The following is a 115343-nucleotide window of genomic DNA, read 5'->3' on the forward strand; positions in this document are numbered from 1 at the left end:
GTGGGGATGGCCCGGCTCGAGGCCTGGATCGACAGCATCGGCGGCGTCAACGAGTACATCAGGAAGGTGCAGTAGTCATGAGCAGGCAGCACGCCGCCGTGGGCGGCGGTGCCGGTACCGGGTCTCGCGGCCGGGCGGCCTTCCGCCGCCCCGTCTCCCCTACCGAGTGGTCCTATCTCGCCGCCGCCCGGCTGGGCGGCGAAGTGCTGGTGCTCCAGTTGGTGGTCGAGGGCACCGGGCCGATCGACGCCCTGGCCCTCGGCCGTGCCGTGGCCGAGGCCTCGGCGTCATGCCCCGGGGCGCGGTTGGTGCGCCGCGGCAGGATGTGGATCGACAGCGGACGTCCCCCACGGGTCGTGGTCGGCGACGGAGCGTCGTTCGACCGCACGGCGCTCACCGGACCGCCGGAGCTGACCACCCCGCTCGCCCGCGCGGAGGACCGCCCGGGCTGCGAAGTGCTGCTGCTCACCGGCGAACCCGGCACCGTGGTCTTCAGGGCGTCTCACGCCGTGATGGACCTCAAGGGCGTGTCGGTATGGGCCACGGAGGTGTTCCGGGCCCTGCGGGGTGAACCACCGCGGGGCACCGCGGACCCGCTGGCCGACTACACGCTTCTGGAGGCGGTGGGCAGGACCGGGCGGCGGCCCCGTCTCGGGCTCGACCAGCGTTCACCGCTCGGCGGCCCTCCCGGCAGCGGTTCGGTGTGGCGGCGGCGTACGGTGGCGGGCCGCCACCCGGCGCTGGCCGCCAAGGTGGCGGCCGCGGTCGCGGAGGGCGTACCCGGCCCGGCGGCCCGGATCATGCTGCCCGTGGACCTGCGACGTCACGACCCCGGTGTGTCGTCGACGGCCAATCTGGCCCTACCGGTGTTCCTCGACATCCCGTCCGGCCAGGGCGCGGACGCCGTCCACCGGCGGTTGCTGAGCGCGCTGGCCTCCCGGCGGGAACTGGCGGCCGGCGCGGAAGCGGCCCTGGCCCGCCTTCCGCTGCCGGCGGCAGCGGCCCTGGTGGGCGCGTCACGGGCAGCCGCCTCGGCACGGCACCGGTACCTGGCGTCGGCCGTCGTGTCGAATGCCGGCCGGCTGGCGCCGGCCGACTTCAGCGCCGGGGAGTTCACCGCTACGACCGTGTACGCCCTGCCGGTGCACGCTCCCCTGGTACCGCTCAGCGTCGCGCTGCTGGAACTGCCCGAGCACATCGAGCTCGTGGTCTCCGCCCGCGGGGCGGCGGACGTCGGCGAGCGCTGCGAGGCCCTGCTGGACCGCATCGGCTCCGCGCTGGGCGCGGGCGCGCCGGCCTCGTGCACGCCGCCCCCGGCGGCGCCGCGGGAGCCCGGCGCCGCCGAACTGCTGCTCGCGCCCGGGCCCGGCGGCCTTCCTTCCCTGGACGACTCCGTGGTGCAGCTGTTCCGGGCGCAGGTCGCCCGCCGGCCGCACGCACCGGCTGTACTCGGCGACGACCTGCGATGGTCGTACGCGGAACTGGACCGTCGCTCCGACGCCGTCGCGGTCGAACTGCTCGCCCGCGGTGTCCGGCGCGGTGAGGTCGTCGGAGTCCTGGCGGACCGTTCGGCAGCGGGCCTGGCCGGCGTCTGGGGCGTCCTGAAGGCGGGCGCGGCCTTCCTGCCCGTCGACGTGCGCAATCCGGCGCGGCGGGTCGAGGAACTGCTGCACGACGCGGGGGCTCGCATCTGCCTCGCGGAGACGGCCTCGTGCGACCTGGCTCAGGGCAGCGGTTGCACGACGGTCCTCCTCGAGCACGTCGCGGGCGACGGAGCGACCGTCGACGAGCCGGGCCGCGCGGCCCTCGCCGCCGCCGCTCCCGGCCCCGACGATCTGGCGTACGTCATCTACACCTCGGGCTCCACCGGCAGGCCCAAGGGCGTACAGGTCGAGCACCGCAGCCTGACCAATGTCGTCGGGTGGATCGCCCCCTTCATGCGTTGCGACGAGGAGACCCGGGCCGCGTACTCCTTCTCCCCCGGATTCGACCTCTCGGTCATGCAGATCTTCCCGCCCCTCGTGCACGGCGGTGCCGTCGTACCGGTGCCCGGTGAGCTCGACCACGTCAAGCTGCGCGAGATGTTCTCCGGACGCCTGGCCAACACCCTCGGGATGACGCCGACCCACCTCGATCTCGCCTGGCGCCTCGGCATCCGCGCCACCGGCATCCGCGCCCTCCAGTCCGGCGGCGAGAATCTCACCGTGTCCGGCAGCAGCCGGGCACGCGCGTCCTTCGGACCCGACTGTCTCTTCGTGAACGTCTACGGCCCCACCGAGGCCACGGTGGCCTGCACCGTCGCCGTCGTCGACGACGGCACCGGACGCCCGTCCGCACCGATCGGAGTGCCGGTGCACCGTACCTCCGTGGCGGTACTCGACGAGCGGGGGCGCGAAGTCCCGGACGGCGAGCTGGGCGAACTCCACGTTACCGGCGTCCAGTTGGCCCGCGGCTACCTCGGCCGCCCCGACCTGACGGCCGACCGATTCGTCTACCTCCCGGACGGCCGACGCGCCTACCGCACGGGAGATCTGGTACTCCGCCTACCCGACGGACAGCTGGAGTACGCCGGCCGGATCGACAGCCAGGTGAAGATCCGCGGTCACCGTGTCGAGCCGGGCGAGGTCGAGGCCGCGCTCGCCGCTCTGCCGGACATCGCGCAGGCCGCGGTGGTCGCCCGCCGCAGGAACGACACGGGCGCGCAGGCGCTGTGCGCTTTCGTGGTGCCGGTCCGGGGCGCTGCCGCCTTCGACGAGGCGGCGGTGCGCGCGGATCTCGAGCGCGCGCTGCCGTCCCACCTGGTGCCCACGGTGATGTGTACGGTCACCGGGCTGCCGGAGACGGCCAGCGGCAAGACCGACCGCGGTGCGCTGCCGAACCCCTTCGACGGGGCACCCGCTCCTACGCGGGCGACCGACGCCCCGGACCCCGCCACCGGAGCGCGTCCCGCAGGGGCGGCAGACGAGCCGGGACCCGGTGTGGCCTCGGTGACGGCCGGGATCTGGGCCCGTGTCCTGCGCTGCGAAGTCACGGACCTCGATGCCTCGTCCGACTTCCATGCCCTGGGCGGCGACTCGCTCGCCGTCCTGGAGATGCTGGCCGCGCTGGGCCGGAAGCTGCCGGGGAGGGACGCGGAGCAGCGGTTCCTGACCCAACTCGGCCCCCTGAGCGCCAATCTGACGCTCGGCCGGGTGGTCGAGGCCGTCGAGGCCCTGCGGAGCGGGTCGTGATCTTCGTCGGAGAGGGCGCTCTCCTGTGGCGCGCCGTTCAGCACACCCTCGACAGCGGCCTGCCTGTGGACCTGGTCTGCGGGCCTCCCCCTGGTGCGGTCACAGCCCGGCCCGATGTTCCCTTCCGGGCCGTCGCGGACGTCAACTCCGTGGCGGCGGAACTGGTCGCCGCCAGCACGGACGGTGTCGTCTGGTCGCTGAACAACCGGATGATCTTCCGTACGCCGGTGCTGTCCAGCGGGCTGCGCGTCCTGAACGTCCACCACGGTCCGCTGCCCGCCTACCGGGGGCTCCCGGAAGTTGCCCTGGTCTACGCGATGCTGCGTGGCGAGCGGGAGTTCGCCGCGACCCTCCACCAGGTGGACGAGGGAATCGACACCGGCCCCGTTCTGGCCGCCGACCCCTATCCGATCGGGCCGGACGAGCCGTTCCACGTGGTTCTGCGCCGCGGGCTGCAGATCTGCCACCGGCTCTTCGAGCGATGTCTGCCCCTGGTGGCAGCCGACCCTGCCTGGAACGGCGAACCGGCTCGCCGAAGCGGCGCCGGCCCCATCGGGTACTTCGGCCGCAGGGAACTGGCCCGTCTGCCCGATCACCGGCACCACCCGGAGTTCGGCCGGGCCACCAGCCTGGGCTTCCTGGCGAATTACCTCCCGGAGCTCGCCGCGGTCCTGGGATGAAGCGACCGCGAGTCCCGCGGGGTCACAAGCGGCACGGGCTGCCCGTCCTTCACCTCGCGGATGCACAGGGTGATCGTGAGGCGAATCGCGCAGGACCCCGAGGGGCGGCACCGCGGCGTTCCACGGCCGCGTGTGGCATCCCGGCGCCCTTGTCAACGGAACTGCCGTGGTCAACGGCACTGCGGGCTTCGTGTCCCGGGGAGGCGACCGGGGTGCCGGCCCTGGAGGCCGGCGGCCGATCGCCTTGCTCAGGACGGGTGCGCCGATACCGGCGGTCGTCGCTCCGGTGAGGACTGCTGTGGCGATGCCGCGGATGCCCACGGAGGTGAGGAATCCGGCGATCTCACCGATCAAGGCGGCCGTCAGGGAGAACGATCGCGGCACGGGCCGTCAACGGCGGCGGCCTCGGTTCGCGAGACGGCAGGGCGATGGAGGGAGGAACGCCGGCGGTCACACGGGCTCCTTGCTCGCTGCTCGCCGAGATCGCGACGCCCGTGCCCCCGGCCCGACGTCGCGCACGCCCACGCGTCCGTGGCGGGCCGGCGGCGCGCACCCGCTCTCCTCAACGGCCCTATCCGGCCAACCTCGCAGCGTCTTCGACCCCGCGGACAACCGAGCCTCCGGTCTCTTCCTCTCACCACGCGGGCAGGCGGCCGCGTATGGCGTCGAGCCGAGTCGCCCGCCGACTGCTTCCTTCCACACAGCATCCCGGAGGACGAGGGAACGATGACCACAACGCGTACCACCCGGCTGCGGCGTCCGCTGCTCGCGGGCACCACGGCCGTCGCCGTCATGGCCGTGACGGCCGGATTCGTGGCCACCACGTCGGATTCGACGAAGGCCGCGACGGGGCCCAACCTGAGCCTCATCGCGGCGAGCACCTCGGTCACGCTCATCTCCTGGGAGGAGGATCCGGGCGTCTACCTGGATCTCGGCACCTACCTCACCGCGGAGGGGGCGCCGCTGGAGCTGAAGGTGACCCGCAAGTCCTACAAGGACCCGGTGGCCATCACCCAGACCGTGTACGAGGGCGGCAAGGCGAAGGCCAAGACGCTGCCCAACGGCACCGTGAAGGACTTCTCCGGGCTGCCGGGCTTCGCGGAGATCACGGTCACCGACAAGGCGGGCAAACAGGTCCTCAACCGTGCCGAGAGCTTCTGCCCGAACAACGCCAGTGGCCGCGTTCGGCCCGACGCGCCCGCCACCTCGAAGTATCCGGAGAGCTGCCCCACCAACCCCTTCACCCTCGGTTCCGTGTGGGGCGTGGAGAAGGGCTGGGCCGCCAACACCTACGCGGGTTCCTACACCGAGCCCGTCAAGCTGGCCGCCGGCAGCTACACCGCCAAGGTCTCGGTCGCCAAGAAGTACCGTGACCTGTTCGGCATCGCGAACAAGCCCGCCACGGTGAAGGTGACCGTGCAGGAGCGCAGCTTCGAGGACGGTCGGGGCGCCGCGGCTCGGACAGCCCAGTCCGGTGAGCACTCCGGACACGGGGCAGCCCACCCGGCGCCGTCCGCAGCCGGCGCCGCGCACGCCGGCCACGGGCCGGGGCACGCCCCGACGCCCGCCCAGGCCGCCGCGGCGGTGACGAGCGGCGCGGGTCCTTCGTACAACGTCGGTCACGGGCCGCTGAAGGCCGCCCCTCCCGCTCTGCCGTGGGCGCTGAAGAAGAAGCAGCAGGCGGCACGTTCGACAGAGGTCGGCGACTCCGAGGGCCGGACCGACGGCTCGCGCCAGGCGCCCGCCCTGGGGCCGCTGTCCAAACGGCCTGCCGGCAAGCCCTCCGTCCCGAACGTCCCCAAGCCCGACCTGCGGTCGCTGCCTGCCTACGGCATCACCATCGGCGACGCCGGAGAGGACGTCCCCGGCAAGGACTACCTGGCCTTCAGCGCCAACGTCTGGAACGCCGGCCCGGCACAGCTCGTGGTGGACGGATTCCGCTCGCCCGGCAAGGCCAAGATGGACGCCTACCAGTACTTCTACGACGCCCGGGGCAAGCAGGTCGGCTACACCCCGACCGGCACGATGGAATGGGATCCGCGGCCGGGCCACATGCACTGGCACTTCACCGACTTCGCCAGCTACCGGCTGCTGAAGGCGGACAAGAGGGAGACCGTGCGCAGCGGCAAGGAGGCCTTCTGCCTGGCCAACACCGACGCGGTCGACTACACGGTGAAGAACGCCAACTGGCACCCGTACAACACCGATCTGGCCACGGCCTGCGGCCAGGAGAACTCGATCTCGGTCCGCGAGGTGCTGGACGTCGGCTCCGGTGACACCTACACCCAGGACCTGCCCGGCCAGTCCTTCGACATCACCAACCTGCCCAACGGCACGTACTACATCCAGGTGCTGGCGAACCCGGAGAACCGGCTGAAGGAGACCAGCACAGCCAACAACAGCGCTCTGCGGAAGGTCGTGCTCGGCGGCAAGCCGGGCAAGCGGACGGTGACGGTACCGGCGCACGACCTGGTGAACGCGAACTGACGCGTACTCCCGCACCATGACGGCCGCCCGTGGCGTCACCGGCAGGGATCTCACGGCGGCCGTGATCCACCGGGCGGCTTCCGCCGGCCCGCGTCCGCCGGGCACGCGCCGGGTTCAGCCGCCCGCCCGGACCACGGAAGTGGTCTGCCGGCACGGACGGATCGGACGGCACGCAACCCGACAGGTTCGCGCGGATGAAGCACCTCCGGATGATCGTGGACGCCTGGAGGCCGGGATCTTGAGGTTCCGGAGGAATGGCAGGTGAGGCGCCCGCTTTTGCCGACTCGGCAACTTCTCTGGCCGTGCCGGGCGGTTCCGGGCAGGGTTCCCGGTGCGGGGGCGCGGTCGGGGATCGGTCTTCGGGCGGGCTCCCGCGCCTGGACCGGCGTCGGGTGCGCCCGGGGGGACAGCGGTCGGGGATCGGTCTTCGGGCGGGCTCCCGCGCCTGGATCGGCGTCGGGTGCGCCCGGGGGGACACCCGGCGTACCGGCGCCCCTGCTCCGTACCGTGGAAGGACGACGCCTCATGGGCACAGAGAAGACCGCAGCGGCCGATCCGCAGGCCGCGATGTTCGAACCGGCGGGCTGGGACGAGCGGTACGCCGGGAAGGACGCCGCCTGGCGGGGGACACCCAACCCGCAGCTCGTCGCCGTGGCGGAGGGGCTTCGGGCCGGGCGCGCGCTCGATATCGGCTGCGGTGAGGGCGGTGACGTGATCTGGCTCGCTCGTCAGGGGTGGACGGTCACCGGCGCGGACTTCTCCGCCGAGGGCCTCGCACGGGCCGCCCGGCACGCCGAGGAGGCCGGCGTGGCCGAGCGGACCGACTGGTGGCGGACCGACGCGCGGGCCTTCACGGCGGGCGGGCGGACATACGACCTGGTGACGACGCACTACCTGCACCCGCCGAACGGCGCGATGGTGGACTTGGTGCGGCAGTTCGCCGGGGCCGTCGCTCCCGGCGGGCATCTCCTCGTGGTCGGGCACTCCCCCACCGCCCACTTCACAGAGCTCACGGAGGCGCACCGGCGGGCCATGTTCCTGGCCGAGGAGCTGGTGCCGGGGCTGCCCGACGGGTTCGAGGTGCTCGCGGCGCGGCAGCGGCCCCGGACGCTGGTCCGGGAGGGCCAGGAGGTCGAGGTCGAGGACTCGACGCTGCTCGCCCGCCGGCGCCCCGAGTAGCCAGGGCGAGGAGGTCGGGGCCGACCCGTCGCGTTCGAAAGCGCACAGGGCGCCGTACGGCACAGGCCGGTCCGCGCCTCGTCGAGGACCAGGAGCATCCCGCGCTCCCGGCACTTGCGGCGGAGGGCGCCGAGGTGGCCGGCCATGTCACTCGGATGCCGGGAGCCACCCGCTTGGGCATGATGGGAGCCGGAACGGCCGGTCAGGGGCGCCTCCGGCCGTCGCCTGCGGCGATGGCCCTCGGTCACCTCTGACCGGCCGTTCCGGCCCTTGGCCGGCCTGGTTGTCGGGCGGCCCCTCCTGTGTGGCGCCCGACCGGGAGCCGCACGTGACGAACTGGTTGGCGCCGAGGCGCAGGTCCTGGTGCCGCATCAGGCAACGCTCGCCCCGTCGCGGCGCCCGGCACGGCGACTCGCGGCGTTGCCGAATCAACCGAGTAGGCCCACCACGAGGTCGATCCGGGGCCTTGCGATCTTCCCCTCGGCCCGGAGGGCCTGGGGAGACCCCACCCCCTCGGCCGGAGGGCCCGGGGCAGACCCCACCCCCTCGGCCGGAGGGCCCGGGGGAGGCCCCACCCCCTCGGCCGGAGGGCCCGGGGGAGGCCCCGTGCACCGGACGCCGCTCCTTGACGGGCAAACCCCACCTGACGTGGCACTAGCTCAGCGTCTTCACCGCCGTCGCGTCGTACGGCTTCAGCTCCTCGAACCGGCCCTCCAGGACCTTCGCCGCCCACTCCGGGTCCTGGAGCAAGGCGCGACCGACGGCGACCAGGTCGAACTCGTCGCGCTCCATGCGGTCGAGCAGGTTGTCGATGCCCTGGACCGGAGCGCCCTCGCCCATGAAGGCGCCGATGAAGTCGCCGTCCAGGCCGACCGACCCGACGGTGATGGTGGGCCTGCCGGTGAGCTTCTTCGTCCAGCCCGCCAGGTTCAGGTCCGAGCCCTCGAACTCCGGGAGCCAGTACCGGCGGGTGGAAGCGTGGAAGGCGTCGACGCCGGCCGCTGCGAGCGGCGTCAGGATCGACTCCAGTTCCTCCGGGGTCTCAGCGAGCCTCGCGTCATACGCCTCCTGCTTCCACTGCGAGTAGCGGAAGATCACCGGGAAGTCGGGCGAGACGGCCGCGCGGACCGCGGCCACGATCTCGGCCGCGAACTTCGTACGGGCCACGGCGTCGCCGCCGTAGGCGTCGGTACGGCGGTTCGTCCTCTCCCACAGGAACTGGTCGAGGAGGTAGCCGTGGGCGCCGTGCAGTTCGACGCCGTCGAAGCCGATGCGCTCGGCGGCCTCGGCGGCCTCGGCGAACGCGCCGATGACGTCGTCCAGGTCGCTCCGGGTCATCGCCTTGCCGGTGCCTTCGGTGCCGTCGACGCGGATGCCGGAGGGGCCGACGGCGGGGGCGTCGGCGTAGGGCGGCTGACCCTGCTTGCGCACCATGCCGATGTGCCACAGCTGCGGCACGATCGTGCCACCCGCCGCGTGGACGGCGTCGGCGACCTTCGCCCACCCCGTCAGCTGCTCCTCACCGTGGAACCGGGGGACACGGTCGCTCTGCCCGACCGACTCGTGGCCGACGTAGGTCCCCTCGGTGACGATCAGCCCCACGCCCGCTGCGGCGCGACGGGCGTAGTAGGACAGCACGTCCTCACCGGGGACGCCGTCCGGGGAGAACATGCGTGTCATCGGCGCCATCGCGATGCGGTTCGGCACGGTCAGGCCGTTCAGCCTGACGGGCCGGGACAGGATCTCGGCTGCGCGGGAGGCGGGGGATGCAGTGACGGTCACGGGATACTCCTCGCAGGTACTTGATAACCTTGATGCTTGAGAACTTCAGGCAATGAGGAGACGGTAGAGGCAGATATTTGAGATCGTCAAGTTTCCTGGGTAGAGTGGCTCCCATGCCAGCACCTCCCCGCGTCGACACAGCCCAGCTCATGGAGCTGCTCTCGGTGTCGCTCGGCGCCTACTACGGCGACTTCACGGTCGCGGCGGCGAGCGAGAACCTCACAGCGAGCCAGGGCAAGGCGCTGACCGTGCTGCGCCGGGGACCCGCCGCGATGCGCGCCCTGGCCGACACCATGACCTGCGACGCCTCCAACATGACCGGGATCATCGACCGGCTGGAGAAGCGCGGCCTCGTACGCCGCGAGGCCAGCGCGTCCGACCGGCGCGTCAAGACCGTCGTCCTCACAGCCGAGGGCGAGCGTGTGACCGACGCGATCCGCTCGAGGATGCGCGCCACGCAGGATGGCCTGGACAGGCTCAGCGACCAGGACCGGGACCGCCTGTACACCCTGCTGGAACGAGTCTTCATCTCTCAGCCCGCCGCCTGACCAGGGGTGGCCTGCGGCCGACCGCGTTGACCAGCCGGCCTTGGGCCCAGGGTTCGTGCCCGCCCCGCAGGCCGGAACGCGCCGGCGGAAGCCCGTTGGGACGGGCACCGACCGGAAACGACTGATCCGGAACCCCGCTCGGAGGCGGTACCGCTGCCGGTCCCGAGGAACAGCGGCCACACCGCCACCGCACGTCCACGGGCCCCGCCGGGCGGCCGCACCGCCACCCCGCCCACCCTTCACTGACGCTTCGCGAGCTCCACCGGCACGGTAGGGGCGGAGGACAACCACCCCCATCCACTTCACCACCGGCCCTGCGGCGAATCCAGGCCCTGGCCCTCCTCACGAGTTCGGCAGCGGTTGTTCAGCGCTTCGGACAGCGCCCGTGGAGGCGGGGGAATCCAACGAGGACCCGGCGCCCATGCCGTCATGACCCGCTGAGGACGCGGCCGACAGCCAGGTGGATGGCCGATGTCAGGCGGTCTGCTTCTGCGGGTGCAGGTCGAGTGCGATGTGCGGGGCGAGCGCGCGAAGGAACTCCTGGGCGTCGAAGATCTCGCCGGCGGAGGCGACGCCGACGGCCTTGGTGCGGCCGGTCAGGACGCGCTCGAGGGCCTCGGCGACAAGCGGCGCGGTGACGGCGTAGATGTCCCGTCCGCCGGCCGTGACCCGGCGTTCGGCTCCGCCCGAGCGCACGACGACGTCGACGAGGAAGGTCTGGTCCGAGCGCCCGCTCGTGTCCGCGGCGGTCGGGGCCGGCGTGCGGGGGGCTGCGACGTCGCGGACCGCCTCGGCGGTCATGTAGGAGGTCACGTCGGGGATGGACAGGTGCTGGGAGACGGTGACGATGTCAGCCATCGTGAACTCCCCGATCACCGACCTGGGTCCCATCGGATCCGGGAAGCTCCACTCCAGGGTGGGCGCGCCGTCGGTGCGGTGCTCCCACTGTCCGCCGCTGTAGCGCAGGCGGTTGGCGCCGCGCCGCTCGCGGGAGACCGCGCCCGAGAGCCGGGTGCCGGCGGTGGGGTGCCAGCTGCTGAGCCCATAGGCGATGTGCGCCTCGTCGGCTTCGGTCCAGTCGCCCATCGCCGCCGTGGCCAGCAGGTCGCCGAGACCGCCGAAGAAGGCCATGGCCGGGACGATCACCGCTCCCGCGTCCCGGGCCCTCTCGCGGTAGTGGGCGAAGGTGTCGAGGTTGGCCTCGAGCTCGGCGGCCACGTCGAGGTACGGGATCCCCGCGCGCAGCGCGGCCTCGATCACGGGGCCGGTGGTCGAGGCAAAGGGGCCGGCGCAGTTGATGACCGCCGCCGTGCCCGCCAGGGCCCACTCCAGGGAGGCCGGGTCCTCGACCGACGCCACCCGTGCCTCCAGCCCGTGCGCGTCGGCCAGCTCCTCCAGAGCCTGCGCGTTGCGCCCGGACGGCACCGGGAGGAACCCGCGCGCGGCCAGCTCCGCCACCACGAAGCGCCCGGTGTGACCGTACGCGCCGAACACCGCCACCAGCTGACCTGACCCCATGAGACTGCTCCCGTGTACTCGAACGCCCGCGCTGCGCTGTCGATCCGCTGCGGCCTGACAGGCACATCCTGTCCTCGCGCCGGCACCCCGCACGAGCGTCGGAAACGACATGCCACGTACAGTTTCGGACATGCCCGCTGTCGCGCTGGCCGTCACCGACGGCATGCTCCACTACGAACTCTCCGTGGCCGTCGAGGTCTTCGGAGCCGACCTGAGCCACATCGTGGACCCCTGGTACGACTTCTCCCTCTGCGGGAGCGGTCCGGTACGTGTCGACCGCTTCCGCCTGGAACCCGATCACGGACTCGAACACCTCGCACACGCCGACACGGTGATCGTCCCCGGCTGGGCCGACGCGGATCGCGAACCGCCCACCGATCTGATCGAGGCGGTGCGCGCCGCTCACGCGGCCGGCGCCCGCGTGGCCTCACTGTGCACGGGTGCCTTCGTCCTGGGCGCGGCAGGACTGCTGGACGGCCGGCGCGCCACCACACACTGGGCCCACACTCGGGAACTGGCCCGGCGCCACCCAGCTGCCACCGTCGATCCAGACGTCCTCTACGTCGACAACGGCGACGTCCTCACCTCCGCGGGCAAGGCCGCCGCCATGGACCTGTGCCTGCACCTGGTCCGCCTCGACCACGGCTCGGCCATCGCCAACAAGATCGCCCGCCGTCTGGTCATCCCGCCACACCGCGACGGCGGCCAGGCCCAGTTCATCGCAACCCCCGTCCCCGCCCCGGGCAACCACCCCCTGGGCGAGCTCTTCCCCTGGGCGCTGGAGCGACTGGACCAACCGCTGACCGTAGAGGACCTGGCCCGCCAGGCCCGCATGAGCTCACGCCACCTCGGCCGCCACTTCAAGCACCTCACCGGCACCACACCACTGCGATGGCTCAACACCCAGCGCATCCGCCACGCCCAGGAACTGCTGGAGACCACCAACGCCACCGTGGACACCATCGCCGCGGCCACCGGCATGGGCACCGCCACCACCCTGCGCCGCCACTTCCACCGCAGCGTCGGCGTTCCACCCGACACCTACCGCAACACCTTCCGCCCCCTGTGAGGCGCGGGTGATCCCCACGGCCGGCCGCCATGGCGCCAGGTCCGGACGCTCCTTCAGCAGATCGCCGGTCGTCGCATAGAGCGCCGTCGCGAGGGTGTCCAGGTCCGTATGTCACCACACACGTCAAACCCGGCCAGGTCGTGCTGAACGTCTCGCTGCGGGACCTGGCCCCCGAAGTGGTGCCGGCAGCGCAGAACGTCCTCGACGACGTCGACCACTGCCTGAAGGCCGACACCTCCCCATACCCGGCCGAACAGCTCACCGGCTCACGGGGCTAGCCCTGACGCGGTGAGTGAGGCGTCGAGTCGCCGTCTCTGCTCACCGCTCAGGCAGGAGCGCGCGGCTTCAGCCCTGTGGCCGAACCTTCTGCAGGATCTCCTGGATCTTCGCCCGCCGCTCCGCGTCCCTGAGCGTGCCCGTGTCCACCGTCCGCTCCTGTGACCCGGCGTCGGATCCGGAGAACGCTCCCGGCCGGCCGGTGCCGATCAGGCCCAGGGCGTGATGCTCGCACTCCGCGCGTGCGGCGTCCAACTGCTCGCGCAGGGTGCGGCGCAGGCCGCCCGAGGAGGCGCGGATCTGCTCGCGCAGCTGCCAGGCCGCGCCGTACAGGGCGTGCACCAGGTGGTAGCGCGCCTCCACGTTGCCCTCGTCGGCCTCGTACACCGCGCGCAGGTCGTCCGCGAGCCGGGCGGCGCCCGTGCCGTCCGAACGGTCCCGGTGCCGGGCCATGGTCGAAGCGACGACCAGCACCCGGCGGCTGTGTACCGTCTCGTCGTCGCTCCAGCGGGCGAAGTCCTCGGCTATGCGTTGGGCGGAAGGGAGCAGCTTCCCCGAGCTGATCCAGTGGCTGTAGGCCTCGACGAGCAGATGGCGCAGCCGCTCATCGTCGGAGCCGCCGTCCAGTAGCGCCCGCACCTGCTCGACCGCCTCCGCGTACTCCTCGCGCGCGATCGAGTCACGGACGAACGAGACGGCGAGCTTCCGCCGCCCGTGCTCGCTGAACGCCTCGTCCCGGGCCCTGACCAGCACCTCCCGGGCCTCGTCGTGCCGGCCGAGGCAGCCTAGGAGCCGGGCCAGGGCGCGAGCCGGGCCGGTGGCGCCGGGCAGCCGTTCCACCCAGCGCTCCAGACCCGCCACCGCGGCCGTGACGATGCCGCGCTCCCGCTCGCCGGTGGGCACGGTGGACGTCTCCAGGATGCCGAACGCCGAGCGCGCGGACGGGTAGTAGAGGTCGATAGGGTCGTCGAGGCGGTCCGTGTACCGGTCGACGATGGAGTCCGCGTTACGGCCCCAGGAGCGGGCGGTACGGCGGAAGCGGTCCGGGAAATCCTTCGTGACCGGGCCTGACCTGGTCTCCTCGGCCGCGTCGAAGATCCGCCGCAGCGCGAACGCGCCCGCCAGCTCGGAGAGTTGGTTGTGCCGGGCCACAAACTCCGCGGGATCGCCCTGCACGCCCAGCAGTTGGACTGCGCGCAGCACGGTCTCGTCCGCCGGGTCCAGCGGCAGCGCGTCGATCAGGCCCAGGTTGCCGATGACGTCGCCCGAGTACTCGGTGAGCGGCCACTCGGCCTGCGTGCCGGTGATCGCGCTGGTGACTCGCAGCTTCCACAGGATCCGCCCGCGCACCCACTCCATGTGCGCCTGCTCCTCGGCCCCGTCACCCGGCCTGCGGGTGCGCCGGCCCGTCTCCGATGCCTCCTGGAATGCCTCGTCGACCAACTGACGGCACAGCTTCGCGTACGGCTCCCGGACCCTGGCCGGAAGCGCCTGTACGGCCGTGTCGACGACGGCCGTGCGGCGGTCCCGGGCGGCGGCCAGCTCCGTCTCGCCGACCGAGCGGCCGACACCGAGCAGCAGCGTGGGGCTGCGGTGGGCGAAGGTGTGGTTGAGCTCCTCCAGACGCAGGTGGGTGGTGGCGAGGGTGACCTTGCTGCGGCTGGCCAGCACCGGCGGCACCTGCCGCAGGTCGCCGTCGAGTTCGCGGTCCGCCGCCGACGCCGCGCACAGCGGGGCCGTACCGAAGGAACCGGCCAGCACGCGGTGCACCTCGGCGCGTTCGGCGGCGCCGCGGCGGATGTCGCCGTGCAGCAGGTCGCGCAGGTACAGGGCCTCCAGATAGCGGTGCCATGCCTGCGCGGCCGGGCCCAGGTCGCCCGAAGTGGTGTGTGCCACCGCGAGGTTGCGCAGCACGGCGGTGTCCAGCGGATCGTCGGCGAGCATGGCACTCCACCGGCGCCGGGCGGCCGTCGTGCGCCTCATTCGCTGGTCGGCCTCGGCCTGGCGCCCACCGACGTACGCCCGCAGCAGCGTGACCGCGTCCCGGTGCCGCAGCCCGGGCGGATAAGCGTCCAACGTCCGCCATGCCTCGGCGAAGTTGGCGTCCAGACGGTGCTCGGCGACGGCGAGGGCGTGAGCGACGCGCTCGCGGGGGGTGGCGTCGAGGGGCGGCTCGGGAGGGGCCGTCGAGGCGGCGGCCACAGGTGGATTGGGCCAGGTGGAGGCAGTGGGCTCGGGGGAGCGGGGCTCGTCGGCCGATCCCGTCCCCTTGGGCGTCGCCGTCCCGGCGAGTGCCGCCGCCTTCGCGGTCGGCTCCGCCCCCGCCGACGCCGTTGCCCCCGCGGCCCCTTGGCTCCGGAGTTCGGACACGCGCCCCTCAAGGGCCAGCGCCTGGTCGGACGGTTCGGGTGGGATGTGCCCGAACTCCCCTTTCCTCGCGTCGATCCTGCCGTTGGCCCGCTTCAGGACGTTCCGCAGTGTCGTCGCCGGCTTCTGCAGCTCGGCCTCGCAGGCCTCGGCCCGCTTCTGGAACTCCTCGAACGGCATGACCAGCCCGGCCGGATCGGCCGCCGTGAGTTGCTTCAACGTGGACAGCCAGGCCATCCGTACCTCTTCCAAGCCCTCCACCAGCCGCGCCAGAAGCTCCTTGACCCCCGACATCCGTCCGAAGTCGGCTGCGCTCGCCACCTTCCCTTTGGCCAGTGCCTGCGCCTGCGCCTTGGCCTCCTGGATCAGCTCCTGCAGCCGGCCCGCCGCCTGCTCGCACTCCGCGAGCCGCTCGTCGGGCGTCGCCGCCACCCCCTCCCCGTCCCCGGCCGACTGCGGTACGTCGGCCATCGCCTCCGGCGGCCCCGCGCCGAGTTCCTTCGCCGCCGCCTTCAGGGCCGTCACGTGCCGCGCGGGGTCGCCGTCCCGGAACTCCCGCGCCGCCGTGTGCGCGCCCAGGTCCGGGAAGCGCAGCGGGCGCCACAGCAGCCGCTGCCGGTGGATCTGCGCGGTGAGCAGTTCGGGCAGCAGGCCCTCGGCCAGACACGCGGCGAGCCGTGCGGGGAGTTCGGCGCGGTCGGTCTCGAACAGGTCGCAGACCAGGCCGAGCAGCCGGGCCGCGGGGCCGTCGTCCGGCGGCAGCCGCTTCGCCAGCCGGCGTACCGTCGCGGCCGGGTAGCCATACACCATCCACTGCACGGCGAGCACGGTGAACGCGGCCGTCCCGCCTCCGCGGTGCTCCGACAGCGCAGCGATGCTCTCCAGTTCCTCGGCGAGCGCGTTCCTGGTGCGGGTGGTGGTCCGGTCGCGCAGCCGGTTGTCGGCCTCCATGTCGAGGATGCCCGACCAGCGGCACTCGCCGGGCCGCAGCAGCGGCAGTACGGGTATTACGGACTCCTCGGGGTCGAAGTCGTCGCGGCCCTCGCGGATCGTGCTCGCGATCGACTCGGCCCGCGCGCGGTGGTCCCCGGAGCGACCCGCCGGATCCTCGTCCAACTGTCGGTGCGCAAGGCTCAGATGGGCCCAGATCCGGTGGTTGGCGGGGGCCAGCGCGGCCGCGGCCGTCAGCCAGCGGGCCGCCGCCTCGGGGCGCCCGTGACGGAGATACAACAGCCCCACGTGGTACGGGTGTTTCGGGTTGGCGCTGTCCAGGCGGTGGGCGCGGACCAGCAACACCAGCGCGGTCGCCGGCTCGGTGGCCGGGTGCACGCCGATCCGGAAGAAGCCCTCAGTGACCGCGTCCAACTGCCCCTGGGTGAGAGGCAGTCCGGCCTCCAGGTCGGACCACAGCCCGTCGACCATCCGCCACAGCACATTGGGCCGGTTCTCCAGCGCCCTGCCCGTCCTCATACCCCTCCGCCCTCCGCCGGCGCCGTCCCTCCGAGCTCCCCGGGCGGCAGGATCAGCAGCCGCTCCCCGTCCGACACCGCCACCCGGGCGCCGTCCGCGGAGACGGCCATCGGGTGCTCCGACACATAGGTGGTACGGCCGTCCCGCACGAGAGCGTGCGAGCCGTCCGGGTTCTCCAGCACCAGCAGCCGCCCGCCGAGCCCGGATGCCACCGGCCGCGCGCCCGGCACCCCGCGGAAGCCGGCCCGCACCGCCAACTCGGCGTCCAGGCACACGCCTTGGCCTTCGGCGTCGACGATCGCGGTGAGTCCGCCGCCGGGGAGCGTCCCGGTGACGGCGCCGACCGGCTGGTCGACCTGGAGGAGCTGGCCGCCGACGAGGTCCAGTCGGTGGATGCGCCGCTCGCCGACCACCAGGGCGAACTCCCGCACCCGCGCCATGGCGAGCAGCAGCGGCTCCAGGGGGTGCTCGGCGGCGACCCGGTCACCCCGGTACACGGTGAGCCCGCCGTCCAGGCCGCCCACCAGCAGCCCGTCGCCGCTGTCGGCCAACACCTGGACCCCGCCCCGGTGTTCGAGCACCCGCTCCGGCTCCTCGGCGTCGAGGGACAGCCGCCACACGCTGCCGCCCCAGGTGCCGGCGTACAGCACGTCGTCCGCGCCGAAGGCCAGCGCGCCCGGCACGTTGAAGCGGGCGCCCTGCCGGGCCAGGAGGTCCACCGCCCGGATCCGTCCGTCCGGGGCCGCGAGCACCACCCGCCCCGACCAGTCGGCGACGGCCACACAGCGCTCGCCGTATGCCCACAGCCGCGGACGCTCCCGCAACTCCGCGCCGCCGACGACCTCGTACGCCTCCGAACGGACCGACAGCGTTCGCCCGTCGCGCACGAGCAGCCCCAGGCCGTCGGGGAAGAACACCGGGTGTCCGCGCGCGGGCAGGGCGGGGCGGTCGTCGGTCTCCCGCAGCGACGGCTGCTCCTCGCGTGTCCGCACCTCGAAGGGCACGCTGGTGACCGGTTCGCAGCCGGGGGCGGTCGCGACGAGCCGTACCCCGCAGGCGGCGGACCGGAAGGCGAGGTCCGTGAAGACCGCCCGGTTCCGGGTGACCTGGGCGGTGAGCGTGCCGGTCAGACCAGCCTCCTCCGGCTCCGCCGAGACGGTGACCGTGCCGCCGGCCGGCCACGGGATCGCGCCGCCCGGCGCCGAGCCGGTGACCGTCACCGGCGGCAGCGTGTGGCCCGCGACCGCGTCGGTGAGGGGCGTGCCGAACCGCAGCTCGGTGCGCGACTCGGCGGCGCGCAAGCCCAGGGCCGAGGCGACCTCGTCGATCCAGCGCGGCCGTGTCGTCGAGATCCAGTTGATCCGGTGCACGATGTACGGCACCTTCGGGACGGCCGCGGGATCGATGAGCAGCGGGATGAGCCGCCCGCCCTCCTTGGGGTTGAGGTTGTACGCCTCGTGCAGCTCCCACTGACAGACGGACTTGTCGAAGTAGGTCTGCGAATAGAGCGCCACCACATGGCGGCTGCGCGGGAGCGCGTCCTCCAGGAAGCTCTGCCAGTCCGCGCCCGGGGGCGTGCCGTTCTTGCGGGACACGTCCAGGTAGATCCTCGGCGCCGCCCCGCAGGCCGTCACGTACTCGCCGAGCGCGTCCTGCAGGTCCTTGGCCTGGATGTAGTCCTCGCGGGCGTAACTGATGAACACGTCCCACTGCTCGGTGGGCGTCTGCGTCGTCATCGCAGAGTCCTGGAGATGGTGCCGATCAGCTGGTCGAGGAGCTCCCGGCTACGGGAGTCCAGTCGGCCCCTGGCGCGGCGGTTCAGCTGCTGCGCCTCCTGGAGGATCCGGCGCAGCTGTTCGCGCGTGGTGTACGGGTTGGCGTAACGTCCTTGCTGGGCGAGGTCGTTGAAGCGGCCCACGAGGTCGGAGACCTGGATGGCCGCCTTCACCCCGTCCAGCTCGCCGCGCCGCTGGGTCACCAGGGACGTCAGCTCGTCGAGCTGGCCGCGGGCGCCTTCCTTGGCATTCTTGCGGACCGTCTTGATCTCCGTCGCCAGGCCGGCGAGGGAACCGTCGAGGCGGTCCGCCTCCGCGGTGCCCTTGATCCCGCCCTGGACCGAGGACATGACACGGTCGTACTTCTCGTACAGGCCGCCCACCACCATGGCGTCGTCGATCTCCCACAGCCGGTCGACGATGGCCTGCGCGAACTCCCGTACGACCTGGGCGCCCTCCTCGGTGCGCGCCGCCCCCTTCAGGGCGGGAAGCCGTCGCTCCAGAGCGGTCAGGCGCTCCCGCAGCGCCGCGAGGCGGTCGACGGACCCACCGCCGCGGACCGACTCCATGGCGGCGAGGTACTCCTCCACCGCCGGGTTGATGACGGTGGCCTCCTGCCAGCTCCGGATCGCCTGGAGCAGCTCGCCGGCCTGGACGAGCGTCCGGTCCGTGTGGGCGATCTCGGCGCAGGCGGCCGCCCGGTCGGGGTCGCGGCGCAGCCGGTAGAGGCAGGCGGCGTAGAGGAAGTTGAGCCAGGCGAAGCGGGGGAGCAGGGTCAGCAGGTGGGCCAGCAGCCGCTCGGCCTGGTCGGCGCGGCCCGTCTGCATCAGTATCGAGGCGTGCCGGCCGTCGTCCTCGGCGATCAGCGAGTAGAGGTCCTCGGCCCGCTCGGCGGTCAGGCGCGGTGCCGGTGCCTGACCCGGCGGGCCGGGGAGGCTGATCAGCAGGGAGAGATACGCGTCGAAGTCGTCCAGCACCGTGCTGCGCCGCCAGTGCGGGTCCATGCGGGACAGCTCGCGCCTGGCCCGCTGGAAGTCGCCGGTCTTGAAGGCGGATACGGTCGGCGTGGCATGGGTGCCCAGCAGCGCGAGCCGCAGCCTGCGCGCCAGGGCGGCCACTTGGTCCCGGTCGACGTCCGCCTCGGCGGCGCCCCGCTCGGCGGTGTCGAGGGCGAGCTCCAGGCTGCCGGTCTGCGCCTGTGCGAGGGCGAGGAGGTAGGAGACCATGCCCTCCTCCGGGGCCAGCTTCAGGAAGGCCTGCAGCCGGGACTGCGCGCCCGGGGGGTCGGACCGCACCTTCTCGATGTACGCGGCGATCTCCGGCGCGGTGAGCTGGCGGCGCAGTTCGCGGCGCAGCTCGCCGATCCCCTCGCGCAAGTCGTCCGGCACGTCCTCGTCGCACAGCGGGCGCAGGATCCGCAGGGCCTCCCACTGCTCGCTCGACGCGTTCTTCCCGTCATGCCGGTAGAGGCAGTACGCGCGCAGGTACCGCCCCTCCTGGTGCTCGGGGTGCGCCTGGAGGTACTCGGCGAGGAGCTCCAGAGCGAGCTCGTAGGCGCCGTCGGCCGCGTTGGCGCGGGCGTCCTCCAGCAGGTCCTCATCGCCGTCGTCGAGGACCAGCGACATCTCGGTGAGCGAGGCGATGGGCGGTACGAAGACCAGTGCCGTCTCCGATGCCGCCCGGGCGGCCGCCTCACGGGCGATCTCCTCCAGGCGGCGGTCGTGTTCGGCGAAGTCCCCGTGCCCCCGGGTCTTCGTCAGCTCCTGGAACTCGAAGGCCGGGGCGTGCAGGGACTGCACGCGGATCTCCTGGAAGGTGTGGACATGGCCGGTGCCGCTCATGGGTGCCCTCTCATTCACTCCGGTGACTCGCCCGGTTCAGGCACCGCGCCGAGCGCGTGCTCGGCCAGCTCGCGGCAGAGCAAGTACTCGGACTCCTGGTCGACCTTCACCATCAGCAGCAACACCCGGGCCAGCGAGGCCTGTTCGAAGAGCTGGTCCTCGTCCGCCGCGGGCCGGTGCTCCACCGGTGGCAGCCGGTCCAGCAACCCCCCATGGTCGGCCGTACGGCGCCGTCCGGGGAGCAGCCCCGCAAGTGCCCCCAGCCGTCCGGGAGCCGACCCGGCCGGGGGTGCGGGCAGGTTCCTGGTCATTCGGTCTCCTCGGGCAGCAGGATCGCTCCGGTGCTGGTGATGAGCTTCTGTTCGGCGCCGTGCAGCACCTCGGCACCCTCTGCGTACACCTCGGAGGCGCGGTCGAGGTCGGCGAGTAGCCCGCGCAGGGCGACCTTGGCGGGGGCGTCGTCGGGCAGGTCGCGGACCCGTGGATAGACGATCAGCTCGATCCGGCGGCGCAGCGCCTGCGAGCGGCGCCTGTGGTCGTCCGGCGCGGACGGCTGCGTCGGCACGGCCCCGTCCTCGATGCCCTCGGCGTCCTGGAAGCGGGTGAACTTCGCTTTCAGCCTTCGGAACTGAGCCCGGTCCTCCAGGGAGCGGTCGGGGTCGTCCAGGAACTCCGTGACCAGGGCGAGGTAGCGGGAGATGGCGTCCCCCTCGCCGCCGAGGGCGCGCTCGCGCTCCATCAGGTCCAGCACCTCGGGCAGCATGACGCCCTTGGCCAGCTCGGTCCCGCCGTCCAGCTCGGCGAGGGCCCGTTCCCGCTCGGGCTGGCTCAGCGCGAAGTAGTAGCGCACCAAGCCGCCGACCAGCGCCGCGTCGCCCAGCTCGGGGTCGGCCGCCCGTAGGGCGTCCACCCGCCCGTCGAACTCCGCGAAGTCGGCCGCCGAAGGGGCCCCGCTCAGCGCGGGCCGCCGCAACCACTCCCGCACGAGGGCGATCAGCCGCAGCAGGGCGATACCGGAGCGGAGCAGCTCTGCGGTGCGCCGGCGTTCCCTGGCGTCCGCGCCGACGTCGGCGTCCGTGTCCTTGTCGGCGCCGCGCGTTGCGGAGTCCTCGTCGGATTCCATGGGCACTTCAGTCAGTTCGCGTTCGACGTCCTGCATGAGCCGCTCCAGCCACTCGCCCAGCTGCCGGGGGTCCGCCTCCGCCCAGTCGCAGACCAGCAGCCCCAACTCGGCCTGGACGGTGGGCTCGCCGCGCTCGGCGCTGCGCCTGCGCGCGTCGGCGAAGGCGTCCCGCGCCTCGTCGGTCCGCCCGTCGAACACCGCCTGGACGCCCTTGACCAGCTGCAGGTCGTTCACCTCGGGCGGGATGCGTTCGGTGAGCTCGCCCAGCCCCCGGACCCGGTCGAAGTGGTGCAGCGCCCCGTCGGTCTCCCGCCGCCGCCAGTGTCCGACGGCCAGCTGGAGATGCGACACGGCGGCGATACGGCGGCTGTCCGGGCGCGCGTCCAGCAGCTCCCGCCGCTTGGCGTACAGGTCGGTGACGCGGTCGTGGTTCTCCAGCCTCGACTGGACCCACAGCTCCAGGTACGCGGTGTGCGCCGAGTGCCCGTCGGCGGCGACCAGTTCGTCGAGGACGGTCGCGGCGGCGGCGTACCGGGCCGGCTCGTAGGTACCGAGCATCGCCCGCACATAGGCCTGCGCGAACCGGATCCGGGACAGCCCCTTGCCCCGTGGCCCCGCATTGACCGCCTGGCCGAGCAGCCGGTCGGCCCGCTCCAGCTCGTCGCGGTCGTCGCTGTCCAGGAGCGCGAGAGACTCCTCGTACGGCAGTCGCCAGCGGTTGGGCAGGACAACCAGGAAGTACAGCCCGCTGGCAACCGTCGACAGGAAGAACAGCGGCAGGAGCACCAGCAGCAGGATCGTGGTCATGAGCGCGTCTCCCCGTCCCTGGCTGCCAGCAGCGTGAGGTCGAAGTCCGCCAGCCGCACGCCGTGCCGGTGGATCTCGTCCCGGGCCATCTGCCCGTTCTCCCTGACCTTCTTCAGGCCCGCCCTGACCTGTTCCGAGATCTGGCCGGCTGCGTCGAGATGGCCGAGGCCCAGGAAGGTCTCGGCGTAGTCGATCATGAGGTCGAACCGCCACCACATCAGCGTCTGGCCGTCGTGAAGCCACTCGTGCACGAAGGCGTTGGCCGCGGTCAGCTCCCCCAGGCCGATGAGGCAGGACGCCATCTCGTGGGCGTGGTCCACGCGCCGGCCGGGCGGCAGCCGGTCGAAGGCCGCGGTGGCCGTCGCCCTGAGCCGCCCGGCGAAGGAGTGGATGGAGTCGTCGGCGGCTCCGGAAAGCCGGAGCCGGCCCGCCGAGGACAGCCCGCCGACGACCGACAGCTGCTTCTCGTACGCCTCCACGCGCTCCGGATCCGCGAGCGCCGCGCGCTCCAGCAGCGACAGCGCCTCCAGCGGTTCCCGCAGGTCCTGGCGGGCGATGTCGGCCGCGAGCAGCAGCAGGTCGTAGCCCGGCCGGTCGACCAGCGCCGCGTGCGCCAGCCCGAGCGCCCGGTGCGGCTCGCCCGCCTCCCGCAGCGCACGCACGGTCGTCACCGGGTCCATGGAGTGCCGAGCCGCGTCGAGCACGTCCGCCAGCCACCCCGGCTCCGCGTCGTCGGCCCCGGCACCGCGAGGCCTGGCGAGACCACCCGCCCCCTCCCGCGCCGTGCCGCGTACGTCGGCCGATCGCCCGGGTTCGGCCGCGCCCGTCCCGGCGGCGCGTAACCCGGTGAACCCGGCCAACTCGTCCCGGGCCGCGCGCACCTGCCGTACTCGGCGCATCCACACCGGCAGCCGGCCCTCGCCGCGCTGCCCGCCGAACACCCCGGAGCAGGCCGCCCGTTGCATGAGCCGCTCCGAATCGCCGTACGGCAGTGACTCGAAGCAGCGCAGGGCCGCGACGGCGAGCGCGTACACCCCGGGGTCCCGGCCGCCGGGCGGCAGGCCGCGGGCGGCCTCCGGCGTCAGATGCGCCAGCCGCTCCGGCGCGACGAACAGCTCGCCCAGCGATGGCGGGCCCCAGACAGGCAGCGGCAGCAGCAGCGGGCGGTGCCCGGCCAGGACGACGTCGGCGGGCAGCGCGACCAGGCCGGGGCCGATGCCGTCCCGCCAGCCCGGGAAAGCCCGCAGCGTGGCGGCCACGCAGGCCAGCCGGTAGGCCGGTTCCGGGTCGTCGAGGGCGTCGCCGAGGCTGCGGTCCGCGTCGGTCTCGTAACTGACGATCTGGAACCACCGGTCGCCGAACTGCCGCTGCTCACCGCGATCTTCGCGCAACACCGGCACCAGGTCGGGGCGGCGCGGGCGGGTCTGCCAGGCCAGCAGCTCGGCCCGCTGCTCGCCGCTGACCTCTTCGACCGGGATCAGCCGGTACCACCGGCGCCGGCCCGGGGCCCGGTAGAGCGACCCCCACCAGCCCGCGCCGGCGTACTCGGCGCCGAGCTCATTCTCGACGACCCGCCGCGGATCATCGACGGCTGTCGTCATACGCGTCCTCGAGCCGGTCGGCGAGATCGTCCAGGGCGTCCTCGTCGGCACCGCCGCGCACGCCGCCGAGGAAGGCCCCGAGGGCGGCGACGAGGGGCGCCGGAGCCGACCCCTCCTGCGCGGCGCGCAGGGCCTTCTTGACCACGCGGCGGTACTCGGCCGGTACGACGGAGGGGTCGACGTCCGTGAAGGAGGCGGTCGCCTCCGGCTCGGGAGCGGGATTCGGGACCGCGGCGGTCACGGGCGGCGGAACCGTCGCGGTCACCGGCGGCGGCACGGTGAAGTCCGGCGCGGCGGCGGGCGCCGGCGTCGGGACGCCCCCGGTCCCGGAGGTCGCCGCTCCCGCTGGCCGTACCGTCCCGTACAGCTTCACCAACGCCGCTCGCCGCTCGGCCAGTTCGTCGACCTTGCCGATCGTCGTGCTCTGGTCGAAGGTGGCCTGGTACTCGCGTCCGGTGTTGGTGTGGGTGACCTGCACGCCCAGCAGCCCGTTCACGTCGAGCGAGAACTCGACCTCGAACTGGTGGTAGCCCTCGGGCCGGGGCTCGATGTCGTCGAGGTGGATGGTGCCGATGAGGGTGTTGTCGTAGACGTACTCGCCCTCGCCCTGGTAGATCGGGGCCTCGATGCGGTGGGCCTGCTCAGGGTTGACGTAGGTCTTCGTCTGGCGGGCCGGGATCTTCGTCCCGCGCGTGATCAGCGGGCTGAACCGGGCCTGCTGGACGCCGACGCCGAGGGTGTGCTCGGTGATCAGGGTGACGGTGTAGTCCTGCTCGTCCACGGACCGCTCCGCGTTGGGCCGGCTGGCGAGGTCGAACGCGTCGGTCGGCTCGAACCGGTTGGCGACGATCGCCGCGCCTCGGGCGACCAGCGTGTCGGGGTTGGCGTCACCCCGTACGAAGCCCTCGTCCTGGTCAAAGTAGTCGAGCAGGATCTGCTTGACCCGCGGGATCCGGGTCGAACCGCCCACCAGCAGCACGGCGTTGACGTCCTCGCGCTGCACGCCCTTGGCGGTGCGGGCAAACTTCAGGGCCTCGTCGACCTGGTGCAGGGAGCGGTCGAGGATGGGCTGGATCAGCCGCTCGAAGCCAGCGCGGTCCAGCTCCAGCGGTGCCGTCGCGCCGCCGAGGTCGATGGTGGTGGTGGACCGCAGCGACAGCTGGCGCTTCGCGGCCTCCGCCGCCGCCTTGATCCGGAGCCGGTCGGTGTCCTTGGCGAGGGACTCGCCGAGCTGCTCCACGATCCACGCGGCGACCGCGTCGTCGAAGTCGCCGCCGCCCAGCCGCTGGTCGCCGGCGGTCGCGATGACCTCGATCTCGGTGTCCCGAGTCTCGATGATCGACACGTCGAAGGTGCCACCGCCGAGGTCGAAGACCAGATAGACCTGCTTCTCGGACTCGGCCCGGTCGACTCCGTAGGCGATGGCCGCGGCGGTCGGCTCGGGGATCAGCTGGCGCGGGTAGAGGCCGGCGAGCAGGGCGGCCTCCTCGGTGGCCTTCTTCTGCCGCTCCATGAAGTACGCGGGTACGGTGACTACCGCGTCATGGATGTCACCGCCGAGGGTCTGCTCGGCGATCCGCTTCATCCGCATCAGCACCAGCGCGCTGATCTCCTGCGGGCGCATCCACGCGTCGCCGAGCCGGGCCCGCACCGGGTCGTCCACCGCGTAGACACCGGCGGCGCCGAAGTGCTGGAGGAGCTCCGGCGTGAACACCGCGCCCATCTCGCGCTTGATCTCCACCAGCGCGTCACCCGCGCCGGCCGCCCCGCTGATCGCGTTCTTCGCCTCGTGCCCGACGACCAGGGCGCCGGTGGCCGGGTCGATGCGGACGACCGAGGGGGTGGCGACCGCGGCGGTGCCTTCCAGCTCCGGGTCGGCGAGGATCGTGGGCGCGAATTCGTCGGGGTCGTAGGCGGCGACGGCGGAGTACGTGGTGCCGAGGTCGATGCCGACGACCCGGTGCAGCTCAGCTTCCAAGGGGATCCTCCGGGGTCATTCGTCGGCGAAGCCGTCGAGCAGGTGAATGCGGGTGAAGTCGCCGGTGAAGTCGGTGCGCGTGGTGTCCATCGGGTAGTGCACAGTCTCGCCGACCGCGGTCAGGAAGTCCTCGATCTCCCGGCGTAGCACGGTCAGTCCTGCACCCCGCTCGTCGAGGACGGGCTTCCAAGTCGGCTCCAGGTGCAGCAGCGGCAGCGGCGGGAAGCGCGCGTCGTGCGCGGCGCGGGCCTCGGCGTTCTCCAGATTGACGGCGTGCGCGGCGACGATCTCGTCCTCGCTCGCGCCGCGCGCCTGCAACCGGGCGTCGTACCGGCCGGCCGCCGCGCGGATCTCTTGCGCGGTCGCCTCCGGGGGCACGCCGAGGCGGCTGTATTCGGTCGATCGCGGGACGACCATCGGCAACGTGAACAGTCCCTCGCCGGTCGTGTCGGAGCCCGGCATCACACCCCCCATCCAACGTTCACAAACGCTACGCGCCGGGGGTGACCTTGAAGCCTATGCGTCCCCGACGCGGCTTTCAATGACGCGTCACGGCCGCCCTGTACGGCCGTGACGTGGGATCAATTGTAGGGGCGCCTGATTCGGCTCGTCATGAACTCCGCCCACTTTCCAACCCAGTTGAGTAGACCGAATCGACATGACCGGAATCGATCGCGGGGTGCCGGCCTAGAAGATCACTGAAGATCCTGCTGTGGGGGCGGTCCGCCGGTGGCGGGGCCGCCCTCCGTGCTTCACGGTGCGGCCGGGGTCAGGGTCCAGATGCCGTCGGCGGCCACTTCGAGGCCGAGGTTGACGAGCTGTCGGAGGTTGAGGGCGGCGGCGCGGTTGCGGAGCCAGGTGCCGTTCTTCAGGGTGCCGAGGTAGCGAAGTCTGCGGTTGCCTTTGGCGGTCAGCCAGGCGATGCCGCGTTCGACGGGTGGCCGCCAGCGGCGGTAGGTGTCTGTCCAGGCGGGGTCGGTGGCCTGGGCGCGGGCGTCGGCCAGGCGCTGGTGTTGGGGGTGGACCTGCAGGACGCAGCGTTCGCGCAGCGGGCAGCCGGCGCACGGCTTCTTGAACTGAGCCTGCCGCAAGCCCGTCTACCGGGGCTTGCCGAGGGGGACCGTGTGCCCGGCAGGGCAGGTGACCTGGCCGTTCCCGGTGTCGATGTGGAAGTCGTCGCTGGTGAAGCCACCGGGTACGGCCGCGCGAAACGGGGGTGGTTTGAGGACGGCGTCGTGGCCCTGCTGTCCGAGGTGGTCGCACAGATCGGCGGTGCCGCAGGCGGAGTCGCCGAGCACCTCGCAAGGCTCGTCCTCGTCAGCGAGGAGGTCCTCGGCGATCTTCGCCCCGTGGTTCTCGGGACCGCAGCCCGCGGCGAGGGCAACTCGGTGAATAGGAGCTCGCGCGAATAGGCGGTCCGAGACGAGGGGGATGGGAGGCAGGCATGGGTCCTGGGGACGTGCCGTTGCGAACGCTGTGTAGCCGGTTGGGGCCGGTCTGTGTCTGTCTGTGTCTGCCTGTCATCGAGGCTGGTGGGCCGGATCTCGGCTCCGGTCGGTTACCTGCTCCGGGCGTTGCTGTTCCAGGTGCGGCGGGAGCGGAGCTGCTGGGATCATGGGCGGGACCCGTCGTAACCACGTCGAAGGGCCGCCAGCATGCAGGACGACCATGGCGCCGGATCGGTCGGCGACACAGTGCATCGGGAGGGCCCCACCGCTGCCGAGGGCGTTGAAGGGCGCGACATGTACGCTCTGCTGCGCTCCCTGCCGGTGTTCGCGGACCCGGTGCCGGTGTTCGATCCCGAGGATGTCCCCGCCGACCCGGTCACACTGTTCGTTCGCTGGTTGCTCGCCGCCATCGACGCCGGGGTCCCGTCCCCTCACGCCGCGGCACTGGCCACCGCCGACGTACGGGGGCGGCCCTCCGCCCGCATGCTGGTGTGCAAGGACGTGGACGCGGCCGGCCGCTGGTACTTCGCTTCCAGCGCGACCAGCCGCAAGGGCCTTGAGATCGCCGAGAATCCGCACGCGGCCATGGTGTTCTACTGGCCGATGCAGGCTCGTCAGATCCGGATCATCGGACCCGCCGCCTCGGCCGGGGCCCGGCGCTCCGCAGCGGACTTCCTGGCCCGGTCCCCGGTGGCGCGGGCCGAGGCACTGCTGGCCAGGCAGTCGCAGGTCCTGGACGACCCGGCCGGCGCCGCCACGCTCCTGCGCGCCTCACAGGAGCGGCTCGCCGCCCAGCCCGACCTGGTCGCATCGCACTGGACCCTGTACGCCCTGACCGCCCGGGAAGCCGAGTTCTGGCAGGCCGACGACCAGCACCGCCACATCCGGCTGCGTTACCAGCGCACCGACACCGCCTGGACTCGCCAGCGGCTCTGGGCGTAGACGAAAATGGCCTCTGCCCGTGCTCCAGCGGCCGACGGACTCGGCCTCCCGACCTCACGGGGCTGAGCGCGCTTGTCGTGCTCACGGGCTTGTGCTCACGGGCGTCGCCCCGGGCGGCCGTCCCAGCGGTGGGTTGTCCACCCGCGGCGGATCAGGCTGCGCACCGTGATGATCGTGTCCGCGAGGTCGAAGAAGGCGTCGATGACGGTGGCCCGGCGCTCGTAGCAACGGGCGAGGCGGTAGAAACACCTGCGGCGGCAGGCTCGGCCGCCCCTTGGCCGAGGGGTACATGTCCGTGAACATCTCCGGCGGCAGCAGCCGCTCGCGATGCTCGGCCAGGAACGCGAACACGCTGCCCTCCGGGATCAGCTCCCGGCAGGTCCCCCACACATCCGGCCCGACCGTCTCCCCGGCCCATTCCCCCTGCACACAAAGCAGTCTGGCCCCGCGGAGCCAGAACCCGAGATTTTTCAGTGATCTTCTACCGCCGCCCTTGCCGGTGGGCGCGCTGCCGTCCCAGACGGCCACCAGTCGCTGCGCGCCCTGCAGCAGCAGCCGGTTGGGCCTCGTACGCCTCGGTACCCGCGTGCTCGTACGGCAGAACCGTGACGTCGCCAGCCGCCGCGCGCAGGGCGTCGAACCGGGCGAGATCCTCCGGGCGCACCACCGCGGTGCGGTAGTCACGGGACGGGACGACCGCCGAAAGGCGGCCCCCACGGGCGAGGACCTCCTCGGCGAACAGACTGTCGGCGCCACGGGCCAGGCACGAGCGCCCCACCCGCCCGTCGCCGGCCAGGCCCGACAACAGGGCGCGCAGGGCCGCGCGCACGGGGCTGATGGCCTCCGGGGCCAGGTCCATGTGGCCGGTGACGGCGATCGTGATCACGGGGATGTCTCTCGTCACAGCGCGAGGGCGAGGAAGCCCAGCACGTACGTGGCCACGAAAATGACAGGGACCCAGCGTTCCACATGGGTCAACGGCAGGTACACGCGCCAGTCCCGGCCCTCGCTCAGTGCCCGCCACTCGGCGGCGGAGAAGGCGCGGGTCGGCAGCCGTTCCTCCAAGGCGCCGATCACCTGCCACTTCCCGTGGTTGAGCTGCTGGTAGGAGCGGACGGTGAACCACCAGGCCGCGCAGATGGCGAGCAGCACTGGCAGCCCCGCGAGCAGCAACAGCACGGGGGCGTCCCGCAGATGGGTCGGGGCCAGCCACGTGCCGAGGAAGGCGACCAGGCCGCTGTTGAGCGTCAGGAAGAAGGTGTTGGCCAGGTTGCGCCGGGCGCTGACCCGGTCCGCCATCTCCACGCACAGCTTGTACTGCTCGAACAGGGCGGCCCGGTAGGCCTCGGAGCTCTGGTCGTAGTCGGACGCGGAGACACCGTCGTTCCATAGCGAGTCGCTGATCTCGGCCATGGCGGCATCATGCCCCGGCCCTCACTCCGCCTACCACCGATCTCGATGGACACCTGATCGGCTCTAGATGAATGAGTCCAAGGGTCGTTACGGTCAGTGGTCGCAGGCGATCAGTGACCGCTTAATCGGCTGCCCGGTCTTGTCGTTGTGCCAGATCGCCGCGGTCAGCGCGAGGATGCGCGACAGGACTCGCACGATGACCCTGGCCGGACTCTTACCGCCGTGTCGTTCCAGGTCGAGCTGTCCCTTGAAGGTCTGGTTGATCGATTCGATGACCTGCCGTAGCGGCTTGAAAAGGTGCGCCCCGGCCCGCTCGGGCTCGCCCTTGCGGGCCGGCCGCAGGAGATCCAGCTCACGCTCAGTCAGGTCGTGCTCGAACTCGCGGCCGAAGTAGTTCTTGTCTCCGATGATCGTCTGGCCGGGGTGAGAGGCCAGGACGTCGGGTGCGACGTCGAGCATGTGGCGCAGGGTCTCACGCTCGTCGGCCTTCGCACCGGTCAGTGCGAACAGCACGGGCAGGCCGCCGAGCGTGCACACCAGGTGCAGGCGCAGGCCCCAGAAGTACCGGGAGTGCGACGCGCAGTAGCCGTGCTCGGCCCAGCCAGCCAGGTCCGAGCGCTTGGCCGTCTCGCGTGAGCAGCCGCAGCCGACCGGGGTGAAGTCGACCGCCCACACGTCGTCGCTCCACAGCGTGGTGTCCGTGGCCAGGGCCCGGATCATGTGTGTGAGTACTGCAACCGCATGTGGCGTGACGGTCGGCGCTGTTGCTCGTTGGTCCGACAGTGTGATCAGTTGCTGACGGTTGAGCAGGTCGAGTCGTGGTCCGATGGGATAGCGGGGTTGCATGCCCGGTTCGGGACCCACCGGGGCGGCGGCGATGGCCTCTGCGTCGGCCTTGGTCGCGCTGCAGACCACCGCAACGCCGATGTCGTGAGCGCCGCCGCGATGCCCCCGCACTGCTGCCGCGCACAGCGCGTAACGCCCCTCAGGCCCACGCTTCCCGGCGCGACGGACGGTGGCAGCACGCCGCGCTCACCGGCACGGGGGTGTCCGCCAAGCCGGCGCACGTCGTGGGCCTGCGCCGTATCGACTGCCGGTGAACGGTGCGGGTGCGCCTCCTGGCCCGCCCCGGCCGTCCGCCTCGTGGCGGGCCGGACGGCTGGGCCTGTTGCCAGGCGTCAGGTGGATCTCCGGCGGAAGCGGGGGAGTCCCGGCCGCACGGGAACGAGCCGGGACAGCGGCGGCACCTTGCGCATCAGGCGTTCCGTCCCCTTGGCATAGCCGATGCCGAAGAGGACGGCGGTGACGAGCGACAGCGGCTCGGAGACGTCGTCGAGGATCGGATAGATCTGCCAGTGCGTCAGATAGATGGAGAGCGAACTGGCGGCGAGGAGTCCCGCCACCTGGTTGACACGAGGGTTGCTCGGCAGAGTGGGGAACCACACCAGCAGGACGAAGCCGATGACGACGAACGCCTCGCGCCGGGGTTCGCCCGGGAAGAAGCCGGGGACCGTGGCGAGCGCGGCGAGGGTGACGAGCAGCCGATGGGGCGTCGTACGGGATTTCGCGGCCGCCCATCCGAGGGCGAACAACCAGAAGACGGTGACCGCGTCGGTGATCTGGGAACGATCGGGGAGACCGACCAGTTCGTAGCGGGTGAGCAGGCCGATCGCGACGAGGATGAGGGGCAGCCCGTACGGGAACCGTCGCTCCGCCCGGTCGACGGCGGGGAGGGCCAGCAGCGCGAGGGCCGCCAGCAGGATGTAGACGAGCGCCTCGACGAACCACAGGTGTATGCCCGGTCCCATGTCCTGCGGGAAGAGCGCGTTGTGCAGCAACAGGACGTTGCTCAGGTCGTAGTCGGCGCCGATCAGAAGCGCGAAGACGGTCCATGCCATGCACGGCAGCGCGATGCGCGCGATGCTCCGCCCCGTCCGGCGGACGCGTTCGCGACGCTCCGCCGAGGTGAGCAGGAAGCGGGCGAAGTTGAACCCGGCCACCGCGAGCAGCAGATGCGCGCCACCCCGGATCTCGAAGAGCCGGATGTGCGAGCCGACGATGCACACGATCGCCACCGCGCGCAGAGCGACGCTGGTCTCCAGGGCCCGGAATCGTGAGGGTGGCTTGGGTTCGGGTGAGCGGAGGGCTCGTATCGGTGTGGTGTGCCAGCTCGCGGGCAGACGGCCGAGGCGCTGCTCGAGGCGGAGCGACACTTCGACGTAGGAGAGGGAGTCGCCGCCGAGCCCGACGAAGGTACTGTCCGGCGTCACGTCCGGACGGTCCAGGACCCTTGCGTACAGGGCGCACAGGTCCTCGCCGTCCGCCCCGTCGGCCAGGGTCCGGTCGGCCGTCCGGTCGAGGGAACGGACGGCCTCGTAGTCGGGTTTCCCCGAGGGCAGCCGGGGGAGGTCCGGCAGCAGGTGGACACGGACCGAGCGGGCGGGGAGCCCGCATTCGTCCACCACACGTCTTCGGATCCGCCGCGCGTCTCCCCCGGGCTTGCCCACGACGGCGACCACGAGCCGCTCGTCGTCGCCCGCGCACAGCGTGCTCAGCCCGTGGCGTTCGAGCATCACCTCGACCTGCCGGGGGTCGATCCGCAGGCCGAGGATCTTCAGGAACCGACTTCGGCGGCCGACGATCTCGTACAGGCCCTCCGCGGTGCGCCGTGCCAGATCGCCGGTGCGCAGGGTGTCCACGGTGCGGCCGAGGGCGAGGTCGTCGGGGGTGGAGGCGTAGCCCAGCATGACGTTCGGCCCGTTGTAGACGAGTTCACCGACACCTTCCTCGGCTGCCTCCTCGACTGGTTCGAGGGAGAACGAGCCGCCGGGGACCGGCACGCCGATGGCTTCCGGGTGTGCGGCGGCGAGCTCCGGCGGCAGGTAGGCCATGCGGGCGGTCGCCTCGGTCTGGCCGTACATGACGACGAGGTCCCAGCCGCGCCGCTGCCCCAGCTCGGCGTAGTGGGCGACCCGTTCGGGGGCGAGACGGCCGCCGGCCTGGGTGACGTACCGCAGGTGCGGCAGGTCCATCCCGGCGAAGCCGACCCGGTCCAGCAGGTCGAAGGTGTACGGGACGCCCGCGAACGCCGTGCCGCGGGCGGCGCGGAACAGGTCCCAGAAGCAGGTGTCCGCCACCGAGAGCCCGGTGAGGACGAGTCCGGCGCCGCGCAGCAGGTGGCTGTGGACGACGGACAGGCCGTAGCAGTAGTGCATCGGCAGGGTCGTGGCGGCCCGGTCGGTGTCGCGGATCCCGAGGTATGTGGCGATCGACTCGGCGTTCGCCTGGAGGTTCTCGTACGAGAGCCGGACGAGTTTCGGCGATCCGGTCGAACCGGACGTACTGAGCAGCATGGCCAGGTCCGGGTGCAGCACATGGGCGGAGCCGGTCCGCCGCTCCTCGATCCGCCACCCGGCGGGTCCCGGATGGACCACGACGTCGGGGTCGTAGGCGACGGTCATCGCCTCCACGGCCTCCGGATGGTCCCCGGGCACGAGGAGCACGGGATGTCCCGCGGCCAGTGCGGCGAGAAGGACGACGAGCGCTTCGACCGTGTTGGCCCCGGGCAGCAGCACGAGGCGCCGCCCGGTTCCGAGGCGCGGCGCGGTGTCCGCCACTCGCTCGGCCAGCTGACCGTAGGAAATCTCACCGTCCGAGGTGATAAGGGCGGTTCTGTCGCCATGAACCGCGAGATCGCGGGCGAGGGGAAGCGTCTTGCCGCTGATGAGCGGTGCCGGGTGGAGCGTCACGGGCGCATCGTAGGTAAGGCTTCCCTTATCGAAAAGGGGGTCCACCGGTCGGCCGGGCAGCGAGAGCGGCGACGGCGCCCCGCCGTCGCGCGCCAACAGGCATGCAAGCCAAGGGAGTTGGGCGCGAGCAAGCACGGCGGGGAAATGGCGCACCCCGCTCGGCGGGCTCATCTGCGGCCAAGCCGTTATACAGCGCACTTGACCCTTAGGTAAGCTTTACCTTATTAATGCCTTGTTCCAGGTTCTCCCCTCGGCACCGTTTTCGCCGCTCGCGGTGGCACCCCTCCTGGCCCTGCGGGCGCGGGGCCGCCAGCGCGGTGACGGCGTTGAGCACGGCAGGAAGGCATTACCCGTCATGCGACGCCCCTTGGCCCGCAGTCTCACCGCGCTCGCCGCGGCAGCCCTGACCCTCCCCGCCCTCACGAGCTGCAGCGACGAGCCGGCCGGGCTCGTCATCTACTCCGGCCGCAACGAGAACCTCGTCGGGCCGCTCATCGAGAAGCTGGAGAAGCACCTCGGCACCAACGTCGACGTCCGCTACGGCGACAGCGCCGAACTCTCCGCCCAGCTCCTGGAGGAGGGCGACAGGACCGAGGCCGGGCTCTTCCTGTCGCAGGACGCCGGCGCGCTCGGCGCGCTCTCCAAGGAGGGCCGGCTCGCGCAGCTGCCCCCGAAGACGCTCGACCGGGTCGCACCGACCTACCGCAGCGCCGCAGGGGACTGGGTCGGCGTCAGCGGGCGCGTCCGGGTCGTCGCGTACAACCCGGACAAGGCACCCACACCCCCGGACAGCGTCCACGACCTGGTCAAGCCGGAATGGAAGGGCAAGATCGGCTTCGCCCCGACCAACGCCTCGTTCCAGGCGTTCGTCACCGGCATGCGCGTCCTCGAGGGCGACGAGGCCGCACGGGCCTGGCTCAAGGGCCTCAAGGCCAACAAGCCGAAGGCGTACGAGAACAACCTCAACGTCCTCGACGCCGTCGACTCCGGCGAGGTCTCCCTCGGCCTGCTCAACCACTACTACTGGTACGAGCAGGCGGCCGAGAAGGGCGCCGACAAGCTCAAGGCCAAGGTGCACTACCTGCCCAAGGGCGACCCGGGCGGCCTCGTCAACGTCGCCGGGGTGGGCCTGGTGAAGGGTGCCGACAAGCAGCAGAGCGCCTACGCGCAGAAGGCCGCCGACTTCCTGCTGTCGACCGAGTCGCAGCGCTACTTCGCCGCGGAGACCAAGGAGTACCCGCTGGCAGCGGGCGTCGAGCAGGCCGACGGCGTACCGCCGCTGGAGAGCCTCCAGCCGCCGAAGATCGACCTCGGCAGGCTCGACTCGCTGAAGGAGACGCTGGCCATGCTCCAGGAAGCCGGACTGGTCTGACGTGAGCTCGCCGGATTCCCCCGTCCGGACGCGTCACGACACCCGCCCGGCGAGCGCCCCCGCGCCCGCCGGGCGGAAGCGTGCCGTCGATCCGAAGCGTGCGGGCGGCCGCGTCGACCGCGCCGCCGGACCCTCGTGGCTCGTGGTCGTGCCCGCGTGCGTCGCGGCGGCCCTCGCCGTCCTGCCCCTCGGCTACCTCGCCGTACGCGCCCTCGAACGCGGCCCCGCCTTCGCCTGGAACGTCATCTCGGGCGACAGGAGCGTGCAGTTGCTGCTGCGCAGCCTCGGCCTGAGCGCCACCGTCGTCGCCGCCTGCCTGCTCCTGGGCATCTCGCTGGCCTGGCTGACCACGCGCACCGCCCTCCCCTGCGCCCGCGCCTGGTCGGTCCTGGTCACGCTGCCCCTGGCCGTGCCCAGCTACGTCACCGCCTTCGCATGGCTCTCCGCGGCTCCCTCGCTCGCCGGGTTCGCGGGATCCGCCCTCGCGCTGACCCTCGCCAGCTTCCCGTACGTGTACCTGCCGGTCGCCGCCGCCCTGCGCGGCACCGACCCCGGGCACGAGGAGGTTGCCCGCTCGCTCGGCCACGGCCCGCTGCGCACCTTCCTGCGCGTCACCCTGCCCCAGGTGCGGCCGGCCGCCGCGGGCGGCGGGCTGCTCGTCGCGCTCTACGTGCTCTCCGACTTCGGCGCGGTGTCGCTCATGCGGTACGACACCTTCACCCGGGGCATCTACACGTCCTACCGGGCCAGTTTCGACCGCACCCCGGCGGCCGCACTCAGCGCGGTGCTCGTCCTCATGACCGTTGCGCTCGTCACCGCGGAGACCCGCAGCCGCGGCCGGGCCGGGTACTCGCGCACCGGAGGCGGAACCGCCCGGCGGACCGCTCCCGCCGCGCTCGGCCGCCTGCGGCTGCCCGCCCTCGCCTGGTGCGGGACCGTTGTCGCGACCGCCGTCGGCTTCCCGCTCGCCACCCTCGGGTACTGGCTCGCCGTCGGCTCCTCCGCCACGTGGGAACCGGCAACCCTCGCCACCACCGCACTCACCACCCTCGCCGTCGCCGCCGCCGGCGCCGCCCTCACCACCGTCCTGGCCCTGCCCGTCGGTGTCATCGCGGCCCGCCACCGGGGCCGGCTCGCCCACCTCCTGGAGCAGGCCGCGTACGCGGGGCACGCCGTACCAGGCATCACCGTCGCACTCGCCCTGGTCTTCTTCGCGGTCCGCTACGTCCGACCGCTGTACCAGGAGACGCCGCTGCTGATCTGCGCCTACGCGGTGCTCTTCCTGCCCGTCGCGGTGGCGGCCACCCGCGCCGCCGTCATCCAGGCACCACCCGTGCTGGACGACGTCGCCCGCTCCCTCGGGCGCACGCCCTTCGGGGTACTGCGCGAGGTCACCGTGCCGCTCGCCGCACCGGGAGTCGCCGCCGGCGCGGCCCTCACCTTCGTCGTCTGCATGAAGGAACTCCCCGCCACTCTGCTGCTGCGGCCCACCGGCATGGACACGCTGGCCACACGGCTGTGGACCGAGACCGGCACCGGTTCCTTCGCAGCCGCGGCGCCGTACGCCGCCGGCCTCATCCTCCTGGCCGCCGTCCCCTCCTACGTCCTCGGAAGGCACCGCACATGAACGACCTCCAGATCAGTGGCGTGGTCAAGTCGTACGGTCCCGGCGCCACCGTCCTGGACGGCCTCGACCTCACCGTCCAGGGCGGGCACCTCGCTGCCGTCCTCGGCCCCTCCGGTTGCGGCAAGACCACCCTGCTGCGTGTGATCGCCGGCTTCCTGGGGGCCGACGCCGGCGCAGTCACCGTCGCCGGTCGCACCCTCACCGGCCCCGGCGTCCACCTTCCTCCCGAACGCCGACGTATCGGCATCGTCCCCCAGGAGGGCGCCCTCTTCCCGCACCTGAACGTGGCCCGCAACATCGCCTTCGGGCTGACGGGAACGGATCGCCGCGCCCGCGTACAGCGCGTCGACGAGATGCTGGAACTCGTGGGACTCGGCGGCTACGGCGACCGGATGCCGCACGAACTCTCCGGCGGACAGCAGCAACGCGTCGCCCTGGCCCGTGCCCTCGCACCCGAACCCCAGCTCGTTCTCCTCGACGAACCGTTCGCCGCCCTCGACAGCGGACTGCGCGGAGCCGTACGAGCGGATGTCCGCGCCGCACTCCGGTCCACCGGCGCCACGGCCGTCCTCGTCACCCACGATCAGCAGGAGGCCCTCTCAACGGCCGACGTCGTCGCTGTCGTCCGCCACGGCAGAGTGGCCCAATGCGCCGTTCCCGAAGTGCTCTACCAGCGCCCCGCCGACCCGTGGGTGGCCTCCTTCGTCGGCGACGCCGTCTTCATCACCGGTACGGCGGAGACGAACACCGCTGCCGCCACCGCGCTCGGCCGAATCCCCCTCGCCGCCCCGGCCGGTCTGCGCGAGGGCCTCGTCCTCCTCCGCCCCGAACAGCTCCACCTCACCGACCCGGACACGGCGACCGCCCGAGGCACCGTTACCGACGTCCGGTTCTTCGGCCACGACTCCATGGTCACCGTCTCCGTCGACGGTGTGAACCAGCCGATCGACATCCGCGCGCCCGGCCCGCTCCAGGTGCGCCGGGGCGGGATGGTCGGCATCCGCGTCACGGGCAAGGCCACCCTGCACGCGACCCCGTCCTGATCAAGCCACACGGCGTTCACCGTCCAGGACCCGCTCACCGCACCCACCAGCCAGCGAGTTCGGCAGCCGAGGGAGTCCTGGCGTTCCGCGAGCAGCGACCCCCAGCCCGGACACCTGACCATCCGACCGAGCCCGACTGCGTCGAGGCCCCTCCTCGCCACACGCACGGCCGGGTGGTCACCCGACCAGGAACCCTGTTCGATCATGCAGACCCCGACACCGGTTGGGATGCGTCTTCCGGCAAGCCCCGTCGCCTACGGCTTCAGGAGAGGCGGGCCGTGAGGGTGAGGCCCGGACGGAGTTGACCGCAGGGTTCGTTGGGGTTCGTCTTGTACCGGCTCAGCAACCTCGGCACCTCCCGGGCAGCCCATGACCTGGCGGCGGCAAGCCGCTGTGGGTCGGGAACAGCGTCTGCTCGCACCCAGTCGCCGCCGGCGCCCTCGGAGAAGAGGCGAACGTAGCCCGCGGCCGTCAGCCGGGGAACGGTCAGGCCAGGAGTGGTGACCCAGACTCCGTGGGTGTGGATGAAGGTGGGCCGGAGGGTTGAAAAGACATGGCGCCGCAGGGCGGTCATGTTCCGGCCGGCGTAGGCGTCCGCGATGGTGGGCTCGGTCAGGCCGGCGAGGTCTCTGACGGCGAGGTTGCTCGTGAGGAGAGTACCGCCGAGGTCTGGGGCGAGAAGTGTGCCGTTGGTGACGTTCAGGCGCTCGGCGTACTCGTTGAACACGGCGCCGTACCGGTGGGCGACATGGCACACGGGCAGAGTGGGATGGGCCTGGAAGGAGGCGGCACGCTCTCGCTGCCCGCTCCAGGACACGAGCAACGCCGTGCAGACGGTGACGCCGGCCACGACCCTGGCGCGTTGTGTTCCTCGTTCCACCTGGTCCGTCAGAGCGACGCCGACAGTGAGAGACGCCAGCACCCATACCGGCGTCGCGAAGCGGAACATGCGCATCCAGTCCGGATTGAGCACACCGAAGGCAGCGAGCGTGAGGGCAAGGGGTACGAGCACGCCCGGCAGTGCCGTCCGCACGGGTCCGGGGCGCCCCAGGGCCGCTCCCGTCACCAGAGCCCCGGCCAGCACGGCCGTCCACCCGGCGAACGACAGGAGAGACCCGGTCCCGGAGAACGACTCCCACGTTGGAGTGTCCTGTGCCTTCGCCAGTGCGGTGTTGGGCACGAGACGGGCGAAGACGGCGTAGCGCCATCCGAGGAAGGCGGCATACGGCACGGCGAAGGCGGCGACGCCACAAGCCGCCGCTCGTGCGGATGCGCCCAGCGTCGCACGATGTACCCGCAGCAGCAGCACCCCGGGATAGGCCGCTGCCAGGACTGCCCCGTCCGGGCGGGTCAGGGCCGCCATCAGTGCCAGAAGACCCGTCACCACAGCAGGACCCGCCGCCGTGAGCCGGTTCTCCAGCAGAGCACGGGCGAGCACGGCGGCCAGCAGGACGGCCAGCAGGGCGTAGAGCGGATTCTCCAGACCGGAGAACATCCAGGCCACAAACGACATGTTGCCGGCCAGAAGCACACCGCAGAACAGCACCACGACCCAGGAACTCGACACCAACCGCCGCGCGACGCGGGAAACGGCGATCAGGATCCCCAGCGTGCACAGGACGCCGAGGGCCTTCGGGTACAGGACCTGATCCGGCACACCGAAGTAGGTGCGGTGATCGAACAGGCCCAGACGCCTGCCCACGACCAGCAGAGCGAGCCAGGCCGGGTTGGAGTAGCCCTCGACCGGAGGCGAGCCGGGCTGTTGCACCGGCCCGAGACCCTCGTCGATGCTGCGGGCGTAGGCGAAGGTGATCGCGGCGTCGTCGACCACCCAGCCACCGAGACGCGAGCCCCGCAGGGTGATGAGGACCGTGCCCAGCAGGACGGCAGCCGTGTCGCGAAGCGAGCGACCCGTAAGGCCGGTGCTTCTCGCGGGCCAGGGCCCCGCGTCCTTCTGGGCGACGGGGTGGACTTCGCGGACGCTGGAAGGAGGCAAGGCGGACCCATCGCTCGACCGGACTGGGCATATGGGGAGAGCAACGGCCCACCATGCCCACCGGTTACGCCCGGCACCTCCAGTAGCGGGAGCGTGGCGCTCAGGCCGAGACGGATGCGTGATCGTCAGCCCTTCCGGCCTGGCCACGCGTCCACGGACGTACCGCCGTGCGGAACCGCCTTTACCGAACGGCCACGCGGAACGGCGTCACCCGTCCCGCATGCGCGGCCGCTTCGGCTTCTCCCACCGCCTTGAGCACTCCGTCGGCCATGTCCGAGCCGGTGGACGGCATCGCGTCGAGCAGCCCTGGAGGACCCGTACGACGTGCTGCACCACCCCACCGCGCCCTGGCCGACGTCGAGGGTGTTCCCCGCACTCGCCGCCCACCGGCGGGCCGCGACACGGCCGCACCCGAGGTGGAGGAGAGTTCGGCCGCCGGAGGACCGCTGCTGCGGCTGGCCGACGAACCGTGGCCGGTCTGCACGTTTTCCGCCCCGAGGGCAGGAGCCATCTCCTGTCCGACGTGCACCTGCGCCGACGTATCGAGGAAGAGGCACACGGCCCGGACCGCACCGTCGACGTCGCCCTCGTGCGGCGGCGTTGCGGCGCGGGTGTCGGCGCGGCGAGTGCGGCGTCGAGGGCATGAACTTCCTCGTCTGCCGCATCTGCCCCGGCACCACGCACACCCACCACCACCGCTGGTCCCCCGCCCGGGAACCGCCCTGCGGGTACAGCGGAGCGCAGCGCATCGGCCACCACGTCAGGCGCATGAGGCGCACGAACCAGGCCCCCGGAGCCTCGGGCGGGCTCGGGGGGCCTGGTCGCGGCCGGCGCCGATCAGGCGAGGGTGATGTTCTCCGCCTGGGGGCCCTTCTGCCCCTGGGTGATGTCGAAGGTGACGGCCTGGCCTTCCTGGAGCTCACGGAAGCCGGTGGCGTTGATGTTGGAGTAATGCGCAAAGACGTCGGGGCCGCCGCCGTCCTGTGCGATGAAGCCGAAGCCCTTTTCCGAGTTGAACCACTTGACGGTTCCGCTGGCCATGCCGGTGCCTCTCAGTCGATAGCGGATCCGCACCGCGCGGACCCGGAGGTGATCGCCCTGGTCCTCAGGCACTGCACAGCAAAACGCCCACGCCAGGGCGCGGGCAGGTACTGCGAACCACGACAGCTACGGGTGACGCTACACGGCGATACCGTCCATGACCAGAGAGCAACGACCGTCCGCTGATCTCACGGAGTACTGCCGCCCGCCGTCTCCCTCCTCGAGAGGCCGCCCAGCCCGTGGGGAGTCCGGCGGCCGGCGGTCGCCGCCCGGCAGCCGTCACTGCGGAGGTGGACGCGCGTCCTGGGCGTCTGTGAACGCCCCTGTGCCTTCGGAGCGACGCCGTCGCCTGCAGGCGAACCGTACTTCCGACCTCGCGCCAGCAACTGCGTCGGGCCGCGGATGACCGCACTGCACGGTACTCGTACGACATCAGCCTTTCGGCGGCGTCTCGTCGGCGATATCGGGGCCCCAGGCCGCAGAAGCACCGTCCACCAACAGGCGAACCGACCTCTGCCAGCGGCGATGGCCGCTGTGTCCTGCCCCGAGGCGGGCTCACCACTGCGCTCACCGGATCGGATGTTCCGGACGGGGCCGGTGTTGGGCTTCGAAGAACCGTCCGGGGGCGCCCATCCGGAGCGATCCGAGCCGTACGTCGATGAAGCCGCGTACCTTGTCGGCGACCTCGTGCCGCCGGCCGAGGTAAGGGCTGCCCCGCAACGGTTGGTTGTCACCGGGCGGCGGCGTGCAGGTCACGGATGTACCAGTCGAAGCGTGTGCCGTCCGTGCTGTGTGTCGGCTTGCCGGGGGTGAACCCTGCCCGCTGCGCGACTGCGGCAGATGCGGGATTCTCCGACTCCACCTGGATTACCGCCTCCGCCCCGCCCTCACTCGCCGCGTACTGGGACGCCAACAGGACCGCGCGGGTAGCCAGGCCACGCCCCCGCCAGGACGGATAGAGGCCGTAGGCGACATTCACCTGGCCGGGCGCCAGACCTTCTCCTGCGAACCGCAAGTCGATCGTGCCCGCGAGTACCTCGTCGGCACCCATCCGGATGCCGAACGCGCGGAGTGGCCCGGCGGTGTCCCACTGCTCCCGGCAGTGCCGGAAGTACGCTTCGATGCCCTCCCGCGTGCCGGGACCGCCGTTGAGCCAACGAACGAGTAGCTCGTCCTCCCCTGCGAGGTGCGCCTCCACATCGTCCAGGCGCAGGGGGGACAGAGTGACGATCCCGTCGGACAGCTTCACTTCATGCATCCGGTGATTCTTGACGCCAGAGCCGTGCCGCACCATCGGATTCTGCGCGACATCACGCGGAGTTCCCGGGCCGCAGGAGATGATCTCGTGTGGCTGGTGTGATCACGGCGTCGGAGCCGTCCTGGATAGCCCCGTTCACCGCGCTGAGCTCGCGTGCCTTCGCCAAGCTGGTGGCGGTTCTGCGTCGTGAGGGTGCGACGCGGTCCGCAAGGGCCGGCCATGGAGCCTTCCGCTGGAGGACCGGGCGCTGCCGGTCGCGGCATACTGGCGAACCAACTTGACGATGCGTCAGCCCCGACTCCGGCCGCAACCGAAGGAGCATCAGCGAGGGTTGGCGTGCCTGCCCGTTCAGCCGTGCCTCCGATTCGGGGTGCGGAGGCGGGCGGGTGCGGGCGACCGGCCGCACCCGCCCGAACGAGGGGCGGCGAGCTCACCAGGCGGCCGGACCACGACGGATCGTCCACCCCGCCCTCGTCGTCGTGGTACTGCCGCGGGGCGGAAACGACCGATCCGAGGGACGGTTCGGCGACGTCGAAGCCGTACTCACCTCTCCGGTTCGAGCCCGTCGTCGCGGAGCACCGTGCGACTCTCCTCGCCACGGCACGCCTCACGGCCCGACTACCCTGGTGGGCGGGGCGCAGCAGCATCAGCGCCGCCGGCGCTGCGGACCTCGATCCGGCTGATGGCCGGCGCCTTGCCCCGGGTGCTGCGCAGCAGAAGCGTGCGGTGGGCCCAAGCTGTGCCGTGTCGCCCGGTCACCACTTGTGGGCGACGTCCACGATCAGTTTCCCGTCGGACTGGAGCACCCGGAACGGCAGCCTGGCCCGGACACCGAGCCCGACCTGGGTCTGGCCTTCGAAGCTCGCCCCGAACTTCGTGTCCCTGAACGTCGCGAAGCCGGTGAGGTCCACACCGGGCAGTGGCTTCCCCGCCCGCCCCGGGTACACCTGGCGCATCGTCGCGGGGTCGTAGCTGGGCGCGGAGACGAAGATCTGGAGTACGGCGCCCCCGCTCACGGGTATCGGGTCACCGGATCCGTCCTGGTGGAACGCGTCCACGTAGCTGACGTGGTAGCCCACCGGGCCCGTCGCTCCGCCTACGTCGAAGACCATGCGGTCGAAACACGTGTGCCGTCCCACCCTGATGCCCGTCAGGGGTTCGACGTTCCCGCCCGCGACTGACTTGACACTGCTGCCCCAGGGGGTCGAGCAGGTGCCGGTGGGGGTCGCCGCGTCGGCGCGGTGCGGTTCCGCCGCCGCCTGTCCTGCCGACGCCGCCAGTCCTGCTCCCGCGAGCAGGAACGCCGCGCCGATGGCCAATGAACGTCGCATGTTCGCTCCTCAGATCGTTGATGACGTGCGTGTGCACGCGCAGTGAGACGGATGAGCAACCAACGGGTTGCTCCGCTCCCGGCTTTCAGCCACAAAACGGCCCGAAAATCCCCGAGGGCCCGGGACGGACGGGGGATCACGCGCCGCGTCAGGACGTTTCCCGTGCCGAAGGGCTTGCCTTGGCCGGGAGCCGCGGCGGGAGCGCCGGCCGACAGGCCGCGCGTCCGGGGGTACCCGGCCCGTCCCTGATCCATGTTCCGTCCGCGTTCTGCACGACGTGGAGATCGTCGTCGTCCACCCGGACGACGTGGCCGACGCGGCCTCCGGGCGCGTCGGCGGGCGGCCCACCGGCGCCGCGGCAGCGGAGTGACCCTCGTGCCGGCCGCCGGCCGGCCTGCCCTCTATGCGCCGGCCCAGGTGCATCTCGTCGAAGGCCTCCGGCTCGGGGGCGGCGGACGACTCCGCTGCGCGGCTTCCTCGAGCGGCGGCGTGACCGCCGGCGGGCGGTCCGGGCCTCAACGCGTTCGCTGCTGCCATGGTGACCGGTCCTGCGAGCGCGGCACCGGTCAACGCCAGTGTGGATGTGCGGACCACTGCGCGGCGGGTGGGACTCCGCACGATCTGCTCCTCTCGTCGGTCCTTCCGGCCGGGAGAGCCCGAGAGCGGGAGACGTTCCCCCCTTCCACGGGACGGGAATCTCCCGTGCCGCCACATGCTTGCAGCGAGGCGCGTGGCGCGAAGGAGGGCAGCAGGCGGATCGTCACGAACGAGACAACATTGAATGGAAGGTGCACCGTTCAACGGCGCAGATCTGCCCAGTGCGTCTCCGCAGCTCCGGGGAGGGACGGAGATCCGGCCCGACTCGACATCCGCTTCCGCAAACCCTGCGAGGGCTTCCGTCCGGCCGGGAGACGGCCGGACGGAAGCAGGCAACTCGGCGGAAATCCTCAGGCACTGGCCGCGTTCCTGGGTACACGATCCGGTTGCCGCGACTCCTCGGGGCTGCGACCGCTCGCGGACGGTCGGCCCCTCGGGCCAACTGCCGTGCATCGGATACGGGTTGACGGCGCCTCGACGTCACGCGGGGGAGCGCTGCCCCCGGCCGGCCGCGACGGAGGGCGGAAAGCGGTCACGCGGCACCTGGGGCGACCCCTGCCAGGATGTCGGCGGAGTCCTGCGCGCGGGCGCGGGCCTCGCGGCGGCCTTGGGCAAGTGCGCACGGACCGCGAGATGAACACCGGCACCCGAAGGCGCCGTGCCGCGTAGCACTACCGGCAACGCGCTGGAACTCGTCGCGGTGGTCGCCCCGTTCGGCGGGCGGAGGACGGCGACGGGCGCCGAGAGCGGCGTCGGCCGTCGCCCGTTCCGTGTCGCCGGCGGAGCACCCTCATGTCCCGGTCACAGCCGTGTTCAGGTCACAGCGTGGCTGTACACGGCGGCGAGTTCACCCAGGTCGGGTACACCGAACAGCCTACGCATCCCGTGGAAGGCGGCGCGCTTGTCCTGACCGAACCGCGCTACGTAGGCGGCGTAGGAATCCGCGGTGACGAACCTCGGCGGGGTGGTCTTGCTGTGGAACTTGTCCGCATACATCACCAGCCTCTCCTCGTTCGTCACCGCGACATAGTCGCCTGGCGGCAACGGCAGGCCCTGCCCGGCCACGTCGGACCTGGTCAGGCCCATCCCCGTATGGCAGGAGCAGAACCGGCACAGTTGTTCGGAGAACCCTTCCGCCTCCAGGATCTCGTGCCCGAGCACTCCGTGCCGCACGTAATGCGCCTGGTCCACTCGCCCGGTGTGGTCGTAGAGGCGATACACGCCGATGTCGTGCACCAGGCAACCCGCCCGGACGACATCCGCGTCAACATCCACTCCCGACACGGAAATGAGCTGCTCGGCGATGCTCCAAACAATCTCACAGTGCGTCAGCACGAGGTCCAGGGCTTCTTCGGACGGCGCATACTTCACATGAAGGTCGCGAATCTCGCCGACGCCGGGGATCTGCACTCGGCGACTCTAACAAGCGCGGGCACCTCGAAGGGGTGTACCGGACGTCGGGGTGTGGCGGACGTTCCGGAGAACAGTGCCGCCTCTGCGGGGGCCGAGCGGCTGCGGAGTGTCCCCGGGACCGGGAGCGTCCGCCTGGCGTCGCAGCAGAGCGGCGCCTGACGATTTCGGTTTCGTGCTGTGCGGACTGCGCCCTACTGTGGCGCGGTGACGACTCACATGATCATTCTCAACGGTGGCTCCAGCTCGGGTAAGTCCGGGATCGTCCGGTGCTTGCAGGCCGTCCTGCCGAGTCCGTGGCTGGCGTTCGGGTGCGACTCGTTCGTCGACGCCTTGCCCGCGAGGATGCGGGCGTCGGACGAGGGGATCATGTTCGCCGCAGACGGCACGGTGGGTGTAGGGGCCGAGTTCCGCGAGCTCGAAGCCGCCTGGACAGAGGGCGTCGTGGCGATGGCCCGTGCAGGTGCCAGGGTCGTGGTCGACGACGTCTTCCTCGGCGGCTCGGCGTCCCAGCGGCGGTGGCAGAAGGCCCTGGGCGGGCTGGAGGCGTTGTGGGTCGGCGTCAGGTGTGAGAGTGCGGTCGCCGCGGGCCGTGAGCTCGCCCGAGGCGATCGTGTCCAGGGCATGGCCGCGTTGCAGGCGGACGTGGTCCACAAGGGGGTGCGCTACGACCTGGAGGTGGACACGACACACACCGAGTCCCTGGTGTGCGCGCGAACGATCGCTGCCCGCGTCTGCTGACGGCGCCTGTCGGCGCCGGGCACGCCCCGAACCCGCACGAGAAACGCGGCGTGTCACGGCCGGTCGAGAGCGGGTGCCCCCTGCCCGTCCGCGACACGACTGAAGGGCGGCACAGGTGCCCGGCGCGAGGGCGAGCCCCGTTCGGCGGCGCGGCCGACGACGGCGGGGCCGGGTGACCGCGAGGGCCTCGAAGCTCGAGGTCAGGTCAGGTCAGGTCACCGACCAGTGGATGGTGGAAGCAGTCGCGTCCGGGCGGGATTCAGCGGCAGGACGGGCACAGCCCGCGGTAGGTGACCTCGGCTCCGGAGACCGTGAAGCCGAACCGCTCCGCGGCCGGAAGGGCCGCCAGCGGATCGCCGGCCGGGTGCACGTCGCGGATGGTGCCGCAGCCGGAGCACACCAGGTGCTGGTGCGGGTGGTGTGCGTTGGGGTCGTAGCGCTTGGCACGGCCGTCCGTAGAGACCTCCGCGACCTCGCCGAGGGCGACCAGTTCGCCGAGCGTGTTGTAGACGGTCGCCCGGGAGATCTCCGGCAGCCGCTCCACCGCGCGGGCGTGCACCTCGTCAGCCGTGAGATGTACGTGGTCGCCGTCGAGGACCTCCGCGACGACACGCCGCTGGGCGGTCACCCGCCAGCCACGCCCTCGCAGCCGTTCCAGCAGGTCACTCATGTCGGTTCACCTATTCGTACGTGATGGATGGCCGAAGTTTACCGGCGGATGTCCGAATCCTGACCAGATATGGACTAGGCGAGCTTCTTGACCTGGACTGAGTCCATCGTAGGATCGGTTCCGGCGACAGCCAAGGGTGCAGAGGACTCCAGCACGGCAGGAGACGAAGACATGACGGGACCACCGCCGACGAGCCGCGCCGGCCGGCGGCGTGGCGCCGCCCGGGACCGCAAGGGACGGTGACCGGCACCATGCCGGGACGGCGGCCTCCGGCAACGCCGGTCGTACGGGCGGCTGTTCGTCCCACCGGCCCGCGAGGCGCGCCTCACTTCACCCTGTCGGCCCGTCCCCCGCGGGACCGGCCGGCGCCCCGCGCGGTCGCCACGGCGGCCAGGCCGTCTCACGGGGCCCGCACCCCCACAGTTCGACAGCCCGCAGTTCCTGAGCACATGATCCGCCCAGCCCGGAAGGATTCCCATGTCCGAGAACCATGACGCAATCGTCGCCGACGCGAAGGCCGAGGGCGGGGGTGGCTGCCCCGTCGCGCACGGGCGCGCACCGCACCCGACGCAGGGCGGCGGCAACCGGCAGTGGTGGCCGGAGCGGCTCAATCTGAGGATCCTCGCCAAGAACCCCGCCGTGGCCAACCCGCTCGGCGAGGAGTTCGACTACGCCGCGGCGTTCGAGAGCCTCGACCTGCCCGCCGTGAAACGGGACATCGCCGAGGTGCTGACGACCTCCCAGGACTGGTGGCCGGCCGACTTCGGTCACTACGGTCCGTTCATGATCCGCATGGCGTGGCACAGCGCGGGCACGTACCGCATCAGTGACGGCCGCGGCGGCGCCGGGGCCGGCCAGCAGCGCTTTGCACCGCTCAACAGCTGGCCGGACAACGGCAACCTCGACAAGGCCCGCCGGCTGCTGTGGCCGGTCAAGAAGAAGTACGGCCAGAACCTCTCGTGGGCCGACCTGATGATCCTCGCCGGCAACGTCGCCCTGGAGTCGATGGGCTTCGAGACCTTCGGCTTCGCCGGCGGCCGTGAGGACGTCTGGGAGCCCGACGAGGACGTCTACTGGGGTCCGGAGACCACCTGGCTGGGTGACGAGCGCTACACCGGCGACCGGGAGCTCGAGAACCCGCTGGGTGCGGTCCAGATGGGCCTCATCTACGTCAACCCCGAGGGCCCCAACGGGAACCCGGACCCGCTGGCCGCCGCCCGCGACATCCGCGAGACGTTCCGGCGCATGGCGATGAACGACGAGGAGACGGTCGCCCTCATCGCCGGCGGCCACACCTTCGGCAAGACCCACGGCGCCGGCCCGGCGGACGCCGTGGGCCCGGACCCCGAGGCCGCCCCGATGGAGCAGCAGGGCTTCGGCTGGCGGAACAGCCACGGCACCGGCAAGGGCGCCGACGCGATCACCAGCGGTCTCGAGGGCATCTGGACGAACACCCCGATCACCTGGGACAACAGCTTCTTCGAGATCCTCTTCGGCTACGAGTGGGAGCTGTTCAAGAGCCCGGCCGGCGCGCACCAGTGGCGGCCGAAGGACGGTGCCGGCTCGGACACCGTCCCCGACGCCCACGACCCATCGAAGAGCCATGCCCCGACGATGCTCACGACCGACCTGTCGCTGCGCGTCGACCCGGTCTACGAGCAGATCTCACGGCGGTTCCTCGAGAACCCCGCCGCGTTCGCCGACGCCTTCGCCCGGGCCTGGTACAAGCTGACGCACCGGGACATGGGCCCGATCCAGCGGTACCTCGGTCCGGAGGTCCCGTCCGAGGTGCTGCTGTGGCAGGACCCGCTCCCCGAGGTGACGCACGAGTTGGTCGACGCCGGGGACGTCGCCGCCCTCAAGGCGCGGATCCTCGACTCGGGCCTTTCGGTGTCCGAGCTGGTGTCGACGGCGTGGGCGTCGGCCTCGTCGTTCCGCGGCAGCGACAAGCGCGGCGGCGCCAACGGTGCCCGCATCCGCCTGCAGCCGCAGAGCGGCTGGGAGGTCAACGACCCCGACCGGCTGGCGGGCGTGCTGCGGACCCTCGAGGAGATCCAGCAGTCCTTCAACTCCGCCCAGGACGGCGGCAAGCGGATCTCGCTCGCCGACCTGATCGTCCTCGCGGGCGGTGCGGCCGTGGAGAAGGCGGCCGCGGACGCCGGCGTCGCCGTCGCGGTCCCCTTCGTCCCGGGCCGCGCGGACGCGTCGCAGGAGCAGACCGACACCGAGTCGTTCGCCGCGCTCGAGCCGGCCGCCGACGGTTTCCGCAACTACCTCGGCAAGGGCAACCGGCTGCCGGCCGAGTACCTGCTGATCGACCGGGCGAACCTGCTGACCCTGAGCGCGCCCGAGCTGACGGTCCTCGTCGGCGGGCTGCGCGTCCTCGGCGCGAACCACCAGCAGTCGCAGCTGGGCGTTCTCACGGCTACTCCCGGGAGGCTGACGAACGACTTCTTCGTCAACCTGCTCGACCTGGGGACGACGTGGCAGGCGACGTCGGGTGACGCGAACACCTTCGAGGGCCGTGACGACGTCACGGGCGAGGTCAAGTGGACCGGCACCCGGGCCGACCTGGTCTTCGGATCGAACTCCGAGCTGCGTGCGCTCGCGGAGGTCTACGCGAGCGACGACGCGAAGGAGAAGTTCGTGAGGGACTTCGTCGCGGCGTGGGACAAGGTCATGAACCTGGACCGGTTCGACCTGGGGTGATCCCGGCGTCTGGGCCGGCCCGCACCGGCCGGCCCGGACGTTCCCGCGGCTGCGGCAGGGCCCACCCCGCATCCCCGGGGTGCGTTTTCCGCTTCCCCCTTCGGGGGCCACTGCGCAAACCCACCGGTCACATCCGTCTCGGCCACGGCGTTTCGGCCAGCCGCCTTTCCGGTCGCGGTCCCGGTGCGGCACTACCCGCCGCTGCTCCCGGATGCCGTGCGGACCTTCCTCGACGACGCAGCGGCGCCCGCCCCGAAGCGCGGCGGGCCCACGGTCGGCGGCCGGACGAGAAGGCCGGCGGGTGGAGGCCGGCAGGGCCGCTGAGCAGTGGCCCTCCCCCGCCGGACATGCTTCCGTGCCCGCTCGGACGGGAGTGGGCCTGCGCGCGGCGGAGGCCGGGATGACCGTGGGACGTGATCAACGCAACGCCGCACGGATGTGCTGATCGCCACGGGACTCTTGACGTTACCGCTGGGTAGGGGCTGGGGTGGCTGAGACCATGGGGTGTGTCGCCACCAGGCTGAAGGGATCCAGGATGTTCCGCAAGGTGCTGGTCGCCAACCGCGGCGAGATCGCGATTCGCGCGTTTCGCGCCGGCTACGAACTGGGGGCGCGTACCGTCGCCGTCTTCCCCTACGAGGACCGCAACTCGCTGCACCGGCTGAAGGCCGACGAGGCCTACGAGATCGGTGAGCAGGGGCACCCGGTGCGGGCCTACCTCTCCGTCGAGGAGGTCGTCCGTGCCGCGCGCCGAGCCGGGGCGGACGCGGTCTACCCGGGATACGGGTTCCTGTCCGAGAATCCGGAGCTGGCCCGCGCCTGCGAGGAGGCGGGCATCACCTTCGTCGGGCCGAGCGCCGACACCCTCGAACTGACCGGGAACAAGGCCCGCGCCGTGGCCGCGGCCCGCGCCGCCGGGGTACCGGTGCTCGGCTCCTCCCAGCCTTCCACCGACGTGGACGAGCTGGTCGGGGCCGCGGAGGACATCGGCTTTCCGGTGTTCGTCAAGGCGGTCGCGGGCGGCGGAGGGCGCGGCATGCGCCGCGTGGACGACCCGTCCGCACTCCGTGAGTCGATCGAGGCGGCGTCCCGGGAGGCGGCGTCCGCGTTCGGCGACCCCACGGTCTTCCTGGAGAAGGCCGTCGTCGATCCACGCCACATCGAGGTGCAGATCCTCGCCGACGGAGACGGCGAGGTCATCCATCTCTTCGAGCGGGACTGCTCGCTCCAGCGCCGGCACCAGAAGGTGATCGAGCTGGCGCCGGCGCCGAACCTCGACCCGGCGCTGAGGGACCGCATCTGCGCGGACGCGGTGCGCTTCGCCCGCGAGATCGGTTACCGCAACGCCGGCACGGTGGAGTTCCTGCTCGACCGCGACGGCAACCACGTCTTCATCGAGATGAACCCGCGCATCCAGGTCGAGCACACGGTGACGGAGGAGGTCACGGACGTCGACCTGGTCCAGGCGCAGATGCGCATCGCGGCCGGTGAGACGCTGGCGGACCTCGGGCTGGCCCAGGAGACCATCACGCTGCGCGGTGCCGCTCTGCAGTGCCGTATCACCACCGAGGACCCGGCGAACGGCTTCCGCCCGGACACGGGCCGGATCAGCGCCTACCGCTCGCCGGGCGGCTCGGGAATCCGCCTCGACGGCGGCACGACCCACGCGGGCACGGAGATCAGCGCCCACTTCGACTCGATGCTGGTCAAGCTGACCTGCCGGGGCCGGGACTTCAAGGCCGCGATCGGCCGGGCCCGGCGTGCGGTGGCCGAGTTCCGCATCCGCGGCGTGGCCACGAACATCCCGTTCCTCCAGGCCGTGCTCGACGACCCGGACTTCCAGGCGGGGCGGGTCACGACCTCGTTCATCGAGGATCGGCCGCACCTGCTCACCGCGCGTCACTCCGCCGACCGCGGCACGAAGCTGCTCACGTACCTGGCGGACGTGACGGTGAACAAGCCCCACGGGGAACGGCCCGATCTGGTCGACCCGGGCACCAAGCTGCCGCCCCTGCCCGCCGGGGAGCCGCCCGCCGGTTCCCGGCAGCGGCTCGTCGAACTGGGCCCGGAGGGCTTCTCGCGGTGGCTGCGCGAATCGCCGACGATCGGCGTCACCGACACCACCTTCCGCGACGCGCACCAGTCGCTGCTCGCCACCCGGGTCCGTACCAGGGACCTGCTCGCCGTGGCGCCGACGGTCGCGCGGACGCTGCCCCAGCTGCTGTCGCTGGAGTGCTGGGGCGGTGCCACCTACGACGTGGCCCTGCGCTTCCTCGCCGAGGACCCCTGGGAACGTCTGGCGGCACTGCGCGAGGCCGTCCCGAACATCTGTCTGCAGATGCTGCTGCGCGGCCGCAACACCGTGGGCTACACGCCGTACCCGACCGAGGTGACGGACGCCTTCGTCCAGGAGGCGGCGGCCACCGGTATCGACGTCTTCCGGATCTTCGACGCGCTCAACGACGTCGGCCAGATGCGGCCCGCCATCGAGGCCGTGCGGGAGACCGGTACGGCCGTGGCGGAGGTCGCCCTCTGCTACACGTCCGACCTCTCCGACCCCTCGGAGCGGCTGTACACGCTGGACTACTACCTCCGCCTCGCGGAGGAGATCGTCGCCGCGGGCGCCCATGTCCTGGCCGTCAAGGACATGGCCGGTCTGCTGCGCGCTCCGGCGGCGGCCACGCTGGTGTCGGCCCTGCGCCGCGAGTTCGACCTGCCGGTGCATCTGCACACCCACGACACCGCGGGCGGCCAGCTCGCCACGTACCTGGCCGCGATCCAGGCGGGTGCGGACGCGGTGGACGGCGCGGTCGCCTCCATGGCGGGCACGACCTCGCAGCCTTCGCTGTCGGCCATCGTGGCCGCCACCGACCACTCCCCGCGCCCCACGGGACTGGACCTGCAGGCCGTCGGCGACCTCGAGCCCTACTGGGAGGGCGTGCGCCGGATCTACGCGCCCTTCGAGGCCGGCCTGGCCTCGCCTACCGGCCGCGTCTACCACCACGAGATCCCGGGCGGGCAGCTGTCCAATCTGCGCACCCAGGCCGTCGCCCTCGGCCTCGGCGACCGCTTCGAGGACATCGAGGCGATGTACGCGGCCGCCGACCGGATCCTCGGCAGGCTGGTGAAGGTCACCCCGTCCTCGAAGGTGGTCGGTGACCTGGCCCTGCACCTGGTCGGTGCCGGGGTCGCACCGGCGGAGTTCGAGGCCACACCCGACCGGTTCGACATCCCCGACTCCGTCATCGGATTCCTGCGCGGCGAGCTCGGCACCCCGCCGGGAGGCTGGCCGGAGCCGTTCCGCAGCAAGGCGCTGCAGGGCCGCGCCGAGGCCAAGCCGGTGCAGGAGCTCACGGCCGAGGACCGGGCGGGGCTCGAGAAGAGCCGCCGGGCCACGCTCAACCGGCTGCTGTTCCCCGGGCCGACGCGCGACTTCGACACCCACCGCCAGGCTTACGGCGACACGAGTGTGCTGGACAGCAAGGACTTCTTCTACGGGCTGCGGCCGTCGAAGGAGTACGGGGTCGACCTCGAACCCGGTGTCCGGCTCCTCATCGGACTGCAGGCCGTCGGTGAGGCCGACGAACGCGGCATGCGGACCGTGATGGCCACGCTGAACGGTCAGCTGCGGCCGATCCAGGTGCGCGACGAGGCGGCGGCCTCGGACGTGCCGGTCACCGAGAAGGCCGACCGCTCCGATCCGGGTCATGTCGCCGCGCCGTTCGCCGGGGTCGTGACGCTGACCGTCTCCGAGGGGGACCGGGTGGAGTCCGGTGCCACGGTGGCGACCATCGAGGCGATGAAGATGGAGGCCACGATCACCGCCCCGAAGGCCGGGCAGGTCGGGCGGCTGGCCATCAACCGGATCCAGCAGGTGGAGGGGGGCGATCTCCTGCTGGAGATCGCGTGATCCCCGCTTGCGCACCGATCACGGGCGAGGGTGCGCCGGCCAGGCGCCGCCGCAACCGGTCACCCCGTTCGTCGGCCCGACACGGGTGGACGGAGCGGGGCGGCCCCCGCGGGCGCCCTACGGCCTCGACGGCGCCGTCAGGTCCAGGGCGCGCGAGGGCGGAGCACACCTCGGCGGCGTGGTGGGGGAGGCACCGAGTGGCCCAGCCGGTGGCCGGCTGGTGGAAGCCGGTCAGATGCGTTCGGCGCCCGCGAGCAGCCGCCGCAGCTCGGTGACGGACAGCTCGATCACCGGGCTGCCGTCGGTGCCGGCGTCCACCCTCACCGGACGCTGTCGCCGAGGCGTTCCGCGAGCGGGAAGGGGTCGTGCCTGAAGGAGGCCCATCCGTTGCCGTCGAGTTTCCCGCACCGACGGCGGACGGCGAGGCGCAAGTCCCGAACGGAAGCGCACCCGGACCGGTGCGAGGGAACGCGGGGGTCCGCCGGCGGCAGCCGCCGGTCCCGCGAGGGGCCGGGAGGGCGCCGGCGAACGGGATCGGCGCCCGGTGCGGAGAAGACGCATCCCCCCGCCGGCATCCGGGGAGCGGGGTTCGGGCGAAGAGTGGGATGTGGCGGGCAGCCCGAGCAGCCCGCCGCCTCCCGGCTCGTCCCAGCAAAGGGGAAGCTCATGACCACCGATCGCCTCAGGGGCGCCGCCCTCGCCGCAGCCGGTGCGCTCCTCGTACCGCTTCCGCTCCTCGCGGCCGCACCCACAGCGCAGGCGGGTCCCGAGGTGGAGCCGTTCGGACCCGGTTGCGCCGCGCTGCCGACGAGTGGCGAGGGCAGCCCGGCCGAGATGGCGGACGACCCTGTCGCCACGGCCGCCTCGCACCAGCCGGAGCTGTCCACCCTCGTCAGCGCCGTTCAGAAGGCCGGGCTCGTCGAGACGTTGAACAACGCCGACGGGATCACGCTCTTCGCACCGACCGACGATGCCTTCGCCAAGATCCCCAAGGCTCGGCTCGACGCGGTACTCAACGACCAGCAGCAGTTGAAGAAGCTCCTGACGTACCACGTCGTCGGCACGGAGGTCACCGTGGACCGGTTGGCCGACGGCAGGTTCAAGACCCTCGAAGGGGCCGAACTGGCCACGTCCGGGTCCGGGGACTCTTTCAAGGTGAACGGCTCGGCGGCCATCCTCTGCGGCGACGTGCCCACGAGCAACGCCGTCGTCCACATCGTCGACCAGGTGCTCCAGCCACCGTCCTGAGGCGGCCCCGTCCCGCCGGGGAGCGCACCCGGGCCCCGGGGAGTCCGGGTGCGGAGGGGGCGCCGTGGCGGGCGGCCCGTCGTCGTGCGCGTCGCGGGTCAGGACGTCAGCGCTGCCCTGGCCCGTGCCTCCTTCACGGCGGCCTTGAGCCCGTCGACGGAGCCGCGACACGAGGGGCGCCGCTCCGGGACTTCCCGCGTCCCCGCGCCGCCTCGCCGGCACATCGCCAGACCGGTGACGGCCCGGCGCCACCCCCTGGGCGATCCTATTTTGCGTTTACTTTGCCATTGGGGAACCTCGACCCGTCCGACGGCGTTGACCGGGTACGGCACGCGCGGAAGCGCGTGCCGACGACCGGCAACAGACCGACAGCAGAAGCCGAGGTGGCACCAGTGGCGATGTGGGACCGGCTCAAGGAGCAGGCCAAGAACCTCCAGCAGTCCCAGAGCGCTCGGGGAAGTGGCGGGCAGGGGCAGGGGCACGGCCCCTTCGGGCAGGGACAGCACGGAGGTCACGGGCGGGGTTCGTCGTCCGGCGGTTCCAAGGCGCAGTTGATCGGGCTGTTCAAGTCCCAGCTCGCATCGGTGAAGACCGAGCTCAAGAGCGGCGCCTACCGGGACGCCAGCATGGCGATGTGCGCTCTGGTGGCCGCGGCCGACGGGCATGTCGACTCCGCGGAGCGGCAGCGCGTCGAGGAGATGATCGTCTCGAACGAGGTACTGCAGAACTTCCCCGCCGACCAGCTTCGCCAGCGGTTCAACCAGAACGTGGACCGGCTCATGGCCAACTTCGAGCTGGGCAAGGCGGAAGCGCTGAAGGAGATCGCCAAGGCGGCCAAGAAGCCGCAGGAGGCCCGCGCCGTCGTCCAGACCGGCATGGTCATCGCCGGTGCCGACGGGTACGTGGAGCCGTCCGAGCAGCAGGCGGTCCGTGAGGCCTGCGCCGCACTCGGCATCTCACCCGCGGAGTTCGGCGTCTGAGCGTCGCCGTGGTCGCCGGCCCTGCGCCGCACGGAACCGGCGGCCGCGGCGACCGCTGCTGCCGGTCGCCTCGGCAGCACTCTCGCGCACGCACCCGTGCTCAGTGGCGGCTGCGGCGCGTGGTGGTCTTGCGGTAGCCGAGGGGGCCCGGCAGGTCCATGGAGGTGGTGCGGCGGCCCGTCGAGGAGTACGTGCGCCTGGGGCCATCACCCTTGGCGAGGGTGATGGACACGGACTTGCGGTTGATGTTGAGGCGGACTCCCGGAAGTATGCGGAAACTCTTGCGGAACGTGACGGGCACGGTGCGCTCCTTTCGTAGGCCGTCCGTCTTCCCCGAGTTCCCGCCTTTACGCGACGTGGTGCCGTCGTGAGTTCTCGTGCCGATTCCGCACGGGCCCCGCCCGGCCGGCCGGGCAGCGTCATGGGCGAACACCGGGCGGCGCCGGACGCGGATGCCGTGGAAGACGGCCAGCGGTGGTGTCGGGCAGCGGGGCACGGCCAGGGACGTCGGGCGGCCCGGGGCGCCGGCACGCGGTGGCCTGTGGGGAGGTGGCGTCCGGCGAGCGGCGGCAGCGCCACAACGAAGACGTCAGGGCGAGGGCCGCGCCGGCGCCCCACCGCCCGGGGCCCTCGCCGCACTCGGCGAAGTGCCCGACCCGGTCTTCGCAGCGCGGACAGTCGGCTCGTGAAGCCGCAGCGGAGCCTTGTACCGGCGCAGGACCCGTCGAGCGCACACGTCACCGTGGCGGTCCCCCGTTCCCGTTGCCGGACCCGCTCCCAGGCACTGGCCTACCCCGGCGGCGGACCTTCCGCCAGACGCGCTCCTTTCCCACGCCCCGGGCCTGCGCCAGGTCCGGCCCTGTCCCGAGCTCCGGACGCGCCTCGTGCTCTGCGCCCTCACGGAGATCCGTACGACTCCTCGACCGCCCGCGCCGCAGTGCGCTGCGGCCGCAGCCGCGCAGCTGTGCCGGACAGACCTGCGGACGCCGGCCGCCGCCGGCGATGAGGGCGTTGACCGGCGACATGGGGTCGGCACCCAGGGACTTCGCGACCAGGATCCCCACCATCAGCGGGAGCAGGGCAGCGGCAAGGGCGGAGCCCGTGGTGGTGACCTGCTGCATACGGGGGCGGCGAGATGCGTCGGGGTTCATGACGCCAGTCCAGCAGCGGGCGGTCCCGGCGGACATCGGGCGGCGTACTCAGCCCGTACGTCCTCATGTACTCAGGCACGCACGCGTTCGCGGCACTCCCCTCCCCCCTGCAAGGCCACGGGTGGTGCGCTCGGCGGTCGGCTCCCGGATCGGCTCCGCGACCCGTCCGCCGGGCCTCACCACACGGCGTCGGGAAGACCTGCCGGTAGATGTGGTAGTTGATGGAGAAGTCCCAGGGGAAGCCGGTCCCGGTGAAGTAGGGCTCGTCCCAGGAGCCGAGTTCGGCCAGGGCGGCGCGGGGTCTGTCCACGTGGTTCAGCACGAAGTCGCCGACCACCGCGCCGAACGTCCCCTCGTCGAACGTCCCCTCGTCGAAGGGCAGCACGGCGAGGCGGACACCGGCAGTTGGCTCGGCGCCACGGGCGAGTTCGAGCATGCCGGGCTCCGCGTCCACGGCGGCGACCGACGCGGCCCGGGGCGGCCTTCGGCGGCCGCCGTGCCCGGCACCGTGCCCACGTCCAGCGTCCTTACACCAGGCCCGACTTAGGCCACGTCCAGCAGTCGTGTTGCCGAGTGGGCGCACGGTTTCGCGAAGCCGGCGGCGTACGCGGCGGCCCGGTCCGCCCAGATCAGCCGCTCACTCTCGTCGAAGCCCGTCACGACCGGCACCGGCGGCTCCACGAACCCAGACGAAGACAAAGAAGACCAGGACCGAACCCAGGCCCTGCCCCACGGCCGCGGACCGGCCGCGCGGGCGTGACGGCAGCGCGCCGACCGCCCGGACGGACCGGGCGAACGGTTGCGGCCGGATGCCGTGGGCGGCCGTATGACCAGCCCTGCGGCCAGGGGCACACCCCGTGGTGGGAGCGGCGAGCCGGGCCCGTCGACCGCCCCGCGCGGTCGGGCCGCCGTCGGCACCGCGTACGATCGGCCGGTCGCCCGCCCACAGGAAGCCCCGCTCGTTGACCGCCCTCGTGCCACCGCCCCGAACCGCCGTAGGCCTGCTGCCCGTCGGGCTCCGCGTCCGCGTCGAGGACGGCGGGGAACTGCCCGCCTTGCTGTGGGGCGCAGGTCCGGGGTGGCGCATGATCAGCAACGCGGTGCTCGGCGGGGGCGTCGGCGAACGCGCCTGGGTCCTCAACGCCCAGGTCGCCCACGGCTATCGGCGCCAGGACCCGGACCGCCATCTCGCCCAGCCGGCGGGTGGCTTCGGGATGCGGGGGCCGGGCGTCGGGCTGATGACGGCGGCCGACGTCTCGCGCAACGGCCGTGCGTGCGACGGGAATGTCGAGGCCGTCGCGACGGTGGGCGTCGCGGTACGCGGCTGGGCCGCCGCAGCGGACGAGGGCGGCGTCGCGCTCGCGGCGCCGGGCACGATCAACATCGTCGCGGCGCTCCCGGTGGCCCTCACCGACGCCGCCTTGGTCAACGCGGTGGCCACGGCCACCGAGGCGAAGGTCCAAGCACTGATCGAGGCGGGGTACGACTGCTCGGGCACACCCACCGACGCCGTGTGCGTCGCCGCGCGCGTCCCCTGTCCCGGCGAGGAGGTCCATTCCTTCGCCGGCCCACGTTCCCTGTGGGGTGCCCGTCTGGCCCGCGCCGTCCACCGGGCGGTGGGGGCCGGGACGCCCGCACCGTAGCGACGTGTGCAGGCGGATTGGGCGAACCGCCCGGAGCAGCGCCTCGTGGCTGCGAAACCGTATGCCGTCCGCCTCCGGCCGGGCCTGTCCCCTTCAGCTGGAAGGATGGTGCCGACCACAACGCGGGGAAGTCGGAAGGAAAAGGGGGACGCATATGGCCGTGCTGCTTCTGTGCGGAGTCGTCGCACTCGTCGTGGGAGGGTGCGCCTGTGTGGTGTGGGCGGCGCGGGGCGGCCCGCGCTGGGCGCGGATCGTGGCGGCCGGGACTCTGGCGGCGGCCGAGTTGGTGAGCCGCTCGGGACGGACGCGCGCAGCCGGGGACTCCGACGACTGAGGAGTCGTGTCGTCCGGGCGGCCGCGTCAGCCGTTGCGCCTGGCCAGGCTGTGGACGAGGACGAGCAACGCCACCGCCATGACGGTCACATGCATCCAGGCGGGGGCGGTCGAGGCGTCCGCAGCGGCCGTCACGATCGAGGTCATCCTGGCCTCCAGGTGGTGAGGCCCGGGGAGCGGTGTGCTCCCCGGAACGGGAACGGGGCGCCGGATCCGCCGTGATCACGGCGGGGTGCGGCGCCGATGTCGGTGGGCTGCCCCGCCCTCGGGGCGGGCGCCTTTCGGGTCACGTCCCGCGGGTACCCGCCGACTGCCGGGTGACGCCCTCGCACGGTACGCGGGCGGTCCGGGGAGTGCGCCTGCGGACGCGGTCAAGGGCCGGTGCCGTCAGCGGCGACGCGTCCGGCCGGACCGCCAGCCGGCGCCGACCCCGGCGACGTGCAGTGCGAGCAGCGCGAGACCGAGCAGCATGACGTTCCCCGAGGTGAAGGCCTGATTGGTGGCGATGTCCGCCGCGCTGATCAGATAGGCGATGAAGAACAATACGGCCGCGGCTGTACCGAGCATGGTGTGGGCTCCCTCGTTCCGTGGGGTGGTGGAGCCCGTATGCCCCCGTTTCCCGGTCCCAGACCCGGGTCACCGGAGCACGCCACGGCGACGGAGCGGTCGTACCGGTGCGTCGCACGGGAACGGGCGTCGCCCGGTGAGGTACGGGACCGCGTCCGGCAGATGCCCGGGTCCGGCCGGGCCGCGGCGGTACGGACCCTGCGCCGGGTCGGGCCGGGCTGTGGGGTGCGTGTACTCGACGCGGGACTTCCGGCGTGTCCCGGTTTCCGGACCGGCCGCGCGGGAAACCCGCACCATCGCTCCTGGGAGAACCGGGTGGCCCCGCTCCGGTCCCGGTGCTGGGATGGCGCGATGCATGAGGCAACAGCGGCACGGTGGTCGTGTGCAGGGCCAGGGGGACTGCCCGTCGGTCAGGGCGGCGATGACGTCCGGCCGGGGGCGCGCACGGAGCGCCCTGGCGAAGCCCGTGCGGAGATCCGTGCCGCCCTCGCCGACGAGAGGGATGCCCTCGGCACCGCGCAGCGGGTCCACGGCCCGGGCCGCCGCGTCGCACGGCACCACGCCGCCCGGGTCGCGACGGCCGCCGACGGCCCGGGCGATCCCGACGACCTCCGGGAGCGCGCTGCCCCGTTCGGTGCCGCTGACCGATCCGGAGGTGTCGACGACCACGCAGACGCGCGGCGGGGTGCGCCGAAGGCCGGGCAGACGGGCAGAACGGCGCCGGGCACTCCGGCCGGGCGACGCGACGGCCTTCCGTAGGTGTAGTTCCACGGCCCGGACCAGAAGCGCCCACGCGGCGTCCCAGCGGGAGCGCTCCGGGCGCTTGCGGACCGCCGCGCCGACTCCGTCGAGCGCGGCCTGACGCGGGTCCCCCGGCTCCGGAAGGACGGCACCCGCGGGGTCGCCGCGTGGGCGCCCACTCCGGCTCCCGGCAGCGGGGGCGTCCCGGAGCCGCGAGCCACGCGCTCGGCGTTTCGGCCATCCGGCACCACTGCGGTGTCCCCTGTGCGGCATGGGTGGTGGCACCCCTGCTCACCGCTGCCCGGCCGGGCACCGCTGCCACTACGTCCGAAACCGGCCGTCCGAACGGCCGCTCCCCGTCGTTGATCCCGTCGGGCGCCGGTCCCAAGGCGGTTCCAGGGACGACTCGCCGGCCCCGTACGGTTCGGGTCCCGTACCGTACGGCGGTCCCGAACACGGCGCACGACAGCTCGAATCGACGCGGAAACCCGCCGCAGCCCCGCACCTCCACACCGCGAGAAAGGCCGAACGTGACCACACTGCGCGCCGAAGACGACCCCGGCGGGAACGCCGATCCGCAGCCTCCGGCACCCCACCCGGCGGCGTCCCGGGGTGCGGGCGACGGACCGACCGGCGGTCCGGCGCACGCCACGGCAGCCCGGTTTCCTGCACGGTGCGGCGGGAGGACGTCGTGAGTGCGACGTGGCTGCCGCCGGAGCAGTACGCCGAGACGCTGATGAAGGCGACCGCCTTCGCTTGCCTGTTCTTCACCGACGAGGAGGACCGGCCGGTGCAGTTGAGGGCGGTGTACTCGCAGGCGCATCCCTGGCAGTGGCCGGGCGGGACGATGGATCCGGGTGAGCGACCGTGGGAGACGGCGGTACGGGAGTGCCGGGAGGAGACCGGCATGGTCGTCGAGGGGCCCACGCGGCTCCTGGCCGCCGTGTACGGCCTGCCGGGCGCGGAGTGGCCGTACAGCACGGTGGGGTTCGTCTTCGACGGCGGCCGGCTCACGGCGGACCGGATCGCGGGCATCACCCTGGACCCGGCCGAGCACGACGCCGTGCGCGTCCTCTCGCCGAGGGAGTGGCGGGCGTACATGCCGGAGCGGGACTTCGCACGGCTGCGCGCCGTGCTGGAGGCGCGCCGAACGGGCGTGACGGCGTACTTCGACGCCTGGGACTGGGACGACTGAGCCGATCACACAGCGGTTCGAAGCCAATCGAACAACCAGCGAGAGGGAGGGTGGCGACACGCCCCCGGGCCGCCGAATGCCGGGGGACGGCCCCACCGGTCCGGTGTGATCGTGGCCGACTCGTTTCGTCGAGACCCTCTAGGAGAGATCATGCGCATGCGCATCGCGTCCACCGTGGCTGCCCTCGCCGTTGCCGGCGTCGTCGCCGGCGCCGGCAGCGCTGTGGCGGACAGTGGGGCGGAGGGCGTCGCCGCGGGCAGCCCGGGTGTGCTGTCGGGCAACGTCATCCAGGTCCCGCTCCACGTGCCGCTGAACCTCTGCGGCAACTCGCTCGGTGTCATCAGCCTGCTCAACCCGACCGCCGGCAACGCCTGCATCAACGGCTGAGCGCACCCCGCCGCACCGGGAACCAGGTGCGGCCCGGGCCCCGGGACGGCCGGCCCGCCGGCAGTCGTCGGGACCCGCACGGGCCGGACCCTCGTACCGAGGGTCCGGCCCCTCGCGCTTTCCGGAAGCCGCCTCGGGGGCGGTCACGGCCCGGCGTGCCAGTCCCGCTCGGGCTCGCCTGCGTCGCATACGCTGCGGAAACGTCCGCCCCGGCCTCCTCGGCGCCGGACACGCACGGGCGAACGCCGCCCGACGGCGGCACCGGACGCGGCCCGGAGATCGGAGCCGCCGGAAGCGGAAAGGGGTGCGCCATGCGGTCCCCAGGTGTGCATCTGCGGGAGATCACCGACGACAACCGGGAAGCCGTTCGCGCCCTCCGCGTACGGCGCAACCAGAAGCAGTTCGTCGCCTCGGTGTCCAAGTCGCTGAAGGAGGCGGCGAAGACGCCCGAGGCCAATCCCTGGTACCGCGCCGTGTACCGGGACGAGGATCCGGTGGGCTTCGTGATGCTGGCGTGGAAACCGCCCACCGGCCCTTACCAGGGGCGGCACTTCCTCTGGCGCCTCCTCGTCGACAAGCGGTACCAGAAGCGGGGCATCGGCCGGGAGGCCCTGGCACAGATCGCCGACCTGGTCCGTGCGGACGGCGCCACCGAACTGCTGACCAGCTACGAGCCCGGCGAAGGCGAACCGTGGCCCTTCTACCGGAAGTTCGGCTTCGAGCCCACCGGGGAGATCGACGACGGCGAGATCGTCCTGCGGCTCGTCTTTCCCGCTCGCTGAGCCCGCGCGGCACAGCACCCCGACGGCTGCCCCCGGGCCCGCACGGCTGCCGCGTGCGCCGCGGACCGGCCGCCTCCCGGGCCCGCACACCCCGTGATGCCGGATCCAGGGCGACCCGGACTCACTGCCGCGGTTGTCCCGCCGGGCACCGCTCCGTCGGACGCGGCGTGTCCCCGCAGCCCTCGCAGGCGCACCGGGCACGGGCAGGGCGGTCCGTCCCGGTTTCCGGCCGGACGGGCGCCTGCTCCCCGTGCCGGTCCGTCGTCGCAATTCGGCCGGACGCATTCCTTCCGGAAATGGGGGATCACGGCGCCCGGCGGTCAACGCGAGGACGCACCGCCAGGTGAACTCACGGAAAGCGCTCGCCCTGTTCACGGTGCGCCCGGTCGCCGGGCGGCCACAATCAGCCAATGTTGACTTGTGAACCGCCGGAAAATCCCGACGATCATGTTGACACTGCATGAGCGACGCGTCAGTATGGCGGGCCGCCCCGCCGGAATCCCCCACCTCTTCCCCCTGCGCCTTCAACTCCTCCCCCTTCTCGAAATTCCGTGGCGTCCTTGGGTTGCCGACCTTCCGGGCCTGCTGCCCCATTTCGCCCTGCCCGCGTTTTCCACCCCTCCTCGCGACTGCACCGATGGGCCGATCAGCACCATTGACCGATGGTTGACCCTTGAGTAACTTGCCGCTATCTTCAAGCCGCTGCGCGAATGACCCGAATTGATTTTCGCGGGCATTGCGAGACCCTGCATGCCCCGCGTCACCGATAGACCGAAATTTAACCTCCGGGCAACACCAAAGCCTTTTCGGGGAATGATGAATTCGGTAGAGCACCACGTGGACCTGGTCATCGGAATCACCCCCTTCGGTGAACCGGACGCCCGTCTCGCCGCCGGGGTGAGCCGCGCCGGCGGACTCGGGGTGCTCGACCTGGGTTCGGGGGACCGGAGAGCGAGAGAGGCCCTGGCGGCACTGCGCCGATGGCCCCCCGGACGCTGGGGCGTACGGATCGGCCCGCGCTGCGAACCGCGCCCAGATGACCTCCTCGGAGACTGCGGATCCCCCGGTGGGCCGGACACGGTGGTGCTCGCGCCCGACTCCGCCTGGGACCTGTCCGCGCTCCCCCGTGACCCCCGGCTCCGAGTGCTCGTGGAGGTCACCGGGCTGAAGGCAGCACGCCGGGCCGTGGAGTCGGGGGCCGACGGGCTGATCGTCCGCGGCAGCGAGTGCGGAGGCCCCGTCGGGGAGCTCAGCACCTTCGTGCTTCTCCAGCAGCTGCTCGCGGCGGAGCCGGGAGTCCCGGTGTGGGCCTGCGGAGGAATCGCGCCGCGGACCGCCGCCGCCGCCGTCGTGGGCGGCGCCGCCGGGGTGGTGCTCGACACCCAGCTCGCGCTGCTGGCCGAGTCGCAGCTGCCCGGGCCGGTCGCGGCCGTGCTGCGTACCTGCGACGGCACGGAGACCGCGGTGTCCGGCGGCCACCGTACGCTTCGCCGGCGGGGACCCGCGGCCCGGTCCTCCGCAGACGACACTTCTCCCGTACACCGCCTGCCGGTCGGACAGGACGCCTTTCTGGCCGCCCGGTTCGCCGAGCGGTGGGGCGACACCGGCCGCGCGGTCCGGGCGGTGCTCGGTGCCGTACGGTGCGCCGTACGGGACGGCGAACGCGAGGCCGCCGCAAGGGCGCTGGGGACGGACTCGGCGATGAGCCGGGCCCTGGGAACCCGGCTGCCGGTCGCCCAGGGCCCCATGACCCGGGTGAGCGACGGGGCCGCGTTCGCCGCCGCCGTCGCCGACGACGGGGCCCTTCCCTTCATCGCCCTCGCGCTCGCCGGGGCGGACCGGTCCCGGACGATGCTGGAAGAGGCACGGCGAGCCCTGGACGGCAGACCGTGGGGGGTCGGGATCCTGGGCTTCGCCCCCGAGGAGACGAGGAGCGCACAACTGGCGGCGGTCCGGGCGGCGGGACCCACCCACGCGATCGTGGCCGGCGGCCGGCCCTCGCAGGCACGTGTGCTGGAGGAGGCCGGGATCAGGACGTTCCTCCACGTCCCCTCACCGGGTCTGCTGCGGCAGTTCCTGGACGCCGGGGCCCGCCGGTTCGTCTTCGAGGGCGCCGAGTGCGGCGGCCACGTCGGTCCCCGGAACAGCTTCCCGCTCTGGGAGGCCCAGATGGCGGTGTTGGAGGACTTCCTCGACGGTCTCGCCCGGCAGTCGGACGAGGCCAGGGCACGGGCCGCCGCCGAACAGATCGAGGTGTTCCTCGCGGGCGGCATCCACGACGAGCGCTCCGCCGCGATGGCCGCCGCGCTCGCCGCGCCGCTGACGGCGCGCGGCTGCGCCGTGGGCACTCTCATGGGCACGGCATATCTCTTCACCGAGGAAGCGGTCGCACACGGTGCGGTCCGGCCGCTGTTCCAGCGCCGGGTGCTCGCGGCGGAGCGCACGGCGCTGCTGGAGACGGCGCCCGGTCACGCCACGCGCTGTGTGCCGAGCCCGTTCAGCGATGACTTCGGCACGCTGGCCGCCGGCATGCGCGAGGAGGGACTGGCCGAGCGGGAGGTCTGGGAACGGCTGGAGCGGCTGAACGTCGGGAGGCTGCGGATCGCCGCCAAGGGCGTGGAACGCGCCGGCGGCGGAGCCCTCGGGCCCGTCGACGAGGAACGCCAGCTGGCGGAGGGCATGTTCATGGCCGGCGAAGTGGCGGTGCTGCGCACGGCCACGACCACCGTCGCCCGGCTGCACTCCGCCGTGACCGACGGCGCGGCGCGCCTGCTCACCGAACGGGCCACCGGCCCGGCGGCCCGCCCCGGACCCGGCCAGGACAGCGCAGCGACGGGCGAACCGGAGCCGCCGCAGCCGCTGGACGTGGCGGTGGTCGGCATGGCCTGCATGTTCCCCGGTGCTCCCGATCTGGCCTCCTTCTGGGCCAACGTCCTCGACGGGGTCGACTCGGTGGGCGAAGTCCCCCGTGACCGGTGGGATCCCGGTGTGCACGGCGTCGAGGCGGGCGGTACGGTCACCTCACGCTGGGGCGGGTTCCTGCCGCCGGTTCCCTTCGACGCCCTGCGTTACGGCATTCCTCCCGCCTCCCTGGGCAGCATCGAGCCCGTGCAGCTCCTGGCCCTCGAGGCCGCACGGCGGGCGCTGGACGACGCGGGGCTCGGCGACGGCGGCCGGGCGTTCGACCGGACGCGGACCGGCGTGGTGTTCGGTGCCGAACCGGGCAGCGACCTCTCGAACGCGACGACGCTGCGCGCGGTACTCCCGTCGTACTTCGGCGAGGTGCCGAAAGGACTGGAGGAGCAGCTTCCGCCGCTGACCGAGGACTCCTTCCCCGGAATGCTCGCGAACGTGGTCTCCGGGCGGATCGCGAACCGGCTCGACCTGGGCGGTCCGAACTTCACCGTCGACGCGGCCTGCGCCTCCTCCCTCGCGGCGATGGACGTCGCCTGCAAGGAACTGGTCGCGGGCACCAGCGACATCATGCTGTGCGGAGGCGCCGATCTGCACAACGGCGTCAACGACTACGTGCTGTTCTCCTCGGTGCACGCCCTCTCCCCCACCGGCCGCTGCCGGGCCTTCGACGGCTCGGCCGACGGGATCGCACTCGGCGAGGGCGTGGCGTGCGTGGTGCTGAAGCGGCTGGCCGACGCCGAGCGGGACGGCGACCGCATCTACGGTGTCGTCAAGGGCATCGGCAGTTCCAGCGACGGCAGGTCCCTCGGGCTGACCGCGCCGCGCCCGGAGGGCCAGCGCAGGGCACTGGAACGTGCGCACCGCAACGCCGGTACGTCGCCTGCGGACGTGGGACTGGTGGAGGCGCACGGCACGGGCACGGTCGTCGGCGACAGGACCGAACTCGGCGTCCTCACGGAGGTGTTCGGGGCCGCCGGTGCGAACCCGGGCGGCTGTGTCCTCGGCTCGGTCAAGTCGCAGATCGGGCACACCAAGTGCGCCGCCGGCCTGGCCGGGCTGATCAAGGCCGTGATGGCCCTGCACACCGGCGTCCGGCCGCCCACCCTGCATCTGGAACAGCCCAACGCGGCCTGGCACGAGGACCGCAGCCCGTTCGTCTTCCACCGCGAGGCACTGCCGTGGGGCGCACCGGCCGAGCGGCGCGTGGCGGGCCTGAGCGCGTTCGGCTTCGGAGGCACCAACTTCCATGTGGTGCTGGGCGCGCACGGCGGGGGGCCGCCGCCCTCGCACGGGCGTGACGCGTGGCCCGCCGAGCTGTTCCTGTTCCGCGGGACGGACCCGGCGGCCGCGCGGAGGGCCGCGGAGGACCTGCTGGAAACGGCGTCACCGGCTGCGGAAGGGGCGAGTGGGTGGCGACTGCGGGACCTGGCGCTCGCCGCCTCGCGGCGCACCGCGACGGACCGGGGTCCGGTGCGGATCGCCGTCGTCGCGAAGGATCCCGACGAACTGTGCCTGCGGCTTCGCCGAGCCCTCGACGGCGGGCACGATCCGGGCGCGGGGGTCCACCTCGCCGGCGACGAGGCGGCGGCGGGCGCCCCGGACACCGCCGGCGCGCCCCGGGGCGGGGGCAGCGGCGGCAAGGTCGCCTTCCTGTTCCCCGGGCAGGGCAGCCAGCGGACGGGCATGTTCGCCGGCCTCTTCACGGCCTTCCCCGAACTGCAGCACCTCCTCGCGCTCGACCGCGGCACGGCCACCGCGCTGCATCCCCCGGCCGCCTTCACGGACGCCGCGCGTGGGCGCGCCACCGCCGCACTCACCGACACCCGGGCCGCCCAGCCCGCGCTCGGCATGGTGAACCTCGCCGCCCACGCGCTGCTGACGCGGGCCGGGGTCGTGCCCGACATGGCGGCGGGCCACAGCTACGGCGAACTGGTCGCCCTCAGCGCCGCCGGCGCCCTCGACCCGGAGACACTGCTGACGCTGAGCTCCGAGCGCGCGGCTGCGATCCTCGCGACCGCCGGGGACGATCCCGGGGCCATGGCGGCGGTGCGGGCGTCCGCGGCGGACGTCCAGCGGGTCCTGGGTGCGCCGAGGGCCGACGGCGGTCACCACGACACCGAAAGCGGCGACAGCCGCGACAGCGAGAGCAACGGCGACCGCGCGGCGGGCGGGCTCCTGGGCGCCGGGCTCGTCGTGGCCAACCACAACACACCGCGGCAGACGGTGATCTCCGGTCCCACCGCCGCGGTGGAGGCCGCGCTGGGGCTGCTGCGCGAAGCAGGTCTCGGCGCGAAGCGCCTGCCGGTGGCGTGCGCGTTCCACAGCCCGCTGGTCGCGGAAGCCGGTGAGCGATTCGCGCGCGTGCTGGCCGAGCACCCCGTGAGGCCACCGGAGTTCCGGGTGTGGTCGAACCGTACCGCCCGGCCCTACGGCGACCGCCCCGAGGAAATCCGTGCGGAGCTGGCCGCGCAGATCGGTGCGCCGGTCCGTTTCGCCGAGCAGATCGAGGCGATGTACGAGGCGGGCGCGCGGGTCTTCGTCGAGTGCGGCCCGGGCCGGGTGCTGACCGGGCTGGTGGCCGAGGTCCTCGGTGACCGGCCGCACCGCACCGTCGCGTGCGCGCCACAGCCGGGAAGCGGACTGCCCGAACTCCTCGACGCCCTGGCCCGGCTCGCGGTGGCCGGGGTGCCGGTGACCACGGACTGGATGTTCAGGGGCCGTGACGCGGTGGACCCGGGCCGGGCCGAAGGCGGCCGGAAGCCCGGCTGGACGGTCGACGGGCATCTCGTCCGCACCTCGTCCGGCGAACTCCTGCCCGGTGCGCTGGCACCGGCCCGACGTGTCGTGGAGACGACTGTGACGGACCATCACGGGGACCGGACGCCCGAGGGCGGCGCGACCGGCCAGGACGCGCTGATAGCCGAATTCCTGCGAACGAGCAGGGAGATGGTGGCGGCCCAGCGCGACGTCCTGCTGACGTACTTCGGGGGGCGGGCGCCAGGTGACCCCCTGCCCGCACCGGACGGCCCTCCACTCGCTCCCGCATTGCAGACGGGACGCGCGGAGGCGTGGGAGCCGGAGCCCGTCGGCACGCCCCCGGAAGCCGGAGCCGCCGCAACCGGACCCGGCCACCTCGCGGGGCAGGAGCGGACGGGCGCCCCCGGAGGCGGCGTTGATCCGGCCGGGCCGCCCTCCGGTGACGACGTCCTGCGCCTGATCGTGGACATCATCAGTGAGCGCACGGGCTATCCGGCCGACATGGTCGAGCCGGGACTCGACCTGGAAGCGGATCTGAGCATCGACTCGATCAAGCGGACCGAGATCGTCGGCGAACTGGCCGGACAGCTGATCCGGGCCGGAGCGGCGCCCGCCGACGCCGGCTCGCTGGACGACGCCGCGATGGAGGAGCTCTCCCGGGCCAGAACCGCCGAGGCCCTGGCCGCCGGGATCTGCGCCCTGCTGCCCGGGGCCGGAGCCGAACCGGACGGCGGTCCGGCGGCTTCCGCCACCGGACCGGGAACGCCGGCCGCCCCGGCCCCGGTCCCGGTCCCGGTCCCGGAGCGGAACGGCAACGGCAACGGCAACGGCAACGGCAACGGCAACGGCAACGGCAACGGCCCGTACCGGGTTGCGGCCACCGGCACCGGAAGGGGCTCTGAGGCGGCGATGTCAGCGGCACCGACGACGCAGATCTCACGGTTCCCTTCCGGTGACGGCGGCGGCGCGGCACCCGGAGCGGACACCCCTCTCGTCGCCGCACCCAAACGCCTGGAACTGCGCAAGGTGCCGCTGAACCGCAATCCGGGTGCCGCGACGCCCGCGGCTCTGCGGGGGCGGAGGTTCGTGCTGCTGGGCGACGGGGACGGTGAGCTCGCGGGCACGGCACGGGCCCTCGCCGCGGCACTGGAACGGCACGGTGCCGTGTCCGCCGTCCTCGACGCCGAACAACCGCTGCCGCCGCAGAACGGCCACGGGCCGCTCGACGGAGTCGTCCTGCTCGACCCGCTGGCCGCCTCCGGGCCGCCGGTCCTGCCCTCGGCCTTCCCGGTCGTCAAGGCGGCGCTGGCCTGCCGCCCCGCACGGCTACTCGCCGTACGGCTCACCGAGGAGGGCCTGGTGACGGAGCGTTCGGCCGGGCTGCGCGGGCTCTTCCGCACCATCGCCCGGGAGTGCCCGGACACCGGTCCCACCGTGATCGACCTCGATCCGGGCGGCGGGGCGCGCATGCCGCGGACGCCGGAGGGCGTCGCGGCCGCGGTGGTCGAGGAGCTGTCCGCGGCCGGCGGGGCACCGGCCGTGGTACGCGACGCGGACGGCGTGCACACGTGGGAGCCCGTCGAGGCGCCCTTCGGGATGACGGCGGCGACCGGTGCGGGACCCGCCGGGGACGGGGCCGCGGAGGCCGCGGCGCTCGGGCTCGACCAGGACTCGGTCGTCCTGCTGACCGGAGGGGCCCGGGGCATCACGGCGGCGTTCGCCGTCGCACTCGCCCGGGCTTCCCGCTGCCGTGTCGAACTGCTCGGCAGGACGCCCGCCCCCGCCGGGCCGGAGGATCCGGAGACGGCGGCGGCCGGCGACAGGGCGGCGCTGCGCCGTGTGCTCGCGGTGCGGGGCGGGTACTCCTCCCCCGCCGAGATCGACCGGACGGCCGAACTGATCCTCGCCCAGCGGGAGATGGCCGCCACCCTGACCGCGCTCGAGGCCGCCGGGAGCCGGGTCCGCTACCGCAGCGTCGACTGCCGCGACTCCGCCGCCGTGCTGCAGGCGGTGAAGGAGATCCATGCCGACCACGGGCGTCTCGACGGAGTCGTCCACGCCGCGGGAGTCATCGACGACAGGCTCATCGCGGAGAAGTCCCCGGAGTCCTTCGAGCGGGTGTACGGCACCAAGGTCGCGGGGGCCGTCTCGCTGCTCTCGGCACTCGGCGAACTGCCCGACGAGGGACCGCGGTTCGTCGTGCTGTTCGGCAGTGTCTCCGCGGTGTTCGGCAACCGCGGCCAGGCGGACTACGCAGCGGCCAACGACGCCCTGGAGGCCCTGGGCGAGCAGTGGAGGGCCCGCACCGGTCAGCGCGTGCTGACGGTCCACTGGGGGCCCTGGGCTCCCGGCGGACTCCACACCGGAATGGTCGGCCCCGAGCTCGCCCGCGAGTACGCCCGGCGCGGGATCGCCCTGATCGACCCCGAAGAGGGACCACTGGCGCTGCTGCGGGAACTCGCCTGGGGCGACCCGGCGGCCGGGGCGGTCGTCCACACCGCCTCGGAGTGGTGACATGACCGGTGCGGGGTCGAGGGCCGGCACGGACCGGACCGGCGCCGGCGGGCGGGCCGGGGGCCATGCCGTTCCCGTCGCCATCACGGGAATGGCCGTACTGCTGCCGGGCGCCCGGGACCTGACGGCGTACTGGCGCAATCTCACCGCCGGGTTCGACGCCGTCGGTGACGTGCCGGAGGGCCGCTGGGACGCCGCGTACTACCGGCCAGCGGCGGCGGACGGGCCGGCCGCGGCGGACCAGGTGTACTGCCGGCGCGGCGGCTTCGTGGACGCGCTGGCGGACGTGGACGTGACCCGTTTCGGCATCATGCCGAGTTCGGTGCCGGGGGCGGAGCCCGACCAGCTGATCGCGCTCCAGGTGGCGGCGTCCGCGATCGCGGACGCCGGCGGCGAGGACCGGCTGCCCGCCCGGGAACGGGTCGGCGTCGTGCTGGGCCGGGGCGGCTATCTGACACCGGGGCTGGTCCGCCTCGACCAGCGGGTGCGCACCGCGGCCCAGTTGGTGCGCACGCTCGGGGAGTTGCTGCCGCATCTCGGCGCCGGCCAGCTGGCCCGGGTACGGGAGGCGTTCACCGAACAGCTGGGGCCCGACCGGCCGGAGAACGCCATCGGCCTCGTCCCCAATCTGGCGGCCTCACGGCTGGCCAACCGGCTCGACCTGCGCGGTCCCGCCTACACCGTGGACGCCGCGTGCGCCTCCTCGCTCGTCGCCGTGGACCAGGCGGTGGGAGAGCTGGCGTCCGGCCGGTGCGACCTGATGCTGGCCGGAGGCGTGCACCACTGCCACGACATCACCCTGTGGAGCGTCTTCTCCCAGCTCCGCGCCCTGTCCCCGAGCCAGCGCATCCGCCCCTTCCACCGGGACGCGGACGGCATCCTCATCGGCGAGGGCACGGGCGTGGTCGTGCTGAAGCGGCTGGCGGACGCCGTACGGGACGGAGACCGGATCTACGCGGTCGTCCGGGGGACGGCGGTCGGCAGCGACGGGCGTACGGCCGGACTGGCCAGCCCCGATCCCGGCGGGCAGATCCGCGCCGTGCGACGGGCGTGGGAGGCGGCCGGGCTGGACCCCGCCGAGCCGGGGGCGATCGGACTGCTGGAGGCGCACGGCACGGCCACTCCCGCCGGGGACGCGGCCGAACTGCGCACGCTGGCCGAGGTCTTCGGGCCTCCGGACGAGGGCGGCGGCGGGCGGACCGCGGTGATCGGGTCGGTGAAGTCGATGATCGGCCACGCGATGCCCGCCGCGGGGGTCGCCGGCCTGGTCAAGGCGGCTCTCGCCGTGCACCACGCGGTACTGCTGCCGACCCTGCACTGCGACGATCCCCATCCCGCGCTCGCCGGGACCCGTTTCCGTCCACTGGCCGGGGCGGCGCCCTGGGAGCCCGGCCCCGGAGGGACGCCGCGCCGGGCGGCGGTGAACGCCTTCGGGTTCGGCGGGGTGAACGCCCATGTCGTCCTCGAACAGGCGCCGGAGGTCCCGGCGTTCACGGCCCCGCCGGAACCGCGGGCCGCCGGTCTCCCGGCAACCGCCGGCGTGGGGCGGGACGGCACCGGCCGGGCGGCCGCGGCCACCACCGTGATCGAACGGGAGCGTGTGCTGCTGCTCACCGCCGGGACGCCGGAAGCCCTCGCGGCCGCGCTGGACACCGACGACTCGACGCTGCTGGCCTCGGGGCCCGCCGCCCCGGCGAACCCGGGAGGGGGGCCGGCCCGCCTCGGCATCGTCGATCCGACACCGAAACGGCTGGCGCTCGCCCGCCGGGTCACCGCCAAGGGCCGGGCGTGGCACGGCCGCGGCGATGTGTGGTTCTCCCCGTACCCGCTGCTCGGCGGCGAGCGGCCGGGCAGGATCGCCTTCGTCTTCCCCGGACTGGAAAGCGAGTTCGAGCCGCGCGTCGACGACGTCGCCGCCCGGTTCGGGCCGGCGCGGCCGGCGCCGGCCGGCGGTGGGACGGCGGCCCGCGTCGGGGACATCGGCCGGCACGGGCTGGGCGTGGTGGCGGTGGGCAGGCTCCTGGACACCGCCCTGCGCCGGATGGGCGTGGTGCCGGAGGCGGTGGCCGGGCACAGCATCGGCGAGTGGACGGCGATGGCGGTCGCGGGTCTGTACTCCGAGCGCGCCGTGGACGACTTCATGGCCTCGCTCGACCCCGACTCGGTGGCGGTGCCGGACCTCGCCTTCGCCGCCGTGGGGGCGTCCGCGGATCGGGTACGGGCGGAACTGGCAGCCCTCGGTCTGCCGGTCACCCTGTCCCACGACAACGCGCCGAGCCAGTCGATGGTGTGCGGACCGCCGGACGCCGTGGAGGAGTTCGTCCGCGCCCTCCGCGCAGAAGGCGTGCTGTGCAGGGTGCTGCCGTTCCGTTCGGGATTCCACACCCCCATGCTGGAGCCGTCCCTGGGCCCGTTCCGCGCCGCGGCCGAACGCTTCGCGCTGCACACGCCCACCGTCCCGGTCTGGTCCGGCACGACGGCGGCCCCGTTCCCCCGTGACGAGGCCGCCGTGCGGGAACTGTTCGTCCGCCATCTGCTGGAGCCGGTGCGCTTCCGCCAGTTGACCGAGTCGCTGTACGCGGCGGGGTTCCGGGCCTTCGTCCAGGTCGGTACGGGAGCGCTCGGGTCGCTCATCGGCGACACGCTGTCGGGGCGGGAGCATCTCGTCGTCGCCGCCAACACTCCGCACCGTCCTGGCCTTTCGCAGCTGCGACGCGTGGCCGTGGCGCTGTGGGCGGAGGGCGCGGCGGTCGACCCGGACGTGGTCGACCGCCGTGGCACCGCTCCGGCCGGGGCGCCGGGACGCCCGGCCTTCCCGTCGCGTGCCGATGCCGACGCCACGACGTCCCGGCCCGCCTCCCCTGCGGCCGGGGGCGGCGGCGTCACTCCTCGGCGTCCGGTGCGTCTCGACCTGAGCGGCGGACTGGTCTCCCTGGATCCGGGGACGCTCGCCGCGCTGCGGCTGTCGCTGCCGACCGGACGGGAGGGCTCCGCGGCCGGCCCGGTCACCTCGACGGCCGCGGCGTCCGGGTACACCCCGCGCGGCCCGGCGGGTGCGGGTACGGCGGGTGCCGGTGCGACAGGCACCGGGACGACGCGCGAAGGCGCCGCGGAACACGCCAGGGCCGACGGCTCGGCGGGGAGTTCCGTGGCCCGCGGTGGCATGCACCGGCCCGGGGAGCCCGTCCCCGGGGCCGGAGACCCGGCACGGTTCCCGGCTCTCGCGGAGCTCGACGCGCTGATGCGGGAGACGGCGGCCACCGCAGCCGAGCTCATCGAGGCCGCCGGCCGCCGGCCCTCACCGGCGCGCCGTCGGGGCGGCACACCGCACGTCCCTGCCGCCGTCCCGGCCCGCCGCACGCCTCCAGCGGCCCGCCCGGCCGTGCCCCGCACGGGTACCACCCCAGGCGCAACGCCTTCCGCCCGCTCGGAGTACACGGTCCGGGTGGGCACCGACGCGATGCCGTACCTGCTCGACCACTGCTTCTTCCGGCAACGGGCGGACTGGCCCGAAGTGGCCGACCGCTGGCCCGTCGTGCCGGCCACGACGATCGTCGACCATGTGATGGAGGCGGCCGAGCGCTGCGCCCCCGGTATGCGCGCCGTCGCCGTGCACGACGCCCGGTTCGACCGGTGGCTGACCGCCGCCGAGCCGGCGGACGTGAAGGTCACCACGGCCCCCGCGGGCCCCGGGCGGGTGGCGGTGTCGTTCGGGCCGCACGCACGCGCCGTGGTCGAGATCGCCGCGAACCATCCCGCGCCGCCGCCTGCCTGGGATCCGGCGGCGTTCCGGGACGAACGCGCTCCCGTCCACTCCGCGGCCCAGTTGTACGACGAGCGCTGGATGTTCCACGGCCCCGCGTACCAGGGGGTCACGGCGCTTCGGGGTATCGGCGAGCGGCACGTCCGCGCGGTGCTGACCACGCCGCCGGCGCCGGGTGCGCTGCTGGACAACGTGGGGCAGGTCCTCGGCTACTGGATCATGGCGACCGCCGCCGAACGGACGGTCGTGTTCCCCGTCCGGATGCGGCACATGCGGTTCTTCGGCCCGGCCCCGCGGCCCGGCAGCGAGGTGGAGTGCCTGGTCCGCATCACCTCGCTCACCCCCGACCTCCTGGAGGCGGACGCCCTGCTCACATCCGGCGGCCGGGTCTGGGCGGAGCTCGGCGGCTGGCAGGACCGCCGGTTCGACAACGATCCGCACACGCGCCCGGTCGAGCGCTTTCCCGAGCGCCACACGCTGTCGACGGCCCGCCCCGCCGGCTGGGCCCTGGTCCACGAGCGCTGGCCGGACCTCGCGTCACGCGACCTGATCATGCGCAACATGCTCGGCGGCGCCGAACGCGCCCGGTACGAAGGGCACCCGCCGCGCGGCCGCCGGCAGTGGCTGCTGGGCCGCATCGCCGCCAAGGACGCCGTGCGGCAGTGGCTGTGGCAGCGGGGCGAGGGACCGGTCTTCCCCGCGGAACTCCGCGTCGACAACGACGACCGGGGACGGCCCCGGGTGACCGGGACCCACGGGCGGACGCTCCCGCCACTGGCCGTCTCCCTCGCCCACCGGGCCGAGGCGGCGGTGGCGATCGTGCGCCCCTACCCGCCGGTCCCGGGCGGCGGTGCGGTGACCGGACCCGGTATCGACATCGAGGAGATCGCCGAGCCGTCCGGGGCGACGCTGACCGCCGCACTCGCTCCGGCCGAACGCGAACTGCTGGCGGTCCGCAGCGCCGGTACGGGGACGGCGGCAGGAGCCCGCGAAGCGCTGTGGTTCACCCGCTTCTGGGCGGCGAAGGAGGCCGCGGCGAAGGCGGAGGGAACCGGTTTCGGCGGCCGCCCCAAGGACTTCGCCGTGGTGGCGGCGTCCGGGGACCGGCTGACGGTCGAGGTGCGCGGCGCCGGGCGCACCCCGGTCCGCGTGTACCGGGTCCGGTGCGAAGAGGTGGCCAATCCGCCGGGTCTTCCCCCGCGCTCGTACGTCGTGGCGTGGACCGAAGGACCGGAACGGGACGGGGACAGGCACGAGGAGGAGGACAGCACGTGACCACGACTCAGGCGATCGGTCCGTCAGGGGCGGACGAGGACGCGATACTCGCCGACATCACGGCCATGATCGCGCTCGTCCTCGAGGACGACGGTCTCGACGGCACCGAGGTCGGGATGGAGACCCGGTTCAGCAGGGACCTGGAGTTCGAGAGCATCGACCTGGTGACCCTGGCCGGTCATCTGGAGGCCCGGTACGGGCGTGACGTCAACTTCGCCGAGTTCGTGGCCTCGATGGAGCTCGACGACATCATCGAGCTCACCGTCGGCCGGCTCGTCGAACACGTGGCGAGCTGCCTGAAGAGCGCGGGAGCGGCCTGACCGATGGCGTTCATCGATGTCGCCGGTGTCCGTCTGCACGTCCAGCGCCTCGGTCCCGGCGACGGACGGCCGGGCCGGGAGACCGTCGTCCTGCTGCACGGGCTGCTCACCGACAGTCTGGCCAGCTACTACTTCACCGTCGCGCCCGCGTTCGCGGCGGCCGGGCTGGACGTCGTCATGTACGACCACAGGGGGCACGGCCGCAGTGGAAGACCGGCCGGCGGCTACGGACTCGGGAGGTTCGTGGACGATCTCGGCGCGCTGCTGGACCGGCTGGAGGTCCCCGGTCCGGTCCATCTGGTCGGCAACTCCTTCGGCGGCACGGTGTCGTTCGGCTACGCCCTGCGCCACCCGGACCGGGTCGCCAGCATCTCGGTCGTCGAGTCCGAGCCGGCCACGGCCTCCTGGGCGCGCAAGATCGCCGGGCTGCTGGAGCGGGTACGGCACGAGATGAGCGTCAACGAGAGCGAGGCGATCGACTGGATCGCGAGCCACCGCGGCCACCACACGGCCCGGCTGGCGAGGGCCGCGGGCCGCCTGGTGCGCGACACCTCGATCGCCGCGGAGGTCACCGTCTGCGACCTCGTCTCCGAGGACGCCCTCCGCTTGCTGGACCGCCCGGTGCTCACCGTCTACGGGGGCGACTCCGATCTCTGCGAACAGGCCCCGTGGCTGCGGTCGCTGCTGCCGCGCAGCCGGACGGTGCTGGTCCCGGGCCATGAGCACTCGGTGCTGGTGGAGGCGCCGGGCCGGGTGCGCGACCTCGTCCTCGGCTGGATCGCGGAGCACGGGTCCGCCGAACGCCGCGCCGAGGCCGGCCGGGCTGCCGCCGTGCCCCTGGAGGTGAACGTCCCGTGAGCCGCTGCCTGTTCGTCGTCCCGCCACTCGTGGGGCACATCAATCCGCTGGTGGGGGTGGCCGCGGAGTTGGTCTCCCGGGGCCATCGGGTGGCCTGGGCGGGGGTGCCGGAGATCGTCCGCCGTCTCGCCGGGCCGGACGCCCACGTCTTCCCGTCGCCGGTGTCGTGGGCCGAAGCGGACCGCCCCGTCCGGCCGCCGGACATCCGGGGCCCCGAGGCCCTCAGGTTCCTGTGGGAGCGGTTCCTGGTGCCGCTCGCGGACGCGATGGCCGACGGCGTACGGGACGCGGTGGTCGCCTTCCGGCCCGATGTGGTCGTGGCGGACCAGCAGGCACCGGCAGGTGCGCTGGTCGCGGAGCGGCTCGGGGTGCCGTGGGCGACGTCGGCGACGACGCCGGCCGAGCTCACGGACGCGCTGGCGCCCATGCCGAAGGTCGCCGCGTGGAACGACGCGCTGCTGCGGGAGCTGCGGCTGCGCATCGGGGACCCGGAGGGCACGGCGGATCCGCGGTTCTCCCCCCGTCTGGTGCTGGCCTTCTCCGCTCCGGAGCTGGCCGGGCGGCCCGCCCGCGGTGGCGAGGGGATCCGCTGGGTGGGCCCTTCGCTGGCCGCCCGCCCCTCGGCAGCCGACTTCCCGTGGGAGTGGCTGGACCCCGGGCGGGCGACGGTCCTGGTCACGCTCGGCACGGCGAACACCGACGCCGGAGGGCGCTTCCTCACCGCATGCGCCGAGGCCCTGCGGGCGCGGGCGGACCGGCTGCAAGCCGTCGTCGTCGACCCGGAGGGCGTCCTCGGCGGTCCCGGCATCACCCTCCCGGGCGGTGCGGCCACGGGGACGGGCGAGGGGACGGCCGCCGTCCGGCCGGACCGGGATCTGCTCGCCCTCCCCGCCATACCGCAGCTCGCGCTGCTCGGGCACGTGGACGCCGTGGTGTGCCATGCCGGTCACAACACGGTGGTCGAGGCTCTGTGGCACGGCGTTCCCCTCGTCGTGGCGCCGATCCGCGACGACCAGCCGGTCGTCGCCGCGCAGGTGTGCGACGCGGGGGCCGGGGTCCGCGTCCGGTTCGGCCGGGCCGGCGCCGCCCGCATCGGAGCGGCCGTGGACGCCGTGCTGCACGGCCCCGGCCACCGGGCCGCCGCCCGTGCCGTCGGGTCGGCACTGCGCGCGGCGGGCGGAGCCGCGGCCGCGGCGGACCATCTCGAGAGGCTGCTCGATGACGAGTTCCGGGACAAGGAGGAGGGATGACGTCGCGCGAGGTACGGTCCCGCAGACGCCGGGCCAGGCGGGAGACGGTGACCGCACTCCGGCCGGAGTACGAGGCCGAGCTGGCCGAGGGGCCCGAGGCGTTCTTCGAGCCGCTGCGCCACGGCTGCCCGTGGTGCGGGTCGGTCCGGATCGGCGGGCATCTGCGGACGCCGGACCTGCTCCAGCACAAGCCCGGCCGGTTCCGGGTCGACCGCTGTCACTCCTGCGGCCACCTCTTCCAGAACCCCCGGCTGAACGCCCGAGGCCTCGCCTTCTACTACCGCGACTTCTACGACGGCCTCGGCGAGCAGCAGCTGGACGGGATGTTCGGCGGGCGCACCGCGTCCTACCGGCGCCGCGCGGAGTCCGTGCGCCCCCTGGTCGACGGCGCGAAGCGGTGGCTGGACGTGGGCACCGGGCACGGGCACTTCTGCGGGGTGGCCCGGACGGTCCTGCCGGAGGTGGCGTTCGACGGGCTCGACCGCTCCGAGGGGGCGGAACTGGCCGAGCGGCGGGGGCGGGTCGAGCGGGGATTCCGGGGCGGCTTCACCGAACTGGCGCCGGACCTCGCCGGGGAGTACGACGTCGTCAGCCTGTTCCACTACCTCGAGCACAGCACGGAACCGCTGCACGAACTGGAAGCGGCCCGGACGTCGCTGCGCACGGGCGGACACCTGGTGGTGGAGGTGCCGGACCCGGAGAGCGGCTACGCGCGACTGCTCGGCCGCTGGTGGCTCCCCTGGCTCCAGCCCCAGCACCTCCATCTCATGCCGATGGGCAATCTCCGCGGCGCGCTGGCGGAACTGGGGTTCACGGTGGTGGCCGAGCAGCACCGGTCGGCGCACGAGCCGGTCGACCTCGTGGCGGCGGTGTGGCTGGCCCTGGAGGGAGCCGCGCCGCGGGACGACCTCCCGTGGCTTCCGCCCGTCGGCCCGCTGCACCGGGCGCTGCGCGGCGCGGCGCTGCTGGCGGGCGTCCCGGCGCTGGTGGCGGCGGCGCTCCTCGACCAGGCGGTCGCACCGTTCACCGGACGTCTCGGGCTGTGCAACGCGTACCGCCTGGTGGCCCGCAAGGACTGACACGCCGCTGCCGCCGGGCGCGGATCCCGCCACCCCTGCGGGTCAGCGGCGTGTCGTGGGGATCGTGCCGTCGGGGGGTAGGGCCCCGACGGAGGCTCGACCGGTCAGCCGAGCGGGCGCTCGTAGACGAGGAATCCCTCGTGCCGGGCCACACGGTCGTAGAGGGCGCGTGCGGTGGCGTTGTCCCGGTGCGTCTGCCAGTGGAGCCGCTCCGCGCCGGCCTCGCGCGCCGCCGCCGCCGTGGCCTCGATGAGGGTCCGGCCCACACCCCGGCCGCGCGCGGCGGGCGCGGTGAACAGGTCCTCCAGACAGCAGTACGTGCCGGCGGCCCAGGTGGAGCGGTGCAGCACGTAGTGGCAGATGCCGGCCAGTCCGGCGCCGGTCCACGCCCCGAGCCCCCGCACCGGCTCGGCCGGGTCGGCGAACCGTGCCCACGTCAGATCGGTGACCTCCGGCGGAAGGGTGTGCTCGTAGAAGTCCAGGTAGGCCTGCCACAGCGGCTCCCAGGCCTCCCGGTCTCCGGGAGCGAGGGGGCGTACTTCGAGACCCGGGTCGGACGTCACGGTGGGTTTCCTCGCGCTCGCACGGTCTGCGGTTGGGCACAGGATGCCACGCGGGCCGCAGGGCCGTTTCATACACCGCACCTGCACGGACTCATGGGCGTACCAGGGTCGGCGGGTCAGACCCCCGACCGGCCGCACGCCTTTCGGCCGGGAGTGTCCGCGTCCGGTGGACGTCGGCTCGTCACGACCGCATATCGGCGAGCCCTATGCCCGGATATGATGCATTTTGTGATCATGTTCGGTCGGCTGCGGCGCCCTCGTCGTTTCTACGGAGGCCGGTGGACGGCTGTCCTGCTGTCGCCGGCCATTCTCACGATCCTCATCTCCTCCCTGGCCTTCTCCACCCCGAGGGAGAAGGCCTTCAGCCGTCTCCTGCCCGCCGCACCCGCTCTCGCCGCGGCGTTGTGGCCGGTGCTCGCCACGGTCCTGCTGGGGGCCTTCTGCCTGCTGGTCATGATCAGTCTCAGCTTCTTCTACACCGATCTGGGAACGCCGTACACGGCCGCCGCGATCATCCTGGTGACGCTGGCGGCCGCGTACGCCAGCCACGTCAGGATCCAGCGCGAGGAGGCGCTGTTCCACGTACGGCTCGTCGCCGACGCCGCCCAGAAGGTGCTGCTGCGCCCGCTGCCGAGCCGCATCAACGACGTCGAGATCGAGTCGCTGTACCTGGCGGCCCAGGAACAGGCCCGGATCGGCGGCGACTTCTACGAGGTGGCCGACACCCCGTACGGCGTGCGCCTGCTCATCGGCGATGTGCGGGGCAAGGGCCTGTCGGCGGTGGGCGCGGCATCGGCGGTGATCAACTGCTTTCGGGAGAACGCGTACGACCAGCCCGATCTCCGTGGCATCACCCGGCGGCTCGAGACCAGCATCACCCGCTACAGCGCCGCGTTCCCCACCCAGGAACTGCCCGAGCGCTTCGCCACCGCCATACTCGTCGAGATCCCCCACGACGGCGGCGCGATCCGGATCCTGAACTGCGGGCATCCCCCGCCGATGCTCGTGCACCGCGGCGAGATCCGCGTCCTGGAGCCGTCCACCCCCTCACCGCCCCTGAACCTGGCGGCGCTCATCGGGGACCACTACTACGTGGACACCGTCCCCTTCGACCCCGGCGACCATCTCCTGCTCTACACGGACGGCGTGACGGAGACCCGGGACCGCGCCGGGGAGTTCTTCCCGCTGCCGGACTGGATGCGGCACAACGGCTCCACCGCGCCGAGGGAACTGCTCGACCGGCTCCACCAGGACCTGCTCCGCTACAGCGGCGGGCGGCTCGACGACGACATCGCCGCCCTCGCCGTGAGGTGCCCCAACAGCCGAGGGCCGGGGACGGCGGAGTAGGCGCCCGGGCGCCGTGGCCCCGTTACCGAACGGACGGCCCCGCACGCAACGGCCGCCCCGGGCTCCCACGCCCGGGGCGGCCGTGGGGCCGAGACGTCCCGGGGCCGTCCGCGTTGGTGTTCCGCGCCGCCCAGGATCATGCTGGTGACGAGAGCCCTGGCCGTGAGCTCCCCCTGGTGGGCAGCGGGAGCGGCGCGATGGGCAAAGGGGCGAGATGAGCGGCGATGGAACGACTTCCCACCTCACCGGGCGAACCTCCCGGCACCGCGCAGCCACCTCCCGCCCCGGCCGGCGACCGGCCCGGCCCGGCCCAGCCGCCCCCCACCGTCCCCGGCGACCGCCCCGACACGGCCGGGCCGGTCCCCGGGCGTCCGCTGCCCACCGCCACGGCGGTCATCAGCGAGCAGGGTGTCGTGACGGGATGGAGCGAAGGAGCCCGCCGGCTGCTGGGGTACGCGCCCGCCGAGGTCATGGGACGGCCCGCCGCCCGTCTCCTCGCGCACGGCTCCGCTCCGGTCGCACCGCCCGGCCCCCCGTGGCCCACGGACCTCGGTGGCACCCTGACCCTGCGCCATCGGGACGGCCACGAGCTATCGCTCCCGCTGAACGCCACCCGCCGGACCACCACCAGCGGCATCACCGAGTGGCTCGTGACCAGCACCGCAACGGCGGACGACGGCTCCACCGCCCCGGCCCCACAGGAACCGGCGCCCATGGAACCGGCGCCCGGGCCTGCGGGAGGGTCGGCCTCGACATCCCCGGCCGTCGAGGCCGCGGGCTCCTCGGCCGGCGAGGCGCCGGACCGCGAGGGGCCCGCCGCCGACGGGCCCGCCGCCGAGGGACCGGAACCCGGAGCACCGGCCGTCGACGCGCCGGCCGCCGGGCCCCGGGCCCCGGAACACCCGGCGGGCGAGCCTCCGCCCGATGCGGCACCGTCGTACGCAGGCCCCCCGGCCGGTGCACCGCACCCCGGCACCACCGCCGGGGAGACGCCGCACCCCGGCACACCCGCCCCCGCACCTCAACCCGGCACCACCGCCGGGGGGACACCGCACCCCGGCCCGGTCGCCGACGAGGTGCTGGGGGCCTGGGTCTTCGCCCAGTCCCCGTGCATGCTCGCGGTGTTCGACACCGACCTGCGGCTGCTGCGCGCCAATTCCGCCATGGAACGCGCGCTGTCCCTGCCCGAGGCGCGGATCCGCGGGCTGCGGCTCACGGAGATCGTTCCCGACCCGGTGAGCGAGGAGACCGAGCACTCCATGGGCCTGGCACTCCGGACCGGCAGGCCCCAGCACACCCCCACGGTGCTGCGTCCCACGGGTAACAGTTCCGAGGCCGGCCGCCCGGCCACCGTCACCCCGCTCACGGACGACGGCGGCGTCCGGGCCGTGTGTCTGACCGCGCACGCGCGTACCGAGGAGCCCGAACACCACCTCACCCGGCAGCGGATGCTGCTGGAGGACCCGGGCGCCGGGATCGGCACCACTCTCGACCTGGAGCGCACCGCGCAGGAACTCACCGACGCCGCCGTGCCCCGGCTCGCCGACACCGCTGCCGTCGAGTTGTGCGAAACCCCTCGTCACAGCCGTCCGACCGGCCCCCTGCCGCTGCGCCGTACCGCCTACCGCTCACATCCGCCGGGCACCGTTCCGGCGGCGGACCCGGAGCCCGTCACCCACCCCGCCCACTCCCCGCTGACCCGGTGCCTGACGACGGGCCGCAGCGCCGTGTACCGCATGGACGACCCCTCCCTCGCCCAGTGGAGGGCCACTGATCCGGAGGCCGCGCGGCTGGACGAGGCCGGCACGCGCACGCTGATGGCGGTACCGATGCTCACGGCGGGATCCACACTCGGAGTGGCGCTGTTCACCCGCAACCGCAACCCTCAGCCGTTCACACCGGACGACCTTCAGCTGGCCGAGCAACTTACCCACCGCGCCGCCACCGGCATCCACAACGCCCGCCGCTTCACCCGCGAACGCACCACCACCATGACCCTGCAGCGCAGCCTGCTCCCGCACACACTGCCCGACCAGCCCGCCCTCGACATCGCCACGCGCTATCTGCCCGCCGGTGCCGAAGCGGGCGTGGGAGGCGACTGGTTCGACGTCATCCCGCTGTCCGGCGCGCGCGTCGCCCTCGTCGTCGGCGACGTCGTCGGCCACGGCATCCGGGCCTCCGCCACCATGGGCCGGCTGCGCACCGCGGTCCGCACGCTCGCCGATGTGGACCTCCCGCCCGACGAACTGCTCACCCGGCTCGACGACCTCGTACTCCATCTGTCCACCGACGAGTCCTCGGCCACCGCCGACACCACGACGGGCATCGGCACCACCTGCCTGTACGCGATCTACGATCCGATCTCCCGGGACCTGACACACGCCCGCGCCGGCCACCCGCCACCGGCCGCCGCCACCCCCGGCGGCGACGTGTACTTCCTCGACACCCCCGCCGGTCCTCCCCTGGGGCTCGGCGGCCTCCCCTTCGAAACGACCACCACCACGCTCGACGAGGGCACGTTGCTCGCCTTCTACACCAACGGCCTGCTCAACGCGCGCGAGACCGACATCGACCAGACCCTGGACACGCTCTTCACGGCGCTCGCCCGCCCGTCGTCCGGCCTCGAGACCACGTGCGACCGCATTCTGACGACCCTGCTCACCCACCCGCCCACCGACGACATCGCCCTCCTCATCGCCCGCACCAAGACGCTCCGCCCCCAGCACGTCGCCACATGGACGCTCCCGCACGACCCCGCGGTCGTCATCGAGGCCCGTCACCGCACGACCGAGCAGCTCGCCGCCTGGGGACTCGTGGAGGCCACCTTCATCACGGAGCTGATCGTCAGCGAGCTCGTCACCAACGCCATCCGCTACGGGAAGCCCCCGATCCAGCTGCGTCTGATCCACACCGACACCACACTCACCACCGAGGTCACCGACTACAGCAGCACCAGTCCGCATCTGCGCCACGCCCACACCTACGACGAGAACGGCCGCGGGCTCTATCTCATCGCCCAGCTCACCCAGCGCTGGGGCACCCGGCACACTCCGACCAGCAAGACCATCTGGACCGAGCAGACGCTGATGTGAGCCGTCGGGGGCGGGGAGCCGCCGGAAACTCCGTTGCGGTGCGGGCCCGGGCGGCCGACGGTTGTCTCCATGACCACGCACCCCACCCCGCCGCCCGGTACCACCGTGCGCCCGGCGGAGCTCGACGACGCGGAGGCCGTGTGCGCCCTCCTCAATGAGATCGACGTGCTGGAAATCGGCCGTCCCGACACCTCGTTGACGGAGCTCGAAGCCGATCTGAGGCATCCGGAAGTGGACCTGGAGCGCGACTCCTGGCTGCTGTTCGACGGGGACCGGCTGGTCGGGTACGGGCTGCTGTGGGACGACTCCGGCCACGAGCGGATCGACATGGACCAGTACACGCTCCCGGACCGGCAGCGGGCCGCAAGCCACCTGTTCGACCTGATGGAGTCCCGCGCCGTGGAGCGGGCGGCGCTCAACGGGGCGTCGCGAGCGGTGGTGCACATGCACCTCAACATCGAGCCCACGACGGACGTGGACGCCCTGCGCGGACGGGGCTGGCATCCGGTCCGCCGGTACAACGTGCTGACCCGGCCGCTGTCGGCAGCCGCCGACCCGGTGCCCGCGGCCCCTCCCGGTGTGACACTGCGCGCCTGCGCGGCGGAGCAGGACCGCAGGCGTGCGCACGCTCTGCTCCAGGCGTCGTTCGCCGACCACTTCGACTTCCAGCCGCGCACCTACGAGCAGTGGCTGGACGACATCGGCGCCGACCGGGCCGACTGGTCGCTCGTCTGGATCGCGCACGTCGACGGCATCGGCGACGCGGCGGTGGTGCGGACGCACGACAACCGCGCCTCCTCGGGCTGGATCGGCAACCTCGGCGTCCTGCGCGAGGCCCGGGGCCGGGGGCTCGGGGGGCATCTGCTGCGGCACTCCTTCGGGCACTACGCGGCACTGGGACGGGACCGGATCGGCCTCGGTGTGGACACCGACAACAGGAGCGGGGCCCTGGCCCTCTACGAGGGCCACGGTATGACGCTCGACTTCGCCGTCGACACCTGGGAGTTGACCCTGCCGGTCCCCGCCCGAGGCACCGCCCGCGCCGCCTCCGTCGGCTGACGCGGCGGGCCGGCTCTGCGGGCAGCACCCCTGCCCGCGGCCGCCGCACGGACCCGGCAGGGCGGCCCGCCCGCGCCGGGACCGTCCCGTGCGGCCCCGTCCGCCCGGCGGAACGCGTCCCGCCGGGCGGAACCTCCGCGGCCCGCTCGTCATCCTCCCCACCGGACGGCGAACGACGGCAAGGACGAGGGGCGCGGCGTGGTGCGCGGTGGGGCGACGAGGAGCGGACGGGTTCGGACGGCGCGAGGGCGCGGGCGCCGAGTCGGCGCGGCGTCCTCGGGGCGGGGAGCGCCGCCGGGCTGGGTGTGGCGGCGGGCTGGGTGTGGCGGCGGGCAGTCGGGCGGCGGGGGCGTCTGCCGGACCCCCGCGCGCGTTCGACCCGGGGCGGCTGTTCCGCCACCCGCATTCGTTCTGAGCCTGGCCCGCCGCCGATCCGGTAAGCGGTCCGGGGGTGGTTCGCGGGCCACGCCGGCGGAGTGGGGGCGGACGCACCGCCGGGGGAAGTCCGCTCCGACGGGGGCCCGCCAGAGGACGGTACGCCGGCCGGCCGGGGGCGCCGGGATCCGCTGCCGTAGCGTCCGACACAACCCGTCCCCGCGGCGTATGGACGGGAGCATCAGTACGCGTCGTCGCGGATCGCGGAGAGCAGACGCGCGCAGCGGGCGCTCATGTCCCCCGCGGACTGCTCCGGGTGCGAGATCCACCAGCCGACCAGTGCGCTGACCGTGCCCGTCCAGACGTGCTTGAGGGCGTCCGCGTCGAGCGGGTCCGTGTTGCCCCCGCGTCCCAGCAGCGCGGCCGTGCCCTCCGCCGCGAGGCCGTCGACGGCCGCCCGGTGCCGCTGCGCGGCCGAGCGGAGCTCCGATCCCGGCGGGAGCGTCCGGTCGTAGAGCACGAACCACGCGTGGCGTTCGTCCTCCAGGGCGCTGAAGAGCGCGGTGAGGACCGCGTGGGCCAGCGGCGTGGCCGAGGACGGCGGGCCGGCGGTGATCGTGTCCTCGATCGCCGTGAGCAGCCGGGCGGCGACACGTTCGAGGCACGCCAGGTAGAGGCCGTCCTTGGAGCCGAAGTAGGTGTAGAGCATCGGTTTGGTGACGCCCACCTGCCGGGCGATCGCCGCCATGGACGCGCCGGCGTGCCCGCTGCGGCCGAACTCCTCCATCGCCGCGGCCATGATCTGTTCCTCCCGGCGGGCGCGCGGTACGCCCTTCGTGCCCGCGCCGCGCCGGTCGCGCCCCTCGTCGGAACCGGGTGTCGCCGGACCTCTTGCAGTACCCATGACAGGACTATACGTTGCGGTAAATTACCAAGCAGTAAATTCCTGAGAGGGAAGATCGATGGATCTCCTCAGCCCCTCCTCCTCGTTCGCCGACCCCCACCCCCGTCGCTCCTGGTGGGGATGGGGTGCCGAAGACGAGGCCCTGCCGGACAGCGAGTGCACGGCCCTCGGAGCCCTGGTGCCCGGCGCGGCGGAGACCCCGCTGCCGGTGCCCGGCATCGCCGACCTCGACCTGCCCGCGTCCCGCGTCGCGGCTCCGTCCGCGCTCGGACACCTCATGTCCGACGCGCCGGAGGAACGGGCGGGCCACACGTACGGCAAGGCGTACCGCGACGTCGTCCGCGCCCTGTACCGCGACCTGCGGCCCGCGCCCGACCTGGTGGCCCGTCCCCGGTCGGAGCGGGAGGTGACGGACGTCCTGGACTGGGCGTCGGACGCGGACGTGGCCGTCGTTCCCTACGGGGCGGGGAGTTCGGTCGTCGGCGGCGTCGAGTACCGGGCCGGTCTGCACCGGGGCGTCGTGTCGATGGACCTGACGGGGCTGGACCGGGTGCTGGAGATCGACCGGGTGAGCCGTGCGGCACGGATCCAGGCCGGAGTCCTCGGCCCCGCCCTGGAGGACCGGCTCCGGCCGCACGGACTGACGTTGCGCCACTTCCCGCAGAGCTTCGAGTTCTCCACGCTCGGCGGCTGGCTGGCCACCCGCGCGGGCGGACACTACGCCACGCTCCACACCCACATCGACGATCTCGTGGAGTCGCTGCGGGTGGTGACGCCCGCTGGCGTGAACGAGTCGCTGAGAGTGCCCGGTTCGGGTGCCGGTCCGTCGCCGGACCGCCTGTTCCTGGGCTCCGAGGGCACCCTGGGAGTGATCACCGAGGCATGGATGCGCCTTCAGGACCGCCCCCGGCACAAGGCGTCGGCCACGGTGTTCTTCGAAGGCTTCGACGCGGCGCTGAGCGCGGTGCGCGCGATCTCCCAGTCCGGGCTGCATCCCGCCAACTGCCGGCTGCTCGACCCGGGTGAGGCGGCCCTCGCCCAGGTCGCCGACGGCGGCCGGAGCGCGCTCGTCCTCGGAGTCGAAGCAGCCGACCGGCCCGTGGACGGACGGCTCACGGAGCTCGTCGAGCTCGCCCGGGACCATGGTGGCCTACCGGCTCCCACCGGCGGGGAGGGCGGCGACGCGGCGGCGGGCACCTGGCGGTCCGCGTTCCTGCGCATGCCGTATCTGCGCGACGCGCTCGCCCGGATGAGCGTGATCAGCGAGACCTTCGAGACCGCGTGCACCTGGGACCGGCTCCCGTTGCTCGTCGACACCGCACGCCGCGCGCTCGGCGCCACCGTACGGAAGGCGACAGGCGCCGAGGCCATGGTCAACTGCCGTCTGACGCACGTCTATCCGGACGGCGCCGCACCGTACTTCACCGTCATCGCCGCGGCGCGGCGCGGCAGCGAGGTCGCCGTGTGGGACGACATCAAGGCGGCCGCGATCGAGGTGCTCGGCGATCTCGGCGCGACCGTCACCCACCACCACGCCGTCGGACGCGACCATCGCCCCGGCTACGACCGCCAGCGTCCGGAGCCGTTCGCGCTCGCCCTGCGCGCCGCGAAGCAGGTCCTGGACCCGGCGGGGATCCTCAACCCCGGCGTTCTGCTCGACCCCGCCGACCGGCCCGGGACGGCGCGGGGAGGAAGCGCACCGGGATGACGGCTCCTCGGCCGGTGCCCCATCGGCACGCCCGGCGAGGGCGAGAGGGGTCCGCCGGCGCCGGTCCAGGCAGGCGGCCCAGGGCCGACGACGACTGCGGGTACGAGGCCGCTGCGCGAGCCGCATGCGGGTGCCACGGTGGCGCGGGGGCCGCGCCGCCGGCCCCTCGGACTACCGCCGCCGCGGGTGGTCGGAGTCCTCCTCGGCGCTCGGCAGATCGCGGTGCCCGTCGTTCCACGGGTTCGTCCATCCGCACGCCCCGCACGCGTAGCGGCCGTCGAGGCCGGACAGACGCGTACCGCAGCGTTCACAGTCGGTCTCGGTGATCTGCAGCGCTCCGTGATGCGCCAGGTCGACGGAAGGCGGTAGTTCCTCGACCTGCGGGGGCCATGCGCGACCACGGGGACGCCTGCTCATGCGGGGGAGGTTACCTCCGGGGCCAACGGCCGCCGCGGGCCGGGGGCCCGGGGCCCAGGGCCCGGGGCCCGGGGCCCGGGGCCCGGGGACGTGCCGGAGATCCGGCCGCGCCCGAAGCCCGGCAGCACCCGGAGCGGGATCGCCCCCGGAATGGGATCGCACCCGGAGCGGGATCGCGCCGGTCTCCCCGGGGAGGCCGGCACGGCCACGGGGTCCCTGGCACGGCCGTCCGGCCGCCCCGGTGCCGGTGGCTGCTCAGCCCGCCAGGCTGTGCTCGCCGCCGGCCGCGATGAGGCCGGCCTTCCCGATCGTGGTGGTCACCGCGACGGGAACGCTGCTGTCGGCGGTACCCCCGTTACCGAGCCGGCCCTCTCCGTTCTCGCCCCAGGCGTGAACAACGCTCCCGGGGCCGGGCTCGTCGCCGGGGTCGTCCTCGCCGCTGCCCGGGAACCCGCCAGGCCAGTCGTCGCAGCGGCAGGACGACGGGCTCGGCAGACCGGCGCCGCCGCAGCCGCAGGAGGACGTCAGCGCGAGGTTGTGGTCCTCCGTGGTGGAGATGCCCGTCACCCCGCGCAGGCCCCGCACCCGGACGGGGATGGTGCTGCCGTCGAGGGCGCCGTCGCCCAGCTGCCCGGAGGCGTTGTCCCCCCAGGCCCACACGGTGCCGTCGCCCGCCAGTGCGAGGCTGTGGCCGAGACCTGCCGCGACGGCCCTGACCCCGGTGAGTGTCCGGACCTCCACCGGGGTCGTGCTGTCGATGTTGGTGCCGTTGCCCAGCTGCCCGGAGAAGTTGTCGCCCCAGGACAGCACCCGGCCGTCCCTGACCACCGCGAGGCTGTGGTTGCCGCCCGCGGCGAGGGCCCTGGCCCGGGTGATGCCCTGCACCTGGACGGGGATGGTGCTGTCGTCGAGGGCGCCGTTGCCCAGCTGGCCGTTGTCGTTGTCCCCCCACGCCCGGACCGTGCCGTCACGCAGCAGGGCGGCGGCGTGGTTGTCGCCGCCGGCGAGGGCCTTCACGCCGGAGAGGTTCTGCACCTCGACGGGGAGGGAGCGGTCGGCGAGGGTGCCGTTGCCCAGCTGGCCGTTGTCGTTGTCGCCCCACGCCCGGACCGTGCCGTCACGCAGCAGGGCCAGGCTGAAGTCGTCGCCCGCCACGACGGCCTTCACGCCGGTGAGGCCCGGGACCCGGACGGGGACGTTGCTGTCGGTCTCGGTGCCGTTGCCCAGCTGGCCGTTGTCGTTGTCCCCCCACGCCCACACCGTGCCGTCACGCAGCAGGGCCAGGCTGTGCCCGAAGCCGGCGGCGAGACTCCTGATTCCGGTCAGTTCCGGAACGGCGACGGGCACGGTGCTGTCGGCGTTGTCACCGGTGCCGAGTTGGCCGTCCTCGTTGTCGCCCCAGGCCTGCGCGAACGGCGCGGCGCCACCGCCGAAGGGATCCGCCGCGAAGGCGCCGGGCGTCCAGACCAGCGTCGCTGCCAGCGCGGCGGCCAGCACCGTACGGTTGCGTCCTGCGGCACCGCGGGCCGGCGGATGCGCTTCACCCATGACACTCTCCCTCTCGTCCGGTCCCGCCCCACCGCCTCCCCGGCGGTACGAAATCTGAAGAAACCAGCCACAGGCATACCAGTCACCCCCGTACCGTCCGGCACGACACGTGCAGAACCCGTCTCCCGGCGCCCGGTCGGGGCGGGCAACCGTCGGCGCGGGCGTGCGGCGGGCGGCCTCCGGCTCGCGGACACGCGCGCTCGTGGCGGCGGTGGGCACGGACCGCCCGTGCGGGGTGGGGCCGGGCGGGTGGTGCGTTTAGGCCCGTCGGCCGTGCGCTCGTCCGTGTCGGCGGCGTCCGGTACGGGCCGCTCGCTACGTTCCAGGCACATACACCCCAGAGCTCGAAGGGCACAGCCATGGCCAAGTGCGAAGTCTGCGGCAACGACTACGAGATGTCGTTCGAGGTGCACGCCGCCGGAGCGGTGCACACGTTCGACAGCATCGAGTGTGCGGCCCAGCGGATGGCACCGATCTGCGAGAACTGCCAGTGCCGGATCCTCGGCCACGGACTGCAGGCCGACGGGCAGTTCTACTGCTGTGCGCACTGCGCCCGCCAGAAGGGCGTCGCGGAGCTCGCCGACCACGCCTGAGCCGCTCCGCGCGGCCGCGGCGGGAGTTGCGCCGGCGGCGCAAGGACCCGCACGCCGCGCTCCACGCGTCTACTGTGCTCCGTGTCATACCCGTGGGGCCGAGGGCGTGCGATGACTTTCGGCGCTGCGCACCGTCTCCTTTGAAGCAGTCCGTCGGAGCAGGAAGCGGAGAGACTCCCATGCGCATCGTGATCACCGAGTTCATCAGCCTGGACGGCGTCGTGCAGGCCCCGGGCGGTCCCGAGGAGGACACCGACGGCGGCTTCGCGCACGGTGGCTGGTCACACCCGTTCTTCGACCCGGAGACGGTGGGCGGCGCGTTCGACGAGGCGCTCAGGAATGCGGAGGGGCTGCTGTTCGGGCGCCGCACCTGGCAGACGATGGCCGGCGCGTGGCCGGAGCGGGCCGGAGACCCGTTCGCCGACAGGATGAACGCGCTCCCGAAGTACGTCGTGTCGCAGACGCTCGGCGAGGACAAGCTGACGTGGCACAACACCAGGTGTATCCCCGGTGACGAGGCCGTCGCCCGGATCCGGGAGCTGCGGGACGCCGAGGGCGGCGATCTGGTCGTGATGGGCAGCCCGACCCTGGCCCGGACCCTCATCGCCGAGGGACTGGTCGACGAACTCCGGCTGATGATCATGCCGGTACTCCTCGGCGGCGGAAAGACGATCTTCCCGGGCGACGGCGGCAAGCACTCTCTGGAGCTGGTCTCCACGGTCGCCAGCGGCACCGGTGTGCACGTGTGCGTCTACCGGCCGGCCGCCGGGGAGTAGGGCGTCCCGGCCGTGCACCGTCCGGTCGGACAGGTCGCCCGGCCCCCCTGGGTCGCCCGGCCCGCCACCGGATCGATCGCGTACCGGCCGAGAGCGGAGGGTCGAGCAGCATGCCGTCGGACCGCACGGGCGACCCGCACCAACTGCGCCCCGCGGACCGTACGGCGATCCGCAGACCGAGGGACCGGGCGGGCCGCACGGCGGCGGGGACGTCCCGCTCGGAGGCGGCACGGACGATGAGTTCGGGGAACCTCTCGGGTTTCAGGTCGTTCCACACCATCGCGGCGCGCTTCGTGACCAGCGTCGCCCCGCCGGACGATGGGCCCCTCGACGGCTCCGGCCTGCCTCTGTTCACGCAACGCGGGTTCCAGGACTCGCGCCGGGTGCGGCTGTGTGTCACCCGGGCCGCCCGTGTGCTCATCGACTGGGCCGTCGGGGAACGGGGCATCCACCGCGTCGCATGGTGGGTCCCATCCGGCAACGCACTCAGTATCGCGGTGGCCCGGCGACTGGGAATGACCAAGGACGCTGCACTACGCGAGAGTTACCCGTACCGGGGGAAGCGCCACGACATGGAGATCTGGCCCGTGCTCGCCTCGGAACGGCGAGCGGGGATCGGCCGGTCTCCCGGACGTCGGTGGGATGACATAATCCGAGCAGTGGAGACCGAGCACGGGCGGCGCTACGGCCGAGAAGGCGGGGGAAAGGCAACGGTGGCCTTGTCGACATCATGGCCGCAATGGCGCTCGGATTCCCCGGAGTCGTCCTCCGCCGGGCACCCCTTCCTGCTCGTCACTCTGCGCATGACCGTCCCAGGCGGCAGGCAGTGGCAGCAGTACCGCTTCGTCGAGAACCAGGATCTGCGTTCCCGGCTCGTTCCCCTTCTCGGCACGCTGCCCGTGAGCCACTCGCTGCTGCAGGAACCGCACGGCGGGCAGCCCTGCCGGTTCAGCGACCCGGCCGTACGGCTCTGGCGGGACGACGACGCCGACCGCTGGCCCAACACCCTGTACCGGTCGTTCGCCGAGGCGGACGGACCGCGCCGGGGGCTCGGCGAGGTGGCGGTGATGTTGCGGCTGCACAGCCGGAGCGGCTTCGTCCGGGAGGTCTCCCGCACGATCAACGAGTGCAACGTCCGCGCGGACGGGCTGCTCCTGCGTACCCAGGTGCCGGACGTCCTGACGCCCGACGGCTGACGCTCCGCGGCAGGACCGGCGCGGATCCCTGGCCGAGCGCCCCGAGCCGCGCCGCAGGGAGGCCTCCGCTCGGCGGCGGCCTCACCACGGCCGGCAGGGGAACAGCCCCGAGCGTCGGAACCCTTTCCGGACCGTGCCCCGGACGCCGGGAGACCAGCAGCACGGCGGTGACCCACACGGCCACCGCGGCCAGCCCGATGCCGGACGACCCCGTGGCGCCAGCCCACAGGAAGAGCACGCCTGCCGGCGTCGCCGTCGCCCCCACGAGGAGCGCCTCGCGACGGCCGAGTCCCCGCCGGCCGAGTCCCCGCCGGGCGGGCCGCCCCGCGCGCAGCCCGGCTTCGATCTGGTCCAGCATCGCGATCTCTCGCGCCGACAGCCGCCTCTCCCTCGGCACCCCGCCCCCAGCCTCTGCTGTGTACCCGACCCGGCCCATCCGCACCACGCGTCCGCCCCGGCACGGGGCGTCCCAGTGCGGATGCCCGCTCATCGCTCCCGTACGCAGGGAATCCGCGTGTCCGGCCCGCAGGCGGCGCGCCCGTGCAGCGCCGTCTCGCCCTTCGGGTCCGGACGAGGGCCGTCACACTCCTCGCCCGGACACTCTTCGAGCGTACGGCGGACGAGCCCGTCCGGCGGTGCGGCCGGTCCCCGCGGTCGCGCAGAGGGGGTCAGCGCCCCAGTGCCCGGCGCAGTTCGTCCTTGTTCATCGGGGCGGCACCAGCGGTGGCGCGGCGGGATCGGTACCGCGTCCGGGACGGGCACACGGTCATCGCCGGGCCCTCATCCACCGGGCGAACGCGTCCAGCGCCTCCTCCGCGCCACGGCGGCCGACCCCGATGCGGAAGCGGTCGGTGGGCGTGGCGGTGAGCTCCGAACCGTAGACGCTCGCGGGCAGCAGCAGGACCCCGGCCTCCTCGAGGAGACCGGTGCAGAACTCCTCGACTCCTCCCGGGCCGAGGTAGCGGGGGTAGGCGACGCAGCCTCCGTCGGGCGCCCGCCAGTCGAAGTGGCCCGGGAACTCGGCGAAGAAGGCGTCGAAGACGGGCAGGTTGCGCTCGATCAGCGCGCGGTTGCGGGCCAGGATGGTCTCCCTGGCCCTGAGGGCGATCCTGGCCAGGACCTCGCTGGGGGCGGAGTTGCAGATCGTGGTGTAGTGCTTGGCCCGTTCCAGCCGGGACAGCAGGGCGCGGTCGCGGCAGGTGATCCAGCCGATCCGCAGACCGGGGAGACCGAGCGTCTTGGAGGTCACGTTCAGCGACAGGGCGTGTTCGGAGAGGTCGGCGGCCTGGGGAAGGGTGCGGGCGGGGTCGCGTTCGAGGCCGCGGTAGACCTCGTCGCTGAAGAGGTGGATGCCGCGTTCGTCGCACAGCCGCGCCAGGGCGGTGAAGGTTCCGGCGTCGACGACCTTGCCGGTGGGATTGTTGGGGAAGTTCACCGAGACGACCCGGGTGCGGGGGCGGATGGCGTCCACCACGGCGTCCAGGTCCAGGGCCCAGTCGCGGTCGGCGTCGAGCGCGACACCGGTGACCTCGCACAGGGCGAGCGGCACCGTCTCGGCCGCCTGGTAGTTGGGGGTGATCACGACGGCGTGGTCGTCCGGCCCGAGCAGGACGTTCATGGCCAGGTAGAGGGCCTCTTCGGCACCGGCGAAGCACAGCACGTCGTCCGCGTCCGCCCGTTCGTAGGTGGCGGCCACGGCCTCGCGCAGGGCCGGGTCGCCGTAGGTCTCGGTGTAGCCGAGATGCAGGTTCTCGAAGGCTGCGCGGTCCTCGTCGTCGGCGAGTGCCAGCAGTTCGCCGAGAGCCATGCTCTGGGCGTCCGACGCGGTGAGGTGGTGGCGGGCCGCGAACTCCCAGCGGGAGAAGAAGGTTTCGAGTCGGAAGTCGGGCAGCCGGGTCATGCGGGGTCCTTCGTACTGGGGGCTCGGTGTTCGGCCAGGAGGTCGTAGACCGTGGAGCGCGACACACGCAGGGCGCCGGCTACGACGGGGACGGCGCGGCGGACGCCGAACACCTTCGCCTCGTCCAGTCGTCCCAGTACCGTGAGCCGGTCCTGCCGGGTCAGGCGCTCGACCGGGCGGCCGCACTCCCGTACGTAGGTGCCGACGACGTGCTGGACGCGTTCGGCCCAGTCCTGCTCGAAGAGCGGTTCGGGACGCTCCACGACGGGGGCGCCGAAGGAGCTCAGCAGGGCGGCGGCCCGCTCCAGCGGGGTGCGGTCGAGATTGACGCAGAGGACGGCCGAGGCATCGCCGTCGGCGCCGCGCAGGACGGCGCTGACCGAGGAGAGCCGGCGGCCGTCGGCGAGGATCTTCTCGTACGGGCCGAAGACGTCCTGTGCGGCGGGCTCCAGGGCGTCCAGTTCGCCGAGCATCGAAGCGTCGCCGGCCTTGCGGCCGTCCACGGGGTTCCAGATGGCGAGAACGCTGTCCGTGCGCGGGTCGTGCAGGACCACCTCGGCGTAGGGGCCGAGGAGCCGTGCGACGGCCTGGCACACCGCTGACCACGTCCGCACGCGCGGATCCGGTTCCTCCGTCATCTCCATGGCTGCCGCCTCCCGCTCCATGGCTGTGGCCTCAACGTACGGCCGCGACTCCCATGCCCGGACTTTACGTCCAGCCCGGACGGATTGTCCAGACGCGAGCTGCGGGACACTCCGGCTCCCCGGTGTCGCAGGCGGGGGATCCGGAGACGGCTGCCGGGCCATCGAGCCCGCTCCCCCACCACTCGGCGAGGCGACGCGAGCGGGCGCCGGGACATCGTCGGCGGCCCGGCCGTCCGCGCGCACTATGGTGTGCTCTGACGGCCCGCCAGACGGCTCCCCCGACGTGACCCACCACGGGGCGCGGCCGCGCGCCGCGGCCAGCGGCCGGCGGCCGTCCGCGCCTCGGGGACGGGTGCCGGGAGGGCATGGATGCCGGAACTGTTCGCGCTGAGCGCCGCGCTCATGTTCGGTCTCGTGCACTTCTTCAGCGGTCTGCTGGCCAGACGGGCGGACAGTTACGCGGTCGCGGCGTTCGGGCAGGTCGGCGGCATCGTCCTGATGCTCGCCGTGGCGGTCGTGATGCCGGTGGCGAGCGTGGAGGCGCCGGTTCTGACGGCCTCGCACATCACCTCCGGCGCGCTGGGGTGGGGCGTGCTGTCCGGGGTGGGCACCGGCATCGGTGTCGCGTATCTGTACCGGGGACTGGCGGCCGGCCGGATGAGCGTGGTGGCCCCGCTCAGCGGTGTCGCCGGAGTCGCGCTGCCCGTGCTCGTCGGCGTCGTCGTCCTCGGCGACCGGCCGAGTCCGCTCGCCTGGCTGGGTGTAGCGGCGGCGGTTCCCGCGCTGTGGCTGGTCTCCCGCAACGACCGCCCCGAGGCCGGGGGAACCGCGGCCGGCGCACGGTTCGGGCTGCTGTCGGGGATCGGCTTCGCGGTGCAGTTCCTCGCCATCTCCCGAATCGACCCGGCGGCGGGCCTCTGGCCGATCCTGGCCGCCCGAACCGCGGCCACGCTCACGATCGCCCTCATGGCCCGGGCGGCCCGGGCGACCCTCCGCCTGCCCCGCAGGCTCGTTCTTCCGGCACTGGCGGTCGGCTCGATGGGCGCGGTGGCCCTGGTGCTCTACCAGGCCGCCACCCTCCACCAGCTGCTGGCCCTGGCGACGGTGCTGGCCTCGCTGTACCCCGCGGTCCCGGTCGTCCTGGCCGTCGTCTTCCTCCACGAACGCCCCACCACCGGCCAGATCGCGGGGCTGCTGTGCACCGGCGTGGCGGTCATCCTGATCGCCCTGGGCTGAGTGGAGGTCCGCCTTCCCGCACACGGCGGCGAGGACGCGACCCCGGTCGCCGGCGCCGGACGAGACCGCTCCCTTCCGCGACGGCCCGCCGGGGGGCGGGGGCGTCGTCGGGCGCGGGGCCCTGGCGGGCGGGCTTCGATGTCGGCGGGACGCAGCCCTCGACGGAGAGCCGGACCGGAGACGTCAGGCCCGATTGACGGCCACCTCGGCCACCGTGCCCCGGTCCCCCTCGCACCGCGGCACCTTCCTGCTGCGCCTGCCGTGCACGAAGGGGTGGGAAGCCCTGGAACCCGGCGCCTTCGGCCATGGCGCCCCGAACCGTCGGTCATGCCGAGCGCGTGTGCGACCGCGGCGTGGACCGGATCGTGCGGCAGTGAACGGGCCAGCCGGCGGGGGCCGTACGTCCGGACCGTCACGGGCCGTCCTCGGTCACCGGATGCTGGCCGGCGACCTCCTTCCAGAAAGCGTCCACCCGGGCGTTGAACTTCTCGGGGGACTCCTGGAAGGGCTGGTGCGCCTCGCCGAACAGCATCTCGAAGTCCGCACCCGGAATGGCGTCGGCAACGGCCCGCCCGAACCGCGGGGGTGCGGCGAGGTCGCACTCCCCCGACAGCACGAGCGTCGGCGCGGTGATCCCCGGCAGGCGGTCGAGGGTCTCGTGCGCCGCGAAGGCCTCGACCTGGCGCTGGAATGCCTCGGCGGACTGCGGATGGGGAAAGGCCAGCGTCTCGTCGATGATCCGGTCCACCATGCCGTTCGCGTGGGCGCGCGGGGTGTAGACCCACAGCAGGAACGCCTCGAGCATGGCGCGTTCTCCCGGTGCCTCGGCGGCGAGCCAGTGCCAGAACCGGGTCATCGAACGGAAGTAGGCGTCCGGCCGCGCCCAGGCGGACACGAGGACGAGGCTGCGTACCCGGCCCGGGTGGCGCAGTGCCAGCTCCTGGGCGATCAGACTGCCGCCCGAGAAGCCCGCGACGTGGGCGCGCTCCACACCGAGGGACGGCAGCAGCGCCGCGGCGTCGTCGGCCATCAGCGGAACCGACAGCGGCCCGTCGGGGAGCGGTGTCCGACCGGCTCCGCGGTTGTCGAAGGCGGTGACCCGGTAGCGGTCGGAGAGTCCGTCGAGCTGGGCCTGCCAGGCCTCGGCGGGATCGCTCAGGCCCGCGACCAGCAGGACGTCGGGACCCTCACCCCGGCGCTCCACCCAGAACCGCGCACCGTTGGCCTCGACCTGTTCACCCATGAGCGACACCTCCTCCTCCATGGTCGGCGCGTCCGGTGCCCGGTGCCACGCCACCGGCCGCGCCCCCGGGCGGGGCCGGCACCCGTCCGGGTGCGTGCGGATGCGTCCCGACCGGTCCGGACGGACCCTGGGATCATGGGCACGAACCCGCCTGTGATCGTTCATCCGATCGAGCCGAGCGGTGGCAGACCGGTGACGATCCGAGGAGAGCCGGTCGGTACCGCGCACGACCTGTTCGACGTGCTGGAGTTCCTCCGCCGCGCGAACCTGCCGGAAACCGACACGGCGGTCGACGACCCGGAACTGATCGAGTGGAGGGGCGGCGGCCCGCAGTCGTGGGCCGAGTCACCACCGTGACGGGAGCCGGGCGCCCGGTCTGCACCGCCCACCGACCGGGGTCGCGGAGTCCCTCCGCACCGGGGCAGGGGGTAACGCGGCGGTGGGACGGTTCCGGCGGGTCCGGCGGGGGGTCGCGACTGGCGGCCGGCGCGTCCGTCGTCAGCGTCGAAGGGCGAGCTCGGCGCGACCGAAGAGCAGGGCGTATCCGGACGGCAGCGCCGCGAGAACGCGGTCGAGCAGCCGGGGGCCGGCGAGACCGGCGACGACGTGCAGGACGGAGCCCGCGTCCCAGCGCGCGGTGGCGGGGGTGCCACCCGTTCGGGCCGCGAGGTCCTTGACGAATTCCCGCCTCACGTGAGTGGGGAAGTGGGGGAAGCTACGGCGTCGGTGCGGTGCCGACGGATTTGGAGGAAGGGAGGAGCGGAAACTCCTCCCTTCCTCCACGACCCGCGCGTGGGGCGGGGCTCAGCCGGCGATCTGCTTGCGGCCCGGGCGGTCGCCGATGGCGATCTTGCGGGGCTTCGCCCTCTCGGCGATGGGGATACGCAGGGTCAGCACACCCGCGTCGTAGTCGGCGCTGATGTGCTCGGTGTCGAGCGTGTCGGCGAGTACGAGCTGGCGGGAGAAGACACCGAGGGGACGCTCCGAGAGCTCCATCTGCACGTCGTCCGCCTTCGCCAGCGGTCGCCGCTCGGCTTTGACCGTCAGCATGTTCCGCTCGACGTCGATGTCGATCGCGTCCGGCGTGACACCGGGGAGATCGAGGGCGATCACGTACTCGTCACCCTGGCGATACGCGTCCATCGGCACCGCGGAGGGCCGGGACCAGGTGCCCGTCGTGCCCAGGAGCTGCTGCGTCAGCCGGTCGAACTCCCGGAAAGGGTCAGTGCGCATCAACATCGTGAAACACCTCCAGTTGGTTCGGGCAGTACCTGCCAATGCGCTGGAACCTGCTTCCGTTGTAGCATGTCGTCGGAACGATGACAATCACGGATGTCACCGAAAGGATGACACTCTGGCCGAGAAGGGAATCCCATGAGCCCCGTCGACCAACCCGGGAACACAGGAGTGCCGCTCTCCTCCTTCCATGCCGCGGCCGCGGCTCTGGACACCATCCGGGAGGCGGTTCGCACCGCCCGGGAGGAGCCTTACGGGTACGCGCCCGGCGCACCCTCGACCGGCGCCGAGGAGGCGCTGGCCGCCCTGCTCCTGCTGCGTCGACTGCGCGACGAACTCGCCGAATGGGAGCCGGGGCTGATCGAGACGGCCCGTGAAGCGGGAGCCAGTTGGGCCGACCTCGCCCATCCCCTCGGCGTCGCGAGTCGCCAGGCCGCCGAGCGCCGGTATCTGCGCGTGCGCCCCGGGGCACCCGGCTCCACCGGCGAGCAGCGCGTCCAGGCCACCCGCGACCACCGGGCGGCGAACCGCACCGTCAGCGCATGGGCCCGTGGCCACGCGGGCGATCTGCGCCGCCTCGCCGGCCAGATCACCGCTCTCACCGATCTCCCGGCCGACGCGGCCGCCCCGGTGGCGCGCCTCTCCGGCGCTCTCGCCGCCGACGACGCCGCCGCGCTGATCGCGCCCCTGGCCGGTACGCACTCACACCTGCAGGCCGACCACCCCGGCCTGGCGGCCCGCGTCGAAACGATCACGCGTCACACGGAACGCCTGCGCGAGGACACGGGCGAGCGACGCCATGGCGGCTGACGCCGGCCCCGCACCCGCCCGGACGGGCCGACGGGACCGGTACCGGGTCACCCGCCCGGCCGCTGTCCGCCGGGAGGGACGAAGACCGGGCGGGCCCACGCGGGCGGGTCCGGTGGAGGGCCCGGATCCTCCGGGACCTCGGCGAGGCCGGGGACCACCTGCGTCGGAGTGGGAACGGCCCTGTCCGCGACCGGCGTGGCGACCGGGGCCGTCGCGGTGTCACGGAGGGCCGCGACGAACTCCAGGCAGGAGTCGTAGCGGTCGTCGGGCACCTTGGCCAGGGCCTTCGCCAGAACCTCGTCCGCGCCCGGTGGGATGTCCGGCCGGCGCTCGGTGAGCGGAGGGGGCTGGTCGTACTGGTGCGCCCACAGCAGTGCGACGTCCTCGTCCCGCTGGAAGGGCGGCCCGCCGGCCAGGGTCTCGTAGACGACGCAGGCGAGGCTGTAGAGATCGCACCTGCCGTCGACCGGCCGCCCGGAGATCTGCTCCGGTGCCACGTAGTCGAGCGTGCCGACGAACTCGCCCACGGTGGTGAACCCGGTGAGGGAGAGCGACTTCTTCGTCAGCCCGAAGTCCGTGAGATAGACGTGCTCGGGATGGTCGACGTCGGTGCCCTTGGCGACGAGGACGTTGCCCGGCTTCACGTCCCGGTGCACCAGATCGTGCTCGTGTGCCGCGTCGAGCGCCGAGGCCACCTGGGCGGCGATCCGGACAGCGGTCGCGACGGGCAGCGGGCCGTCGCGGTCCAGCAGCGCCCGCAGGTCCAGCCCGGCCACGAAGCGCATGGCGATGTACAGGACGCCGTCGGTCTCGCCGGCCTCGAAGATCGGCACGATGTGCGGATGGTCGATGGCTGCGGCGACCCGCGACTCGTGGGTGAATCGGCGGCGGAAGGTGTCGTTGCGGGCGAGCTCCGGCGCGAGGAGTTTGAGCGCCACCGTGCGGTCCAGCCGCAGGTCCTTGGCACAGTAGACCACCGCCATACCACCCCGCCCGATCTCCCGCTCCACCCGGTAGCCGGCGATCTGGGCGCCGATCAGACCGGACGGCCGGCCCGAGTACAGGCTCATGTCGTCCGACGCCGGCGTCATGGGGAGCCACCGCCGTACTGCCTGCCGCGACGGGGCGTCGGGTCGGTCAGCCAGAGCACCATGCCTGAATTCTATCGATCGGCCCCCTGCCCCGCCCGGGTCCGTCCCGGCGGCCGCATCGGCGGAAAGCCTTCGCACGGGGGCTCCGGCGGGGACCGCCCCCTCGAATGGTCCGCGAGCAGCCGCCCGGGCGAACAACGCTCACCGAAGCCCGGTTGACGCCCGGGGCCGCCTCGGGCCCACTTCCGACCGCCCGGCCGCCGTCCCCGCCCCGGGAGCCGGCCCCGTGGTGTCGCGGAGCGGTGCGACCGAGCGGAGAACGTCGTCTACTCGCCGGTACAAGTGGCCCAGCCACGGGCCCGGCACGCCCGCCCAGCGCCCCTTGCGCCCGGCTCTCCCCTTCGCCCGGTGCCGACGGCTGGCCGGACTCCATCGCCATGGCTGCTCCACGGTGAACTTCGGCGCCGGTCCCGGCCGGCACCCGCCGGCACCCGGTGGGCCGTACCGGATCATCGGGACAACACGGTTCGCGAACCGCTCCGCACCGCGCACAGGAGGAGACGTTGCCCGCACCGCCCCGATTGCCCTTCCCACGGGAACTTCCCGCGCTGACCGCCGGGTTGTCCCACCAGACCTACGTACACTGGCCCTACCCGCCCGACGCGGTACGCCCGCTGCTGCCGTCCGGACTGCGGCCGGACGAGTCCGACGGCCGCGCGTGGGTGAGCCTCGTCGCCCTCGTGATGAGATCGGTGCACCCGCTGGGACTGGTGCCGCTGCCCAGGGGAACGTTCGCGCAGACCAATCTGCGGACCTACGTCAGAACGCGGGACGGGCGCAGCGGGGTGTGGTTCCTCTCCCTCGACGCCGACCACCCCCTCATGCCGGCGGCGCGGGCCTTCGGGATCCCGTACCACTGGGCGGACCTGGCCGTCCGGCGCAGTCCCGACGGGCGCGCCCTCACCTACACCGGCCGGCGCCGGGCCCGGCGCGGACGGAACCGCCCGGCCGTGCCCCCCGGCTACCGGCTGACGGTCCGTGCAGGGGCACCGGCCCGCACACCGCCGGACCTGGATCGCTGGCTCACCGCCCGGTGGTCGTCCTTCTCGCACCGGGCCGGCGTCCTCTGGGAGACGCGCATCGAGCACCCGCCGTGGCGGCTGCGCGGTGCGGAAGTCCTGGAGCTGCGCGAGACGCTGACCGCGCACGCCGGACTCCCCTCCCCCGGGGCCCACGCACTGGCGCACATGGCGGAGCCGATGGACCGCGTACGACTGGGTGTGGCCCGGCCGGTCGGCCGTGGCTGAGGCCGGCGCACGGGCTCTCGGACGGCGGCGGGTCCTCGGTCGGCGGCGCTGGACCTCAGCCGACGGAGGCGGTCAGCAGCACCAGATGCGCCACGTCGGCTGCGGCGATGCCCATGGTGGCGAGGAACGGGAGACGGGCGTCGGCGTCACGGACGGGCCGCAGCAGGGCCAGCGCGCAGAGCAGCACGGTCATCGCGAGGACCGCCCAGCCCTGGCGGGTGACCGGTCCGTCGGGCGCCACCAGCAGGACCAGCGACGAGGCGAGCACCAGCAGGGCCGCGACACATACCGACCGCCGCCGGCCGAGGCGTTGCGGCAGCCCGTGGACGCCGGTGCGCAGGTCGTGGTCGATGTCCGGCAGGACGTTGGCGAAGTGCGCGCCCGTGCCGAGCAGTCCGGCGGCCGCCATGAGCCACAGGGGCGGCCAGGGCCCACCGGGCAGCGCGAGGGTGACGAACGCCGGGAGCAGCCCGAACGCCAACGCGTACGGCAGCCACGACAGAACGGTGCGCTTGAGGCGGAGGTTGTACGACCAGGCCGCCGCCACCGCCACCGCATGGACGCACCCGGCCACCGGCCCGCACGCCGCCGACAGGACGACGCACAGGGCCAGGGCCGCGATCGCCGCTCCGGCCACGACGCCCGGCAGGGCCTCTCCGGTGACCAGCGGCTTGTCCCGGCGGCCGGACGCACGGTCCCGGCCCATGTCGGCCCGGTCGTTGCACCACCCGATCGACAGCTGGCCCGCGGCGACCGCGCCCACGGTGAGCGCTCCGCCGGCCGGACCACGTCCTCCCACCGCGGCGGCGAGCGCGGCCGTGAGACCGGTGACGACTGCCGCCGGCAGCAGGTGACACGCCTTCAGCAGACCGACGGTCGACGGGCGGACGGAGTCGAACGGCGCTGCGTGGGCCCCGTCGGAGACGGTGGTGGCACTGAACTTCACATCCCCACGCTAGGTCACGACGCGCCCGATGCGACCGTTTCATGACGTTGTGTCAGCAGACTTCTATGTTGGGGCGATGACCCGCGTCCTGGCCGTGAGCGCCGTGTTCCCGCCCCATCGCCACCCGCAGGCGGAGATCGCGGAGGAGCTGGCCCGCCGGCTGCCGCCCGCGGCGGATCCCGGACTGCTGCGGCGCGTGCACGCGTCCGTCGGGGTCGAGGCCCGGCATCTCGCGCTGCCGCTGGACCGCTACGGCCGCCTCGACGGCTTCGGCCAGTGCAACGACATCTATCTGGAGCTGGCGCGGGACCTCGGGACGCGGGCCGTGCGAGCCGCCGTCGACGAGGCGGGAGTCGCCCCCGAGGAGGTCGACGTGATCGTGTCGACCTCCGTCACGGGCATCGCGGCACCGTCGCTGGACGCCCGCCTGGCCACCGCGGCCGGACTGCGCCCCGACGTACGGCGCGTGCCCCTCTTCGGACTCGGCTGCGCCGGGGGCGCGGCGGGCACGGCGCGCCTCCACGACCAGCTCGCCGGCCGCCCCGGGGACGTGGGACTGCTGCTGTCCGTGGAACTCTGCTCGCTCACCCTGCAGTCCGCGGACACGTCGATGGCCAATCTGGTCTCAGGGGCGCTCTTCGGCGACGGGGCAGCGGCGCTGGTGGCGGTCGGCACCGAACACCCCCGGCACGCGGTCCGCCCCGGTGGAGGCACCGGCGGGCACCCGTACGCAGGCCGGCCGGGCCCGGTGGTCGTCGACTGCCGCAGCCGTCTCCACCCGGGCACGGAACACCTCCTCGGCTGGCACGTCGGCGAGTGGGGCCTCCGGCCCGTGCTCGGCAGCGAACTGCCCGACGTGGTCAGGCTCCACGTGGGTGAGGAGATCGCGTCCTTCCTCGCCGAGCACGACCTCAAACCGCAGGACGTGGCGGCCTGGGTCTGCCACCCGGGTGGCCCGAAGGTCCTCGACGTGCTCGCCGACGTTCTCGGGCTGCCCGAGGAGGCGCTTTCGCCGAGCCGACGGTCGCTCGCCCGGGCCGGGAACCTGTCCTCCGCCTCCGTGCTGCACGTCCTGAGGGACACCCTCGTCGACGGCCCGCCCGAACCGGGCGCCCCCGGGCTGATGCTGGCCTTCGGCCCCGGGTTCTCCTCCGAACTCGTCCTGCTGCGCTGGTGACGCCCCGATGAGCACCCACACGCCCACCGTGTTCCTCGTACTCGTCCTGCTGGTCGCCGTGGAACGGCTCGCCGAACTCGTCGTGGCCCGCCGCAACACGGTCTGGAGCCGAACGCACGGCGGCGTCGAGCACGGCCGCGGCCACTACCCCGCCATGGTCGTCCTGCACACCGTGCTGCTGGCCGGCTGCGCCGTCGAACCCTGGGCCGCGGACCGCCCCTTCGTGCCCGTGCTCGGCTGGACCATGCTGGCGCTGACCGCCGCGGCCCAGGCGCTGCGCTGGTGGTGCATCGTCACCCTGGGCCCGCGGTGGAACACCCGCGTCATCGTCGTACCGGGCCTGCCGCTCGTCGCCTCCGGGCCGTACCGGTGGCTCCGGCACCCCAACTACGCCGCGGTCGTGCTGGAGGGGCTCGCACTGCCCCTGGTGCACACGGCGTGGGTGACGGCCCTGGCGTTCACCGTGCTCAACCTGGCACTGCTCGGGGTCCGCATCCGATGCGAGGAGTCGGCCCTGACCGGGGTGCCGGGGACCGCCGGCCGTACCGCGAACGCGGTCCGGTGATCGATCTGCTGGTCGCCGGCGGCGGCCCGGCGGGGCTGGCCACAGCCATCCACGGTGCGCTGGCCGGGTTCGAGGTCGTCGTCGCGGAGCCGCGGCCCACACCGGTCGACAAGGCGTGCGGTGAGGGGCTGATGCCGGGTGCCGTACGGGCGCTCGCGGGACTCGGGGTCGCCGTCGAAGGGGCTCGGTTCACCGGCATCCGGTACACCGACGGACTCGGCGCCCGCGCGGCGGAGGCGCGCTTCCGTGCCGGACACGGCCTCGGGGTGCGCCGCACGGATCTTCAGTCGGCGCTCGCGGCGCGCGCCGCGGAGCTGGGTGTGCGGTTCGTGGCACGCCGACTCGGCGAAGTGCGCCAGGACGGCCGGCAGGTGACGGCGGACGGGCTGACGGCGCGGTACCTCGTCGCCGCCGACGGGCTGCACTCCCCCGTCCGCCGCGCCCTCGGACTGGGCGCGCGGCCCGCTTCCGCCCGGGCGGCGCGCTACGGGCTGCGCCGCCACTACGCCGTCGCCCCGTGGAGCGACCTGGTCGAGGTCCACTGGGCGGAACGCTCCGAGGCGTATGTGACGCCCCTCGCCGCCGGACTCGTCGGTGTCGCCGTGCTCACCGCCGACCGCGCCCCGTTCGACGCCCAGCTGGCACGCTTCCCGGCCCTGGGCGAGCGGCTGTGCTCGGCCGCGGCGACCCCGGTGCGCGGTGCCGGGCCGCTGCGCCAGGACGTGCGTACACGGGTGGCCGGCCGGGTGCTGCTCGTGGGGGACGCCGCGGGTTACGTCGACGCGCTCACCGGCGAGGGGCTGACGCTCGCACTGACCGCGGCCGGTGAACTGGTCCGCTGTGTACGGTCGGGCCGGCCCCGGGAGTACGAGCGCGCCTGGCGGCGGCTGTCCCGCCCGTACCGGCTGCTGACCGGGTGTCTGCTGCGCGCCCGTGAGAATCCGTACCTCGCTCCTCGGGTCGTGCCGCTCGCGGCCCGGCTGCCGCGCGTGTTCCGGGAGGGCGTCAACCTCCTGGCCTGACGCGGCCGGAGCACCCGGTGCCCCGGCATCCGGCCCGAGGACCCGACGACCTGGCGGCCCGGGGACGTCTCGCAGCGGCCGCTCACCCGGTGTGCGCGGTGTGCACGACCGCCACCGGGCAGGCCGCGGTGTGGAGGACCTCGGAACTCACCGAGCCCAGCAGCAGCCTGCGCAGTCCGGAACGGCCGTGGGAGCCGACGACCAGGAGGACCGCCCCACGCGAGGACTCCGCCAGCAGGGTCGCCGCACGGAGCCGTTCCGCGTGCAGCCTCACCGGCACCCCCGGGTAACGGTCACGGCGCTTGTCCGCCTCCTCTTGCAGGGCCGCCCGGACCGCCTCGTCGAGGACGTCGAAGTCGGGTGCGGCCATCCCGGGCCCGGTCGGGGTCTCGCCGAGGTGGAAGCTGCCGTGCACGAGTTCGAGGCTCGCCCCGCGCAGCGCGGCCTCGGCGAAGGCGGCGTCCAGGGCGTGCGACGAGATGCCGGAGGTGTCGGCGACGTCCACCCCGGCCACGACGCGCTTCTCCGGGTCCGGTGGTGTGTCACCAGGTCGGACGACGATGACGGGGCCTGCGGCGTGGGTGGCGACCTGCCAGCTCACGGAGCCGAGCGGAAGACGGGCGAAGCCACCGCTGCCCCGGTGGCCGACGACCGTCCAAGACGCCCGCGCGGACCGCTCCACCAGCACGGCGGAGGCACGGCCGGTGACCGCCTCCGCCGTCACTGCCACGCCGGGGAACTCGGTGCGGACCAGCCTCTCCAGGGGCGCCACGGCCTCGGCGCCCGGGACCGGGGTGCCGTGGTGCTCGGCGACGTGCAGGAGGTGGAGCGGCACCTCGTGCAGGTCGGCCTGTTCGGCGGCGCAGCGCACCACGTACTCCTGACCGCCCTCGTCGACGCCGGCCAGTACCGGCCCCCTCGCTGACGTGGTGTCGTCCACCATGAGTGCTCCCTGCTCCGGTCTCCGCGGTCTCGCTCCAGGGTGCGTCCGCGCGGGCGGCGGCGCAGCACGCGTTTCCACCACCCGGCCCAGTCCGGGCGGGATCCCGAGGGACGGCGGTGTCAGGAGTGGACGGGCGGACAGCCGTCCCGTCCGAGGAGGCCGTCGGGATGTTCTCCGGGGGGCAGCGTGGGAACGGGTCTGCCCGCGAGGTGGGCACGGGCTTGGGCGAGGTCGTAGATCAGGAGGCGCTGCGAGGAAAGAGGCTTGGCTGGCCGGTGGCGGAGGGCGGGGGCGTCGGGTCGCCGCCACGTGGCGACGGGGACGCGGTCCTGCTCGGCGATGTCGGCTCATTGAGCACAGGCCGGTTGCGGGAGATCACCGTGGGGTTCACCGTGGGGTTCCTCGAGCGGCTGGCGGGTCGCGGGCGGGGCCTTGTAGCCTGGTGGCACTTCTCACGCTGGCGTTCCGCCGGCACGGATGTTGGTCAAGAGCCGGCGGTGTGCCGGGGCACTCCGAGTGAGTGGCTCTCCGCCGGCCCTTTCATCAGTTCCTTCGTCCGTCTGCGGACTTCGCACGGACTGCGGAGCCTGACTACCTTGACGCCCGATCGGCTGTCTCGGACACCTGTGGTACTCGCGGACGGCGGTGCGTCGGGGGCAGGTCCCGACATCCTCAAACCGCACAGGGGGCTTCCTCACCAACCGAGGCCTGCCCGCGCGCGCCGTCAGCACCCCCGCCGCGCCCGCACCGCACCGCACCGCCCACGAGCGGGAGCCGGGCGAGACCACCCCGACCGTGCGACATCCCGTGAGTTCCTCTGAGCCCCGCTGAGTGCTTGCCCCGGTGGCCAGGGTGTTCTGTCTCCTTGGGGTGTTCTTGGAGCTGGTGACGTAGTACCTCCGGCAGCGCCGGGTCGTCGATCGCGGTGACGGGGAAGACGGGCGGCTTGGCGCCCCGCCGGGCGGGTCCGGTCGGCGCCGGTTAGCCGGCGAGCATCCAACCCCACGTCATCAGCGAGATCCGGTAGATCCGGGCGGAGGACTTCGCGATGCCCGCACCGGTGAGGTACCGCTCGACCGCCGCGGTGTACGACGACGGCGGGGCGGACAGGGGCACCACCCGGGCGTGCGGCAGCCGGAGCACGCCCCTGCTCCCGAGTTCGGTCACCGGTTCGATCGTCACACCCACCCTGCCCTTCCGGCACTGCCGCAGTAAATGCGTACACCTCGCTCTGGCGGCCGGAATCGTCGGCCGCAGGTCGCGGTGGTCACGGTAGGGGCTCTGCCGCAGTAAATCCGGCATCTACTGCGGCATCACCCCGACGATCCATCAGGCGCCGGAAGTCTGACAAGCAGACCTCGCGGAGATCGGCCAGTCGGATCGAAGGCAACGCGCTGATCGCCCGGTTCTGGGCGCGGCGGGCCGCGTGGCTTGACTCGCCACTGGCAGACCTCACGCATGACCGGGCCGCTTCCTGCGCTGACTCCGATCCAGAGGCTGGTGCTGACGGGTGATCTACTCGGTGTGCAGCACCGAGGCGATGGTCATCCGGGCCGCCGACCGGGCCGGGACCAGGGCGCCGAGGACTGCGATCGCCACACCCGCCAGGAGCATCGCGGCCAGCTGCGGCGCGTGCCACACGTCCTTCATGTACTCGGGGAAGTCGACCACCCCGACATGGCCTACGACGAGGCGGTGCGCCACGATCCCGAGCGGGATGCCGAGCAGCCCGCCGACCGCGCCCAGCCCGGCGACCGAGGTCACCGTCAGCACCACCACCTGCCGGGGGGTCATCCCGATCGACTTGAGCATGCCCAGGTCCCGGCGCCGCTCACGGGTGTTCAGCAGAACGGTGTTGAAGACACCGAGCGACGCGACGAGCGTCAGCAGCACCGTGAAGACCGTAGAGAAGGTGATGACGGTGGCGGTGCCGGCGTTGCCGGAGTCCATCACCGACGCGTGCAGGCCCGGGTCGAGCGCCGTGACCGCCTCGGCGTAGGCGCGCGCGTCGGCGCCTGGGGCGAGCCGCACCGTGTACTCGGTGGCGTGGGCGTCCGGTGCGAGTTGGGCGAGGGTCTCCCTGGTGGCCTCCAGGGCCCGGGCGTTGCCCTCGATGAGCTGACCCACGACGGTCGCGGTGATCTTCCTGCCGTTCAGCTCCAGCGTGACCCGGTCACCGAGCTTCAGCCCGCGCTGGGTCAGGAACGCCGGACCGGCCACGATCTCGCCCGCCGCGGCCGGCGCCCGGCCCCTGACGATGGTGTTCTCGTACAAGGAATCGTCGCCGCGGTAGAAGTCGGCGAAGACGGGCTGGGTCTGCCCGGTCATGTTCACCTGGGACAGCGCGCGGGCCCGTACCCCCTGCGCATCCGGCAGGGACCGCAGCCTTTTCTCGATCTGCAGGTCATTGAGCCGGGGCGGGGTCCGGTCGTTGCCCGACCCCCCAGTCGTCACGTGGATCCTGGCGCCTCCGTCCTCCCGCCCGACATTGCCGTACGCCACCATGGTGCTGGTCAGTCCGGTCGACAGGGTCACCGTGGTGACCCCGAGGACTATGGCCGCCAGGGTCAGCAGGGTGCGGCTGGGGCGGGCGAACGGCTGGCCGAGGCCCAGACTGACCGGGCGCGGCAGCCGGGTGGCACCGAGCATCCGCTGGACGCGCAGCCCGCGCCCGGTTCGCGGCGCGTCGCCCGCGCTGATCGCCCGTGCGGCGGGCAGCCGGTGGGCGCGCAGGGCGGGGACCAGCGCGGCCAGCAGGACGAGGACAGGCATGCCCACGAGGCAGGCCACGGACACCCACGGGCTGATGCCGCCGACCGAGGCCCGGCCCACGTCGATGCCGGTGAACGCGACCTTCAGGATCGGCCCGGCCAGCGCGTTGCCGGCCAGAGTGCCCAGCACGCTGCCCGCCACCGCCGGCACGGAAAGCATCGTCAGGTAGACGGCGACGACCTGGTTCGGGGTGAAGCCCAGGGCCTTGAGCACCCCGATGTGCCGGTACCCGGAGACGACCGCCCCGCTGACCACGTTGCCGACGATCAGGGTGGAGACGAGCACGCCGAGGATGCCGAAGAGCGTCATGAACGGGAGGTAGGAGTCGGCCAGCGCGGAGAAGGCCTGCTTGAGGGTGAGGTAGGTCTGTGCGCCGGTCAGCGAATCCTTGGGCAGTCCCGTGGTGGCCCGTGCCAGCGAGGCGCTCAGCTGGGCCTCCGTCGAGGAGTCCGTGAAGCGGTACAGCATCTGGGCGGAGGTCGGGTGCAGTGCGGCCATCTGCTCGGGCGAGACCCAGGCGCTCGCCGACTTGCTCATGCTGGTGGCGAATCCGACGACGGCCAGCGTCGCTCCGCCGGGGGTCTCCAGCCTGGTGCCGAGGAGCGCCGTGCCGGGGGAGCCCTGGGCGGACCAGTTGACGACGATCTCGCCGGGTGCGGTGGCCCAGTGGCCCTCAAGGAGTTCGATCTGGTCCACGGGGCCCGCCGGATCGGCGCGGCCCACCACGGTGAGGGTGCCGCCCGCCATCCAGAGCCAGTCCTTGGGGATGTCGACGACTGTCTGCTCGAACGGTCCGGCCGCGGCCTCCACCCCGGGCTGCCGGGCAGTCCGTGCCAACTGCTCCTGCGAGACCTTCGTGGTGTCGAAGGTCGCCGCCGTATGAGCACCGCGCTGTTCGGCGTAGGCCTTGTCGAAGGGGCCCGAGGCGGCGCTCAGCAGCGCCAGAGCGAGCAGGACGGTCGTGGTGGAGCAGAGCACGACGAGCCCGATGACGAAGGTCTGGAGCCGACGGCGCTTCACGGCCGCGCGCGAGGCTCTCCATACGGCGCTCACGCGGTCGCCTCCAGCATGCTCTCGCGGGCGATCCGGCCGTCGGCGACTTCGATCAGCCGGCTGGCGCAGCGGGTGGCCAGCTGCGGGTCGTGGGTGACGATCAACAGGGTCTGGCCGATCTGGTTGAGGTCGATCAGCAGATCCATCACCTGCTCGCCCGACCGGCTGTCGAGGGCGCCGGTCGGCTCGTCGGCAAGCAGCAGGGCCGGGCGGTTCATCAACGCCCGTGCGACGGCGACGCGTTGCCGCTCGCCACCGCTCAGCGTCGCCGGATAGTTGTTCCGGCGCTCGGCGACACCGAGTTCGTCCAGGAGCTCCAGGGCACGGCGGCGTGCCTGCCGGGCCGGGGTGCCGGTCAGCTGCGCGGCCAGCGCCACATTGTCCAGGACAGGCAGATCGTCGATGAGGTTGAAGAACTGGAAGATCATGCCGACGTTCCGCCGCCGGAACAGCGCCAAGCCGGTCTCGTTCAGTTTCCCGAGGTCATGACCATGCACCTCGACGGTGCCCGAGGTCGGCCGGTCCAGGCCGGCCACCATGTTGAGCAAGGTGGACTTGCCGCAGCCGGAGGGGCCCATCACGGCGACCGCGTCCCCCGCCCTGATATCCAGTGACAGGCCGTTCAGGGCCTTCGCGTCGCCGTACTCCTTGTGCACGCCTTCCAGCCGCACCACCACTTGCCGGGCACTGTCGTGATCAGTTGTCATGGTTCGAACTTAGGACGGAGTCCGCGGACGGGGCGTCACCCTCCGGATGCATCCGTCCGGGCAGGTCATCCCGGGGATGTACGGAGCTGCATCCGGGGGCTGATGTGGGGCGCGTCGTGCAGCTGCGAAGATGTTCCGGTGTGGGGATCTGGCACGATGTGGCTGGTCATAGCCCTGGCGGCGGCAGTTGGCGCCGCCGGGTGTCTGTGTGTTGCGGCGGTCCGGGCGCGGCGGCTTCACCAGGCGGCCATTGCGGAGCGCGGCTGGCTGCTGGAGCGGGAGCGCGAGAGCGCGGCGCGGACCGCGGTCGACGCGGAGCGGGCCAGGATCGCCACTGAGCTCCACGACATCGTCAGCCACAACGTGAGCCTCATGGTGGTCCAGGCCGGGGCCGCCCGCGAGGTGCTGGCCACGATGCCCGAGGAGGCCGCGGCGGCGATGAGGGCCGTCGAGACCGCCGGGCGGAACACGATGACCGAGCTGCGGCACCTGCTCGGCCTGCTCGCGCCCGCGCAGAACGGCGACGACGAGTCCTACGGTATGGACCTGTCACCGCAGCCGAGCTTGGGCCGGCTCAGCCCGCTGATCGACCGGATCGTCTTTGCCGGCCTGCCCGTGGAGATGCGCATCTCGGGTGAGCCGCGTCCGCTGCCGACCGGGATCGATGTCACCGCCTACCGGATCATCCAGGAGGCCCTCACCAATGCCCTCAAGCACGGGGACGGGGCGAAAGCCGAGGTGACGGTGCGATACGCGGACCACTACCTGCGAGTTGAGGTGCTGAACAGCGGACCGAGCGTCCTGTCGGGCAGCCGGCCCGCGCGGAGAGAGCCGGCCCAGGGCCAGGCGGACGGAACGCGACGCGGGTTGCTCGGCCTGCGGGAGCGGGTCGCCGTCTACGGCGGCGACCTGGACGCTCGCCGCCGCCTCGGCGGCGGCTACCGCGTCCGCGCCCGGATCCCGCTGGACCGGCTATGACGCCGTACACCGAATCCGCCCCTCGCGTCGTGATCGCCGACGACCAGGAGCTGGTCCGCACCGGCTTCCGCCTGATCCTGACCGCCCGCGGCATCGACGTGGTGGGCGAAGCCGGCGACGGAGCCGAGGCCGTGGCCGCCGTGCGAAGGCTGCGGCCCGACGTCGTACTGATGGACATCCGGATGCCTGCCATGGACGGCCTGGAAGCCGCCCGCCGCATACTCGCGCAGGCCCCGGACTGCCGGGTGATCATGCTGACCACCTTCGACCTCGACCACTACGTCTACGCCGCCCTCGCCGCCGGAGCCAGCGGATTCCTGCTCAAGGACGTCACCCCCGCGCATCTGACCGCCGCCGTACGCCTGGTCGACACCGGTGACGCTCTGCTCGCACCCTCGATCACCCGCCGCTTGGTGGAGCGTTTCGCCTCCAGCGCCCCCAGAACCGGTTCGGGCCTCGTAACCCCGGCCGTCCACCGCGACCTGGCCGCACTGACGCCGCGAGAGCGGGAGGTGCTGACGCTCATGGGTCGGGGTCTTTCCAATTCCGAACTGGCGCAGCATCTGACGATCAGTGAGGCGACAGTGAAGACCCACGTGGCCCGGATCTTCGCCAAGCTGACCCTGCGCGACCGGGCCCAGGCTGTCGTCCTCGCCTACGAGACAGGACTTGTCTCACCGGGCGAGTCCGCTGACACCGCCAAGCCGTGGGGGCGAAATTGAGCGTCGCGCGGTGCCCCGAGGGAAGCGCGCGGGCGGCGGTGGCTACGAGGTCTCCACGCGCCGCTCGGCACGGGCGTTGATCTTGTGAACCAGGGCAACCAGTAGCTCAACCGGCGCGTCCGTGATCTCCGCCTGCCGGGAGGAGCACAACGCGGCCAGCAGCGTGACCCGCACGTCCTCGCTCGTGTCGCGGAAGTCGGAGGGGTACATCTTGATCGCCCGCGCCCTCCACGCGGCCACCATCTTCTCCGAGCAGTCCGCGAACAGCCCCTCGGGCAGGCCGAGCCTGCGCACGTCGTTCAGCTTCGTGATCTCGGTCAGCAGCGAGTCCAGCCCGACCGCGCCCGGGTCCCGCTTCAGTGAGGCGAGCAGCGCGGTGCCGTCGTCGTTGCCTTCGGCCACCAGCGTCAGCAGCCGGCCGACGCACACCTCGCCGAGACGTTCGACGGTCCGCGCGCAGAACGCCCGCTCCCACCGGTTGCGTGCCGCCACCAGGACCTTCTCGACGCGCGTGCGGCCGGGCGGTTCGATGCGCTCGACACGGCACTGCACCAACAGGGCCTCCCGCTGCCGGTCCTCGACCAGCTCGACCGGGCAGACCTCCGTCGCCATCCACTCTGTCAGCCGTTCCTCATCCGCCAGCGTCGACGGCCGGAACCCCAGTGCCTCGCGGATCTGCTTCCGGTGCCGCTTCGCGCCCGCCAGGTCATACTTCCCGAGCTCGGCCGCCGGCACCTTGACCAGTCCGGCGACGTACGCGACAGCGGGCTGCGGAAACTCCTCGATGAACTCCGGGAACCGACCCTCGATCTCGAAGAACTTGAGCATCAGGCAGAATCCGAGCCGGGTCGGGCCAGACTTGTTCGCTACCAGGTCCCAGTCGCCATCCACCAGCGTCCAGCACGCCACTGCGTCTTCCGGCGACCACTCCCGTCGCACACCCGCCCCTTGTCGTCGGCCCTTCGGGCGCTCACCCGGTCGGCTCAACGAAGTCCCTTGGCCCCAGGAAACGGCCTCCGGAACCTACCGGCGGGTTACTTGTTCCCTGGTGTCCGAGCTAGGACTACCGGGCCGACACCGTGACCTCCCGCAACAACCTGGCTTCCGACGCAAGGCGGCCCCACCCTCGTGGGGGCGGGGCCGCCGCGACCGTCGTCGCCTACCGCGGCAGGATCCGCTCGGCCACCGCCGGTCGGTGGGTGGTCGTCGCGGGGTCCGGTGGCGGCCGCGCAGCCGTCACCGGCGGGCCGGAGACACCAGGATCACGTCGTACCGGGACCGGGCAACGAAGGCGGTGGTGCGGCAGCGCACGTCCGGCCTCCCCTCAGTCGGTCCAACTCCTGGTGGTGCGCGCCACGTTGACGTGGCGGCGGGTGAGCCGAGTGTAGAGAGCCACAGGAGGCGGGCGCCCGGGATTTTCCATGCCCGGGCCCCGGGGACCGCGTCCGCGGCGTCGGGAAGGGCGCTGGGCGCACCCGGCTCCGTTCCGGCTGCGGAACGGGACGGAACGCGCATCCGGGCCCGGGCGGAGCCGGCTCCGCCCGGGCTGCGGGCGTGCCGTCCGTCCCCGGCTCACGTCGTGGTCGCCCCTCCCCGGCGCAGACCGCCGGTCACCGGTGCCGCCGCGGATCCGCCCACTCGGCGGCACACCGCTCCCCTGTCCGTGCGGCGTGCGCCGACCGCCGGAAGACCATGGCACCTCGGGGGCCCGGTAGCGTGGAGGGATGGAGCGACCGCTCGACCGAGGCAGCGGCCCCGGTGCCGACGACCCGGCGTTCCCGGCCCGCCACGCGCCTCGCTGCACCCGTCTGGACGAGCTGGACGAGCTCGTCGCACGGTGCCGGGCGTGTCCCCGGCTCGTCGCCTGGCGCGAGGAGGTGGCCCGGGTCAGGCGCGCCTCGTTCCAGGACTGGGAGTACTGGGGGCGCCCGGTCCCCGGATTCGGTCCCGCGGACGCGTCCCTGGCCGTGGTCGGTCTCGCCCCGGCCGCGCACGGGGCGAACCGCACCGGACGGATGTTCACCGGCGACGCGACCGGTGACTTCCTCTTCGCCGCCCTGCACGAGATCGGCCTCGCGTCGCAGCCCACGTCGCGGCACACCGGCGACGGGCTGGCGCTGCGCGGTGTACGGCTGACCGCCCCCGTGCACTGCGCCCCTCCGGAGAACCGGCCGACGGCGGACGAGCTCCGTGCGTGCCGTCCCTGGCTGTCGGCCGAGCTGGGTCTGCTGGCTCCCCGGCTCCGTGCGGTGGTCGCGCTCGGCGGCTTCGGCTGGCGGGCCCTGCTCGCGGCGATCCGCGAAACCGGGCGGCCGCTACCGCGGCCGCGTCCCGTCTTCGGCCACGGAGTTCACGTCGTCCTGCCGGCGGTCGACGGTCTTGCGCATCCGCTGCACCTGCTGGGCAGCTACCACCCGAGTCAGCGCAACACCTTCACCGGCCGGCTCACCTTCCCGATGCTCGTGGGAGTGCTGCGCCGGGCTGCCGAACTGGCGGATCTGCCGGACGTGCGCTGAGTCCGATCGCGCATCACGCCCGGCGTCGGGACGTGCCCGTCGGCGATTCCCGCCGGTCGAGGGAGACGCAGCGCGCCTCGGCGCCGAACTGGCCCGCGCCTCGGGCCCGCTGGTGGAGGCGGCGGACCGGATCCTGGCCCGACTGCTGCC

83 protein-coding genes and 10 pseudogenes (1 of these 93 cut by a window edge) are annotated in these 115343 nt (G+C 73.0%); 46 read left to right on the top strand and 47 right to left on the bottom strand.

Annotated elements, in window-relative coordinates:
• The 5 genes from FEF34_RS01315 to FEF34_RS01335 all read left to right on the top strand — a co-directional run.
• On the top strand, positions 1-75 hold the end of the coding sequence (locus FEF34_RS01315) for an NAD-dependent epimerase/dehydratase family protein (protein ID WP_234042208.1). 960 nt of this gene lie to the left of the window's left edge; only the last 75 of its 1035 coding nucleotides appear in the window; its start codon lies beyond the left edge, outside the window; it ends in the stop codon at positions 73-75.
• Between the two features lie 2 nt (positions 76-77).
• Complete coding sequence (locus FEF34_RS01320) at positions 78-3230, top strand: non-ribosomal peptide synthetase (protein WP_138051485.1); 3153 nt, start codon at positions 78-80, stop codon at positions 3228-3230.
• Positions 3227-3910, top strand: a complete 684-nt coding sequence (locus tag FEF34_RS01325; RefSeq protein WP_138051486.1) for a formyltransferase family protein — start codon at positions 3227-3229, stop codon at positions 3908-3910. The genes FEF34_RS01320 and FEF34_RS01325 overlap by 4 nt, the downstream gene beginning before the upstream one ends.
• 726 nt (positions 3911-4636) lie before the next feature.
• The gene (locus FEF34_RS01330) at positions 4637-6397 is read left to right on the top strand and encodes a lysyl oxidase family protein (RefSeq protein ID WP_138051487.1); all 1761 of its coding nucleotides are present in this window, start codon (positions 4637-4639) and stop codon (positions 6395-6397) included.
• Between the two features lie 525 nt (positions 6398-6922).
• A complete protein-coding gene (locus tag FEF34_RS01335) occupies positions 6923-7576 on the top strand; it encodes a class I SAM-dependent methyltransferase (protein ID WP_138051488.1) in 654 nt (217 codons plus the stop codon).
• Between the two features lie 654 nt (positions 7577-8230).
• On the opposite strand, the gene FEF34_RS01340 is transcribed toward FEF34_RS01335, so the two are convergent.
• Entirely contained in the window at positions 8231-9358 is a 1128-nt protein-coding gene (locus tag FEF34_RS01340) for an NADH:flavin oxidoreductase (protein WP_138051489.1), read from the bottom strand.
• A gap of 113 nt (positions 9359-9471) precedes the next feature.
• On the opposite strand from FEF34_RS01340, the gene FEF34_RS01345 reads away from it, so the two are divergent.
• A complete protein-coding gene (locus FEF34_RS01345; protein WP_234042209.1) occupies positions 9472-9906 on the top strand; it encodes a MarR family winged helix-turn-helix transcriptional regulator in 435 nt (144 codons plus the stop codon).
• A gap of 474 nt (positions 9907-10380) precedes the next feature.
• On the opposite strand, the gene FEF34_RS01350 is transcribed toward FEF34_RS01345, so the two are convergent.
• Entirely contained in the window at positions 10381-11424 is a 1044-nt protein-coding gene (locus FEF34_RS01350; RefSeq protein WP_171052778.1) for a saccharopine dehydrogenase family protein, read from the bottom strand.
• A gap of 130 nt (positions 11425-11554) precedes the next feature.
• Between FEF34_RS01350 and FEF34_RS01355 the strand changes: the two genes are divergently transcribed.
• Positions 11555-12493, top strand: coding sequence for a helix-turn-helix domain-containing protein (locus tag FEF34_RS01355; protein ID WP_138051490.1), 939 nt, complete (start codon positions 11555-11557; stop codon positions 12491-12493).
• On the opposite strand, the pseudogene FEF34_RS44450 reads toward FEF34_RS01355, so the two are convergent.
• Positions 12461-12595: pseudogene (locus FEF34_RS44450) on the bottom strand (IS982 family transposase); the annotation flags it as partial. The gene FEF34_RS01355 and the pseudogene FEF34_RS44450 overlap by 33 nt on opposite strands.
• A 2-nt stretch (positions 12596-12597) precedes the next feature.
• Between FEF34_RS44450 and FEF34_RS01365 the strand changes: the two are divergent.
• Positions 12598-12765: pseudogene (locus tag FEF34_RS01365) on the top strand (2,3-diaminopropionate biosynthesis protein SbnB); the annotation flags it as partial.
• A 73-nt stretch (positions 12766-12838) separates the two neighbouring features.
• Here the strand turns inward: FEF34_RS01365 and FEF34_RS01370 are convergent.
• The 10 genes from FEF34_RS01370 to FEF34_RS01415 form a co-directional block, all read right to left on the bottom strand.
• Positions 12839-16606 (bottom strand): tetratricopeptide repeat protein, encoded by a 3768-nt coding sequence (locus FEF34_RS01370; protein ID WP_138051491.1) that lies wholly within the window; start codon positions 16604-16606, stop codon positions 12839-12841.
• Complete coding sequence (locus FEF34_RS01375) at positions 16603-18342, bottom strand: toll/interleukin-1 receptor domain-containing protein (protein ID WP_138051492.1); 1740 nt, start codon at positions 18340-18342, stop codon at positions 16603-16605. Before FEF34_RS01375 ends, FEF34_RS01370 begins: the two co-directional genes overlap by 4 nt.
• The gene (locus FEF34_RS01380) at positions 18339-20222 is read right to left on the bottom strand and encodes a tetratricopeptide repeat protein (protein ID WP_138051493.1); all 1884 of its coding nucleotides are present in this window, start codon (positions 20220-20222) and stop codon (positions 18339-18341) included. Before FEF34_RS01380 ends, FEF34_RS01375 begins: the two co-directional genes overlap by 4 nt.
• A 14-nt stretch (positions 20223-20236) precedes the next feature.
• The gene (locus FEF34_RS01385) at positions 20237-20533 is read right to left on the bottom strand and encodes a hypothetical protein (protein ID WP_138051494.1); all 297 of its coding nucleotides are present in this window, start codon (positions 20531-20533) and stop codon (positions 20237-20239) included.
• Entirely contained in the window at positions 20530-22152 is a 1623-nt protein-coding gene (locus FEF34_RS01390) for a hypothetical protein (protein WP_138051495.1), read from the bottom strand. The genes FEF34_RS01385 and FEF34_RS01390 overlap by 4 nt, the downstream gene beginning before the upstream one ends.
• Entirely contained in the window at positions 22149-23753 is a 1605-nt protein-coding gene (locus FEF34_RS01395) for a hypothetical protein (RefSeq protein ID WP_138051496.1), read from the bottom strand. Before FEF34_RS01395 ends, FEF34_RS01390 begins: the two co-directional genes overlap by 4 nt.
• A complete protein-coding gene (locus FEF34_RS01400) occupies positions 23734-25731 on the bottom strand; it encodes an Hsp70 family protein (protein ID WP_138051497.1) in 1998 nt (665 codons plus the stop codon). Before FEF34_RS01400 ends, FEF34_RS01395 begins: the two co-directional genes overlap by 20 nt.
• Before the next feature lie 15 nt (positions 25732-25746).
• A complete protein-coding gene (locus FEF34_RS01405; RefSeq protein ID WP_138051498.1) occupies positions 25747-26193 on the bottom strand; it encodes a J domain-containing protein in 447 nt (148 codons plus the stop codon).
• Positions 26194-26483: 290 nt separating this feature from the next.
• Positions 26484-26822, bottom strand: coding sequence for a transposase (locus FEF34_RS01410; protein WP_138051499.1), 339 nt, complete (start codon positions 26820-26822; stop codon positions 26484-26486).
• 6 nt (positions 26823-26828) lie between these two features.
• Positions 26829-27029 carry a hypothetical protein gene (locus tag FEF34_RS01415; RefSeq protein ID WP_138051500.1) on the bottom strand — a complete coding sequence of 67 codons (201 nt, stop codon included), beginning with the start codon at positions 27027-27029 and terminating at the stop codon, positions 26829-26831.
• Between the two features lie 357 nt (positions 27030-27386).
• On the opposite strand from FEF34_RS01415, the gene FEF34_RS01420 reads away from it, so the two are divergent.
• Positions 27387-28121: a pyridoxine/pyridoxamine 5'-phosphate oxidase gene (locus FEF34_RS01420; RefSeq protein WP_138051501.1), complete on the top strand. Its 735-nt coding sequence runs from the start codon at positions 27387-27389 to the stop codon at positions 28119-28121.
• A gap of 95 nt (positions 28122-28216) precedes the next feature.
• On the opposite strand, the pseudogene FEF34_RS01425 reads toward FEF34_RS01420, so the two are convergent.
• The 5 genes and pseudogenes from FEF34_RS01425 to FEF34_RS01450 all read right to left on the bottom strand — a co-directional run.
• Positions 28217-28375 (bottom strand): annotated as a pseudogene (locus tag FEF34_RS01425) (IS5/IS1182 family transposase); the annotation flags it as partial.
• 229 nt (positions 28376-28604) lie between these two features.
• Positions 28605-29007 (bottom strand): annotated as a pseudogene (locus FEF34_RS01435) (hypothetical protein); the annotation flags it as partial.
• Between the two features lie 14 nt (positions 29008-29021).
• Complete coding sequence (locus FEF34_RS01440; protein WP_138051502.1) at positions 29022-29534, bottom strand: RipA family octameric membrane protein; 513 nt, start codon at positions 29532-29534, stop codon at positions 29022-29024.
• A gap of 93 nt (positions 29535-29627) precedes the next feature.
• Positions 29628-30266, bottom strand: a pseudogene (locus tag FEF34_RS01445) (transposase); the annotation flags it as partial.
• Positions 30267-30712: 446 nt separating this feature from the next.
• The gene (locus FEF34_RS01450; protein WP_138051503.1) at positions 30713-33283 is read right to left on the bottom strand and encodes an AMP-binding protein; all 2571 of its coding nucleotides are present in this window, start codon (positions 33281-33283) and stop codon (positions 30713-30715) included.
• A gap of 355 nt (positions 33284-33638) precedes the next feature.
• Between FEF34_RS01450 and FEF34_RS01455 the strand changes: the two genes are divergently transcribed.
• Genes FEF34_RS01455 through FEF34_RS01465 form a run of 3 tightly spaced genes read left to right on the top strand, consistent with a single transcriptional unit; the run spans position 33639 to position 37325 of the window.
• Positions 33639-34655 (top strand): iron ABC transporter substrate-binding protein, encoded by a 1017-nt coding sequence (locus FEF34_RS01455; protein ID WP_138051504.1) that lies wholly within the window; start codon positions 33639-33641, stop codon positions 34653-34655.
• 1 nt (position 34656) lies between these two features.
• Complete coding sequence (locus FEF34_RS01460; protein ID WP_138051505.1) at positions 34657-36282, top strand: ABC transporter permease; 1626 nt, start codon at positions 34657-34659, stop codon at positions 36280-36282.
• Positions 36279-37325, top strand: a complete 1047-nt coding sequence (locus FEF34_RS01465) for an ABC transporter ATP-binding protein (RefSeq protein WP_138051506.1) — start codon at positions 36279-36281, stop codon at positions 37323-37325. Before FEF34_RS01460 ends, FEF34_RS01465 begins: the two co-directional genes overlap by 4 nt.
• 262 nt (positions 37326-37587) lie before the next feature.
• Here the strand turns inward: FEF34_RS01465 and FEF34_RS01470 are convergent, their stop codons facing one another.
• The 3 genes from FEF34_RS01470 to FEF34_RS01480 all read right to left on the bottom strand — a co-directional run bounded on the left by FEF34_RS01470 (position 37588) and on the right by FEF34_RS01480 (position 41620).
• Positions 37588-39321, bottom strand: coding sequence for a hypothetical protein (locus FEF34_RS01470; protein WP_138051507.1), 1734 nt, complete (start codon positions 39319-39321; stop codon positions 37588-37590).
• A gap of 837 nt (positions 39322-40158) precedes the next feature.
• Positions 40159-40362: a cold-shock protein gene (locus tag FEF34_RS01475; protein WP_138051508.1), complete on the bottom strand. Its 204-nt coding sequence runs from the start codon at positions 40360-40362 to the stop codon at positions 40159-40161.
• 730 nt (positions 40363-41092) lie between these two features.
• Complete coding sequence (locus FEF34_RS01480; protein ID WP_138051509.1) at positions 41093-41620, bottom strand: GNAT family N-acetyltransferase; 528 nt, start codon at positions 41618-41620, stop codon at positions 41093-41095.
• 89 nt (positions 41621-41709) lie between these two features.
• Between FEF34_RS01480 and FEF34_RS01485 the strand changes: the two are divergent.
• Positions 41710-41912 (top strand): annotated as a pseudogene (locus FEF34_RS01485) (IS5/IS1182 family transposase); the annotation flags it as partial.
• Positions 41913-42375: 463 nt separating this feature from the next.
• On the opposite strand, the gene FEF34_RS01490 reads toward FEF34_RS01485, so the two are convergent.
• Positions 42376-42951, bottom strand: a complete 576-nt coding sequence (locus FEF34_RS01490; protein WP_138051510.1) for an AMIN-like domain-containing (lipo)protein — start codon at positions 42949-42951, stop codon at positions 42376-42378.
• A 1410-nt stretch (positions 42952-44361) separates the two neighbouring features.
• Positions 44362-44958, bottom strand: a complete 597-nt coding sequence (locus FEF34_RS01495; RefSeq protein WP_138051511.1) for an HD domain-containing protein — start codon at positions 44956-44958, stop codon at positions 44362-44364.
• A 207-nt stretch (positions 44959-45165) separates the two neighbouring features.
• Between FEF34_RS01495 and cpt the strand changes: the two genes are divergently transcribed.
• The gene (gene cpt, locus FEF34_RS01500; RefSeq protein WP_171052779.1) at positions 45166-45699 is read left to right on the top strand and encodes a chloramphenicol phosphotransferase CPT; all 534 of its coding nucleotides are present in this window, start codon (positions 45166-45168) and stop codon (positions 45697-45699) included.
• A 259-nt stretch (positions 45700-45958) separates the two neighbouring features.
• Here the strand turns inward: cpt and FEF34_RS01505 are convergent, their stop codons facing one another.
• Positions 45959-46369 carry a Fur family transcriptional regulator gene (locus tag FEF34_RS01505; protein ID WP_138051512.1) on the bottom strand — a complete coding sequence of 137 codons (411 nt, stop codon included), beginning with the start codon at positions 46367-46369 and terminating at the stop codon, positions 45959-45961.
• A gap of 477 nt (positions 46370-46846) precedes the next feature.
• On the opposite strand from FEF34_RS01505, the gene katG reads away from it, so the two are divergent.
• From katG to FEF34_RS01525, 4 genes are all read left to right on the top strand, one after another.
• Positions 46847-49078: a catalase/peroxidase HPI gene (katG, locus tag FEF34_RS01510; RefSeq protein ID WP_138051513.1), complete on the top strand. Its 2232-nt coding sequence runs from the start codon at positions 46847-46849 to the stop codon at positions 49076-49078.
• Between the two features lie 535 nt (positions 49079-49613).
• Positions 49614-52988: a pyruvate carboxylase gene (locus FEF34_RS01515; protein WP_199800732.1), complete on the top strand. Its 3375-nt coding sequence runs from the start codon at positions 49614-49616 to the stop codon at positions 52986-52988.
• A 666-nt stretch (positions 52989-53654) separates the two neighbouring features.
• Complete coding sequence (locus FEF34_RS01520; RefSeq protein WP_138051514.1) at positions 53655-54236, top strand: fasciclin domain-containing protein; 582 nt, start codon at positions 53655-53657, stop codon at positions 54234-54236.
• Between the two features lie 392 nt (positions 54237-54628).
• Positions 54629-55216, top strand: coding sequence for a tellurite resistance TerB family protein (locus FEF34_RS01525; protein WP_138051515.1), 588 nt, complete (start codon positions 54629-54631; stop codon positions 55214-55216).
• A 100-nt stretch (positions 55217-55316) separates the two neighbouring features.
• Here FEF34_RS01525 and FEF34_RS01530 read toward each other — a convergent pair whose 3' ends face one another.
• The 5 genes and pseudogenes from FEF34_RS01530 to FEF34_RS43590 form a co-directional block, all read right to left on the bottom strand.
• Positions 55317-55517, bottom strand: coding sequence for a DUF4236 domain-containing protein (locus FEF34_RS01530; RefSeq protein WP_138051516.1), 201 nt, complete (start codon positions 55515-55517; stop codon positions 55317-55319).
• A gap of 436 nt (positions 55518-55953) precedes the next feature.
• Positions 55954-56367, bottom strand: a complete 414-nt coding sequence (locus FEF34_RS42390) for a hypothetical protein (protein ID WP_234042210.1) — start codon at positions 56365-56367, stop codon at positions 55954-55956.
• A gap of 139 nt (positions 56368-56506) precedes the next feature.
• Positions 56507-56650 (bottom strand): annotated as a pseudogene (locus FEF34_RS44095) (hypothetical protein); the annotation flags it as partial.
• 54 nt (positions 56651-56704) lie between these two features.
• A pseudogene (locus FEF34_RS43865) lies at positions 56705-56950 on the bottom strand (hypothetical protein); the annotation flags it as partial.
• Positions 56911-57036: a hypothetical protein gene (locus FEF34_RS43590; protein WP_267905172.1), complete on the bottom strand. Its 126-nt coding sequence runs from the start codon at positions 57034-57036 to the stop codon at positions 56911-56913. The gene FEF34_RS43590 and the pseudogene FEF34_RS43865, both read right to left, overlap by 40 nt.
• A 293-nt stretch (positions 57037-57329) precedes the next feature.
• Here FEF34_RS43590 and FEF34_RS01555 point away from each other — a divergent pair, with 293 nt between their 5' ends.
• Positions 57330-58010, top strand: coding sequence for an adenosylcobinamide amidohydrolase (locus tag FEF34_RS01555; RefSeq protein ID WP_138051517.1), 681 nt, complete (start codon positions 57330-57332; stop codon positions 58008-58010).
• 154 nt (positions 58011-58164) lie between these two features.
• The gene (locus FEF34_RS01560; RefSeq protein WP_138051518.1) at positions 58165-58344 is read left to right on the top strand and encodes a hypothetical protein; all 180 of its coding nucleotides are present in this window, start codon (positions 58165-58167) and stop codon (positions 58342-58344) included.
• Between the two features lie 386 nt (positions 58345-58730).
• Here the strand turns inward: FEF34_RS01560 and FEF34_RS01565 are convergent, their stop codons facing one another.
• Together FEF34_RS01565 and FEF34_RS42400 are read right to left on the bottom strand one after the other, a co-directional pair.
• Positions 58731-58910: a hypothetical protein gene (locus FEF34_RS01565; RefSeq protein ID WP_138051519.1), complete on the bottom strand. Its 180-nt coding sequence runs from the start codon at positions 58908-58910 to the stop codon at positions 58731-58733.
• A gap of 366 nt (positions 58911-59276) precedes the next feature.
• Positions 59277-59737: pseudogene (locus FEF34_RS42400) on the bottom strand (VWA-like domain-containing protein); the annotation flags it as partial.
• A 605-nt stretch (positions 59738-60342) separates the two neighbouring features.
• On the opposite strand from FEF34_RS42400, the gene FEF34_RS01575 reads away from it, so the two are divergent.
• The 9 genes from FEF34_RS01575 (at position 60343) to FEF34_RS01615 (ending at position 78747) form a co-directional block, all read left to right on the top strand.
• A complete protein-coding gene (locus tag FEF34_RS01575) occupies positions 60343-60846 on the top strand; it encodes an NUDIX domain-containing protein (RefSeq protein WP_138051520.1) in 504 nt (167 codons plus the stop codon).
• A gap of 150 nt (positions 60847-60996) precedes the next feature.
• Positions 60997-61233, top strand: coding sequence for a chaplin (locus FEF34_RS01580; protein WP_138051521.1), 237 nt, complete (start codon positions 60997-60999; stop codon positions 61231-61233).
• 311 nt (positions 61234-61544) lie between these two features.
• The gene (locus tag FEF34_RS01585) at positions 61545-62015 is read left to right on the top strand and encodes a GNAT family N-acetyltransferase (RefSeq protein WP_234042211.1); all 471 of its coding nucleotides are present in this window, start codon (positions 61545-61547) and stop codon (positions 62013-62015) included.
• A gap of 816 nt (positions 62016-62831) precedes the next feature.
• A complete protein-coding gene (locus FEF34_RS01590) occupies positions 62832-70202 on the top strand; it encodes a type I polyketide synthase (protein WP_138057216.1) in 7371 nt (2456 codons plus the stop codon).
• Position 70203: 1 nt separating this feature from the next.
• A complete protein-coding gene (locus tag FEF34_RS01595) occupies positions 70204-75240 on the top strand; it encodes a type I polyketide synthase (protein WP_138051522.1) in 5037 nt (1678 codons plus the stop codon).
• Positions 75237-75560, top strand: coding sequence for an acyl carrier protein (locus tag FEF34_RS01600; RefSeq protein ID WP_138051523.1), 324 nt, complete (start codon positions 75237-75239; stop codon positions 75558-75560). The genes FEF34_RS01595 and FEF34_RS01600 overlap by 4 nt, the downstream gene beginning before the upstream one ends.
• A gap of 3 nt (positions 75561-75563) precedes the next feature.
• On the top strand, positions 75564-76418 hold the full coding sequence (locus FEF34_RS01605) for an alpha/beta fold hydrolase (RefSeq protein WP_138051524.1): 855 nt from the start codon (positions 75564-75566) through the stop codon (positions 76416-76418).
• Positions 76415-77668 carry a glycosyltransferase gene (locus FEF34_RS01610; RefSeq protein WP_138051525.1) on the top strand — a complete coding sequence of 418 codons (1254 nt, stop codon included), beginning with the start codon at positions 76415-76417 and terminating at the stop codon, positions 77666-77668. The genes FEF34_RS01605 and FEF34_RS01610 overlap by 4 nt, the downstream gene beginning before the upstream one ends.
• Complete coding sequence (locus tag FEF34_RS01615; protein WP_171052780.1) at positions 77665-78747, top strand: class I SAM-dependent methyltransferase; 1083 nt, start codon at positions 77665-77667, stop codon at positions 78745-78747. Before FEF34_RS01610 ends, FEF34_RS01615 begins: the two co-directional genes overlap by 4 nt.
• 104 nt (positions 78748-78851) lie before the next feature.
• Here the strand turns inward: FEF34_RS01615 and FEF34_RS01620 are convergent, their stop codons facing one another.
• Positions 78852-79310: a GNAT family N-acetyltransferase gene (locus FEF34_RS01620; protein WP_199800629.1), complete on the bottom strand. Its 459-nt coding sequence runs from the start codon at positions 79308-79310 to the stop codon at positions 78852-78854.
• 228 nt (positions 79311-79538) lie between these two features.
• On the opposite strand from FEF34_RS01620, the gene FEF34_RS01625 reads away from it, so the two are divergent.
• From FEF34_RS01625 to FEF34_RS01635, 3 genes are all read left to right on the top strand, one after another.
• Positions 79539-80657, top strand: coding sequence for a PP2C family protein-serine/threonine phosphatase (locus FEF34_RS01625; RefSeq protein ID WP_138051527.1), 1119 nt, complete (start codon positions 79539-79541; stop codon positions 80655-80657).
• A gap of 224 nt (positions 80658-80881) precedes the next feature.
• Entirely contained in the window at positions 80882-83749 is a 2868-nt protein-coding gene (locus tag FEF34_RS01630) for a SpoIIE family protein phosphatase (RefSeq protein ID WP_138051528.1), read from the top strand.
• A 69-nt stretch (positions 83750-83818) separates the two neighbouring features.
• Complete coding sequence (locus tag FEF34_RS01635; RefSeq protein ID WP_138051529.1) at positions 83819-84808, top strand: GNAT family N-acetyltransferase; 990 nt, start codon at positions 83819-83821, stop codon at positions 84806-84808.
• Between the two features lie 616 nt (positions 84809-85424).
• Here FEF34_RS01635 and FEF34_RS01640 read toward each other — a convergent pair.
• Positions 85425-86087, bottom strand: a complete 663-nt coding sequence (locus tag FEF34_RS01640) for a TetR/AcrR family transcriptional regulator (RefSeq protein ID WP_138051530.1) — start codon at positions 86085-86087, stop codon at positions 85425-85427.
• Between the two features lie 58 nt (positions 86088-86145).
• Between FEF34_RS01640 and FEF34_RS01645 the strand changes: the two genes are divergently transcribed.
• The gene (locus FEF34_RS01645) at positions 86146-87795 is read left to right on the top strand and encodes an FAD-binding oxidoreductase (RefSeq protein ID WP_138051531.1); all 1650 of its coding nucleotides are present in this window, start codon (positions 86146-86148) and stop codon (positions 87793-87795) included.
• 171 nt (positions 87796-87966) lie between these two features.
• Here FEF34_RS01645 and FEF34_RS01650 read toward each other — a convergent pair whose 3' ends face one another.
• Positions 87967-88212, bottom strand: coding sequence for a hypothetical protein (locus FEF34_RS01650; RefSeq protein WP_138051532.1), 246 nt, complete (start codon positions 88210-88212; stop codon positions 87967-87969).
• Between the two features lie 255 nt (positions 88213-88467).
• The gene (locus tag FEF34_RS01655) at positions 88468-89760 is read right to left on the bottom strand and encodes an RCC1 domain-containing protein (protein WP_138051533.1); all 1293 of its coding nucleotides are present in this window, start codon (positions 89758-89760) and stop codon (positions 88468-88470) included.
• Positions 89761-90119: 359 nt separating this feature from the next.
• On the opposite strand from FEF34_RS01655, the gene FEF34_RS01660 reads away from it, so the two are divergent.
• The 3 genes and pseudogenes from FEF34_RS01660 to FEF34_RS01675 form a co-directional block, all read left to right on the top strand.
• On the top strand, positions 90120-90353 hold the full coding sequence (locus FEF34_RS01660; RefSeq protein ID WP_093660046.1) for a hypothetical protein: 234 nt from the start codon (positions 90120-90122) through the stop codon (positions 90351-90353).
• A gap of 179 nt (positions 90354-90532) precedes the next feature.
• Complete coding sequence (locus FEF34_RS01665; protein ID WP_138051534.1) at positions 90533-91129, top strand: dihydrofolate reductase family protein; 597 nt, start codon at positions 90533-90535, stop codon at positions 91127-91129.
• A 395-nt stretch (positions 91130-91524) separates the two neighbouring features.
• Positions 91525-91749 (top strand): annotated as a pseudogene (locus tag FEF34_RS01675) (GNAT family N-acetyltransferase); the annotation flags it as partial.
• Positions 91750-93091: 1342 nt separating this feature from the next.
• Here the strand turns inward: FEF34_RS01675 and FEF34_RS01690 are convergent.
• A complete protein-coding gene (locus FEF34_RS01690; protein WP_138051535.1) occupies positions 93092-94225 on the bottom strand; it encodes an aminotransferase class I/II-fold pyridoxal phosphate-dependent enzyme in 1134 nt (377 codons plus the stop codon).
• On the bottom strand, positions 94222-94869 hold the full coding sequence (locus FEF34_RS01695; protein ID WP_138051536.1) for a helix-turn-helix transcriptional regulator: 648 nt from the start codon (positions 94867-94869) through the stop codon (positions 94222-94224). Before FEF34_RS01695 ends, FEF34_RS01690 begins: the two co-directional genes overlap by 4 nt.
• Before the next feature lie 369 nt (positions 94870-95238).
• Between FEF34_RS01695 and FEF34_RS01700 the strand changes: the two genes are divergently transcribed.
• On the top strand, positions 95239-96105 hold the full coding sequence (locus FEF34_RS01700; RefSeq protein ID WP_138051537.1) for a DMT family transporter: 867 nt from the start codon (positions 95239-95241) through the stop codon (positions 96103-96105).
• Between the two features lie 412 nt (positions 96106-96517).
• Here FEF34_RS01700 and FEF34_RS01705 read toward each other — a convergent pair whose 3' ends face one another.
• Entirely contained in the window at positions 96518-97348 is an 831-nt protein-coding gene (locus tag FEF34_RS01705; RefSeq protein ID WP_138051538.1) for an alpha/beta fold hydrolase, read from the bottom strand.
• Between the two features lie 135 nt (positions 97349-97483).
• Here FEF34_RS01705 and FEF34_RS01710 point away from each other — a divergent pair, with 135 nt between their 5' ends.
• The gene (locus FEF34_RS01710; RefSeq protein WP_093659038.1) at positions 97484-97705 is read left to right on the top strand and encodes a hypothetical protein; all 222 of its coding nucleotides are present in this window, start codon (positions 97484-97486) and stop codon (positions 97703-97705) included.
• 141 nt (positions 97706-97846) lie between these two features.
• Here the strand turns inward: FEF34_RS01710 and FEF34_RS42405 are convergent, their stop codons facing one another.
• The gene (locus tag FEF34_RS42405; protein ID WP_234042212.1) at positions 97847-98131 is read right to left on the bottom strand and encodes a DUF2267 domain-containing protein; all 285 of its coding nucleotides are present in this window, start codon (positions 98129-98131) and stop codon (positions 97847-97849) included.
• Positions 98132-98152: 21 nt separating this feature from the next.
• On the bottom strand, positions 98153-98587 hold the full coding sequence (locus FEF34_RS01720) for an Hsp20/alpha crystallin family protein (RefSeq protein ID WP_138051539.1): 435 nt from the start codon (positions 98585-98587) through the stop codon (positions 98153-98155).
• 135 nt (positions 98588-98722) lie between these two features.
• Between FEF34_RS01720 and FEF34_RS01725 the strand changes: the two genes are divergently transcribed.
• Positions 98723-99394, top strand: coding sequence for a type III effector protein (locus FEF34_RS01725; RefSeq protein ID WP_138051540.1), 672 nt, complete (start codon positions 98723-98725; stop codon positions 99392-99394).
• Between the two features lie 47 nt (positions 99395-99441).
• Here the strand turns inward: FEF34_RS01725 and FEF34_RS01730 are convergent, their stop codons facing one another.
• Positions 99442-100485: a serine/threonine-protein kinase gene (locus tag FEF34_RS01730; RefSeq protein WP_138051541.1), complete on the bottom strand. Its 1044-nt coding sequence runs from the start codon at positions 100483-100485 to the stop codon at positions 99442-99444.
• A gap of 563 nt (positions 100486-101048) precedes the next feature.
• On the opposite strand from FEF34_RS01730, the gene FEF34_RS01735 reads away from it, so the two are divergent.
• Positions 101049-101792, top strand: a complete 744-nt coding sequence (locus FEF34_RS01735) for a YqjF family protein (RefSeq protein ID WP_234042213.1) — start codon at positions 101049-101051, stop codon at positions 101790-101792.
• Between the two features lie 55 nt (positions 101793-101847).
• Here FEF34_RS01735 and FEF34_RS01740 read toward each other — a convergent pair whose 3' ends face one another.
• Positions 101848-102738, bottom strand: a complete 891-nt coding sequence (locus FEF34_RS01740) for a UbiA family prenyltransferase (RefSeq protein ID WP_234042214.1) — start codon at positions 102736-102738, stop codon at positions 101848-101850.
• Between the two features lie 76 nt (positions 102739-102814).
• Between FEF34_RS01740 and FEF34_RS01745 the strand changes: the two genes are divergently transcribed.
• The 3 genes from FEF34_RS01745 to FEF34_RS01755 are packed head-to-tail and all read left to right on the top strand — an operon-like array spanning position 102815 to position 105502.
• Positions 102815-103915: a type III polyketide synthase gene (locus tag FEF34_RS01745; protein WP_138051542.1), complete on the top strand. Its 1101-nt coding sequence runs from the start codon at positions 102815-102817 to the stop codon at positions 103913-103915.
• Between the two features lie 7 nt (positions 103916-103922).
• The gene (locus FEF34_RS01750) at positions 103923-104480 is read left to right on the top strand and encodes an isoprenylcysteine carboxyl methyltransferase family protein (protein ID WP_138051543.1); all 558 of its coding nucleotides are present in this window, start codon (positions 103923-103925) and stop codon (positions 104478-104480) included.
• The gene (locus tag FEF34_RS01755; RefSeq protein WP_138051544.1) at positions 104477-105502 is read left to right on the top strand and encodes an NAD(P)/FAD-dependent oxidoreductase; all 1026 of its coding nucleotides are present in this window, start codon (positions 104477-104479) and stop codon (positions 105500-105502) included. Before FEF34_RS01750 ends, FEF34_RS01755 begins: the two co-directional genes overlap by 4 nt.
• 82 nt (positions 105503-105584) lie before the next feature.
• On the opposite strand, the gene FEF34_RS01760 is transcribed toward FEF34_RS01755, so the two are convergent.
• The 4 genes from FEF34_RS01760 to FEF34_RS01775 form a co-directional block, all read right to left on the bottom strand.
• Positions 105585-106445, bottom strand: coding sequence for a universal stress protein (locus FEF34_RS01760; protein WP_234042215.1), 861 nt, complete (start codon positions 106443-106445; stop codon positions 105585-105587).
• Positions 106446-107426: 981 nt separating this feature from the next.
• Entirely contained in the window at positions 107427-107612 is a 186-nt protein-coding gene (locus tag FEF34_RS42410) for a hypothetical protein (RefSeq protein WP_234042216.1), read from the bottom strand.
• Between the two features lie 348 nt (positions 107613-107960).
• Positions 107961-110270, bottom strand: coding sequence for an ABC transporter permease (locus tag FEF34_RS01770; protein WP_138051545.1), 2310 nt, complete (start codon positions 110268-110270; stop codon positions 107961-107963).
• Positions 110267-110947: an ABC transporter ATP-binding protein gene (locus FEF34_RS01775; RefSeq protein ID WP_407698248.1), complete on the bottom strand. Its 681-nt coding sequence runs from the start codon at positions 110945-110947 to the stop codon at positions 110267-110269. The genes FEF34_RS01770 and FEF34_RS01775 overlap by 4 nt, the downstream gene beginning before the upstream one ends.
• A 186-nt stretch (positions 110948-111133) precedes the next feature.
• Between FEF34_RS01775 and FEF34_RS01780 the strand changes: the two genes are divergently transcribed.
• Positions 111134-111955 (top strand): sensor histidine kinase, encoded by an 822-nt coding sequence (locus tag FEF34_RS01780; protein WP_138051547.1) that lies wholly within the window; start codon positions 111134-111136, stop codon positions 111953-111955.
• Positions 111952-112677, top strand: a complete 726-nt coding sequence (locus FEF34_RS01785; RefSeq protein ID WP_138051548.1) for a response regulator — start codon at positions 111952-111954, stop codon at positions 112675-112677. Before FEF34_RS01780 ends, FEF34_RS01785 begins: the two co-directional genes overlap by 4 nt.
• 42 nt (positions 112678-112719) lie before the next feature.
• Here the strand turns inward: FEF34_RS01785 and FEF34_RS01790 are convergent, their stop codons facing one another.
• A complete protein-coding gene (locus FEF34_RS01790) occupies positions 112720-113616 on the bottom strand; it encodes a DUF4158 domain-containing protein (RefSeq protein ID WP_234042217.1) in 897 nt (298 codons plus the stop codon).
• A gap of 785 nt (positions 113617-114401) precedes the next feature.
• Between FEF34_RS01790 and FEF34_RS01795 the strand changes: the two genes are divergently transcribed.
• Positions 114402-115193, top strand: coding sequence for a uracil-DNA glycosylase (locus FEF34_RS01795; protein ID WP_138051549.1), 792 nt, complete (start codon positions 114402-114404; stop codon positions 115191-115193).
• Positions 115194-115343 lie beyond the last annotated feature (150 nt).

The sequence above is a fragment of the Streptomyces marianii genome, from assembly GCF_005795905.1.
In the GTDB taxonomy this organism is placed as follows: Bacteria; Actinomycetota; Actinomycetes; order Streptomycetales; family Streptomycetaceae; genus Streptomyces; species Streptomyces marianii.

What these genes read in the sequence shown, in the direction of transcription:
- FEF34_RS01320 (WP_138051485.1), top strand. Translation starts at nt 78, where the DNA reads ATGAGCAGGCAGCACGCCGCCGTGGGCGGCGGTGCCGGTACCGGGTCT.
- FEF34_RS01330 (WP_138051487.1), top strand. Translation starts at nt 4,637, where the DNA reads ATGACCACAACGCGTACCACCCGGCTGCGGCGTCCGCTGCTCGCGGGC.
- FEF34_RS01335 (WP_138051488.1), top strand. Translation starts at nt 6,923, where the DNA reads ATGGGCACAGAGAAGACCGCAGCGGCCGATCCGCAGGCCGCGATGTTC.
- FEF34_RS01345 (WP_234042209.1), top strand. Translation starts at nt 9,472, where the DNA reads ATGCCAGCACCTCCCCGCGTCGACACAGCCCAGCTCATGGAGCTGCTC.
- FEF34_RS01350 (WP_171052778.1), bottom strand. Translation starts at nt 11,424, where the DNA reads ATGGGGTCAGGTCAGCTGGTGGCGGTGTTCGGCGCGTACGGTCACACC.
- FEF34_RS01355 (WP_138051490.1), top strand. Translation starts at nt 11,555, where the DNA reads ATGCCCGCTGTCGCGCTGGCCGTCACCGACGGCATGCTCCACTACGAA.
- FEF34_RS01370 (WP_138051491.1), bottom strand. Translation starts at nt 16,606, where the DNA reads ATGAGGACGGGCAGGGCGCTGGAGAACCGGCCCAATGTGCTGTGGCGG.
- FEF34_RS01375 (WP_138051492.1), bottom strand. Translation starts at nt 18,342, where the DNA reads ATGACGACGCAGACGCCCACCGAGCAGTGGGACGTGTTCATCAGTTAC.
- FEF34_RS01380 (WP_138051493.1), bottom strand. Translation starts at nt 20,222, where the DNA reads ATGAGCGGCACCGGCCATGTCCACACCTTCCAGGAGATCCGCGTGCAG.
- FEF34_RS01385 (WP_138051494.1), bottom strand. Translation starts at nt 20,533, where the DNA reads ATGACCAGGAACCTGCCCGCACCCCCGGCCGGGTCGGCTCCCGGACGG.
- FEF34_RS01390 (WP_138051495.1), bottom strand. Translation starts at nt 22,152, where the DNA reads ATGACCACGATCCTGCTGCTGGTGCTCCTGCCGCTGTTCTTCCTGTCG.
- FEF34_RS01395 (WP_138051496.1), bottom strand. Translation starts at nt 23,753, where the DNA reads ATGACGACAGCCGTCGATGATCCGCGGCGGGTCGTCGAGAATGAGCTC.
- FEF34_RS01405 (WP_138051498.1), bottom strand. Translation starts at nt 26,193, where the DNA reads ATGCCGGGCTCCGACACGACCGGCGAGGGACTGTTCACGTTGCCGATG.
- FEF34_RS01420 (WP_138051501.1), top strand. Translation starts at nt 27,387, where the DNA reads ATGCAGGACGACCATGGCGCCGGATCGGTCGGCGACACAGTGCATCGG.
- FEF34_RS01440 (WP_138051502.1), bottom strand. Translation starts at nt 29,534, where the DNA reads ATGGCCGAGATCAGCGACTCGCTATGGAACGACGGTGTCTCCGCGTCC.
- FEF34_RS01455 (WP_138051504.1), top strand. Translation starts at nt 33,639, where the DNA reads ATGCGACGCCCCTTGGCCCGCAGTCTCACCGCGCTCGCCGCGGCAGCC.
- FEF34_RS01465 (WP_138051506.1), top strand. Translation starts at nt 36,279, where the DNA reads ATGAACGACCTCCAGATCAGTGGCGTGGTCAAGTCGTACGGTCCCGGC.
- FEF34_RS01475 (WP_138051508.1), bottom strand. Translation starts at nt 40,362, where the DNA reads ATGGCCAGCGGAACCGTCAAGTGGTTCAACTCGGAAAAGGGCTTCGGC.
- FEF34_RS01480 (WP_138051509.1), bottom strand. Translation starts at nt 41,620, where the DNA reads ATGCATGAAGTGAAGCTGTCCGACGGGATCGTCACTCTGTCCCCCCTG.
- FEF34_RS01490 (WP_138051510.1), bottom strand. Translation starts at nt 42,951, where the DNA reads ATGCGACGTTCATTGGCCATCGGCGCGGCGTTCCTGCTCGCGGGAGCA.
- FEF34_RS01505 (WP_138051512.1), bottom strand. Translation starts at nt 46,369, where the DNA reads ATGAGTGACCTGCTGGAACGGCTGCGAGGGCGTGGCTGGCGGGTGACC.
- katG (WP_138051513.1), top strand. Translation starts at nt 46,847, where the DNA reads ATGTCCGAGAACCATGACGCAATCGTCGCCGACGCGAAGGCCGAGGGC.
- FEF34_RS01515 (WP_199800732.1), top strand. Translation starts at nt 49,614, where the DNA reads ATGTTCCGCAAGGTGCTGGTCGCCAACCGCGGCGAGATCGCGATTCGC.
- FEF34_RS01520 (WP_138051514.1), top strand. Translation starts at nt 53,655, where the DNA reads ATGACCACCGATCGCCTCAGGGGCGCCGCCCTCGCCGCAGCCGGTGCG.
- FEF34_RS42390 (WP_234042210.1), bottom strand. Translation starts at nt 56,367, where the DNA reads ATGAACCCCGACGCATCTCGCCGCCCCCGTATGCAGCAGGTCACCACC.
- FEF34_RS01560 (WP_138051518.1), top strand. Translation starts at nt 58,165, where the DNA reads ATGGCCGTGCTGCTTCTGTGCGGAGTCGTCGCACTCGTCGTGGGAGGG.
- FEF34_RS01565 (WP_138051519.1), bottom strand. Translation starts at nt 58,910, where the DNA reads ATGCTCGGTACAGCCGCGGCCGTATTGTTCTTCATCGCCTATCTGATC.
- FEF34_RS01580 (WP_138051521.1), top strand. Translation starts at nt 60,997, where the DNA reads ATGCGCATGCGCATCGCGTCCACCGTGGCTGCCCTCGCCGTTGCCGGC.
- FEF34_RS01585 (WP_234042211.1), top strand. Translation starts at nt 61,545, where the DNA reads ATGCGGTCCCCAGGTGTGCATCTGCGGGAGATCACCGACGACAACCGG.
- FEF34_RS01590 (WP_138057216.1), top strand. Translation starts at nt 62,832, where the DNA reads ATGAATTCGGTAGAGCACCACGTGGACCTGGTCATCGGAATCACCCCC.
- FEF34_RS01595 (WP_138051522.1), top strand. Translation starts at nt 70,204, where the DNA reads ATGACCGGTGCGGGGTCGAGGGCCGGCACGGACCGGACCGGCGCCGGC.
- FEF34_RS01605 (WP_138051524.1), top strand. Translation starts at nt 75,564, where the DNA reads ATGGCGTTCATCGATGTCGCCGGTGTCCGTCTGCACGTCCAGCGCCTC.
- FEF34_RS01615 (WP_171052780.1), top strand. Translation starts at nt 77,665, where the DNA reads ATGACGTCGCGCGAGGTACGGTCCCGCAGACGCCGGGCCAGGCGGGAG.
- FEF34_RS01630 (WP_138051528.1), top strand. Translation starts at nt 80,882, where the DNA reads ATGGAACGACTTCCCACCTCACCGGGCGAACCTCCCGGCACCGCGCAG.
- FEF34_RS01635 (WP_138051529.1), top strand. Translation starts at nt 83,819, where the DNA reads ATGACCACGCACCCCACCCCGCCGCCCGGTACCACCGTGCGCCCGGCG.
- FEF34_RS01640 (WP_138051530.1), bottom strand. Translation starts at nt 86,087, where the DNA reads ATGGGTACTGCAAGAGGTCCGGCGACACCCGGTTCCGACGAGGGGCGC.
- FEF34_RS01645 (WP_138051531.1), top strand. Translation starts at nt 86,146, where the DNA reads ATGGATCTCCTCAGCCCCTCCTCCTCGTTCGCCGACCCCCACCCCCGT.
- FEF34_RS01650 (WP_138051532.1), bottom strand. Translation starts at nt 88,212, where the DNA reads ATGAGCAGGCGTCCCCGTGGTCGCGCATGGCCCCCGCAGGTCGAGGAA.
- FEF34_RS01655 (WP_138051533.1), bottom strand. Translation starts at nt 89,760, where the DNA reads ATGGGTGAAGCGCATCCGCCGGCCCGCGGTGCCGCAGGACGCAACCGT.
- FEF34_RS01660 (WP_093660046.1), top strand. Translation starts at nt 90,120, where the DNA reads ATGGCCAAGTGCGAAGTCTGCGGCAACGACTACGAGATGTCGTTCGAG.
- FEF34_RS01665 (WP_138051534.1), top strand. Translation starts at nt 90,533, where the DNA reads ATGCGCATCGTGATCACCGAGTTCATCAGCCTGGACGGCGTCGTGCAG.
- FEF34_RS01690 (WP_138051535.1), bottom strand. Translation starts at nt 94,225, where the DNA reads ATGACCCGGCTGCCCGACTTCCGACTCGAAACCTTCTTCTCCCGCTGG.
- FEF34_RS01695 (WP_138051536.1), bottom strand. Translation starts at nt 94,869, where the DNA reads ATGGAGATGACGGAGGAACCGGATCCGCGCGTGCGGACGTGGTCAGCG.
- FEF34_RS01700 (WP_138051537.1), top strand. Translation starts at nt 95,239, where the DNA reads ATGCCGGAACTGTTCGCGCTGAGCGCCGCGCTCATGTTCGGTCTCGTG.
- FEF34_RS01705 (WP_138051538.1), bottom strand. Translation starts at nt 97,348, where the DNA reads ATGGGTGAACAGGTCGAGGCCAACGGTGCGCGGTTCTGGGTGGAGCGC.
- FEF34_RS01710 (WP_093659038.1), top strand. Translation starts at nt 97,484, where the DNA reads ATGGGCACGAACCCGCCTGTGATCGTTCATCCGATCGAGCCGAGCGGT.
- FEF34_RS01720 (WP_138051539.1), bottom strand. Translation starts at nt 98,587, where the DNA reads ATGTTGATGCGCACTGACCCTTTCCGGGAGTTCGACCGGCTGACGCAG.
- FEF34_RS01725 (WP_138051540.1), top strand. Translation starts at nt 98,723, where the DNA reads ATGAGCCCCGTCGACCAACCCGGGAACACAGGAGTGCCGCTCTCCTCC.
- FEF34_RS01730 (WP_138051541.1), bottom strand. Translation starts at nt 100,485, where the DNA reads ATGACGCCGGCGTCGGACGACATGAGCCTGTACTCGGGCCGGCCGTCC.
- FEF34_RS01745 (WP_138051542.1), top strand. Translation starts at nt 102,815, where the DNA reads ATGACCCGCGTCCTGGCCGTGAGCGCCGTGTTCCCGCCCCATCGCCAC.
- FEF34_RS01750 (WP_138051543.1), top strand. Translation starts at nt 103,923, where the DNA reads ATGAGCACCCACACGCCCACCGTGTTCCTCGTACTCGTCCTGCTGGTC.
- FEF34_RS01760 (WP_234042215.1), bottom strand. Translation starts at nt 106,445, where the DNA reads ATGGTGGACGACACCACGTCAGCGAGGGGGCCGGTACTGGCCGGCGTC.
- FEF34_RS01780 (WP_138051547.1), top strand. Translation starts at nt 111,134, where the DNA reads ATGTGGCTGGTCATAGCCCTGGCGGCGGCAGTTGGCGCCGCCGGGTGT.
- FEF34_RS01785 (WP_138051548.1), top strand. Translation starts at nt 111,952, where the DNA reads ATGACGCCGTACACCGAATCCGCCCCTCGCGTCGTGATCGCCGACGAC.
- FEF34_RS01795 (WP_138051549.1), top strand. Translation starts at nt 114,402, where the DNA reads ATGGAGCGACCGCTCGACCGAGGCAGCGGCCCCGGTGCCGACGACCCG.